This is a genomic window from Streptomyces sp. CWNU-52B, from assembly GCF_047444975.1.
GTDB lineage: Bacteria > Actinomycetota > Actinomycetes > Streptomycetales > Streptomycetaceae > Streptomyces.
The window spans coordinates 170,653-282,995 of the sequence record NZ_JBLFJV010000005.1; the positions used below are offsets into that span (position 1 = coordinate 170,653).

103 protein-coding genes and 1 pseudogene (2 of these 104 only partly in view) are annotated in these 112,343 nt (G+C 71.9%); 42 read left to right on the top strand and 62 right to left on the bottom strand.

Annotated features, from left to right (window positions below; translation table 11 throughout):
* A protein-coding gene (locus ACLVWQ_RS03605) for a PepSY-associated TM helix domain-containing protein (protein ID WP_414106654.1) crosses the window boundary here: on the top strand, positions 1–268 show its end. 1,169 nt of this gene lie to the left of the window's left edge; the window shows 268 of its 1,437 coding nt (coding positions 1,170–1,437); the start codon falls outside the window, past its left edge; it ends in the stop codon at positions 266–268.
* Positions 269–323: 55 nt separating this feature from the next.
* Here the strand turns inward: ACLVWQ_RS03605 and ACLVWQ_RS03610 are convergent, their stop codons facing one another.
* Positions 324–614 carry a tetratricopeptide repeat protein gene (locus ACLVWQ_RS03610; protein ID WP_414107377.1) on the bottom strand — a complete coding sequence of 97 codons (291 nt, stop codon included), beginning with the start codon at positions 612–614 and terminating at the stop codon, positions 324–326.
* A gap of 221 nt (positions 615–835) precedes the next feature.
* Here ACLVWQ_RS03610 and ACLVWQ_RS03615 point away from each other — a divergent pair, with 221 nt between their 5' ends.
* Positions 836–1,801, top strand: a complete 966-nt coding sequence (locus ACLVWQ_RS03615; protein WP_414106655.1) for a pirin family protein — start codon at positions 836–838, stop codon at positions 1,799–1,801.
* Positions 1,802–1,904: 103 nt separating this feature from the next.
* On the opposite strand, the gene ACLVWQ_RS03620 is transcribed toward ACLVWQ_RS03615, so the two are convergent.
* The 3 genes from ACLVWQ_RS03620 to ACLVWQ_RS03630 all read right to left on the bottom strand — a co-directional run bounded on the left by ACLVWQ_RS03620 (position 1,905) and on the right by ACLVWQ_RS03630 (position 4,562).
* Positions 1,905–2,300, bottom strand: a complete 396-nt coding sequence (locus ACLVWQ_RS03620; RefSeq protein WP_414106656.1) for a hypothetical protein — start codon at positions 2,298–2,300, stop codon at positions 1,905–1,907.
* 268 nt (positions 2,301–2,568) lie between these two features.
* A complete protein-coding gene (locus tag ACLVWQ_RS03625; RefSeq protein WP_414106657.1) occupies positions 2,569–3,507 on the bottom strand; it encodes a squalene/phytoene synthase family protein in 939 nt (312 codons plus the stop codon).
* Positions 3,508–3,608: 101 nt separating this feature from the next.
* Complete coding sequence (locus ACLVWQ_RS03630) at positions 3,609–4,562, bottom strand: lytic polysaccharide monooxygenase (RefSeq protein ID WP_414106658.1); 954 nt, start codon at positions 4,560–4,562, stop codon at positions 3,609–3,611.
* Between the two features lie 150 nt (positions 4,563–4,712).
* Here ACLVWQ_RS03630 and ACLVWQ_RS03635 point away from each other — a divergent pair, with 150 nt between their 5' ends.
* From ACLVWQ_RS03635 to ACLVWQ_RS03645, 3 genes are read left to right on the top strand one after another with little or no spacing between them, the layout of a single operon-like run.
* Positions 4,713–5,393, top strand: a complete 681-nt coding sequence (locus ACLVWQ_RS03635) for an ABC transporter permease (RefSeq protein WP_414106659.1) — start codon at positions 4,713–4,715, stop codon at positions 5,391–5,393.
* On the top strand, positions 5,390–6,055 hold the full coding sequence (locus tag ACLVWQ_RS03640) for an ABC transporter permease (protein ID WP_414107378.1): 666 nt from the start codon (positions 5,390–5,392) through the stop codon (positions 6,053–6,055). Before ACLVWQ_RS03635 ends, ACLVWQ_RS03640 begins: the two co-directional genes overlap by 4 nt.
* On the top strand, positions 6,052–7,005 hold the full coding sequence (locus ACLVWQ_RS03645; RefSeq protein WP_414106660.1) for an ABC transporter substrate-binding protein: 954 nt from the start codon (positions 6,052–6,054) through the stop codon (positions 7,003–7,005). The genes ACLVWQ_RS03640 and ACLVWQ_RS03645 overlap by 4 nt, the downstream gene beginning before the upstream one ends.
* Positions 7,006–7,230: 225 nt before the next feature.
* Here ACLVWQ_RS03645 and ACLVWQ_RS03650 read toward each other — a convergent pair whose 3' ends face one another.
* The 7 genes from ACLVWQ_RS03650 to rhaI all read right to left on the bottom strand — a co-directional run bounded on the left by ACLVWQ_RS03650 (position 7,231) and on the right by rhaI (position 16,542).
* On the bottom strand, positions 7,231–8,385 hold the full coding sequence (locus ACLVWQ_RS03650; protein ID WP_414106661.1) for a betaine/proline/choline family ABC transporter ATP-binding protein: 1,155 nt from the start codon (positions 8,383–8,385) through the stop codon (positions 7,231–7,233).
* A 22-nt stretch (positions 8,386–8,407) separates the two neighbouring features.
* Positions 8,408–9,055 carry a LutC/YkgG family protein gene (locus tag ACLVWQ_RS03655; protein ID WP_414106662.1) on the bottom strand — a complete coding sequence of 216 codons (648 nt, stop codon included), beginning with the start codon at positions 9,053–9,055 and terminating at the stop codon, positions 8,408–8,410.
* Positions 9,052–10,509 carry a LutB/LldF family L-lactate oxidation iron-sulfur protein gene (locus ACLVWQ_RS03660; protein WP_414107379.1) on the bottom strand — a complete coding sequence of 486 codons (1,458 nt, stop codon included), beginning with the start codon at positions 10,507–10,509 and terminating at the stop codon, positions 9,052–9,054. The genes ACLVWQ_RS03655 and ACLVWQ_RS03660 overlap by 4 nt, the downstream gene beginning before the upstream one ends.
* Before the next feature lie 52 nt (positions 10,510–10,561).
* Entirely contained in the window at positions 10,562–11,377 is an 816-nt protein-coding gene (locus tag ACLVWQ_RS03665) for a (Fe-S)-binding protein (RefSeq protein WP_414106663.1), read from the bottom strand.
* A 159-nt stretch (positions 11,378–11,536) separates the two neighbouring features.
* Positions 11,537–12,982 (bottom strand): rhamnulokinase, encoded by a 1,446-nt coding sequence (locus ACLVWQ_RS03670; protein WP_414106664.1) that lies wholly within the window; start codon positions 12,980–12,982, stop codon positions 11,537–11,539.
* A 5-nt stretch (positions 12,983–12,987) separates the two neighbouring features.
* The gene (locus tag ACLVWQ_RS03675) at positions 12,988–15,027 is read right to left on the bottom strand and encodes a bifunctional aldolase/short-chain dehydrogenase (protein ID WP_414106665.1); all 2,040 of its coding nucleotides are present in this window, start codon (positions 15,025–15,027) and stop codon (positions 12,988–12,990) included.
* Between the two features lie 354 nt (positions 15,028–15,381).
* The gene (rhaI, locus tag ACLVWQ_RS03680; protein ID WP_414106666.1) at positions 15,382–16,542 is read right to left on the bottom strand and encodes an L-rhamnose isomerase; all 1,161 of its coding nucleotides are present in this window, start codon (positions 16,540–16,542) and stop codon (positions 15,382–15,384) included.
* A gap of 283 nt (positions 16,543–16,825) precedes the next feature.
* On the opposite strand from rhaI, the gene ACLVWQ_RS03685 reads away from it, so the two are divergent.
* The 11 genes from ACLVWQ_RS03685 to ACLVWQ_RS03735 all read left to right on the top strand — a co-directional run bounded on the left by ACLVWQ_RS03685 (position 16,826) and on the right by ACLVWQ_RS03735 (position 28,620).
* Positions 16,826–18,343: a sugar ABC transporter ATP-binding protein gene (locus tag ACLVWQ_RS03685; RefSeq protein WP_414106667.1), complete on the top strand. Its 1,518-nt coding sequence runs from the start codon at positions 16,826–16,828 to the stop codon at positions 18,341–18,343.
* Complete coding sequence (locus ACLVWQ_RS03690; RefSeq protein WP_414106668.1) at positions 18,340–19,380, top strand: ABC transporter permease; 1,041 nt, start codon at positions 18,340–18,342, stop codon at positions 19,378–19,380. Before ACLVWQ_RS03685 ends, ACLVWQ_RS03690 begins: the two co-directional genes overlap by 4 nt.
* Positions 19,373–20,362, top strand: a complete 990-nt coding sequence (locus ACLVWQ_RS03695; protein ID WP_414106669.1) for an ABC transporter permease — start codon at positions 19,373–19,375, stop codon at positions 20,360–20,362. Before ACLVWQ_RS03690 ends, ACLVWQ_RS03695 begins: the two co-directional genes overlap by 8 nt.
* Positions 20,363–20,457: 95 nt before the next feature.
* On the top strand, positions 20,458–21,543 hold the full coding sequence (rhaS, locus tag ACLVWQ_RS03700; RefSeq protein ID WP_414106670.1) for a rhamnose ABC transporter substrate-binding protein: 1,086 nt from the start codon (positions 20,458–20,460) through the stop codon (positions 21,541–21,543).
* 147 nt (positions 21,544–21,690) lie between these two features.
* A complete protein-coding gene (locus ACLVWQ_RS03705; RefSeq protein ID WP_414106671.1) occupies positions 21,691–22,011 on the top strand; it encodes an L-rhamnose mutarotase in 321 nt (106 codons plus the stop codon).
* 58 nt (positions 22,012–22,069) lie between these two features.
* The gene (locus tag ACLVWQ_RS03710) at positions 22,070–23,491 is read left to right on the top strand and encodes a BNR repeat-containing protein (protein ID WP_414106672.1); all 1,422 of its coding nucleotides are present in this window, start codon (positions 22,070–22,072) and stop codon (positions 23,489–23,491) included.
* A 79-nt stretch (positions 23,492–23,570) separates the two neighbouring features.
* Positions 23,571–24,596: a LacI family DNA-binding transcriptional regulator gene (locus ACLVWQ_RS03715; RefSeq protein ID WP_414106673.1), complete on the top strand. Its 1,026-nt coding sequence runs from the start codon at positions 23,571–23,573 to the stop codon at positions 24,594–24,596.
* Positions 24,597–24,734: 138 nt separating this feature from the next.
* Positions 24,735–26,036: an alpha/beta fold hydrolase gene (locus tag ACLVWQ_RS03720; RefSeq protein WP_414106674.1), complete on the top strand. Its 1,302-nt coding sequence runs from the start codon at positions 24,735–24,737 to the stop codon at positions 26,034–26,036.
* Positions 26,037–26,116: 80 nt separating this feature from the next.
* The gene (locus ACLVWQ_RS03725) at positions 26,117–26,890 is read left to right on the top strand and encodes an SDR family NAD(P)-dependent oxidoreductase (protein WP_414106675.1); all 774 of its coding nucleotides are present in this window, start codon (positions 26,117–26,119) and stop codon (positions 26,888–26,890) included.
* 63 nt (positions 26,891–26,953) lie between these two features.
* A complete protein-coding gene (locus tag ACLVWQ_RS03730) occupies positions 26,954–27,793 on the top strand; it encodes a pentapeptide repeat-containing protein (RefSeq protein ID WP_414106676.1) in 840 nt (279 codons plus the stop codon).
* 101 nt (positions 27,794–27,894) lie between these two features.
* A complete protein-coding gene (locus ACLVWQ_RS03735; protein WP_414106677.1) occupies positions 27,895–28,620 on the top strand; it encodes a DUF2470 domain-containing protein in 726 nt (241 codons plus the stop codon).
* A 48-nt stretch (positions 28,621–28,668) separates the two neighbouring features.
* Here the strand turns inward: ACLVWQ_RS03735 and ACLVWQ_RS03740 are convergent, their stop codons facing one another.
* The 4 genes from ACLVWQ_RS03740 to ACLVWQ_RS03755 form a co-directional block, all read right to left on the bottom strand.
* Positions 28,669–29,718 carry a hypothetical protein gene (locus ACLVWQ_RS03740; RefSeq protein WP_414106679.1) on the bottom strand — a complete coding sequence of 350 codons (1,050 nt, stop codon included), beginning with the start codon at positions 29,716–29,718 and terminating at the stop codon, positions 28,669–28,671.
* A 31-nt stretch (positions 29,719–29,749) separates the two neighbouring features.
* Positions 29,750–31,006 carry an FUSC family protein gene (locus tag ACLVWQ_RS03745; RefSeq protein ID WP_414106680.1) on the bottom strand — a complete coding sequence of 419 codons (1,257 nt, stop codon included), beginning with the start codon at positions 31,004–31,006 and terminating at the stop codon, positions 29,750–29,752.
* Positions 31,007–31,064: 58 nt separating this feature from the next.
* Entirely contained in the window at positions 31,065–31,559 is a 495-nt protein-coding gene (locus tag ACLVWQ_RS03750) for an FBP domain-containing protein (protein WP_414106681.1), read from the bottom strand.
* A gap of 151 nt (positions 31,560–31,710) precedes the next feature.
* Positions 31,711–32,097 (bottom strand): hypothetical protein, encoded by a 387-nt coding sequence (locus tag ACLVWQ_RS03755; RefSeq protein ID WP_414106682.1) that lies wholly within the window; start codon positions 32,095–32,097, stop codon positions 31,711–31,713.
* A gap of 157 nt (positions 32,098–32,254) precedes the next feature.
* Here ACLVWQ_RS03755 and ACLVWQ_RS03760 point away from each other — a divergent pair, with 157 nt between their 5' ends.
* Entirely contained in the window at positions 32,255–33,256 is a 1,002-nt protein-coding gene (locus ACLVWQ_RS03760; RefSeq protein ID WP_414106683.1) for a phosphotransferase family protein, read from the top strand.
* A gap of 30 nt (positions 33,257–33,286) precedes the next feature.
* Here ACLVWQ_RS03760 and ACLVWQ_RS03765 read toward each other — a convergent pair whose 3' ends face one another.
* From ACLVWQ_RS03765 to ACLVWQ_RS03780, 4 genes are read right to left on the bottom strand one after another with little or no spacing between them, the layout of a single operon-like run.
* Positions 33,287–34,645 carry a GH1 family beta-glucosidase gene (locus tag ACLVWQ_RS03765; RefSeq protein ID WP_414106684.1) on the bottom strand — a complete coding sequence of 453 codons (1,359 nt, stop codon included), beginning with the start codon at positions 34,643–34,645 and terminating at the stop codon, positions 33,287–33,289.
* Between the two features lie 50 nt (positions 34,646–34,695).
* The gene (locus ACLVWQ_RS03770) at positions 34,696–35,535 is read right to left on the bottom strand and encodes a carbohydrate ABC transporter permease (RefSeq protein ID WP_414107380.1); all 840 of its coding nucleotides are present in this window, start codon (positions 35,533–35,535) and stop codon (positions 34,696–34,698) included.
* 7 nt (positions 35,536–35,542) lie between these two features.
* Positions 35,543–36,535: a carbohydrate ABC transporter permease gene (locus ACLVWQ_RS03775; RefSeq protein WP_414106685.1), complete on the bottom strand. Its 993-nt coding sequence runs from the start codon at positions 36,533–36,535 to the stop codon at positions 35,543–35,545.
* Between the two features lie 7 nt (positions 36,536–36,542).
* Positions 36,543–37,859, bottom strand: coding sequence for an ABC transporter substrate-binding protein (locus ACLVWQ_RS03780; RefSeq protein WP_414106686.1), 1,317 nt, complete (start codon positions 37,857–37,859; stop codon positions 36,543–36,545).
* A 166-nt stretch (positions 37,860–38,025) separates the two neighbouring features.
* Here ACLVWQ_RS03780 and ACLVWQ_RS03785 point away from each other — a divergent pair, with 166 nt between their 5' ends.
* Positions 38,026–39,348 (top strand): ROK family protein, encoded by a 1,323-nt coding sequence (locus ACLVWQ_RS03785; protein WP_414106687.1) that lies wholly within the window; start codon positions 38,026–38,028, stop codon positions 39,346–39,348.
* 356 nt (positions 39,349–39,704) lie between these two features.
* Here ACLVWQ_RS03785 and ACLVWQ_RS03790 read toward each other — a convergent pair whose 3' ends face one another.
* Both ACLVWQ_RS03790 and ACLVWQ_RS03795 read right to left on the bottom strand, forming a co-directional pair.
* Positions 39,705–40,400 (bottom strand): HAD family hydrolase, encoded by a 696-nt coding sequence (locus ACLVWQ_RS03790; protein WP_414106688.1) that lies wholly within the window; start codon positions 40,398–40,400, stop codon positions 39,705–39,707.
* A 52-nt stretch (positions 40,401–40,452) separates the two neighbouring features.
* On the bottom strand, positions 40,453–41,490 hold the full coding sequence (locus ACLVWQ_RS03795; protein WP_414106689.1) for a PHP domain-containing protein: 1,038 nt from the start codon (positions 41,488–41,490) through the stop codon (positions 40,453–40,455).
* A 103-nt stretch (positions 41,491–41,593) separates the two neighbouring features.
* Here ACLVWQ_RS03795 and ACLVWQ_RS03800 point away from each other — a divergent pair, with 103 nt between their 5' ends.
* On the top strand, positions 41,594–41,830 hold the full coding sequence (locus tag ACLVWQ_RS03800) for a hypothetical protein (RefSeq protein WP_414106690.1): 237 nt from the start codon (positions 41,594–41,596) through the stop codon (positions 41,828–41,830).
* 97 nt (positions 41,831–41,927) lie between these two features.
* On the opposite strand, the pseudogene ACLVWQ_RS03805 reads toward ACLVWQ_RS03800, so the two are convergent.
* The 13 genes and pseudogenes from ACLVWQ_RS03805 to ACLVWQ_RS03865 form a co-directional block, all read right to left on the bottom strand.
* Positions 41,928–42,803: pseudogene (locus ACLVWQ_RS03805) on the bottom strand (family 16 glycosylhydrolase); the annotation flags it as partial.
* Between the two features lie 216 nt (positions 42,804–43,019).
* Positions 43,020–43,676, bottom strand: a complete 657-nt coding sequence (locus ACLVWQ_RS03810; RefSeq protein ID WP_414106692.1) for a VanZ family protein — start codon at positions 43,674–43,676, stop codon at positions 43,020–43,022.
* Positions 43,677–43,814: 138 nt separating this feature from the next.
* Positions 43,815–44,465, bottom strand: a complete 651-nt coding sequence (locus tag ACLVWQ_RS03815; RefSeq protein ID WP_414106693.1) for a DUF4230 domain-containing protein — start codon at positions 44,463–44,465, stop codon at positions 43,815–43,817.
* Positions 44,466–44,590: 125 nt separating this feature from the next.
* Positions 44,591–45,448: an SDR family NAD(P)-dependent oxidoreductase gene (locus ACLVWQ_RS03820; protein ID WP_414106694.1), complete on the bottom strand. Its 858-nt coding sequence runs from the start codon at positions 45,446–45,448 to the stop codon at positions 44,591–44,593.
* A gap of 4 nt (positions 45,449–45,452) precedes the next feature.
* Complete coding sequence (locus ACLVWQ_RS03825; protein WP_414106695.1) at positions 45,453–45,890, bottom strand: aconitase X swivel domain-containing protein; 438 nt, start codon at positions 45,888–45,890, stop codon at positions 45,453–45,455.
* Entirely contained in the window at positions 45,883–47,169 is a 1,287-nt protein-coding gene (locus ACLVWQ_RS03830) for an aconitase X (RefSeq protein WP_414106696.1), read from the bottom strand. Before ACLVWQ_RS03830 ends, ACLVWQ_RS03825 begins: the two co-directional genes overlap by 8 nt.
* Before the next feature lie 7 nt (positions 47,170–47,176).
* Positions 47,177–48,553 carry an FAD-dependent oxidoreductase gene (locus tag ACLVWQ_RS03835; protein ID WP_414106697.1) on the bottom strand — a complete coding sequence of 459 codons (1,377 nt, stop codon included), beginning with the start codon at positions 48,551–48,553 and terminating at the stop codon, positions 47,177–47,179.
* Positions 48,550–49,332: an alpha/beta fold hydrolase gene (locus ACLVWQ_RS03840; RefSeq protein ID WP_414106698.1), complete on the bottom strand. Its 783-nt coding sequence runs from the start codon at positions 49,330–49,332 to the stop codon at positions 48,550–48,552. The genes ACLVWQ_RS03835 and ACLVWQ_RS03840 overlap by 4 nt, the downstream gene beginning before the upstream one ends.
* Positions 49,329–50,120: an ABC transporter ATP-binding protein gene (locus ACLVWQ_RS03845; protein WP_414107381.1), complete on the bottom strand. Its 792-nt coding sequence runs from the start codon at positions 50,118–50,120 to the stop codon at positions 49,329–49,331. The genes ACLVWQ_RS03840 and ACLVWQ_RS03845 overlap by 4 nt, the downstream gene beginning before the upstream one ends.
* A gap of 8 nt (positions 50,121–50,128) precedes the next feature.
* Positions 50,129–50,905 (bottom strand): ABC transporter permease, encoded by a 777-nt coding sequence (locus ACLVWQ_RS03850; RefSeq protein ID WP_414106699.1) that lies wholly within the window; start codon positions 50,903–50,905, stop codon positions 50,129–50,131.
* Positions 50,902–51,651 carry an ABC transporter permease gene (locus ACLVWQ_RS03855; protein ID WP_414107382.1) on the bottom strand — a complete coding sequence of 250 codons (750 nt, stop codon included), beginning with the start codon at positions 51,649–51,651 and terminating at the stop codon, positions 50,902–50,904. Before ACLVWQ_RS03855 ends, ACLVWQ_RS03850 begins: the two co-directional genes overlap by 4 nt.
* 83 nt (positions 51,652–51,734) lie before the next feature.
* A complete protein-coding gene (locus ACLVWQ_RS03860; RefSeq protein WP_414106700.1) occupies positions 51,735–53,504 on the bottom strand; it encodes a dihydroxy-acid dehydratase in 1,770 nt (589 codons plus the stop codon).
* A 1-nt stretch (position 53,505) separates the two neighbouring features.
* On the bottom strand, positions 53,506–54,510 hold the full coding sequence (locus ACLVWQ_RS03865) for an ABC transporter substrate-binding protein (RefSeq protein ID WP_414106701.1): 1,005 nt from the start codon (positions 54,508–54,510) through the stop codon (positions 53,506–53,508).
* A 185-nt stretch (positions 54,511–54,695) separates the two neighbouring features.
* On the opposite strand from ACLVWQ_RS03865, the gene ACLVWQ_RS03870 reads away from it, so the two are divergent.
* Complete coding sequence (locus tag ACLVWQ_RS03870) at positions 54,696–55,484, top strand: IclR family transcriptional regulator C-terminal domain-containing protein (protein WP_414106702.1); 789 nt, start codon at positions 54,696–54,698, stop codon at positions 55,482–55,484.
* Between the two features lie 19 nt (positions 55,485–55,503).
* Here ACLVWQ_RS03870 and ACLVWQ_RS03875 read toward each other — a convergent pair whose 3' ends face one another.
* Together ACLVWQ_RS03875 and ACLVWQ_RS03880 are read right to left on the bottom strand one after the other, a co-directional pair.
* Positions 55,504–55,884 carry an anti-sigma factor antagonist gene (locus ACLVWQ_RS03875; RefSeq protein WP_414106704.1) on the bottom strand — a complete coding sequence of 127 codons (381 nt, stop codon included), beginning with the start codon at positions 55,882–55,884 and terminating at the stop codon, positions 55,504–55,506.
* 317 nt (positions 55,885–56,201) lie between these two features.
* Positions 56,202–57,152 (bottom strand): NADP-dependent oxidoreductase, encoded by a 951-nt coding sequence (locus ACLVWQ_RS03880; RefSeq protein ID WP_414106705.1) that lies wholly within the window; start codon positions 57,150–57,152, stop codon positions 56,202–56,204.
* Between the two features lie 70 nt (positions 57,153–57,222).
* Between ACLVWQ_RS03880 and ACLVWQ_RS03885 the strand changes: the two genes are divergently transcribed.
* A complete protein-coding gene (locus ACLVWQ_RS03885; protein ID WP_414106706.1) occupies positions 57,223–58,251 on the top strand; it encodes a GlxA family transcriptional regulator in 1,029 nt (342 codons plus the stop codon).
* 6 nt (positions 58,252–58,257) lie between these two features.
* Here ACLVWQ_RS03885 and ACLVWQ_RS03890 read toward each other — a convergent pair whose 3' ends face one another.
* Together ACLVWQ_RS03890 and ACLVWQ_RS03895 are read right to left on the bottom strand one after the other, a co-directional pair.
* Entirely contained in the window at positions 58,258–58,824 is a 567-nt protein-coding gene (locus ACLVWQ_RS03890; RefSeq protein ID WP_414106707.1) for a TetR/AcrR family transcriptional regulator, read from the bottom strand.
* The gene (locus ACLVWQ_RS03895) at positions 58,821–59,183 is read right to left on the bottom strand and encodes a DUF1304 domain-containing protein (RefSeq protein ID WP_414106708.1); all 363 of its coding nucleotides are present in this window, start codon (positions 59,181–59,183) and stop codon (positions 58,821–58,823) included. Before ACLVWQ_RS03895 ends, ACLVWQ_RS03890 begins: the two co-directional genes overlap by 4 nt.
* 557 nt (positions 59,184–59,740) lie before the next feature.
* On the opposite strand from ACLVWQ_RS03895, the gene ACLVWQ_RS03900 reads away from it, so the two are divergent.
* From ACLVWQ_RS03900 to ACLVWQ_RS03920, 5 genes are read left to right on the top strand one after another with little or no spacing between them, the layout of a single operon-like run.
* Positions 59,741–61,354 (top strand): sensor histidine kinase, encoded by a 1,614-nt coding sequence (locus ACLVWQ_RS03900; protein WP_414106710.1) that lies wholly within the window; start codon positions 59,741–59,743, stop codon positions 61,352–61,354.
* Positions 61,355–61,359: 5 nt separating this feature from the next.
* Entirely contained in the window at positions 61,360–61,770 is a 411-nt protein-coding gene (locus ACLVWQ_RS03905; protein WP_055611716.1) for a roadblock/LC7 domain-containing protein, read from the top strand.
* Entirely contained in the window at positions 61,767–62,138 is a 372-nt protein-coding gene (locus tag ACLVWQ_RS03910) for a DUF742 domain-containing protein (protein ID WP_414106711.1), read from the top strand. The genes ACLVWQ_RS03905 and ACLVWQ_RS03910 overlap by 4 nt, the downstream gene beginning before the upstream one ends.
* Positions 62,119–62,739 (top strand): GTP-binding protein, encoded by a 621-nt coding sequence (locus ACLVWQ_RS03915; RefSeq protein ID WP_414106713.1) that lies wholly within the window; start codon positions 62,119–62,121, stop codon positions 62,737–62,739. The genes ACLVWQ_RS03910 and ACLVWQ_RS03915 overlap by 20 nt, the downstream gene beginning before the upstream one ends.
* The gene (locus ACLVWQ_RS03920) at positions 62,736–63,989 is read left to right on the top strand and encodes a cytochrome P450 (RefSeq protein ID WP_414106714.1); all 1,254 of its coding nucleotides are present in this window, start codon (positions 62,736–62,738) and stop codon (positions 63,987–63,989) included. The genes ACLVWQ_RS03915 and ACLVWQ_RS03920 overlap by 4 nt, the downstream gene beginning before the upstream one ends.
* Positions 63,990–64,251: 262 nt before the next feature.
* Here ACLVWQ_RS03920 and ACLVWQ_RS03925 read toward each other — a convergent pair whose 3' ends face one another.
* Positions 64,252–65,283: a 7-epi-alpha-eudesmol synthase gene (locus ACLVWQ_RS03925; RefSeq protein ID WP_414106715.1), complete on the bottom strand. Its 1,032-nt coding sequence runs from the start codon at positions 65,281–65,283 to the stop codon at positions 64,252–64,254.
* Between the two features lie 426 nt (positions 65,284–65,709).
* On the opposite strand from ACLVWQ_RS03925, the gene ACLVWQ_RS03930 reads away from it, so the two are divergent.
* The gene (locus ACLVWQ_RS03930) at positions 65,710–66,102 is read left to right on the top strand and encodes a VOC family protein (protein WP_414106717.1); all 393 of its coding nucleotides are present in this window, start codon (positions 65,710–65,712) and stop codon (positions 66,100–66,102) included.
* 42 nt (positions 66,103–66,144) lie between these two features.
* Here ACLVWQ_RS03930 and ACLVWQ_RS03935 read toward each other — a convergent pair whose 3' ends face one another.
* Positions 66,145–66,612 carry a peroxiredoxin gene (locus tag ACLVWQ_RS03935; RefSeq protein WP_414106718.1) on the bottom strand — a complete coding sequence of 156 codons (468 nt, stop codon included), beginning with the start codon at positions 66,610–66,612 and terminating at the stop codon, positions 66,145–66,147.
* Positions 66,613–66,723: 111 nt separating this feature from the next.
* The gene (locus ACLVWQ_RS03940; RefSeq protein ID WP_414106719.1) at positions 66,724–67,026 is read right to left on the bottom strand and encodes a DUF4235 domain-containing protein; all 303 of its coding nucleotides are present in this window, start codon (positions 67,024–67,026) and stop codon (positions 66,724–66,726) included.
* 167 nt (positions 67,027–67,193) lie between these two features.
* Here ACLVWQ_RS03940 and ACLVWQ_RS03945 point away from each other — a divergent pair, with 167 nt between their 5' ends.
* On the top strand, positions 67,194–68,174 hold the full coding sequence (locus ACLVWQ_RS03945; RefSeq protein WP_414106721.1) for a cation diffusion facilitator family transporter: 981 nt from the start codon (positions 67,194–67,196) through the stop codon (positions 68,172–68,174).
* A gap of 155 nt (positions 68,175–68,329) precedes the next feature.
* Here the strand turns inward: ACLVWQ_RS03945 and ACLVWQ_RS03950 are convergent, their stop codons facing one another.
* The 3 genes from ACLVWQ_RS03950 to ACLVWQ_RS03960 form a co-directional block, all read right to left on the bottom strand.
* Positions 68,330–68,779 carry a nitroreductase family deazaflavin-dependent oxidoreductase gene (locus tag ACLVWQ_RS03950; protein WP_414107383.1) on the bottom strand — a complete coding sequence of 150 codons (450 nt, stop codon included), beginning with the start codon at positions 68,777–68,779 and terminating at the stop codon, positions 68,330–68,332.
* Positions 68,780–68,991: 212 nt separating this feature from the next.
* Complete coding sequence (locus tag ACLVWQ_RS03955) at positions 68,992–70,452, bottom strand: aldehyde dehydrogenase family protein (protein ID WP_414106722.1); 1,461 nt, start codon at positions 70,450–70,452, stop codon at positions 68,992–68,994.
* Between the two features lie 113 nt (positions 70,453–70,565).
* On the bottom strand, positions 70,566–71,162 hold the full coding sequence (locus ACLVWQ_RS03960) for a TetR/AcrR family transcriptional regulator (protein ID WP_414107384.1): 597 nt from the start codon (positions 71,160–71,162) through the stop codon (positions 70,566–70,568).
* Positions 71,163–71,292: 130 nt separating this feature from the next.
* Between ACLVWQ_RS03960 and ACLVWQ_RS03965 the strand changes: the two genes are divergently transcribed.
* Entirely contained in the window at positions 71,293–71,754 is a 462-nt protein-coding gene (locus ACLVWQ_RS03965; RefSeq protein ID WP_414106724.1) for a DUF1348 family protein, read from the top strand.
* Positions 71,755–71,763: 9 nt separating this feature from the next.
* Entirely contained in the window at positions 71,764–72,288 is a 525-nt protein-coding gene (locus tag ACLVWQ_RS03970) for a flavoprotein (RefSeq protein WP_414106725.1), read from the top strand.
* A 25-nt stretch (positions 72,289–72,313) separates the two neighbouring features.
* Here ACLVWQ_RS03970 and ACLVWQ_RS03975 read toward each other — a convergent pair whose 3' ends face one another.
* Both ACLVWQ_RS03975 and ACLVWQ_RS03980 read right to left on the bottom strand, forming a co-directional pair.
* Positions 72,314–73,177: an endo alpha-1,4 polygalactosaminidase gene (locus tag ACLVWQ_RS03975; protein ID WP_414106726.1), complete on the bottom strand. Its 864-nt coding sequence runs from the start codon at positions 73,175–73,177 to the stop codon at positions 72,314–72,316.
* Positions 73,178–73,847: 670 nt separating this feature from the next.
* Positions 73,848–74,465, bottom strand: a complete 618-nt coding sequence (locus tag ACLVWQ_RS03980) for a TetR/AcrR family transcriptional regulator (RefSeq protein ID WP_414106728.1) — start codon at positions 74,463–74,465, stop codon at positions 73,848–73,850.
* Between the two features lie 93 nt (positions 74,466–74,558).
* Between ACLVWQ_RS03980 and ACLVWQ_RS03985 the strand changes: the two genes are divergently transcribed.
* The 4 genes from ACLVWQ_RS03985 to ACLVWQ_RS04000 all read left to right on the top strand — a co-directional run bounded on the left by ACLVWQ_RS03985 (position 74,559) and on the right by ACLVWQ_RS04000 (position 78,500).
* Complete coding sequence (locus ACLVWQ_RS03985; RefSeq protein ID WP_414106729.1) at positions 74,559–75,551, top strand: saccharopine dehydrogenase family protein; 993 nt, start codon at positions 74,559–74,561, stop codon at positions 75,549–75,551.
* Between the two features lie 62 nt (positions 75,552–75,613).
* Positions 75,614–76,669, top strand: coding sequence for an aldo/keto reductase (locus tag ACLVWQ_RS03990; protein ID WP_414106731.1), 1,056 nt, complete (start codon positions 75,614–75,616; stop codon positions 76,667–76,669).
* 155 nt (positions 76,670–76,824) lie between these two features.
* Positions 76,825–77,856, top strand: coding sequence for an NAD(P)-dependent oxidoreductase (locus tag ACLVWQ_RS03995; RefSeq protein ID WP_414106732.1), 1,032 nt, complete (start codon positions 76,825–76,827; stop codon positions 77,854–77,856).
* Positions 77,853–78,500 (top strand): HAD-IA family hydrolase, encoded by a 648-nt coding sequence (locus tag ACLVWQ_RS04000; RefSeq protein WP_414106734.1) that lies wholly within the window; start codon positions 77,853–77,855, stop codon positions 78,498–78,500. Before ACLVWQ_RS03995 ends, ACLVWQ_RS04000 begins: the two co-directional genes overlap by 4 nt.
* A gap of 50 nt (positions 78,501–78,550) precedes the next feature.
* Here ACLVWQ_RS04000 and ACLVWQ_RS04005 read toward each other — a convergent pair whose 3' ends face one another.
* The 5 genes from ACLVWQ_RS04005 to sigJ form a co-directional block, all read right to left on the bottom strand.
* Positions 78,551–80,485: a glycoside hydrolase family 9 protein gene (locus ACLVWQ_RS04005; protein WP_414106736.1), complete on the bottom strand. Its 1,935-nt coding sequence runs from the start codon at positions 80,483–80,485 to the stop codon at positions 78,551–78,553.
* A gap of 158 nt (positions 80,486–80,643) precedes the next feature.
* Positions 80,644–81,918, bottom strand: coding sequence for an arsenic transporter (locus tag ACLVWQ_RS04010; RefSeq protein ID WP_414106737.1), 1,275 nt, complete (start codon positions 81,916–81,918; stop codon positions 80,644–80,646).
* Positions 81,919–82,069: 151 nt separating this feature from the next.
* Positions 82,070–84,478, bottom strand: a complete 2,409-nt coding sequence (locus ACLVWQ_RS04015; protein WP_414106738.1) for a SpoIIE family protein phosphatase — start codon at positions 84,476–84,478, stop codon at positions 82,070–82,072.
* A 324-nt stretch (positions 84,479–84,802) separates the two neighbouring features.
* On the bottom strand, positions 84,803–86,455 hold the full coding sequence (locus ACLVWQ_RS04020) for a cytochrome b (RefSeq protein WP_414107385.1): 1,653 nt from the start codon (positions 86,453–86,455) through the stop codon (positions 84,803–84,805).
* Between the two features lie 17 nt (positions 86,456–86,472).
* Positions 86,473–87,432, bottom strand: coding sequence for an RNA polymerase sigma factor SigJ (sigJ, locus tag ACLVWQ_RS04025; protein WP_414106739.1), 960 nt, complete (start codon positions 87,430–87,432; stop codon positions 86,473–86,475).
* Between the two features lie 505 nt (positions 87,433–87,937).
* Between sigJ and ACLVWQ_RS04030 the strand changes: the two genes are divergently transcribed.
* A complete protein-coding gene (locus tag ACLVWQ_RS04030) occupies positions 87,938–89,710 on the top strand; it encodes an RICIN domain-containing protein (RefSeq protein WP_414106740.1) in 1,773 nt (590 codons plus the stop codon).
* Positions 89,711–89,719: 9 nt separating this feature from the next.
* Here the strand turns inward: ACLVWQ_RS04030 and ACLVWQ_RS04035 are convergent, their stop codons facing one another.
* The 4 genes from ACLVWQ_RS04035 to ACLVWQ_RS04050 form a co-directional block, all read right to left on the bottom strand.
* Positions 89,720–90,733, bottom strand: a complete 1,014-nt coding sequence (locus ACLVWQ_RS04035; protein WP_414106741.1) for a 2-hydroxyacid dehydrogenase — start codon at positions 90,731–90,733, stop codon at positions 89,720–89,722.
* A complete protein-coding gene (locus tag ACLVWQ_RS04040; protein WP_414106742.1) occupies positions 90,730–91,899 on the bottom strand; it encodes a lactate 2-monooxygenase in 1,170 nt (389 codons plus the stop codon). Before ACLVWQ_RS04040 ends, ACLVWQ_RS04035 begins: the two co-directional genes overlap by 4 nt.
* 230 nt (positions 91,900–92,129) lie before the next feature.
* Positions 92,130–93,161: a hypothetical protein gene (locus tag ACLVWQ_RS04045; RefSeq protein ID WP_414106743.1), complete on the bottom strand. Its 1,032-nt coding sequence runs from the start codon at positions 93,159–93,161 to the stop codon at positions 92,130–92,132.
* 465 nt (positions 93,162–93,626) lie between these two features.
* Positions 93,627–94,211, bottom strand: a complete 585-nt coding sequence (locus ACLVWQ_RS04050) for a hypothetical protein (RefSeq protein WP_414106744.1) — start codon at positions 94,209–94,211, stop codon at positions 93,627–93,629.
* 340 nt (positions 94,212–94,551) lie between these two features.
* Between ACLVWQ_RS04050 and ACLVWQ_RS04055 the strand changes: the two genes are divergently transcribed.
* Positions 94,552–94,980, top strand: coding sequence for a protease inhibitor (locus tag ACLVWQ_RS04055; RefSeq protein ID WP_414106745.1), 429 nt, complete (start codon positions 94,552–94,554; stop codon positions 94,978–94,980).
* A gap of 179 nt (positions 94,981–95,159) precedes the next feature.
* Here ACLVWQ_RS04055 and ACLVWQ_RS04060 read toward each other — a convergent pair whose 3' ends face one another.
* A complete protein-coding gene (locus ACLVWQ_RS04060) occupies positions 95,160–95,579 on the bottom strand; it encodes an STAS domain-containing protein (RefSeq protein WP_414106746.1) in 420 nt (139 codons plus the stop codon).
* A gap of 264 nt (positions 95,580–95,843) precedes the next feature.
* Here ACLVWQ_RS04060 and ACLVWQ_RS04065 point away from each other — a divergent pair, with 264 nt between their 5' ends.
* From ACLVWQ_RS04065 to ACLVWQ_RS04085, 5 genes are all read left to right on the top strand, one after another.
* On the top strand, positions 95,844–96,287 hold the full coding sequence (locus ACLVWQ_RS04065; protein WP_414106747.1) for a hypothetical protein: 444 nt from the start codon (positions 95,844–95,846) through the stop codon (positions 96,285–96,287).
* Positions 96,288–96,333: 46 nt separating this feature from the next.
* Complete coding sequence (locus tag ACLVWQ_RS04070) at positions 96,334–96,867, top strand: GNAT family N-acetyltransferase (RefSeq protein ID WP_414106748.1); 534 nt, start codon at positions 96,334–96,336, stop codon at positions 96,865–96,867.
* Positions 96,868–97,001: 134 nt separating this feature from the next.
* Entirely contained in the window at positions 97,002–98,513 is a 1,512-nt protein-coding gene (locus tag ACLVWQ_RS04075; protein ID WP_414106749.1) for an ABC transporter substrate-binding protein, read from the top strand.
* Positions 98,514–98,526: 13 nt separating this feature from the next.
* A complete protein-coding gene (locus ACLVWQ_RS04080) occupies positions 98,527–100,458 on the top strand; it encodes an ABC transporter permease subunit (protein ID WP_414106750.1) in 1,932 nt (643 codons plus the stop codon).
* Complete coding sequence (locus tag ACLVWQ_RS04085) at positions 100,451–101,851, top strand: MDR family MFS transporter (protein WP_414106751.1); 1,401 nt, start codon at positions 100,451–100,453, stop codon at positions 101,849–101,851. The genes ACLVWQ_RS04080 and ACLVWQ_RS04085 overlap by 8 nt, the downstream gene beginning before the upstream one ends.
* 54 nt (positions 101,852–101,905) lie before the next feature.
* Here the strand turns inward: ACLVWQ_RS04085 and ACLVWQ_RS04090 are convergent, their stop codons facing one another.
* From ACLVWQ_RS04090 to ACLVWQ_RS04115, 6 genes are all read right to left on the bottom strand, one after another.
* Positions 101,906–103,417, bottom strand: a complete 1,512-nt coding sequence (locus ACLVWQ_RS04090) for an MFS transporter (RefSeq protein WP_414106752.1) — start codon at positions 103,415–103,417, stop codon at positions 101,906–101,908.
* Positions 103,418–103,618: 201 nt separating this feature from the next.
* Positions 103,619–106,387, bottom strand: coding sequence for an NHLP bacteriocin export ABC transporter permease/ATPase subunit (locus ACLVWQ_RS04095; RefSeq protein ID WP_414107386.1), 2,769 nt, complete (start codon positions 106,385–106,387; stop codon positions 103,619–103,621).
* A gap of 115 nt (positions 106,388–106,502) precedes the next feature.
* Positions 106,503–108,719: an NHLP family bacteriocin export ABC transporter peptidase/permease/ATPase subunit gene (locus ACLVWQ_RS04100; RefSeq protein ID WP_414107387.1), complete on the bottom strand. Its 2,217-nt coding sequence runs from the start codon at positions 108,717–108,719 to the stop codon at positions 106,503–106,505.
* 47 nt (positions 108,720–108,766) lie between these two features.
* Complete coding sequence (locus ACLVWQ_RS04105) at positions 108,767–109,573, bottom strand: HlyD family efflux transporter periplasmic adaptor subunit (protein ID WP_414106753.1); 807 nt, start codon at positions 109,571–109,573, stop codon at positions 108,767–108,769.
* A gap of 155 nt (positions 109,574–109,728) precedes the next feature.
* Positions 109,729–109,944 (bottom strand): type A2 lantipeptide, encoded by a 216-nt coding sequence (locus ACLVWQ_RS04110; RefSeq protein WP_414106754.1) that lies wholly within the window; start codon positions 109,942–109,944, stop codon positions 109,729–109,731.
* A gap of 490 nt (positions 109,945–110,434) precedes the next feature.
* A complete protein-coding gene (locus ACLVWQ_RS04115) occupies positions 110,435–111,130 on the bottom strand; it encodes a type 1 glutamine amidotransferase domain-containing protein (RefSeq protein WP_414106755.1) in 696 nt (231 codons plus the stop codon).
* A 492-nt stretch (positions 111,131–111,622) separates the two neighbouring features.
* On the opposite strand from ACLVWQ_RS04115, the gene ACLVWQ_RS04120 reads away from it, so the two are divergent.
* A protein-coding gene (locus ACLVWQ_RS04120; RefSeq protein WP_414106756.1) for a S1 family peptidase crosses the window boundary here: on the top strand, positions 111,623–112,343 show its 5' portion. It continues 623 nt past the right edge of the window; the window shows 721 of its 1,344 coding nt (coding positions 1–721); it begins with the start codon at positions 111,623–111,625; the stop codon falls past the right edge of the window.

Below are 112,343 nucleotides of genomic sequence, written 5' to 3' on the forward strand. Positions count from 1 at the left end.
CTACCGCATGTGGTGGCAGCGGGGGCGCGCCTCGGCGTTCGGCCGCCCGATTCCGCGCGGCGCCTGGCAGCAGGTCCCCGCGCACGTCCTCGTCCCCCTGATGGCGGGTGTCGCCGTCCTCGGATACTTCGTGCCGCTGCTCGGCATCCCACTGGCGGCGTTCGTCGCGGTGGACGTGATCCTGGGCGAGATCGCCCACCGGCGGGGCAGGCGCACGTACGGGCCGGCCAAGGAGGCCGCGAAGCAGCGCGAGGCGGCAGGGGGATAGGTCCCGAGGTCCCCGGGGCCCGGCTGTGCGGGCGCCGGGGACCTCATGCTTCCCCTCAGAGCGAGTCGAAGTCGCCCGAGAGGGCCGAGGCCAGCCGCAGATGCGGTTCGGCCTCGGCGCCCCGGCCCTGGCGCTGGAGCGTACGGCCGAGCATGAGGCGGGCGTAGTGCTCCACCGGGTCCTGCTCGACGAGGACACGCAGTTCGGCCTCCGCGCGGCCCAGTTGGGCGGAGTGGTAGTACGCGCGGGCCAGCAGCAGGCGGGGTCCCGTCTCCTGCGGCACCTCCTCGACCAGGCCGCCGAGGACGCGCGCCGCGGCGGCGTAGTCCTTGGCGTCGAAGAACATCCGGGCGCGCTCCCAGCGCTCCGCGGAGGTGCCGTGGCCGTAGTAGCCGCGCCCGGACGGGTCGGGGCCGGAGTACTCGTTCTCGTCGTACGTCGTGTTCACGTCTGACCTCCTTCGACGAGCAGAACCCGCCATGGTTGTTGAATATTCCACAACTCATGGCGGTGACCGGCCGGGGAATGGACTGCCGGACCGTCCTCCACCGGGCTAGGTTGTGCGGCATGAGCAATCTTGATCGCGAGGCCGTTCCCGCTCTGTGCGGCGGCCGGGGTTTCGTGGTGGCGGAGCCGGTGCGTGAACTCCTCAGTCCCCGCCGGGTCAAGCTCGGCGAGTCCAGCGAAGTCCGGCGGCTGCTGCCCAACCTGGGGCGGCGCATGGTGGGCGCCTGGTGCTTCGTCGATCACTACGGACCCGACGACATCGCCGACGAGCCCGGCATGCAGGTCCCGCCGCATCCGCACATGGGGCTGCAGACCGTCAGCTGGCTGCACGAGGGCGAGGTGCTGCACCGCGACTCCACGGGCAGCCTTCAGACGATCCGCCCCCGTGAGCTGGGCCTCATGACCTCCGGCCGGGCCATCAGCCACTCGGAGGAGAGCCCCAGGCCGCACGCCCGCTTCCTGCACGGCGCGCAACTGTGGGTCGCCCTGCCCGACAGCGACCGCCACACCGACCCGCTCTTCGAGCACCACAGCGACCTGCCCGTCGTGACGGCCCCCGGGCTGAAGGCCACGATCGTCCTGGGCGGCGTCGACGGGGCGGCCTCGCCGGGGACCACGTACACGCCGATCGTCGGCGCCGACCTGGCCCTCGCGCGCGGAGCCGACGTACGCCTCCCGCTGGAGCCGGACTTCGAGTACGCCGTGCTGTCCATGTCGGGCGAGGCCCACGTGGACGGTGTGCCGCTGCTGCCCGGCTCCATGCTCTACCTGGGCTGCGGCCGCACCGAACTTCCGCTGCGGGCCGAGTCGGAAGCCGGCCTCATGCTCCTGGGCGGCGAGCCGTTCGAGGAGGAGCTGGTCATGTGGTGGAACTTCATCGGGCGGTCCGGCGAGGACATCGCGCAGGCCCGTTCGGACTGGATGGACGGCGCGCGCTTCGGCGAGGTGAAGGGCTACGACGGTGACCGGCTCCCCGCGCCGGACCTGCCGCCCGTGCCGCTGAAACCGCGGGGACGGGTGCGCTGACCGGCGCGGCCGCTGTCGCCGGGGCCACGGCCGCGGCCCGGGGCGGCGGGGGCATCGGGCTCGCTGCCCCCGCCGTGGGGTCTCGCCGGTGGCTCGGCCCCGGTCAGGGCTTCGTGCAGATGACGAAGGCCTGGATGGACTCGGCCGTCGTGCCGGTGTTCGTGCCGCGCACGACCCAGGTGTTGCCGTTGGACACGAAGGAGTCGGTGAAGAAGATCCGGTACGCGCTGCTCGCACCCCCGCCGCCGGTGGGCACCAGACCGGACGGGCAGGACACGGTGGCCAGACCGTTCTGACCCGGCTGCACGGTGACGAACGGACCGAAGTACTGGTTGTGCGCGGCCTGCGGCGCGGCTTCGGCCGCCGGTGGCTTCTTCGGCGCGGCGACGTCCGGCCTCTCGCCGTCGACCCCGTCCGCGAAGGCCGCCGTGGGGCTGCCGACGAGGACCCCGGCGGCGACGAGGACACCGAGGGCGAGGGTGGTGGTTCTGCGGGCCATGCTGACCTCCTGATACGTGCCTCCGCCGTCCCGAACGGCGACGGAAGGTGCCATTGCGGCACAACCTCCATTCCCCGCCCCGCTCACAAAACCGCCAAGCTTCGTGCACCTGTCCACCGAATGGTCGCGTCACCCGCCCGGCGCGGCCGCGCGTGAGGCAGTTCGGACCATCCAGCGGTCAACGCTGTCCATGCGGCCGGGGGTTGGGCGCGCCCGGGGAGCGGCCGACGGGAAGCGGCGCCGTGCCGAGGAGGGGAGGCGACAGGCCCTAGCCGGCGGAAGCGCTCCCGGACGTTCCGGCGAGCTCGTCCCGGGGTGCCGGGCCGCGCCGGGTCAGCAGGCGCAGGCACGCCACCGGGCGGTCGCGTACGGGGCGGCGGGTCACCGAGGCGCCCCGGGCCGTCACCGACTCCAGGCGCTGGTGGTGCAGGTCCAGGACGAAGCGCATCAGCCGGCGGTGCTCGTCGGAGCAGTGGTCGAGGAGCACGCCTGCCTCCCGGAGCGTGGCCCGCGCGGTCCCGGCGGTGGACGCGACCAGCGCGCGTACTCCCGGCAGGTCGCGACCCTGTTCGAGGTCCTCGCGCGTTATGCCGTACCGGTCGAGGTCGCTGACGGGCAGGTACAGGCGCCCGCCGCGCAGGTCCTCGTGCAGGTCGGTCAGGATGTCCGTGCGCTGGGCCGCGTCGGCGAACAGCCGGCACGCCGCGGCGAACTCGGCACTGCCGCCGCCCTGATGGGCCAGCCCCGAGGTGATCATCAGGAACGGCCAGGTGAGCTGCTCCACGTACCGCTGGTAGTCGTCCTCGGTCGCGAAGCCGGGGAAGTCCAGGTCGATGCGCGCGCCGTCCAGATACGAGTCGACCCATCGGTGCGGCAGCTCACGCGTGGCCGCGGTGTGCAGGAAGGCACGCAGCAGCGGATGCCCGGCGCTGCCCGAGCCCAGCGCGGTGCGCACCTGCTCGTCCCACGCGTCGTAGCGGTGGGTGCGCTCCTGGACCGTGCCCCGGTCGCAGACGTCGTCGGTGTACGAGGCGAACGCGTATCCGGCGAGCACATGGGGCTGCTGGCCCAGCGGCACCAGCAGGCGCACCGCCAGATAGCCGGCCGGCTCCCGCCGCCGCATGAACCGCGCGACCTTCGTGTAGTCGTCGCCCAGCCCGCCCCGGCGTACCTCGGCCTCGTCCAGGCTCCTCCGCCAGGTCCGCACGTACATCTCCCCTGAAAGCCGAATTTCACCACCGAAGCGAACGCGCAGGCTATCAGTGGCGTGATCTTCGGAGGTCGGCAGGCCCGGGGTCGCGGAGGGGCTCAGCGCCGCCTGCGCAAGGTGTACGCGGCGCCCGCCGTGATCAGGAGACCTGCCGCGCCGCCCGCGACGAGGGGCAGGGCCGGGGTCCGGTCGTCCTTGCCGGTGGTGGGGGAGGAGACCGTCTCGCCGGGGGCGTCGGTCACCGTACGGGACGCTCGCGCGGCCGGGCTCGTGACGTCGGACGGGGCGGACGCGGACGACGGGGACTTCGAGGGAGCGGCGGCCGTGCCGGTCCGCGACCCGGCGGACCTCGTCGGTGTCGCCGCCGGCTTCCGCGTCCCGGAACCGGCCGACCCGGCACCGCCCGCGCCGTCCTTCGCGCCGGCGCCCGGGAACACCACGTCCGAGCACGAGTAGTACGTGTCCGGCGTACTCGTGTTCTGCCAGATCGTGTAGAGGAGGTGGCGCCCGGTGCGGCCGGACGGCAGCTCGGCGCCGATCCGGTAGGCGCCGTCCACCAGCGCCGGGTCGGTGGCCGTCGCGAAGGGCTGCGACGGCAGGTCGGACCAGGTGAGCGGCTTCGTCGGGTCGTAGCCCTCCTTCGTCAGGAAGAGCTTGAACGTGCCCGTGTGCGGGATCGTCGACCGGTACGTGAGCGTCATCCGAGCCCCGGCCTCCAGCCGGGTCGAGGGCCAGTCGGCGCGGGCCAGGTCCAGTCCCCGGTAGGCGGCGAGGCCGCCGCTGCACAGCTTGCCGTCGGGCACCACCTGCCGGTCCCGGCCGCCGACGCCCGCCAGCCGCAGGTTGTCGAAGGCGGCGACACCGGAGGAGACGGCGGCCCGGCAGGCCGCCGACCGCGCCCGCTGCCCGCCCTCGGCGGAGCAGGCCACCGCCCGGCTCACCGGGTCCGTCGGCGCCCCGTGCGCGGCGGCGGGCCCGGCGGCCCCCACCGCGAGCAGCAGCGGGGCCGCCCCGGCGAGGACGGCGAGGGCGGCGGTGCGGTGTGCGGTCATGGGCGGGGCTCCTCCGGGCACGGCAGGCAGGTACTCGACGGCCGAGAGCCCGCTGCCCCTGAAGTACGGCAGCGGCGTGACGGGCGTTCAACTCCCCCGTACGGGTCATCACCACGCGCCGTCCGCCGCCCGCCCGGGTGGACTGGACCGGTGACCGCGCCCCCGGACGACTGCCTCGCGCGCAACGAGTGGATCTGCGGCGACTACCTGAGCACCCGCCGACACATCCTTCTCGACGCGGTCGGCCAGCACCTCCAGCTGACGGCGCTCTCCGTGCTCATCGGCCTGGCGATCGCCCTGCCGCTGGCCGTGCTGGCCCGCCGCTGGCGCTTGGCGGCGGGCCCGGTGCTGGCCGTCACGACGGTCCTCTACACGATCCCGTCGCTGGCCATGTTCTCGCTGCTTCTGCCGGTGTACGGGCTGTCGGCGGCCCTGGTCGTCGCCGGACTCGTCCTCTACTCGCTGACCCTGCTCGTCCGGAACATCCTGGCCGGGCTCCGGGCCGTCCCCGAGGAGACCCGGCAGGCGGCCCGCGGCATGGGGTACGGGCCGGTGCGGCTGCTGCTCACCGTCGAGCTGCCGCTGGCCCTGCCCGCCGCGATGGCCGGGCTCAGGATCGCCACCGTCTCGGCGGTGTCGCTGGCCACGGTCGGTGCGATCGTCGGCTTCGGAGGGCTCGGCAACCTCATCTACTCGGGGATGAACACCTACTTCAAGGCCCAGGTCCTCACCGCGTCCGTGCTGTGCGTGGTCATCGCGGTCGCCGCCGATCTGCTGCTGCTCGGGATCCAGTGGCTGATCACCCCCTGGACGAGAGCGAGGCGCGGATGACGACACTCACCGACGCCTGGGACTGGCTCAGCGACTCCGCGCACTGGGCCGGCGACGACGGCATCTGGCACCGGCTCACCCAGCACCTCGTCCTGACCGCGGTCTGCCTCGTGATCAGCTGTCTGATCGCACTGCCGGTCGCCCTCGTCCTCGGCCACCTCGGCAGGGGCGGCGCGCTCGCCGTCAACATCTCGAACGTCGGCCGGGCCGTCCCCACCTTCGCCGTGCTGGTCCTGCTGCTGCTCACCCCGGTCGGCGACCGGGGCCAGGGCCCCACGGTCGTCGCGCTCGTGCTGTTCGCCGTGCCGCCGCTGCTCACCAACGCGTACGTCGGGATGCGTGAGGTCGACCGTGACGTGGTGCGGGCGGCCCGAGGCATGGGGATGACCGGTCGGCAGCTGCTGTGGCGGGTCGAGGCGCCGCTCGCGATGCCGATGATCCTCAACGGTGTGCGCATCGCGGCCGTGCAGCTCGTGGCCACCGCCACGATCGCCGCGCTGGCGGGCGGCGGCGGACTCGGACGGATCATCACCGCCGGGTTCAACCTGGCGAGTACGCCGCAGGTCGTGGCCGGCGCCGTCCTCGTGGCCGTCTTCGCCCTGCTCGTCGAAGGGCTCTTCGAAGTGGCCGAGCGACTGGCGCCCGGACGGGGCACACGATGAGGGCGGGGCGCTCGGTGAGGTGGCGCGGGGCCCTCGCCGGCCTGCTCCTGCTGACCGGCTGCTCCTCCGGCCCCTCCCTGGAGAGCCAGGGAGAGGTCACCGCGCCGCCGGGCGACAGCAAGGACCTCACCATCGGCTCGGCCGGCTTCACCGAGAGCGACGTCCTGGCCACCATGTACGGGCTGCTCCTGAACCAGGCCGGCTACAGGACGTCGACGCTCACCGTCGCCAACCGCGAACTGTACGAACCCGCCCTGGAAGCCGGGCAGATCGACGTCGTCGCCGAGTACGCGGCGACCTTCGCGGACTGGCTGGGCGCCAAGACCAACGGGGCGGACGCCGCCGCGGTCGGCTCGCCCGACCTGGACGCCACGATGAGCGCGCTGCGGAAACTGGCGGAGCCCCGGGGACTCACCGTCCTCGACCCCGGCCGGGCGGTCGACCAGAACGCCTTCGCCGTCACCCGCGCCTTCGCGCGCGAGCACGGCCTCACGTCGCTGAGCGACCTGGGCCGGTCCGGCGTGCGGGTACGGCTCGCGGCGGGTGACGAGTGCGTGCAACGGCCGTACTGCGAACCGGGGCTGAAGAAGACGTACGGCATCGACATCACGGGTGTGGATCCCAAGGGCGTCGGCACCACACAGGCGAAACGGGCCGTGCAGAACGGCCAGGACCAGATGGTGCTGACCACCACGACGGACGCGACGCTGGACGACTTCGGCCTGGTCCTGCTGAAGGACGACAAACACCTCCAGAACGCCGACTACGTCGTGCCGGTCGTCAACCGCTCCCGGGCGGGCAGCGAGAAGGTCACCGAAGCACTCGGCAAGCTCAACGACGTACTGACCACCGCCGACCTGGCCGACATGAACCAACAGGTGGACAGCTGGCGCCGCCTACCGAAGGACGTGGCACGCACCTACCTGAAGACCAAGTCCCTACTGAAGTAACAACGAGGCCCCCGCAAGGGGCGCGAGGAACTGCGCGCGCAACCCCCACGAACCGACAGCCGACACACATGCAGGCCCCCCTGCAAGGGGCGCGGGGAACTGCGCGCGCAACCCCCACGAACCGACAGCCGACACACATGCAGGCCCCCCTGCAAGGGGCGCGGGGAACTGCGCGCGCAACCCCCACGCACCCGCACCCGACCCCCTCCCCACCCAGCGGAGCGCTCACGCGTCGGAGACCGAGTCGAACTCCACCTCACCCCGCGCCACCCCGAGCGCATCCGCGTCCACCGACCTGCGCAGCGCCTCATGCAGCTTCGCCGGGGTCAGCACACCGAGGAAGCGCGCCCCGTCGAGCACCGCCACCCACCCGGCGTCGTGCTGGAGCATCATCCCGAAGGCCTGCTTCAGCGGAGCACCCACCGGCACCCAGGACTTCATCCGGTGGACACGGTCGCCGACCGTACCGCCCGCCGCGAGCCCCTCCACCCCCACCCAGCCGTGCAGATCACCCCCCGCGTCCAGCACGACCGCCCAGCGCGCACCCTCCGCGCGCAGCCGGCCTGCGGCCCGCTCCGCACTCTCGTCGAGGAGGGCGACCGGCGGCTGCTCCAGGTCGTCGGGCTCGATCTCGGTGACCGAGAGCCGCTTCAGCCCCCGGTCGGCGCCCACGAACTCCGCCACGTACGAGGTCGCCGGAGTGCCCAGCACCGCTCCGGGCGTGTCGTACTGCTCGATGCGCCCCTGCCCGTACACGGCGATGCGGTCGCCGAGCCGCACGGCCTCCTCGATGTCGTGCGTGACCAGCAGCACCGTCTTGCGCACGGCCGCCTGCATCCGCAGGAACTCGTCCTGCAACTGGTCCCGCGTCACCGGGTCCACCGCTCCGAAGGGCTCGTCCATCAGCAGGACCGGCGGGTCGGCGGCCAGGGCCCGCGCCACACCGACCCGCTGGCGCTGACCGCCCGACAGCTGGTCCGGATAGCGCGGGCCGAACGTCTTCGGGTCCAGGCCCACCAGGTCGAGCAGCTCGGCGGCGCGCGCCCGCGCCTTCGCCTTCTTCCAGCCGACGAGGGTGGGCACGGTCGCCGTGTTGTCGAGGATCGTCCGGTGCGGGAAGAGCCCCACCTGCTGGATGACGTAGCCGATCCGCCGCCGCAGCCGCACCGGGTCGACCTTCGCGATGTCCTCGCCGCCGACGAGGATCCGGCCCGAGGTCGGCTCGATGAGACGGTTGACCATCATCATGGTCGTCGTCTTCCCGCAGCCGGACGGGCCCACGAGCGTGACGAGTTCACCCTCGGACACCTCGAAGGAGAGCCCGTCCACGGCGGTCGTACCGTCCGGATACCGCTTGGTGACCTGCTCGAACCGGATCATGCCTTCACGCTAACCGCGTGCGTCACTCCTCGCTCATCAGCACCACCTCAAGGGTGCGAGGACCGTGCACCCCCTCGACCCGGTCGAGTTCGATGTCACTGGTGGCGGAGGGCCCCGAGATCCAGGTCAGCGGGCGGACCGGGTCGAGGCGCTCCAGGCCCTGGGGCACCGACGACACCACCTGGTCCGGGACGCGTACGACACAGATGTGGTGGTCCGGGACCAGCGTGATCCGGCGGCGGCCCTGGTCCGTGCCGCCGTCCAGGACGATGGTGCCGGTCTCGGCGACGGCGACGGCGCACGCCGTGACCACGCTGTCGACCCGGTCCAGTTCGGCCGGGGTGCTCGCGGCCCGGTCGGGCACCCGCGTGACGCCGGTGGCCGAGAGCCAGCGCGGATCCAGGCCCGCAGGGACGACGACCGACGTGGAACCGCGCTCGGCCAGCAGCCGGGCGATCGTCGCGGGCAGTTCGCCGGCCGTGCAGCGGTGCACATGGGCCCGGTAGTCCGCCAGGTTCTCCGCCAGCAGATCCACCGTCTCCGCGACACCCCGGGCGCCGTGCTCGCGCAGATAGCCGCGCTCGAAGGCCTGGTCGTACGGCGTGTCGTCCTGTGGGACGTCGGCGATCGCCCGCCGCACCCGGGCCAGGATCAGATCCCTGCTGCTCACTTCGACGTGTCCTTTCCGCCCCGGGTCCGCTGCCACCAGTCGCGGAACGGCTCCGCGGGAACCGCAGGCAGCGCCCGGGTATCGCTCCACGCCCTGCCGGGACCTGGCAGCTTCCGAGGATGGAGGCGGCGGGTGCGGGACGCGGCCCGCTGGCCCGTGCGCAGCACACCCGGATGACTGAACGCCCACCGCGCGGCGCGCATCGCCGCGCGCTCGGCGGCGTGCCCCTTCGCCGGCTTCACCACGACCTTGGCGCCGTCGCGGGTCACGGCGCCGCCCTGCACGACCCGCTCCCGCAGGTGCACCAGCACCTCCGGGATGTCGATCGCCACCGGGCACACGTCGTAGCAGGCACCGCACAGCGACGACGCGTACGGCAGGGAGGCGTCGATCTCGCTCTCGGTGCCCCGGAGCTGAGGGCTGAGGATCGCCCCGATGGGACCCGGGTAGACCGAGCCGTAGGCGTGGCCGCCCGCCCGCTCGTACACCGGGCAGACGTTGAGACACGCCGAGCAGCGGATGCAGCGCAGGGCCTGGCGGCCCACCTCGTCGGCCAGCGTGTCGGTGCGTCCGTTGTCGATGAGGACCAGGTGGAAGTCCTGCGGACCGTCCTCGTCCGTGGTGCCCGTCCAGGTGGAGGTGTACGGGTTCATGCGCTCGGCCGTCGAGGAGCGGGGGAGGGTCTGCAGGAACACCTCCAGGTCCTGCCAGGTCGGCACGATCTTCTCGATGCCGACGACCGAGATCAGCGTCTCGGGGAGGGTCAGGCACATCCGGCCGTTGCCCTCGGACTCCACCACGACCAGGGTGCCGGTCTCGGCGACCATGAAGTTGGCGCCCGAGACACCCACCTTGGCGCGCAGGAACTTCTCCCGCAGGTGCAGGCGCGCGGCCTCGGCCAGCTCGGCCGGTGTGTCCGTCAGGCCCTCCGGCGCGGGGCGGCCCCACTCGCTCATCTCGCGGGCGAAGATCTCGCGGATCTCGCCGCGGTTGCGGTGGATGGCCGGGACGAGGATGTGCGAGGGCCGGTCCTTGCCCAACTGCACGATCAGCTCGGCGAGATCGGTCTCGTAGGCGTCGATGCCCTCGGCTTCCAGCGCTTCGTTGAGGCCGATCTCCTGCGTGGCCATCGACTTGACCTTGACGACCTCGCTCTCGCCGGTCGCCTTCACGAGGTACGTGACGATCCGGTTGGCCTCGTCCGCGTCGGCGGCCCAGTGCACGGTGCCGCCCGCTGCCGTGACCGACTCCTCCAACTGCACGAGGTACCGGTCGAGATGCCGGAGCGTGTGGTCCTTGATCTGCTTGCCGGCCTCACGCAGCTCGGCCCAGTCGGAGACCTCCGCGACCGCCTTCTCGCGCTTGGCACGGATGGTGTGCGTGGCGTGGCGCAGATTGCCGCGCAGGGTCTTGTTCCGGACGGCCTCGTGCGCGGCCTTCGGGAAGGCCGGCATCCCGAGATAGGTGCCCCCGCTCATACGACCGGCCCCTGTCCGCTGTCATTGTTCATGCCGTCGGCCCCTCTGTCGCGCCGGCTCCCGCGCTCGCTCGCGGGCTCCGCTCCGGGTTCTGCTCCGGGTCCTCTTCCGTGCTCGCCAGGATCTCCGCGATGTGCACCGGACGCATCCCCGTCCTGAGCCGGGTCATCGTGCCGCCGATGTGCATCAGACAGGAGTTGTCGGCGGCGCACAGCACGTCGGCGCCCGTCGACTCGGCGTTGCGGACCTTGTCGGCCCCCATCGCCGCCGACACGTCGGCGTTCTTGAGGGCGAAGGTGCCACCGAAGCCGCAGCACTCGTCGGCGCCCGGCAGCTCCTTGAGTTCGAGTCCCTTGACGGACTGGAGCAGCCGGAGCGGCCGGTCGCCCAGACCGAGACTGCGCAGCCCGTGACAGGTGGGGTGGTAGGTGACGGTGTGCGGGTAGTACGCGCCCACGTCCGTCACCCCGAGCACGTCCACCAGGAACTCGGTCAGCTCGTACGTCTTGGGCACGACCGGCGCGAGCGCGGTGGCGAGGCCGTCACCGCGTCCCTCGGCGCGGGCCCGCTCGCCCATCCGTGGGTACAGCTCGCGCACCATCGCGCCGCACGATCCGGAGGGGGTCACGATCGCGTCGTACCCGCCGAACACCTCGGAGAAGTGCCGGGCCAGCGGTTCGGCCTCGTGCCGGTACCCGGTGTTGTAGTGCGCCTGCCCGCAGCAGGTCTGCGCCATGGGGAAGTCGACGTCGACGCCCAGCCTGGTCAGCAGCCTCACCACGGCCCGGCCCGTGTCCGGATAGAGGGTGTCGTTGACACAGGTCAGGAACAGAGCGACACGCATCGCGGCTCCTCGGGATCGTTCGTCGGATGAGTGCACGGTACGCGGCGCTCGGCTCGGCAGGAACGAGGCGGGGCGACTGTCGGCGGTCGCGTCCCGGCCGACCTCGGCCGGCCGGGACCCGCGGCGGAGCCGCATGCCGGTGCGGGACGCCACCTCATGTCAGTGACCGGTCAGGCGGGCCTCGGCCGCCCGCCATGCCGCGGTGGTGCCCCGGGGCTCGTAACGGGTCAGGGGCTGTGTACGAGCCACCAGGTCCCGCATCTGTGCCCGGTCGCCCACCTGGCCGTGCGCCCGTGCCTGTACCAGGACGTTGCCCAGGGCCGCCGCCTCCGCCGGGCCCGCCACGACCGGGAGCCCGCAGGCGTCGGCCGTGAGCCGGCACAGCAGCTCGTTGCGGGCGCCCCCGCCGACGATGTGCACGACGTCGACCGGGTGGTCGGCCAGCTCCTGCGCCTGGAGGACCGCCCGGCGGTGGGCGAGCGCCAGCGAGTCGAGGATGCAGCGGGTGATCTCGGCCCGGGACGCGGGCACGGGCTGCCCCGACTCCCGGCAGGCGTCGGCGATACGGGACGGCATCCGGCCCGGGGCCAGGAACGCCGCGTCGCCCGCGTCCACGACGGACCGCAGCGCCGGCACCTCGGCGGCGGCCGAGAGGAGGTCGCCCAGGTCGGGGTCGCCCCATTCCCGTACGCACTCCTGGAGCAGCCACAGGCCCATGATGTTGCGCAGATGGCGGACCGTGCCGTCCAGGCCCAGCTCGTTGGTGAAGTTCGCCGTGCGGCTCGCCTCGGTGAGGACGGGCGCCGCCAGCTCCAGACCCACCAGGGACCAGGTGCCGGTGCAGATGTAGGCGAACCGCTCGCCCACGGCCGGCACGGCTGCCACCGCCGAGGCCGTGTCGTGGGAGCCGACCGTGGTCACCGGCACGGGACCTGCCAGCCCGGTCTCCTCCAGCACACCGGGCCGCAGCAGACCGGCCGGGTCCCCGGGCCGCCGCAGCGGCGCGAAGAGCTCCAGGTCGATCCCGAGGCGCGCCGCGACGTCGTACGACCAGTCGCCGGTGCGCGGGTCGATCAGCTGGGTCGTGGAGGCGTTGGTGAGCTCCGTGCCCGCCTCGCCCGTGAGCCAGTACGTCAGCAGGTCGGGGATGAGCAACAGCCGCTTCGCGTGGGCCAGCTGCGCGGAGGAACGGGCCGCCACCAGTTGGTACAGCGTGTTGAAGGGCGCGTACTGGAGCCCGGTCGCCGCGTACAGCTCGGCGGCGGGCACGGTGGCCCACACCTTCTCCGCGACGCCCCGCGTACGGGAGTCCCGGTAGTGCGCGGGGTTGCCGAGCAGCGCCCCGTCGGCGTCGAGCAGGCCGTAGTCCACGGCCCAGCTGTCGATACCGACCGAGTCGACGTGACCGGCCGCGCGCAGCCCGTCGAGGACCCCGGCGTACAGCGCGAGGATGTCCCAGCGCAGCCCCTCGGGGGTGCGCACCGGCCGGTTCGGGAACCGGTGCGCCTGGGTCAGCTCCAGCGAGTGGGGGCCGACGCGGCCGACCATGACGCGCCCGCTGGACGCGCCGAGGTCGACGGCGGCGTACGACTGCGTGCCGGACATGTGCGTCATCGAAGGAACGCGGCGGCGACGCCGGCGTCGACCGGAACGTGCAGACCGGTGGTGTGCGTGAGGTCGCCGCCCGTCAGGGCGAAGACGGCGTTGGCGACGTGCTCGGGGAGGACCTCGCGCTTGAGGATGGTCCGCTGGGCGTAGAACTCGCCGAGCTTCTCCTCCTCGATGCCGTACGTGGCCGCGCGCTGCGCGCCCCAGCCGCCCGCGAAGATCCCCGAACCGCGGACCACTCCGTCGGGGTTGACGCCGTTGACGCGGATGCCGTGCGCGCCCAGCTCGGCGGCGAGGAGCCGTACCTGATGGGCCTGGTCGGCCTTGGTGGCCGAGTAGGCGATGTTGTTCGGACCGGCGAACACGGCGTTCTTGGACGCGATGTAGACGACGTCCCCGCCGAGCTCCTGCGCGATCATCACCCGGGCCGCCTCGCGCGACACGAGGAAGGAGCCGCGGGCCATGATGTCGTGCTGCAGGTCCCAGTCCTTCGCCGTGGTCTCCAGGAGCGGCTTGGAGATGGAGATGCCGGCGTTGTTGACGACCAGGTCGACGCCGCCGAAGGCCAGGACCGCCGACTTGAACGCCTTGGCGATCTGCTCCTCGGAGGTCACGTCCACGGTGACGGCGACGGCCTTGTCGGGGCCGCCGAGCGCGGTGGCGACATCGGCCGCGTTCTCCCCGTCGAGGTCCGCGATCACGACACAGGCGCCCTCGGCGACGAGCCGCTCGGCGATCGCCTTGCCGATGCCGCTGCCCGCGCCGGTCACCAGCGCCACCCGGGTGGCGAGCGGCTTGGGCTTCGGCATCCGCTGGAGCTTGGCCTCTTCGAGGGCCCAGTACTCGATGCGGAACTTCTCGGACTCCTCGATGGGCGCGTACGTCGAGACGGCCTCCGCGCCGTGCATCACGTTGATCGCGTTGACGTAGAACTCGCCGGCCACGCGCGCGGTCTGCTTGTCCTTGCCGAAGGAGAACATGCCCACACCGGGGATCAGCACGATCGCCGGGTCGGCGCCGCGCATCGCGGGGGAGTCGGCGTCGGCGTGCCGCTGGTAGTAGGCCGCGTACTCCTCGCGGTACTCGGCGTGCAGTTCCTTCAGCCGGGCGATCGCCTCGTCCAGGGCGACGGTCGGCGGCAGGTCGAGGACGAGAGGGCGGACCTTCGTACGGAGGAAGTGGTCGGGGCAGGACGTGCCGAGGGCGGCGAGGCGCGGGTGCTCGGCGCTCGCGAGGAAGTCCAGGACGACCCCGGAGTCGGTGAAGTGGCCGACCTGGGGGCGGTCCTTGGAGGCCAGCGAACGGATCACGGGGGCCAGGGCGGCGGCCCGCTCCCGGCGCTCGGCGCCGCCGAGCGCCGCGTACCCGTCGAGTACGGAACCGAAGGGCTCGCCCTTCCCGCGCTCGACGAGGAACGCCTCGGCGGTACGGATGATGTGCAGCGAGTTGCGCTCGCACTCCTCGGCGGTGTCGCCCCAGGCGGTGATGCCGTGCCCGCCCAGGACGCACCCGATGGCTGCCGGGTTCGCCTCCTTGACGGCCGCGATGTCGAGCCCGAGCTGGAAGCCGGGCCGGCGCCACGGCACCCACACCACGCTGTCCCCGAAGCACTCGGCGGTCAGCTTCTCCCCGTCGGCCGCGCAGGCGAGCGCGATCCCCGAGTCGGGATGCAGATGGTCGACGTGCGCGGCGTCCACGAGTCCGTGCATCGCGGTGTCGATCGACGGCGCCGCGCCGCCCTTCCCGTGCAGGCAGTAGTCGAACGCGGCGACCATCTCGTCCTCGCGCTCCACCCCCGGGTACACGTCCTTGAGCGCCAGCAGCCGGTCGATCCGCAGCACGGCGAGCCCCGCCTCGGTGAGGGTGCCCAGATCGCCACCGGACCCCTTCACCCACATCAGCTCGACGTCCCCGCCGGTCACGGGATCGGTGTCGGTCCCCTTCGCGGACGTGTTCCCGCCCGCGTAGTTGGTGTTCCGAGGATCAGCGCCGAGCCGATTGGACCGACCCAGCAGAGCAGCGGCTTCGGGATGGGGTGCCATGTTCCAGGTCCTTAAAGAAGAGAAGAGAGCTACGAACGATTACTCGGGCCCCCGCAAGGGGCGCGGGGAACGGCGCGATCAGCCGAGACGGACCCGCGGTCGGCCACGGTCCTCAGATCCAACGGCGGGCGGCCCGTCGGGGTCCAGGCCCCGCAGGGAGCCGCGGGGAACGGCGCGATCAGCCGAGACGGACCCGCGGTCGGCCACGATCCTCAGGCCCAACGGCGGGCGGCCCGTCGGGGTCCAGGCCCCGCAGGGAGCCGCGGGGAACGGCGCGATCAACCGAGACCGACCCCCACCCGACCACGAACCACCACACCGATGCCGAGCCCCTGCCCAAGCCAAGTGCAACGGCTACGCGCCCCAGCCGGCCTGCTGCCCCCCGACCCGCTCCTCGGCGATCTTCTGAGCCCACCCGGACCGGTGGTACGCCGCGATCGGGTCCGGGTCGAGACCCAGCTCCTCCCGCACCTCGGCCACCAGCGGCCGCACATCCGTGTTGTACGCGTCCATCACGACCGCGTTGGCGGCGAGCACGTCCCCGGACCGCTGCGCCGCGCCCAGCGCCTCGCCGTCCACGAGGAGCGCCTTCGCCGTGGCCTCCTGCACGTTCATCACCGAGCGGATGATCGCGGGGATCTTCGCCTCGATGTTGTGGCACTGGTCGAGCATGAACGCCACGTCCGCCGTGAAGCCACCGCCCCGGATGACCTCGTACATGATCCGGAACAGCTGGAAGGGGTCCGCGGCGCCCACCATCAGGTCGTCGTCCGCGTAGAACCGCGAGTTGAAGTCGAACGCCCCGAGCTTCCCCTCCCGCAGCAGCGTGGCGACGATGAACTCGATGTTCGTGCCCGGCGCGTGGTGCCCGGTGTCGACGACGACCTGCGCCTTGGGGCCGAGCTTGAGGCAGTGGGCGTACGCGGTGCCCCAGTCCGGCACGTCGGTCGCGTAGAAGGCCGGCTCGAAGAACTTGTACTCCAGGAGCATCCGCTGGTCGTCACCGAGGCGCGCGTACACCTGGGTGAGCGCCTCGGCGAGGCGGTCCTGGCGCTCACGGATGTCGTCCTGGCCGGGATAGTTCGTACCGTCCGCGAACCACAGCTTCAGGTCCTTGGAGCCGGTGGCGTCCATGATGTCCACGCACTCGATCAGGTAGTCCACCGCCTTGCGGCGCACCGCGGCGTCCGGGTGGCAGACGCTGCCCAGCTTGTAGTCGTCGTCCTGGAAGGTGTTGGAGTTGATCGCGCCGAGGGTCAGACCGCGCTCCTCGGCGTACTTCGCGAGCGCCCCGTAGTCCTCGACCCGGTCCCACGGGATGTGCAGCGCCACGGTCGGCGCGGTCCCCGTGAACTCGTGGACCTTCGCCGCGTCGTCCAGCTTTTCGAAAGGATTGCGAGGGACCCCGGGCTGCGCGAACACCTTGAAACGGGTTCCCGAGTTCCCGTACGCCCATGACGGCGTCTCTACTGCCTGCGTCTTGAGGGCGGCCTTCACCGCGGCGAGCTCGGTCACTTCGGGGCTCCTGTGACTTCCGTTGTGGCATCGGGTTCGAACCACTTCTGAACACCCTGGCTCTGAAACGATTCAGAAGGCTGAAGTTATGAGCCGCCCGAAAGGCTGTCAACCCCTCCGGCGCGGACGCCTTGCCGTGACTCGGTTGTGACCTTTGGCTATCGAAAATTTCGGCCTGTACCCATTGACGTGACCTGGGCTACATGTCTAACGTCCCGGCAACCTAGTTGAAACCTTTCACGACGTCGTGAGGCCGCATCGCCCGCGTCGTTGAGGAGCCCTCATGACCCACCGGTCCGACGCGGGTCCGGCCCCCGTGCTGGCACTCGAGGACATCTCGAAGTCCTTCGGTGCCGTACGCGCCCTGCGGGACGTGTCCCTGGAACTGTTCCCCGGCGAAGTGCACGCAATCGCCGGTGAGAACGGCGCGGGCAAGTCGACCCTCATCAAGACGCTCGCCGGCGTGCACCGACCGGACGCCGGTCAGGTGCTCCTGGACGGCGAGCCCACGATCTTCCACGGTCCAGCCGACGCCCGCGACGCGGGCATCGCGGTGATCTATCAGGAGCCCACTCTCTTCCCAGACCTGTCGATCGCCGAGAACATCTTCATGGGCCGCCAGCCGCGGCGCGCGCTCGGCCGGATCGACCACAAGGCCACACACGCCTCGACCCTCGCCCTGATGAAACGCCTCGGTGTCGAACTCGACCCCGACCGTCCGGCGCGCGGCCTGTCCATCGCCGACCAGCAGATCGTCGAGATCGCCAAGGCGCTCTCCTTCGACGCCCGGGTCCTGATCATGGACGAGCCGACCGCCGCCCTCACCGGCAGCGAGGTGGCCCGTCTCTTCGGAGTCGTCCGGACGCTGCGCGAGCAGGGTTCGGCCGTGCTGTTCATCTCGCACCGCCTCGAGGAGATCTTCCAGATCTGCCAACGCGTCACCACCCTGCGGGACGGCGCCCTGATCTCCAGCGAACCGATCGAGGGAATGACCGAGGAGGACCTCGTACGCCGCATGGTCGGCCGTGACCTCGACGAGCTCTACCCCAAGCAGGACGTCCGGGCGGGGGAGATCGCGCTGAGCGTGCGGAGGCTGACCCGCGAGGGTGTCTTCACCGACGTCTCCTTCGACGTCCGCCGCGGTGAGATCGTCGGCCTCGCCGGACTCGTCGGCGCCGGGCGCACGGAGGTCGCCCGAGCCGTCTTCGGCGTCGACCGCTGGGACGCCGGAGAGGTCGAGGTCGACGGGCGGAAGCTGACGAACGGCGCGCCCTCCACGGCCATGGCCGCGGGGCTCGCCCTCGTCCCCGAGGACCGCCGCGCCCAGGGCCTGGTGATGGACATGTCCATCGAGCGCAACATCGGCCTGACCGGGCTGCGCACGACGGTGCGGGCGGGGCTGATGGACCGCGGTGCCGAGCGCAGCCGCTCCCTCGACTGGGCCGTCAAGCTCCAGGTCAAGTACGCCCGGATCGCCGACAGCGTCAACACCCTGTCCGGTGGCAACCAACAGAAGGTCGTCCTCGCCAAGTGGCTCGCCACCGGCCCGAAGGTGCTGATCGTCGACGAGCCGACCCGGGGCATCGACGTCGGTACGAAGGCCGAGGTGCACCGGCTGCTCAGCCAGCTGGCCGCCGACGGGGTGGCCGTCCTGATGATCTCCTCCGACCTGCCCGAGATCCTCGGCATGGCCGACCGGGTCCTCGTCATGCACGAGGGCCGGCTCACCGCCGAGATCGCACGCACCGACGCCACCGAGGAATCCGTGATGGCCGCAGCCACGGGGAGGGCAGCCGCGTGACGGTGACCGCTCCCAAGCCCGCCCCCGCCGCCGAGGTGCCCAAGTCCAGCGGCACCCGGCTGGTGGACCGCGTCTTCAAGATGCGCGAACTCGCCATCCTGGCGGTCTTCCTGGTGATGATCGTCATCACCCAGATCGGCAACAGCGACTTCCTGTCCGAGCAGGGCATCAAGGACCTCCTGCTGAACGCGACGATCCTCCTGCTGGTCGCCACCGGCCAGTCGCTGGTCGTCATCACCCGCAACGTCGACCTGTCGGTCGGCTCGACGCTCGGCGTCAGTGCCTTCGCCGCCGGCACGTACCTCCAGGGCGGCGGCAACCCGGTCGTCGCCGTGGTCCTCGCGGTGCTGCTCGGCATCGGCTGCGGTCTGGTCAACGGGCTGCTCGTCAGCCTCGGCCAGGTGCCCGCGCTCGTCGTCACCCTGGGCACGCTCTACATCATCCGGGGCCTGGACTCCATCTGGGTCGGCTCCCGGCAGATCACCGCGGCGAACCTGCCCGACGGATTCATCGACTTCGGCGCGGGCGGCCTGTCCGCCGTGCCGTGGCTGGCGATGATCGCGCTGGTGGTGCTGGTCGCGACGGCGTACTACCTGAAGCACTTCGGCAGCGGCCGCGAGCTGTACGCCCTCGGCTCCAACCCGGAGGCGGCCCGCCTCGCCGGAATCCCCGTACGCAAGCGGATCCTCGCCGCCTACACCTTCTGCGGAGCCCTCGCGGGACTCGCGGGCGCGCTGTACCTCGCCCGGTTCGGCAACGTCGACTCAGGTACGGGCAACGGCTACGAACTCACCGTCGTCAGCGCGGTCGTGGTCGGTGGCGTCGTCTTCACCGGCGGCTCCGGCAGCGTCTACGGAGCGGCTCTCGGCGCGCTGCTCCTCACCTCGGTCAACAGCGTGCTGCCCGCCCTCGGCGTCAGCTCCGTCTGGGTGCTCGCCATCAACGGCATCCTGCTCATCCTCGCCATCGCGGTCGACCGGATCGTCGCCCTGCGGGTGGCGACCGCCCTGAAGAAGAGGAACGCCCGCCATGGCTGACTCCGCTCTCACGCGCGCCGTCCGCTGGGACACGGTCGTCGGCGCCCTCCTGATCGTCGTCCTGCTGCTGTCCTTCACCACCGTGGACGGCTTCGGCAACGCGCTCAACCTGTCGTTCCTGATCGGCAACACGCTGCCCATCGCGCTGATCGCCCTGCCGATGACGCTGCTCGTGGTGTCCGGCGAGATCGACCTCTCGGTGGCCTCCACGGCCGGCCTGTCCGGCGCCGTGATGGGCGCCCTGTGGAACCAGGGCATGACCATCGAGACGATCATCCCGATCTGCCTGCTCCTCGGGGTGGTGTGCGGGCTGATCAACGGCCTGCTGGTGACCCGCCTCGGGCTGCCGTCCCTCGCCGTCACCATCGGCACGCTCGCCGCCTACCGGGGTATCGCGCAGATCGTGCTCGGCTCCGACGCGGTGACCGACTTCCCCTCCCAGTACCTGGACTTCGCGTCCGGGCGGCTCGGCGACACCTTCGTCCCGTACGCCCTGCTCCCCTTCCTGGTGCTGCTCGCGATCGCCGTGGTCGCGCTGCACGCCACTGCGTTCGGGCGCTCCCTGTTCGCGGTCGGCGCCAGTGAGGAGGCCGCGCGGTTCGCCGGTATCCGCGTCAAGCGGCAGAAGCTGATCCTGTTCACGATGACCGGGCTGATGGCCTCGCTGACCGGCATCTTCTGGGCGCTGCACTACGCCAGCGCCCGTTACGACAACGCCACGGGGCTCGAACTGTCCGTCGTGGCGGCCGTCCTGCTCGGCGGCATCGACTTCGACGGGGGCAAGGGCACGCTCGGCGGTGCGATCGCGGGGGTCTTCCTGCTCGGGGCGCTGCAGAACGTGATGAGCCTTCAGGACGTCTCCGCGCAGTCGCAGATCGTCGTCACCGGTGTGCTGCTGGTGCTGTCCGTGCTCGGGCCGCGGGTCGCGCGGCAGGTCTCCATAGCGCGGGCCGGTCGCCGGGCGCAGAGCTCCGCTGGTTAGGCCGTTCGAAATCTGCGGGCCGTCTGTGGCTGGTCGCGCAGTTCCCCGCGCCCCTGAAGGGGCGCACCGTACTCACCCCAGTAAAGGACCCAGCCATGCGCAAGTCATCGATCCGCCGGGCCTGTGCGGCCCTGGCCGCAGTCACCTCGCTCACTCTGGCCGCGACCGCCTGCGGTGGTGGTACCTCCAAGGACGACGTCAAGGACGAGGGCGGTTCGAACGCCGCCGCCGGCAAGGCCGATCCGAACGCCGCCACCAAGAAGGGCCTGACCGTCGGCTTCCTGCCGAAGCAGGTCAACAACCCGTACTTCACCTCCTCCGACAAGGGCGGCGAGGCCGCGCTGAAGGAGCTGGGCTCCAAGTACAAGGAGGTCGGCACCAACAGCGGCACCGACACCTCGGGGCAGGTCTCCTACGTCAACACGCTCACCCAGCAGCAGGTCGACGCGATCGCCGTCTCCGCGCAGGACCCGGGCGCCCTGTGCACCGCGCTCAAGCAGGCCATGAAGAACGGCATCAAGGTCGTCACGTACGACTCGGACACCAAGGCCGACTGCCGCAACGTCTTCGTCTCGCAGGCCAGCGCCGAGGCGCTCGGCCGCACCGAGGTGCAGCTGCTGGCCGAACAGCTCGACTACAAGGGTGAGATCGCGATCCTGTCCGCCGCGCAGACCGCGACGAACCAGAACACGTGGATCGACTTCATGAAGGACGAGCTCAAGGACCCGAAGTACAAGGACATGAAGCTGGTCAAGGTCGCGTACGGCAACGACGACGCCCAGCAGTCCTTCCAGCAGACCCAGGGCCTCCTCCAGGAGCACCCGAAGCTGGCCGGCATCATCTCCCCGACCACGGTCGGCATCAAGGCCGCCGCCCAGTACCTGTCGGGCTCCAAGTACAAGGGCAACGTCAAGCTGTCCGGCCTGGGCACCCCGAACGACATGCGCAAGTACGTGAAGAACGGCACCGTCGAGGCCTTCGAGCTGTGGGACCCGGCGAAGCTCGGCGAGCTGGCCGCCCGCACCTCCGTCGCGCTGGTCTCCGGCCAGATCAGCGGCAAGGAGGGCGAGACCTTCAAGGCCGGTGACATGGGCAGCTTCACCATCGGCAAGGACGGCGTGATCGACCTCGGCAAGCCGACCGTCTTCAACAAGGACAACATCGACCAGTTCGACTTCTGACCGCCGCACAGCCGCACACTCACACCGCCACACAGCTACACGGCCCGGCGGCCGGACGGTCGAGGGCTGGACCGTCCGGCCGCCGCCCGTGCACCCGCGGGCGGTCCGGCCGGCACCACCTCACCCACGACCCGGGAGCGGCACTTCATGCAGCGCGTCTGTTTCCTGCTCAAGGTCCGTAAGGACCGGCTCGACGAGTACCGCGAGAGACACGCCACCGTGTGGCCCGAGATGCGGGAAGCCCTCTCGGCCACCGGCTGGCACAACTACTCGCTCTTCCTCCGGGACGACGGCCTGCTGGTGGGCTACCTGGAGACCGAGGACTTCGCGGCGGCGCAGGCGGGCATGGAGGCCACCGGGGTCAACGCCCGCTGGCAGGCCGAGATGGCGCCGTTCTTCGAGTCGCTGGACGGCGCCAGGCCCGACGAAGCCATGAAACCGCTCACGGAAGTGTTCCACCTCGCCTGACCACCGTGCTCTGTCCTCGCTCGTCCTCCTCGTCCCCACACGCCAAGGAGCCCCGGACATGAAGAGACGCACCCTGCTGACGACCGCCCTGCTCGGCGCCGCGGCGGCCCCCGCCCTCGCCGGCCCCGCCAGGGCGGCCGTCCCCGGCCCCTCGGTCACCCGGGCCGGGACCACCACGCTCGACAGCCAGGCCATCTTCTTCGTCTCCTACGACGGCCTGGTCAACAACAACTCGTTCCAGAAGAACGCCCTGCTCACCTACAAGGGCCACCAGTACGCCGCCTGGTACACCGCCGACCGCAACGCCGTCGTCGGCCGCCGTGCGCTGGGCGCCGGCACCTGGTCGACCCTGCGGGTCGGACACACCCTGCGGTACGACGACTCCCACAACGTCATCTCCATGGGGCTGTCCCGGTCGGACGGCCGCCTCCACCTCCACATGGACTCCCACAGTGACGGCTTCACCTACGTGAAGTCGGCGGCCGGGCTCATGGACGACCCCGCGGGGCTGAGCTGGACCGCGAGCAGGTTCGGCGCGCCGCAGTCCACCCTCGACGGGCTCGCGCTCACCTCGCAGTTCACGTACCCGCAGTTCGTCGCCACGCCCGACGGAAAGCTCCAGCTCAGCTACCGTGCCGGGGTCTCGGGCAACGGCCGCAACGCCCTCGCCGAGTACAACGGCACCTCCTGGACCGCCCTCGGCGAGTGGAGCGGGTCCACCGGCACGTACACCAGCGGGCACGGCTCCAGCACCGCCCGCAACATGTACCTGCACGGCATCGACTACGACAGGAACGGCCGGCTGCACTCCTTCTTCACCTGGCGCGAGCAGAACAACGCGGTGATGTGCAACGGCGGCGGGCTCACCAACCACGACACGGGCTACGTCTACTCGGACGACCGGGGCCGCACCTGGCGCAACGACGCGGGCGCGGTCGTCGGCACCACCGGCTCCTCGAACACGGTCGCCGTCACCGACGGCGGTCTGGTGATCGACGCCCTCGATCCGGACCACTCCCTGATGAACCAGGAGAGCCAGGCCACCGACTCCGCGGGCCGCCCGCACGCGATCATCAGCTACGTGCCCGGCCGCTTCGGCCAGTGCACCACGAACTACGTCGGAGACCGGACGGCGAACGGCCGTGCCTTCCACGTCCGCAGGACCGCCACCGGCACCTGGCGCAAGACCGAGATCCCCCTCGCCCTGAACTCCAGCCAGCGCACCCGGCTGGTCCTCGACACGTACGACAACGCGTACGCGATCCTGCCGTTCGGGCGCATCGCCGCCGCGTCCGCCGCGTCCGGACACACCGACTGGACGACCCTGTTCGACGGCGGCGGCCTGGACGCGTTCGGTGAGGTCCTCGTCGACGAGACGAGGATCGCCCAGGACGGCGTGCTGTCGATCCTGTACCAGGTCAGGTCCAGCGGGACGACGCCATCGGCCCTCCGGGTCATCGACTTCGGGCTGCCCGCATGACGGAGTCCGTCCCGGGTGGGCACGCGGGTAATGTGACTGCGTGCCCACCACTCCCCGTTCCCCCGGAGGTAACCGCCTGATGGCCCAGTCGGTGGGTATCAAGGACGTCGCACGAGTCGCCGGAGTCTCCGTCGGCACCGTCTCGAACGTCATCAACCGCCCGGACACGGTGGCCTCCGAGACCCGCGCCCGGGTGCTCTCCGCCATCGACCGGCTCGGCTACGTCCGCAGCGAGTCGGCCCGGCAACTGCGCGCCGGGCGCAGCCGCATCATGGGCCTGCTCGTCCTCGACATGGGCAACCCGTTCTTCGTGGACGTGGCGCGCGGCGCCGAGCGGGCGGCCCGTGAGGCCGGGCTCGGCGTGATGGTCTGCAACAGCGCGCAGAGCGCGGGCGAGGAGGCCGAGTACCTGTCGCTCTTCGCCGAGCAGCGGGTACGGGGCGTCCTGTTGACCCCCGCCGACGCGACCGGCCGCAACATAGAGACGTTCCGCCGGCACGGCATCCCCTTCATCCTCGTCGACCGGGTCGCCGAGGGCACCACCGAGTGCTCCGTCTCCGTGGACGACGTGGCGGGCGGCGCCCTGGCCGTACGGCACCTGATCGACGCGGGCCACCGTTCCATCGCGTACGTGAGCGGGCCGCCCGGACTGAACCAGGTCAGGGACCGCCGCACGGGCGCCCTGAAGGCGCTCGACGAGGCGGGACTGGGCCCGCAGTGCCTGCGTGAGCTGCCCACCGAGCGCCTCGACGTGTCCGCGGGCCGCGACGCGGGAGCCCGGCTGCTGGGCCTCGGGGACCGGCCGACGGCCGTCTTCTGCGCCAACGACCTGCTGGCCCTCGGCGTCCTGCAGGCGATGTTCGCGGCCGGTGTGAGCGTCCCGGACGACCTCGCGATCGTCGGCTACGACGACATCGAGTTCGCCGCGGCGGCGGCCGTCCCGCTGACCTCGGTGCGCCAGCCCGCCGTGACCATGGGCGCGCTCGCCGCGGAACTCCTCCTGGAGGAGACCGAGGCCGACACGACGCACGCCCCGCACGAGCACCGGCGCGTGGTGCTCCAGCCGGAACTGGTGGTGCGGCGCTCCACCCTCCCACCGCGCTGACCGGCCGTTCGGTCCGGGACACGGTTCCGGGCTGATCGGCCGGTCAGTACGGATTTCTTGATTCCCGGGCTCGGCTCACCGGAGAACTTGTGTTGAACTGGTTCGCGGTCAGGAATCCGTCCGTCTCGGGAGCCCCTTTTGAGCGCCAGTTACCGTCAGCCCGGTGTCGTCCTCAGCGATCGCCGGTTCACCGTGCCTCTCGATCACGACGCCCCCGCCGGGGAGACGATCGAGCTGTACGCCCGTGAAGTGGTCGCGAGTGACCGCGCGGACCAGGACCTGCCCTGGCTGGTGTACCTCCAGGGCGGCCCCGGCTTCGGAGCCAACCGCTTCATCGGCAAGGAGGCCTGGCTCGGACGCGCCCTGGAGGACTACCGCGTCCTGCTCCTCGACCAGCGCGGCACCGGCAGTTCCACCCCGTTGAGCCGGCAGACGCTCCCGCTGCGCGGCGGACCCCGCGAACAGGCCGACCACCTCGCGCTGTTCCGCGCCGACTCCATCGTCCGCGACTGCGAGGCGATCCGCCCGGCCGTCACGGGAGGCGCGCCCTGGGCCGTCCTCGGCCAGAGCTTCGGCGGCTTCTGCGCGACCCACTACCTCTCCACCGCGCCCGAGGGCCTCAGCACGGCCCTGCTGACCGGCGGACTGCCCGCGCTCGACCTGCACGCCGACGACGTCTACCGGGCCGCGTACCCGCGTATCGAGCGCAAGGTCGCCGCACACTACGCGCGTTACCCCCAGGACATCGAGCGGGCCCGGCGGATCGCCGAGTACGTGGTGGCGCACGAGCCCGTCCTGAACGGCGGCTACCGGCTCACCGTCGAGGCCTTCCAGTCCCTCGGCATGATGCTCGGCAAGGGCGACGGCAGCCACCGCCTGCACTACCTCCTGGAGAACGCCTTCGTCCGCACCGCCCAGGGCCCGGCCCTGTCCGACGCCTTCCAGGAGGACGTCCAGTCCCTGCTCTCCTTCGCGGGACATCCCCTGTACGCGCTGGTCCACGAGGCCTGCTACGCGCAGGGCGAGCGCCCCACGGCCTGGTCCGCGGAGCGGGTCCGCGCCGACTTCCCGCAGTTCGACGCGGCCAAGACCCTCGCGGGTGACGGGCCGCTCCTGTTCACCGGTGAGACGATCCACCCCTGGACCTTCGACTGCGATCCCGCCCTGCGCCCCCTGCGCGAGACCGCGGACCTCCTCGCCGAGCGCACCGACTGGGCCCCGCTGTACGACGCCGCCCGCCTCGCCGCGAACGAGGTCCCCGTCGCCGCGGCCGTCTACCACGACGACATGTACGTCGACACCGAGCACTCCCTGCGCACGGCCCGCACGATCCGCGGTCTGCGCACCTACGTCACCGACGAGTTCGAGCACGACGGCGTACGCGCCGGCGGCCCGCACGTCCTGGACCGCCTCCTGGCCCTGGCCCGCGACGAGGCCTGAGCCCCCCGTCAGGGGCGCGGGGAACCGCGCGCCCGGCCACATCGGACCCGCAGTTCAAGACCGCTCCCCGGGGTGAACCCATGACACGTTTCAACGGCTACGGAGTACTGATCACAGGGGCCGGCCAGGGCATCGGCGAGGCGACCGCGAGACGGCTCGCGGCAGAGGGCGCGTCCGTGCTCGTCACGGACCGCGACCTCGCGCGAGCCGAGCGGGTGGCCGTCGAGATCCGAGAAGGCGGCGGCACCGCCGAACCGTACGCGTGCGACGTCGCCGACCGCACCGCGGTGGAGGCGGCCGTCCGCACGGCGGTGGACGCCTTCGGCGGCCTCGACGTCCTGGTCAACAACGCGTGCGCGTGTCACGCCGACCCCGCCTCCTTCGAGGAGTACGAGGACGCGCCGTGGTACGAGGACTTCGAGGTCACCCTGCACGGCGCGTTCCGCTGCGCCCGCGCCGCCCTGCCGCATCTGGTGGCGGCCGGGGGGCGGGGCGCGATCGTCAACATCGGCTCGGTCAACGCCGAGCGGCACTTCGGCGCGCAGGCGTACAGCGCGGCGAAGGCCGCACTGGCCTCGCTCACCCGCACCCTCGCCGTCGACTGCGCCCCGCGGGGTGTCCGGGTGAATCTCGTCGAGCCCGGCACGGTCCGCACCGACGCGTGGGAAGGCCGGAGCGACGCCCTCGAACGAATCGCCCCCCATTACCCGTTGGGGCGGGTCGGCGAGCCCGACGACATCGCCTCCGCGGTCGCCTTCCTCGCCTCGGCGGACGCGGCCTGGATCACCGGGGTGACCCTGCCCGTCGACGGCGGCCTGCTGGTGAGCAACGTGGCGATGTTCCGCTCCATGTAGCGGGGGCGGGTGCCCCGACCCGCCGGTGATCGGCACGGGCGCGCGCTGCGTAGGCTGGGGCCCATGCGAGACGAACCCGGTGGCGCGGCACCCGCCCGTACGGAACTGCGGGCGGACTGTGCCGAGTGCTTCGGGCTGTGCTGTGTGGCGCTGCCCTTCGCCGCCTCGGCGGACTTCGCGATCGACAAGGCCGCCGGGAGCCCGTGCCGCAACCTCCGGACCGACTTCGGCTGCGGCATCCACACGGAACTGCGTCCGCGGGGCTTCAACGGCTGCACGGTCTACGACTGCTTCGGCGCGGGCCAGAAGGTCTCGCAGCTCACCTTCGGCGGTGAGAACTGGCGCTCGGGCGCCCCGGACCGCGCCCGGCTGATGTTCGACGTGTTCCCCGTGGTCAGGCAACTGCAGGAACTGCTCTGGTACCTGACCGAGGCCCTGCACCTGCCCGCGGCCCGCTCCGTCCGTCCCGAGGTGCGCCGCGTGCTCGACCGTACCGAGGCGCTCACCCACGGGACTCCGGAGGAGCTCGCCGCGCTGGACGTGGCGGCGGTCCGTCAGGAGGCCAACGTGCTGCTGCTGCGCGCCAGCGAGCTGGCCCGCGCCGGTCTCGGCCGGGGCAGGAAGAAGGAGCGCAGGGGCGCCGACCTGATGGGTGCCCGGCTGGGGGGCGCCGATCTGCGCGGCGCCAACCTCCGGGGCGCCTTCCTCATCGCGGCCGACCTGACGGGGGCCGATCTGCGCGGGGCGGATCTGATCGGCGCCGACCTGCGCGACACCGACCTGACGGACGCCGATCTGACCGGTGTCCTCTTCCTCACCCAGCCGCAGCTCAACGCCGCCAAGGGCAGCGCCGGCACGAGGCTCCCGGAGTCGTTCACCCGCCCCGGACACTGGACCTCCTGAACCCGTCCTGCGTCGCCCGAACCGTCGATCCGCCGCGCGTGGTTGGCGTACACCCCGATCTTCGATAGGTTAGGCAAGGCTTACCTAAGGGAGGTTTTGGGATGGGTGACCGTCACAGCTGGACGGCCGCACCGGCCACGGCACAACGTGCCCGGTCGGTGCTCGCCGCGGCGTGGTCCTGCGCGGTGACCGCGGAAGGCGGTCGGGAGGAGTTCATCGGCGTACACACCGTAGCGGCGGACGGCCGGGTGCTGCTGCACCTGCCGGACGACAGCATGCTCACCACGGCCGCGGTCTGCGCGCCACGCGGAGAGCCGTCCGCCGTACTGGAGTTCGCCGACGTCGCGCCCGTCCCGGTACGCGACCGTATCCGCTCGCGCCTGTGGATGGCGGGCTGGTTCGCGCCCGAGGACGGACACCTGACGTTCCGTCCGACCCGTGCCGTGCTGCGCGAGCTCGGCGGGGCGGTCGTCGTCGACCTCGACGAGTACGCCGCCGCCGAGCCCGACCCGCTGGCCCTCGCGGAGGCACACCTGCTCACCCACCTCGCCGACGCCCACCCGGACGCCGTCGAGCGGCTGACCCGCCTCGTCGAGCCGGACAGCCTGCACGGTGTCGTCCGCGTGCAGCCGCTCGCCGTCGACCGCCACGGACTGACGCTGCGCGTCGAGCGCGCCCGCGGTCACGGCGACGTACGACTGCCGTTCCACCGGCCCGCGGACGACGTCGGACAGCTCACCGAGCGCATGCACGCGCTGCTCACCCAGGCGAGCGCCGCGAGCTGCCCGCGCACACTGCAGCGACAGCGCACGGAGGGTGAGGGCTGACCCGGCGGGCGGACGGCCCCGGCCGCCCGGGGCGCACCGAGGCCCGGCTCACCAGTCCCCGTCACCGACCGGCTTGCCCGGCGCGTCACCCAGGGGTTTCACCTGACCGGGCGCCGGCGGCTGCCACGGGGTGTGGTCGTCGCCGATCCAGTCGCCGACCGGCTCGACGGCGCCGAGCGCGTCCGTGGGGGCGAGGTCCGTGGCGTCCTCGTCGTAGTAGTCGAACCAGGGCAGCCCGGCGCGCGTGTACGCCGCGCGGTCGACGGGGGACGGCGGGGGAGCCTCACCCGTGATGCGCCGCCACTCCGGCGGCGTCACGAGGTGGACGAAGACCCGCCCGGCCGCGGTGGTGGCCCAGTCGGACAGCGGACGGTCGTCCCGGTAGACCTCCTGGCGCAGTGAACCGCCGACGCCGAGCCCCATCGCTGCCGCCCTCCGTGGCGCGGCACCCGCCGGGGCCGGCAGGGCACCGGGCGGGGGCACCGGGGCCGCGGCGCCGTAGCCGCCCGACGCCGTCCGGGCCCGTACGCGCGCCGCCGCCTCCCTCGCCAGCCGGAGCCGCTCCTCGCGCCACGCCTGCAGCGCGGCGTCGTTCAGCGGGAACGACTGCAGCTGTACGCCGCCCCACACCTCCTCGCCGGTGACCTGGCCCTCGACCGTGGCGCCCATCCCGAGCGGGACCGCGACGAACTGACGGACGGTGCCCTTCCCGGAGTTGATGCCGTCGAGCCACGGTTGACGGGGCAGCACCACGTAGTTCTGCGGGTCCCGGGCCGGCCGGGGGCTCCAGGGCTTGCCGGACACCGCGCACACCTTGCCGACGCCCACCTGCAGGGCCGCCGGTTCCGTCGTGCCGCCGAAGCTCAGCCACATCGCCTCACGCAGGTGGACCGGCAGCATCACTCCGCCGCGGGCCAGCCACTCGGCGGGCACCGTGTCCGGGTGGTCCGCCACGCGCCGCAGCGGGAACTCGCCGAGCCCCGGCGGCAGCGCGTGCGTGCCCGACTCGGGCAGGCGCAGGGTGCGGACGAACCGCACCCGTACACCGCCCGGCAGCCGCAGTGAGTTCCCGTCGATCCGCACGGCGCTGTCGGTCATCCGCACTCCCTGCTCGCTGGTCGTCGTTTCGTCATACGGACACGTCGCTCCGGCCCGACGGGACGGGGCGCTTCCGCCGCGACCGCCGCAGGCGCTTGCGGAGGCGGTCGAGCCGGGGCATGCGCTCGCGCTGTTCGCGCGTGCAGCGGTCCAGCTCCTCCAGGAGCCGGCGGGAGCGGTGCTCCATGTCGAGTTCGTCGAGGATCCGGGTCACCTCGGTCACCACGGCACCGTACAACTGCCACTGGTGCGCGTCCCGCTGCACCTCCTCCAGGAGGAGCTGGGCGAGCTTGTCCCGGGTGGCCGTGGCGGCGGTGAGTTCGGAGGCGAGCCGGGACTCGGCCGACTCGGCGCTGTGGCTGACATCGGTCGTGACCAGCACGGCGAAGCTGACCACGGCGTCACCGACCTCGGACAGCAGCCGCTCGAACGTCGCCCCGGTGTGCGACTCGAACAGCGGCTCGGGGGCGCGTTGTCTGGCGAGGTCGGTGAGGGTGCGCGTGAGCACCCGCAGGACCACCGTGCAGATCTCCAGCGTGTCCAGGCCGGTACGCAGGACGACCCGGTGCAACAGCCCCTCACGGACCCGCGGATTGAGCCGCAGGCTGTCCTCGGCCTGCTTGAGGGCCGCGTCCACGTCGACGATGTCGTGGTCGAGCTGCCGTGCCTCGTGGAGGCTCTCGGTGGCGACGGCCACCGGGGGCCGGCCGGCCGCCTCGTCGCCGACGCGCAGCATCAGCCGCCGCATCCGGCGGGCCAGGTCCTCGATGGACTCACCGGCGGCTCCGACCCACACCGGAGGGGCGAACAGCAGGTTGCAGCCGAGCCCGACCACGGCGCCGATCACCGTCTCCAGGATCCGGGCCCAGGCGGTGTCGCCGACCCGGGTGACACCGAGGACCAGCATGGCGCTGATCGCCACCTCGGGCACGAACTCACTGACCCGCACCAGGTGCCCGACGGCGAGCGCGGCCAGGATGAGCAGGCCGAGACTCCACCAGGTCAGTCCCACCAGGGCGCTGAAGCCGATGGCCACCAGGACGCCGGCCACCACGGCGTTCACACGCCGTATGCCGGTGGTGAGGGTGGCGTAGAGCGTGACCTGGACGACGATGAGCGCGGTCAGGGGAGCGGTGAGCGGGGCGGCTTCGGGGCTGAGGCGCAGCGCGACCACGTACGCCACCGTCGCGGCCGCCGCCGACCGGACCGTCTGGACGATCACGGGTTGCCCACGCCACTTCGTCACTTGGGCGGTGGCCAGGGCCCAAGCCTCACGTACATCTCGCATCCCTGGGCACTTCCCGTTCGACAGCCGTGTCGAACGCGTTCGGGCGACCAGGGTTCGGTCAGGAGTGCAAACGGTCCAGGAAGGCCGACAGATGGCCGTTCGTACGGGCGATCTGCTCCTCCACGGTGAGGGTCTCCTCGAAGCGGGACCCGGACTCCAGGGACTTCTTGCCGCGTACGTAGAGGGAGCAGGCGAGGTCGGCGCAGATGTAGACGCCGACCGAGTTGCCCTCGCGGCCCGCCGGGCCCACCTTGCGCGCCGTCATCAGGGAGACGCCGTTCCCCGGGTGGGTGGTCAGGCAGAGCGAGCACATGCTGCGGTGCAGGAAGCCGCGCTGCTGGGAGGGGAAGCGCAGAGTCACGCCGACGGGGTCGCCGGACCGCTCGGCCACCAGGTAGCTGCGGTCGGGCGCGCCCGGGTCCCGCCAGCCCAGGAAGTCCAGGTCGTCCCACGGCCGCTCCGCCAGGTCGCGCGGCACCGTCAGGCGTTTGGCCTCTCCCTTGGAGCAGTTGACGAAGGAGGTGCGGATGTCCTGTTCGGTGAGCGGTCTCATGACGGGTTCCCCTGGCGGATCGCGGGCATCGGAAGCAAACCTAGGGAGATTAGGTTCTGTCCTATGCTACGTAGTCCATTCGGAGAGGGCTAATGGGTTTCTGGGGTGGCCTCATGGTGCGGTACCGGCAGGTGCAGGTCCCTCGTGACGGCTAGGCCTCGTCGTCGGGCTCCGCGTCGGGAGCGGGACTCGAATCTGTGTTCGACAGGCGGAGTGCGAGGGTGCGCAGGAGGTCGGTGCTCTTGATGTCGGAACGGTCCGTGTCGTGCACGTCGGCGAGTTCCGAGAACAGGAAGGCGAAGGCGCCGACCAGGGAGATGGCCGCGGGCATCAGGGCGTCGACGACTGCCTGGCCCGCTTCGGCCGGGGTCGCGTCGCCGGGGACCTCGACCGACGGGAAGACCTCGGTCACGAGCCTGCCCAGTTGGGCCTCGCCGGCGTCGATGTCGACCTGGGTGTCGTTGTTGAGCCTGCGCACCATTTCCTGGGTCTCGGTCAGGACGCCGATCGCTCGGAGGATGATCTCGCTCTGTTCCATGCGGGGAGCTTATGCGGTTGGCTGTTTTGCGGTGGGGGAGTGGGGGTTGGGGGAGGCGTCCATCGGTGTAGCCCCGCGCCGTCCCTGAGAAGCTGCGTAGTTCCCCGCGCCCCAAAAGATCGTGCAAGGGCTGCTCAAGGGTCCGTAGCCTGGTGGTATGACGGAAGAACGGGTCCGACGGGTTCTGGAAGCTGCCGGGATTCCGGCGGGGCGTCTTGCTCGGTGCCGGGCGCTCGGCGGTGGGACGTACAACACCGTCGAGGAACTGCTCCTCACCGACGGCAGCCGGTACGTGCTGAAGACCCCGCCTCCGCCCGATGCGCCCGGTCTGCGCCATGAACGTGAACTCCTCGTCTCCGAGGCGGAGTTCTACCGTGCCGCCGCCACGGTCGACGTCCCCGTGCCGCGCGTGGCGGGTGCCTCCTTCGAGGTGTCCGTGCCGGCGGGCCGGTATCTGCTGATGACCGCCTGTCCCGGCGACATGTGGGACGACCGCCTCACGGCGGACGAACAGGTCTCCCTGCGCGCGGAGTTGGGGGGCCAGGTGGCCCGCCTCCATCAAGTGACCGGCCCTGGCTACGGATACCCGTCCGGCGCGCTCGGCCCGCCGGCCGCTGACTGGCGCTCCGCCTTCGCCGCCATGTACGCGGCCGTCCTGGACGACGCCCGGCGGTACGGGGCCTGGCTGCCCCGCCCGGTGGACGAGGTGGCCCGTACGGCCGCGGCCGCGTACGACGCCCTCGACGAGGTGACCGTCCCGCGGTTGGTGCACTTCGACCTGTGGCGGGGGAACATCCTGGTCGAACGTCCCGGGGGCCGGCCGCAGTCCGGCCCGGCCGGCCGCGCGGCGCCCCGGATCGGCGGGCTGATCGACGGCGAGCGGATGTTCTGGGGCGACCCGCTGGCGGACTTCGTGTCCCTGGCGCTGCTGGACGACATCGAGAAGGACCGCGACTTCCTGAGCGGCTATCAGGAGGCGGGCGGGCGGGTCGAGTTCACCCGCCCGGCCCGCCTCCGGCTGGCCCTCTACCGCAGCTACCTCTACCTGATCATGCTTGTCGAGACGGTCCCGCGCGGCACGGCGGAGGACGATCTCGCGTGGCGCCGGGACACGGTGGTCCCGGAACTCGTCGCGGCGCTGGACGAACTCGCCCGGTGACGCAGGAGCGGCAGGAGCGGCAGGAGCGGCTCAGGCCGCCCTGCGCTCCCGGCCGCCGTGCTCCCGGATGATCTCCGCGTACCGGTGCCCGCTGCCCTTCACCGTGCGCCGCTGCGTCGGGTAGTCGACGTGGACGAGGCCGAACCGCTTGTCGTAGCCGTACGCCCACTCGAAGTTGTCCAGCAGCGACCAGGCGAAGTAGCCCGCCAGCGGGGCCCCCTTGCGGACCGCGGAGGCGCAGGCCGCCAGGTGCTGTTCGAGGTACCGGGTGCGCTCGGGGTCCTCGACGGTGCCGTCGGGGCCCACGACGTCCGGGTAGGCGGAGCCGTTCTCGGTGACGTACAGCTTCCGGGCGCCGTAGTCGTCCTTGAGGCGCAGCAGCAGGCCCTCGATCCCGGCCGCGTCGACCTCCCAGTCCATGGCCGTGCGCGGCACACCGTGCCGGCGGACCTCGGTGGCGTACGGGGCCGGTCCCGTCGGGTCGTCCGCGATGGCCGTCGGGAAGTAGTAGTTGAGCCCCAGCCAGTCCAGCGGCTGCGCCATGGTCGCCAAGTCGCCCTCCCGCTCGGGAAGTTCGACTCCGTACACCTCGCGCATGTCGGCCGGGAAGCCGCGGCCGTGGACCGGGTCGAGCCACCAGCGGTTGGTGTGGCCGTCCATGCGCCGGGCCGCCGCGATGTCCTCGGGCCGCTCGGTGGCGGCCTCGATGCTGGACAGGTTGTTGACGATGCCGACCTGGGCGCCGGGGGCCGCGGCCCGGATCGCCTGGGTGGCGAGGCCGTGGCCGAGCAGCAGATGGTAGGAGGCGCGGACCGCCGCCGTGAGGTCCGTGAGGCCCGGGGCCATCCGTCCCTCCAGATGACCGATCCAGGCCGAGCACAGCGGCTCGTTGAGGGTCGTCCAGTGCTGGACGCGGTCGCCCAGGCGTTCGGCCACGACCGTCGCGTACGACGCCAGGTGGTACGCCGTGTCGCGCTCGGTCCAGCCGCCCCGGTCCTGGAGCACCTGCGGCAGGTCCCAGTGGTAGAGCGTGACCGACGGCGTGATGCCGGCCTCCAGCAGGCCGTCGATCAACGCGTCGTAGTAGTCGAGCCCCTTGGCGTTCGCCGGCCCGTCGCCGCCCGGCACGACCCGCGGCCAGGCGATCGACAGCCGGTACGCGTTGGTGCCCAGCTCCTTCATCAGGGCGATGTCCTCGCGCCACCGGTGGTAGTGGTCGCAGGCGACATCCCCGTGGTCGTCGCCGTCCACCTTCCCCGGTGTGTGCGAGAAGGTGTCCCAGATGGAGGGCGAACGGCCGTCCTCGGCGACGGCACCTTCGATCTGGTACGCCGAGGTGGCCGTGCCCCACACGAAGTCCTGGGGGAATGCGGCGAGATCGATGGTCACAGAAGTCCTTTCCGACACGGGGGAACTGGGCGGTACGCGGGAAGCGGTGGTCACTTGACGGCCCCGGCGGTGAGTCCGGCGACCAGATAGCGCTGGAGCAGCAGGAACCCGGCGACCACGGGAACGCTCACCACGAGCGAGGCGGCCATGACCTGGTTCCAGTACACGTCGTTCTGTGTGGCGTAGCCCTGGAGACCGATGGCGAGGGTGCGGGTGGTGTCGTTGGTCATCACCGACGCGAACAGCACCTCGCCCCACGCCGTCATGAACGCGTACACGGCGACCGCGACGATCCCGGGCACCGCCGCGGGCACCACGACCCGGAAGAGGGCGCCGAGCGGGCCGCAGCCGTCCACCATCGCCGCCTCGTCCAGATCACGCGGCACCGACTCGAAGTACCCGATCAGCATCCAGATCGAGAACGGCAGCGAGAACGTCAGATACGTGAGGATCAGACCGAGCCGCGAGCCGAAGAGCGCGATGCCCGTGGCGTTGCCGATGTTCACGTAGATCAGGAACAGCGGAAGCAGGAACAGGATCCCGGGGAACATCTGGGTGGACAGCACGGTCACGGTGAACAGGCGCTTGCCGCGGAACCGGTAGCGGCTCACCCCGTACGCGGCGAAGATCGCGATCACCACGGACAGGACCGTCGCCGCGCCCGCCACGATCAGCGAGTTGAGGAAGTACTTCGCCAGCGGGACGGTCGACCAGATGTCGATGTAGGGGCGGATCGTCAGCCCGCTGGGCAGCCAGCGGAACTCACCCGACACGTCCTGCAACGGCTTCAGCGAGCTGGACACCATCACGTACACCGGCAGCAGGACGAAACCGGTGAGCAGGGTGAGGAAGATCCGGCGCGACCAGAGGAAGGAACGCGGCGCGGCCATCGGGGACCTAGGCATCGGCGGCGGCCCTCCTTCCGCGTGAGGTCAGGACGAGGTACACGCCCGTCACCACCAGCAGGAACAGCAGGAGCAGCACGGACATCGCGGATCCCGTCCCGAAGTTCCAGGTCACGAACGACGACTGATAGATGTGGATCGAGATCAGGTCGGCGGCCTCCGGCGCCGACTTGCCGAACAGCACGTACGGCGTGTTGAAGTCGTTGAACGTCCACAGGAACAGCACGAGGACCAGCACCTGGTTGACCGGGCGCAGCGACGGCAGGGTGATGCGGCGCAGTTGCTGGAGCATCCCGGCCCCGTCGATCGCCGCCGCCTCGTACAGCTCCTTGGGGATGTTCTGCAGGCCCGCCATCACGATGAGGAAGGCGAACGGCCAGCCCTTCCACACCGACACGACGAGCAGCGCGACGAAGCTGTTGTCACCGATCAGCCAGAAGGACGGGCTGTCGGTGAGGCCCAGCTGGTCGTGGAGCACGTGGTTCACCAGGCCGTTGTCACGCTGGAACATGAACGCCCAGGTGATGACGGCCGCGTACACCGGAAGCGCGTACGGGACGAGGAAGACGGCCCGCAGGAACCCGCGGCCCCGGAAGTTCTCCTGCATGAACACCGCGGCCGTCGTCCCGAGCAGCCAGCACAGGCCGACGGAGAGCACGGTGAACGCGCAGGTGACGAAGAACGAGTGGAGCAGCGCCTTGCCGATGGGCGCGTCGAAGTCCACGGACAGGCTGTAGTTGTCGAAGGCGGTCCAGGGCGCGGCACCCCAGTCGCGGATGTAGAACTGCGTGAGCTCCTTGAAGCTCATGACGATGCCGATCACCATCGGCACCAGATGGACGAGGAGTTCGAGGAGCAGAGCGGGCAGCAGGAGCAGATACGGCAGGGCGATCCGCCGCACCCGCCCGGTGCGGCGGCGCGGGGCGGGCCCCGTCGCACCGGGCGGTGTCTCCTTCTCGACCGCGCTCTGAGCGGTCACGGTCATCGAGCGCTCACTTCTTCGGCATCTGCTGCTGGGCCTCGTCGAGCTTCTCCTTGACCGAGGCCGTGGTCGCCGGCCGCCCGGCCGCCGCGTCGGCGAAGAGCTCCTTCACGGCCGTGCCGACCGCGGTCTCGAACTGCGACTCGTTCGGCACCTGCGGCAGTGGCGCCGCGCTCTTGGCGAGCGTCTCGCGGATCACCTTCAGCGCGGGCGAGTTGAAGGCGGGGTCCTCCTGGGCCGCCTTGACCGGAGGGATGGACCCGTAGGTCTCGTTGAGCGACTTCTGCTCGGCGTCGCTCGTCATGAACTTCACGAACTTCAGGGCGCCGTCGATGTTGTCGGTGTTCTTGAAGACGGCCATGTTGATGCCCGCCACCATCGAGTTGACGGCCGTGTCGGCGCCCGGCGCGCCGGACTGGACCGGCACCGGAGCGACGCCCCACTCGTCGTCGCTCATGCCGTGCGCCTTCAGCGTGGTGGCCGCGGTCTGCCAAAGGACCATGGACGTCTTGTCCTTGGCGAAGTCCTGGAGGGACTGGTTCTGCGCGTACTCGGCGTTGCCGGGCGCGACCACCTTGTCCTTGCCCATCAGGTCGACGTACTGCTTGACCGCCGCCACGGCCCCGTCGGACGTGAAGTCGGGCTTGCCGTCGGCGTCGAAGAAGTCGGCGCCGTGCTGCTTGCCGAGGACGAAGACGTGGTGGATGTTCTCCGAGAGGTTCGCGCCCTCGGCGCCCAGCGCCCACTTGCCGTCCTTGGAGATCTTCTTCCCGTCGGCGACCAGCTGGTCCCAGGTCGCGGGCGGCCCGGATATCCCCGCGTCCTCGAACATCTTCTTGTTGTAGTAGAGGGCGTACGCCATCGAGTACAGCGGGACCGCCGCCGGATCGGAGCCGGTCGCGCCCGCCGAGCCGAGCGCCGACTCCACGAACCGGTCCTTGCCGCCGATCTTCTCGAAGTTCTGGGCGTCCCAGGGCAGCAGCGCCCCCGTCGCCTGCAGCGAGGCGGACCAGGTGTTGCCGATGTTGAGGACGTCCGGGCCCTGTCCCGAGGTGGCGGCGGCCAGGATGCGGTTGAGGAGGTCGGACCAGGGGATGACCTCCAGCTTGACCTCGATGCCCGTCTGTTCCTCGAACTTCTTCAGCTCGGGGGTGAGGACCTTCTTGTCGGCCTCGATGCTCGCACCCTGGTTGGAGGCCCAGTAGGTGAGCGTCTTCGGCGAGTCGTTGGACCCGCCGTCCGTCGACGAGCCACCGCCGCAGGCGGTCACGGCGGCCAGCAGTGAGACAGTGACCGCGCTCGCGGCCGCGGCTCGGGTTCTGCGCATGACGTCAGGCGTCCCTTCCTGAGGGAAAGCGAGAGGCGTCGTGCGTTCACTTCCCGAACGACCCTCACGGCTTAATTTAGGACGTGAGTTAAGACCCGGAAGAAAGTCGCGTCAAGGGATAGCACAGCGGTATCTTGCAGGTCGGGGGTCCGGCGGAAGGAACCACATGGCGGGGCGGAACGGTCGTACGGTGCGTGACCTGCGACGCGGCAATCGCACGGCCGTGCTGAGGCGGCTCTACTTCGACGGACCGATGAGCCGGTTCGAGCTCGGTCCCGTCACCGGACTGAGTTCCGGCTCCGTCAGCAACGTGGTCGCCGAGCTCGTCGCCGACGGCCTGGTGGAGGAGGCGGGCAGTGTCGACTCCGACGGCGGCCGGCCCCGCACGCTGCTGCGGGTCGCCCCCGCCAGCGGCCACATGATCGGCGTGGACGTCGGCGAGACCCGCGTCCGCGTCGAACTCTTCGACCTGGCCCTGACCGAACTGGCCCGCACGGAAAGACCCTTGGAGAACCAGGGCCATGACGTCGACGTCATCGTCGGCCACATCAGGGACGGCGTCGCACAGGTCCTCGCCGACGCGGGCATCGCCCCCGAGCAACTGCTCGGCGTGGGCATCGGCGTGCCCGGCATCGTGGAGCGCACCGAGGCCGAGGGCGCCGTGGTGCACGGTCAGACCATGGGCTGGCCGTCCGTCCCGCTGGAGTCGCTGCTGCGTGCCGCGTGCGGGCTCCCGGACTCCGTCCCGTACTTCACCGACAACGGCGCGAAGACCCTCGGCCAGGCCGAGATGTGGTTCGGCGCGGGGCGCGGCGCGCACAACGCGGTCGTGGTCCTCTTCGGCTCGGGCGTCGGCGCCAGCCTGGTCTCGGACGACGTGGAGCAGGGCCGGGCCGTGGAATGGGGACATCTCACGGTACGGGTCAGGGGGCGCCGCTGCCGCTGTGGCGCGCTCGGCTGCCTGGAGGCGTACGCCGGGGCCGAGGCGCTCCTGGAGCGCTGGGAGGAGGCGGGGGGACGGCCGCCGAAGGGGGTCGACGAGGAGACCGCGCTGACCGCCATGCTCGCCGCCGCGTATCCGGCCGGGGACGCGGCGGCCGGCGGCTCCGCGGGTGACGGCCCGGTGGCCGACCCGGTGGCGCTGGCCGTGCTGGAGGAGACGGCCGAGTACCTGGGCGCGGGGCTCTCCGACCTGATCAACCTCTTCCAGCCCGAACGCATCCTCATCGGCGGCTGGGCCGGACTCCAGCTGGGCTCGCGCTTCCTGCCCGCCGTCCGCGCCCACGCCGTGTCGTACGCGTTGCGGCACCCGGCCGAGCGGGTCACCATCGAACTCGGCGCGCTGGGCCCGGACGCGGTCACGGTGGGCGCGGCGATCCTGCCGCTGGCCGACTTCTTCGCACACGGCGGACGCCGCCCGGGGGTGTCGTCCGGGGGCGCGCCGCTTCCCGCCTGGCGCACGGCTCTGGAGGAACGCTCTCCGCGCTGACGCCGGCGCGACGCCGACGGGGTGTTTGCCGACTCTCCCCGCCAGGTGCCCGGGACCTTGTTCGACTGTTCGACTGCTCGACTGTTCACCTGTCCGACTGTCCGAAGGCGCAGGGCAGAGGGGGGCAGAGGAAAGGCCCCGACCGGACGGGGGAATCGCGGTCGGGGCCGTTTGTGGGTGGCCGCGGATGGCGGTCGCCTCTCGGCGGAATGCTCCACAGGGCTTCAGCCGAACGATCTTCCCTGTGGGCGGAAGGTGAGGCCCGGGGACACTGTCCCATCCGCACCCACAGCTGATTTAACGGGAAACTACTCATGAGTGTTCCCAGGTCGGAACGGCGTGGGCCGTGATCTGTGTCACCGTTCGGCCGACGGCCGGTCGGCCGCTCCGCGGGCACGCGCCAGCGGGCTGCCGGACAAGGACGCGAGGAGATGGGCCGGGTCCCGGTAGACGGCGCTCGCCCCGGCCTCCTCCAGGTCGGCGCGCGGGATGCCACCGCACAGCACCCCCACGCAGCGCACGCCTGCCCGGGTGCCCGCACGCATGTCCCAGACGGTGTCGCCCACGAAGACCGAGTGTTCGGCGCCGGCCCCGACGAGTTCCAGGGCGTGCGCCACCGGATCGGGTGCGGGCTTCCCCGCGTCCACGTCGTCGGCGCTCGCCGTGGCCCTGATGACGTCGTCGGCGTCGACGGCCCGCAGGAGTGCCGTGAGCTCACCGCCGCCGGCGGAGGTGGCGAGCACGACCGACCAGCCGTCGTCGTCCAGGCGCCTCAGCAGGTCTCCGGCGCCCGGCAACGGGGGCAGCCGCTCGAAGTACGTGCCGTACAACGCCTTGTGCGCGGCACTGATCGTGTCGTCCTGTCCGGTGTCCCGCGACTCGCCCAGCAGATGGGCGATCAGGTCGGTCGAACCGAGGCCCACCGCCCGGTGCACGGCGTGCATCGACACCTCGTGTCCGGCCTGCCGGAACGCCTCCCACCAGGCCGTCACATGGAGGTGGTTGGTGTCGACCAGAGTGCCGTCCACGTCGAAGACGGCCGCCCGCTCCATACGTCGTCCTTTCGTCGGGTGCCGCGTCCGTTCGAGGGCTTCGAGTACCACGTCAGGGCGCCCGCAAGCCCGGCGGAGTCACGCGATCTCGCGCCCAGGCCAGCAGATCCTCGGCCGGCCAGGTGGTGACCACGCGCTCCGGCGGCACCTCGCACTCCGCTGCCCGCGCGCACCCGTAGACCTGCCACCCGAGCTGACCGGGCGCGTGCGCGTCGGTGTCCACGGCGAACAGCACCCCCGCCGCGACGGCCCGGCGGAGCAGTCGGCGTGGCGGGTCGAGCCGATCGGGACGGCTGTTGATCTCCACCGCCGTGCCCGTCTCGGCGCAGGCGTCGAACACCGCGTCCGCGTCGAACTCCGACTCGGGCCGGCCCCGCCCGGTGACCAGCCGTCCCGTGCAGTGCCCCAGGACGTCGGACCGGGGATCGCGTACGGCGGCGACCATCCGGCGTGTCATCGCGGCCGCGTTCATCCGCAGTTTGGAGTGCACCGACACCACGACGACGTCGAGCCGGTTGAGGAGGTCGGGCTCCTGGTCCAGCGACCCGTCGTCGAGGATGTCGCACTCGATGCCGGTGAGCAGCCGGAAGGGGGCCCACCGCTCGTTCAGTCCCGCCACCACGTCCAGTTGCTCGCGCAGCCGTTCGGGGGACAGGCCGTGGGCCACCGTGAGGCGCGGCGAGTGATCCGTGAGGACCGCCCACTCGCGCCCGAGCCGCGCCGCGGTGCGGCCCATCTCCTCGACGGTGCTGCCGCCGTCCGACCAGTCCGAGTGTAGATGGCAGTCACCGCGCAGCAGCGCCGCCAGCTCCTCGCCGCCCCGGACGAGGGGGTCCGCGGCCTCCTGCTCCAGTTTCGTCAGATAGCCGGGGGCCTGGCCGGCCAGTACCTCGCGCACCACCTGCGCGGTCTTCGGCCCGATGCCCTTCAGGGACTCCAGCGACCGCTCGGCCGCCCTGCGGGCCACTTCCTCGGCGGGCAGCCCCGTCACGACGCGCGCCGCCGTGCGGAACGCCCGTACGCGATAGGTGGGGGCCTGGGACCGCTCCAGCAGGAAGGCGATACGGTCCAGCGCCTCGGCCGGGTCCATGCCTCCAGCGTGGCCCAGCCCGCGCGGCTCCGCACGGCGGCCGACGCCGCGGGCCCCGAGCGGACAGGCTTACCGGCGGGACGCGTGTGGAACCGGTGGGACCATGACTGAAATCGCCAGCCCCCACCTCTCGTACCCGCGGATCACGGTCCTGGGCGTCCAGCCCGGCGATCCGCCCTTCCGCATCGTGGAGATCGACGGTGCCGTCGTCGGCGAGGCCCGGAGCTTCACGGACGTCCTGGTCGCCGCCGCGGCGTACGGCATCCCGGTGCACGACGCCGACGATCCGGCGGTGATCCGCTGGGTCGGCGGCGACAAGCTCACCTGGCACCGGCGCTAGCGGCACCGGCACCGGCACCGGCGCCACCGTACGAGCGGAGCCCGACCGAAGGTTCTCCGGTCGGGCTCCGCCGTGGCTGCTCAGCTCCTCGTCAGCCCGAGGTCACCTTCACCTCGTCCACGACGAGCTGCTGCGGGAAGGTGGTCGAGCCGTCGGGGTCGCCCGGCCAGTAGCCGCCCACCGCGAGGTTGAGGATCAGGAAGAACGGCTTGTTGAACACCCACTGGTTGCCGCCCAGGTCGGCGGGCGTACGCCGCTGGTAGACCGTGCCGTCCACGGACCAGGTGATCGCCTCGGGCGACCACTCGACGGCGAAGGTGTGAAAGTCGTCGGCGAAGGCCTGCCCGCCGGGCAGTGAGTAACCGGCGCCGATGCCGCCCGAGCCGGAGTACCCCGGGCCGTGCAGCGTGCCGTGCACGGTGCCCGGCTCGAAGCCGACGTTCTCCATGATGTCGATCTCGCCCGAGTTCGGCCAGCCGACCTGTCCGATGTCGTCGCCCAGCATCCAGAAGGCGGGCCACATGCCCTGTCCGCGCGGCACCTTCACCCGCGCCTCGACCTTTCCGTAGGTCGTGGTGAACTTGCCGGCGGTGTTGAGCCGGGCCGACGTGTACTCGCACGTCCCGTACCAGCACTGGTAGTTGTTCGGGTTCTCGCGGCGGGCCGTGATCACCAGGTTGCCCTGGCCGTCCAGGGCCGCGTTGTTGTTGCCCGCCGTGTAGTACTGGCGCTCGTGGTTGTTGACGTTGTCGCCGGTCTCGATCTGCCATTTCGAGGAGTCGACGGCCGAACCGGCGGGACCGTCGAAGGTGTCCGAGAACGTCACCGCCGCGGCGGCGCTCGATGTGGGGGCCGCCTGCGTGTGTCCTGCCGAGGTCGGATCCGCTTGCGCGGGTCCGACCGCGGCGGATGCGAGGAGCACGGAGGACAGAGCGGCGAAGAGGCAATTGCGGAGCAGGCGTGGTGAGTCCACGACTCTCCCTTCCGTACGGATCCCCGTGGGGGAGGAGCCGACTGAGGTGGGGGGTGCGCGCTTCGGCTCTTGATTTAAGAAGTGAAGTAAGGGGGAGTCAAGAGTTTGGTACGGACCATCCGTTCACATCCTGGGCCGGCCTTCATGTCTTCACACCTCCGGCACACCCGGCCCACCTCAGGACCGCACCTCGGGCCGGCGCTTCGAGCCGGCACCTCAGGCCTCGGCCTTGCGGTCGCGCCGCTTCGGATGGACCGCGCGGCTCACCCGCCGACCGAGGAGCAGATAACCGATCAGCGCCCCGGTGGTGTTGAGGATGACGTCGTCGATGTCGAAGGCGCGACCGGTGATCAGCGCCCCCTGCACCAGCTCGACCAGCAGCATCGCGGTGGCGGTCAGCAGGATCACCCGCAGGATGCCACGCGTCCCCGGGACGAGGACGGGCAGCAGCAGGCCGAAGGGGATGCCGAGGACGATGTTGCCGCCGATCTGCTTGAACGCGTCACGCAGCTCGGGCTGATCCAGGTAGGCACGCAGTGAACGGCCCGGATGGAGGTTGCTGTGCGTCAGCGCCTCGGAGGCCGGTGACGGCTGGAGCGTGAGCTTGGCCAGTACGGCGGCGAACGCCACCATGGCGGCCAGGGCGACGACCATGACCAGAAGTCGTACGAGGAACGGGGGCCGCCGTCGCTCGCGGGGAGCCTTCGCCTTCGTCTTCGGCTTGGTCTTCGGCTTCGTCTTCGAGGAGGGACGGGTGGACTTTCCGCCGCGCGGGCGCGGCTCGGTGCTGCGAGGGCTCGACTTCTTGCTGCCCGAGTCTGACGCGGAGCGGAAACGAAAGGCGTTACGGGGACGTAGCGCTGCGCGGGCCATGCAACCCTCCAGTTTTCAACTGTGGTTCGGTGAAGCCCGGTTACCCGGCGAGCGGCCGAAGATGCCGCCGACGACCGTGCCCGCGAGCCGCACTCGGCGGCTCGCGGGCACGGTCCTGCCTTCGCGTCGTCCCAGGGCTCAGGTCCCGTAGGTCACGCGCACCTCCTTGAAGCCCAGCGAACCCAGCAGCCCCTTGAGCATGCCGGTGGTGTTCTCCTCGGCGCGGGCGGTCAGTTCACTGTCCTTCGCGGCGTCGCCGATGTGGCGGGCGGCGAGCCGCTGCACGGCCCGCTCGTCGTTCGGGTTGTCGGAGAAGACGTCGCCGAGCCGGTCCAGGAGACCGCGCTGCTTGGAGACGGCGTACGAGTGGTCGGGGTCGAGGGCGGGCTTGCCCAGAGCGGCGTGGGGGAGCCTGAGCGTGGCCGACGTGCGGTCCTTGTCGACCTTCACGTCCTGGTCGCGGATCTTTCCGAGGTCGACGTAGGAGGCGACGGTGCCCGCGCCCACGTACAGCGTGCGGGTGCCGCGGACCGCGTCCGGCAGGTACTTGGTGTCCTTCTCCAGATCCACCACCACCTGGAAGTTGCCCGAGGCGGCGTCGTAACGGCTGATGTCCTGGATGGACTTGAGGAGCGTGGGCCCCGTCCGGTCGTGGGACTCCTCACGGAACACGTCGCCCAGTCCGGGCAGCAGACTCCACCGAATACCGGCGAAGATCACCACCAGGACCAGTACGACGGCACTCACGATTTTTGCCCATCCGGGCACACGATCAAGAGACGTCGTCATGTGGACTGTCCTCCTTCCCCCTTCCTTGTGCCCCTCAATCGGGGCGCCAGACCGCCTAGTCGGGCGAGGGGAGGACGCCGGGACCGGACCGGCAGGACGACGTCACGTCGGCGCGTTCACCGCGTTCACCGCGTGGTGTCGGGAGCGGGGAGGGTGTCGCTGGGGATCTGGGTGAGGGCCGAGGCGCCGCCGTCCACGACGTGGACGCCGCCCGTCATCCACGACGAGGCGTCGGAGGCCAGCAGCAGGGCCATCCCCGCGATGTCCTCGGGGCTGCCCCAGCGGCGCATCGGGATGGAGTCCTCCCACGCCGTCACGCTCGACGCGGGCCGGGGCCCGGTGCCGCCGATGTTGGTGACCACCGGACCCGGTGCCAGGGCGTTGACCCGGACGCCGAACCGGGCGAGCTCCAGCGCGGCCTGGCGGACCAGACCGACCACGGCGGACTTCGACGCGACGTAGGGATAGCTGACCCGGGGCTCCGCGCGCAGCCCCGCCGTGGAGGCGGTGACGACGATGCTCCCGGACCGCTGCCGCTTCATGACCCGGGCGGTGTGCTGGAGGCAGTGGAAGAGCCCGTCCAGGTTGACGTCCATGACCCGTCGCCACGCCTCGAACGACACCTCGTCGATGGCGCCGCCGGGCTGGAGGAGCGAGGGCACGCCGTTGACGCCGGCGTTGAGGAACGCGATGTCGAGACGGCCACGGGCCGCGACGACCTCGTCCACCAGGGCGCGCACCGCGTCCTGGTCCGTGACGTCGCAGACGTGCGACACCACGGCCCCGGCCCCGGCCGACCCGCCGGGCGGTGACCCGGCCGACACCTCGTTCAGCTTCCCGGCCGCCTCGTGGACGGAGTCCGAGACGTCCGCGAGGTGCACCGTGGCCCCCTCGGCCGCGCAGGCACGGGCGACGGCGTAGCCGATGCCACTGGCCGCGCCGGTCACCAGCACCACCTGTCCGTCGATACGGAGAGCGTCCATGCGATCAGTCTTCCCTTCGAATCTGCGCGGCCGGAACCGCGGCACCGTGGACCAGCACGGTGCCGGCCGTCCCGTCGACGTCCGCCACGACCCCGGTACGCAGCGTCCCGGTCGTCTCCAGGCCGGTCACCGCCGGAACGTTCAGCACGACGAGGCCCAGGGCGAGCTTGCTGTTCATCCGCGTGAACACAATGGCGCAGGGCGCGGTGCCCTGCAGTTTGGCGAGGTGGAACTGCCCCGACCAGCCGGAGGACCCTTTGGCGCCCGGCAGCACCAGGACGGTGCCGGCGACGCTCTGTCCGTGCTGGGGGTGGCGGCTCTCCACGATGACGCCGGTCCTGGGGTCGATTCCGCCCCAGCCCGACACCGGCGCCGTACACAGCAGGACCGGTCCGCTCGCCCGCCCCGCGACGACACCGCGGCCCCGCAGCAGCTCAGGCATCGGGCCACCGGCCTTCCAGAGCGGCCGTGACACAGGTCCGTACGCTGCCGAACCAGCCCTGTACGCCGGTGATCGCCGGCAGGTAGTGGGCCTGCTTCGCCGAGTCGGTGGCGAACACCTTCGTGCCCGGCGGCAGGAACTGCCCGATCGCCGGACAGGTGTCGGACAGCACGCGCCCGCCGGCTTGCTCGATGACCGCGACGTACCCCTCGCGTTCGGCGACCGTACGCAGCGCACCGGGAGTGAACACCCACAGTGCCGTGGAGTCCGCGAGGCGGCGCCCTTCCAGCAGGCGGGCGACCTCACGGACCTGGTCCAGCGAGGCGTGCGGGCAGCCGATCATCACGAAGTCCACCTCGCGGTCGACCGCGGTCCGGCACAGGGAGGCCACGGTCGCGGCGCGGGCGGCGGCGTCGAAGACCGAGACCGCGGCCGGCTGCCGCCCGCCCAGCGCCTCCTGCACCGTCCCGGCCTCCGGGGTGACGCCGGGGAGGTGGTACATCTCCACGTCGCCCGAGGAGGCGGCGGCCGCGCCGAACTGCTTGAGCCGCACCGGAGTCGGCCCCGCGGCATCCCGCGCGAGCCCGGGGCCGGTGAGCACCGGGACCGCGTCCTGCACCTGCTCGCCCACCCAGTAGCCGAGGATGTTCCAGTCCTCGGTGGTCACGACCGGGTGCCGTACCTCGATCAGATGCGTGGCCCGGCGGTGCGCGTCCAGGTGGTAGCCGCAGTACGGGGTCCGGCCGGTCAGCATGGAGGCCGCCGAGGACTCCCGGCCCTCGGTGTTGGTGCGGGCCCCGAGCACGGAGTTGATGTACACCACCGCGGAGGACTCCATCCACGCGCAGTGCTCGCCGAACCGGGGCACGTTGCCCACCTGGTACGGCGTACAGGTGGAGAGCAGGTCGACGCCCCGCTCGGCGAGATAGCGCTCGCTGTCGTCCATCGCGGTGGCGTCGGTGGGCGCGATGCCCTGCAGCTCCCACTGCTCACGGTCCCGGGGCCCGATGAGCTGGCAGCTGTGCGCGCGGAACGGCGGAACGTCGACCGTGGCGTCCAGGTCGAGCGAGAACCGGGAGAACAGCGCGGCCGGATCGGTGGTGCCGAGGACCCGGGAGTGCCGCGGTCCGAACAGGTTGGCGCCGCACACGTTGTCCGTGTCGATGAGGCGTTCCGCGCCCATCAGGTCGCCGTACTTCACCAGGAGGTCCAGGGCGGCCGCGACCGCCGGACCCTCGTCGCCTGCCAGCATGCGTTCGTCGGCGGGGCTCAGCTTCATGAGGGCCTCACAGCGTCAGACATGCGCCCTCCGCTTCGAGTTCGGCGCGCAGATCACCGGTGTCGACCTCGGCGACCGTGCCGCGGGCCTTCAGCGCCAGGTGGGCGGCCGTACCGGCGGCCTGACCCATCGCGAAGCACGGGCCGGCGACGCGGGCGGCGGACTGGCCGCCGTGGGTCATCGACGCGCAGCGCCCGGCGACCAGCAGGTTCCCGGGTCCTTCGGCGGGCACGAGCATGCGGTACGGCAGCTGGTTGTAGCCCACCGGGTCGTCGCCGTAGGGCCAGCGGATGTCGAGGTCGCCGTCGACGTGGGCCTCCACCGGCCAGCCGTTGAGGCCGACGGAGTCCTCGAAGCGGGCGCAGGAGCGGACGTCGTCCTCGGTGAGGACGTACCGGCCGAGGAGCCGGCGGGTCTCGCGGATACCGATCTCCGGCCCGATGTCCACGATGTAGGACCGCTCGAAGCCCGGGTGGTTGTCGCGGATGAAGCCGAACACCTCCTGGGCCTGCGCGCGGCCCTGCACCTCACCGTGGGTGAGCTGCCAGACGTCGGTGCCGTCGACCGCGCTGCCGTCGGGGTTGCGCAGCTGGGTCGCGTTGGCCCGCCACTCGACGGCGTCGCGCTGGGGGCGCACGATGGCGCCGCGCCGGGGGAAGCGCGGCCGGCCGGCCGCGACCGCCTCGTCCATGAGCTTGGGCAGCGTCTTCCACGCGGGTCCGGCGCGCTCGTCGTCCACCGCGTTGATCCGGAACATGGTGGACGGGAAGAGCATGTCGCCGTACGGGTCGGCCTTCTCGTGTCCCGTACCGGACCAGGCCATCAGGTCGCCGTCCCCTGAGGCGTCGATGAAGACCTGGCCGCGCAGCACGCCCCGGCCCGACTTGGACTCCACGACGACCGCCTCGATGCCCGCCGGGCCGGTGACCGCGCCCACCGCGAAGGCGTGGTAGAGCAGTTGGGCCCCGGCGGCGAGGACCTGTTCGTCGGCGGCGCTGCGGTAGGCCGGGATGTCGTAGGCCTGCGCCTGGATGCGGTCGGCGAAGGACAGGTGCGGGGCGCGCAGCCCGCCGAGGCGGTCGATGCGCTCCAGGAGTTCGGTGGCGTGCCCCCGGACGGTGAGGACGTGCTCGCCGTGGACGTTGGAGTACATGCCGCAGAAGGTGGAGAGCCCGCCGCCGGTGCCGGCGCCGCCGAGGTATCCGCTCTTCTCCACCAGCAGCGTGCTGCGGCCGGCGCGGGCGGCGGCGGTGGCGGCGGCCAGTCCTGCGGGGCCTCCGCCGAGGACGACCACCTCCCACTCGCCGAGCACCGGGGTCTGCCGGGTGGGTTCGGTGACGTAACTGTTCTCGCCGCTGTTCTCGGCGCTGTTCACGGCGTTCACGCAGTGGCCTTTCTGTCGGCTCCGCCCGCGGCGCCTGCCCAGTGCTCGGTGAGCAGCGCGTGGAGCCGGTCGGGGATCTCTTGGGTGAGCAGGTGTCCGGCCCCGGCCAGGGCGAGGTGCCGGGCGCCGGGCACGGTGTCCGCGATCGTCCGCGCGTGGTGGGCGGGGACGACGGCGTCGGCGGTGCCGTGCACCACGAGGACGGGACACCGGATGCCGGCGAGCCGCCCGCGCAGGTCCGTCGTGGCGATGGCCTCGCAGCACGCCGCGTAGCCCTCGGCGTCGAGCCGTCCGACGCCGGCGACGGTGTCCGTCACCAGGGCGGACGGCGCGTCGGCGACAGCGGGGGAGTACCAGCGGCCCAGCAGGCCCCCGGTCACCGCCGCCATGCCCCGCTCCCGGACCGTGGCGGCCCGCCCGTGCCAGAAGTCCGGGTCGTCGGCGAAGGCGGGCGCGTTGACGGTGACCAGGCTGCGCACCCGCTCGGGGTGGTCCGCCGCCAGCGCGAGCCCGACGGTGCCGCCGAGACTCACGCCCACGACGTCCACCGACTCGATGTCCAGCGAGTCGAGCAGCGCCACGGCGTCGTCGACGAGGTCACCGAGGCGGTACGGGCCCGCGGGCGCCGGGGAACCGCCGTGCCCGCGGTGGTCGTAGCCGATGACGCGGTGCGTGTCGCGCAGGCGCGCACGCTGCGGCGCCCACATCGCGGCGGTGGTGCCGAGCGAGGCCGACAGGAGGACCGGCGGTCCCGACCCCTCGTCCGTGTGAGCGGTCATACGGCGGCCCCGGAGGTACGGCGGCCGGCCTTGGCGTCCTGGATGCCGCGGTGCACCCGGGTGCGCAGTTCGGCGAAGTCGCTCGTCGAACGGCTGGTGACCTGGTCCCGCTCGGCCGGCAGCCCGATGGGCACGTCGTCGAGGACACAGGTGGGCGAGGCGGACAGGACCAGGACCCGCTCGCCGAGATAGACCGCCTCGTCGATGTCGTGCGTGACGAACAGCGTCGTGATGCCCAGCGACCGCCACAGCGACCGGACGAGGTCCTCCAGGTCGGCCCGGGTCTGCGCGTCGACGGCCGCGAAGGGCTCGTCCATGAGCAGCACCTGCGGCTCGTACGCGATGGCCCGCGCGATGGCGACCCGCTGCTGCATACCGCCCGAGAGCTGCCAGGGGTACGCGTCACCGGCGTCGGCGAGCCCGACCGAGCCGAGGGAGTCGGCGACCAGCCGGTCGCGGTCGGCACGGGACAGGCCCTTCTGCCGCAGCGGCAGATCGATGTTCTGCCGCACGGTCTTCCAGGGGAACAGGCTGCGCCCGTACTCCTGGAACACCACCGCCATACCGGGCGGCGGGCCGGTCACGGGGACGCCGTCGAGCAGCACCTCGCCCGCGGTGGGATCGAGGAGTCCGGCCAGACACTTCAGGAGCGTCGTCTTGCCCGCGCCCGAGGGGCCCACGATGCAGGCGAACTCGCCGCGCGCGACGGAGAACGAGATGTCGCCGATCGCCTCCACCCGGCGGCCGGCGGACTCGTAGACCTTGTTCAGGCCCTTGACGGTGACCATGTCTGTCATCAGCCGTTCCTCTTCTGCGACTCGCGCAGACCCAGGTACCAGCCCAGGGCCCGCTTCTCGACAACGGTGAACAGCGCGGAGAGGGCGAATCCGATGAGGCCGAGCAGGATGATGCCGCTCCACATCTGCGGGATCGCGAAGGTGCGCTGGAACTGCACGATGCTGAAGCCGAGACCGTTGGTGGCGGCGAACATCTCGCCGATCACCATCAGGATCAGCCCGATCGACAGGGCCTGCCGCAGTCCGGCCGCGATCTGCGGGGAGGCGGCGGGGAGCACCATGTGACGCAGCCGCGCGCCGCGGGTGATGCCGTAGGTGCGGCAGGTGTCGACCATGACCTCGTCGGCGGCGCGTACGCCCTCGACGGTGTTCAGCAGGACGGGCCACACACAGCCGGAGACGATGACCAGGACCTTCGCCCCGTCACCGATGCCGGCGACGATCGCGATGACCGGTACGAGGACGGTCGGCGGCAGGGCCCGGAGGAATTCGAGGACCGGCTCGGCGCCGCGCCGCAGCGCGTCGGTGAGGCCGAGGGCGACGCCCAGGGCCACCCCGATCACGGCGGAGACGACGAACCCGGTGAGCAGCCTGACCAGGCTGGGCACCACGTCGTCGGCGAACCGGCCGGAGAGCCACAGCCGGCCGAACCAGTCGAGGACGTCCGGCAGCGGCGGGAAGTAGTAGCTGGTGCTGTTGACGCTGGTGACCCACCACAGGGCGACGAGGGCCGCGGGCAGACCGAGCGCGTACAGGACGCGGCGCAGGACGTTCATCGCGCACCCGCCGATCGCCGCACCGAGGGGTGCCAGCCGAGCACGGCCCGCTCCGCGTACCGGAAGCCCGTGTTGACCAGGACCCCCAGGACTCCGGTGACCAGGACGAGCGCGAACATCTCGGTCGTCGCGCCGCTGCTCTGCGCCACGGAGATGAGCTGGCCGATCCCCGGGGTGCCGATCACCAGCTCACCGGTGATGGCCAGGACCAGGGCGACCGAGGCGGCCAGCCGGATCCCGGTGAACACGAAGGGCAGCGTGGTCGGCCAGATGACGTGCCGCACCCGGCCCCAGACACCGAAGCGGTAGGAGCGGGCCGTGTCGTACGCGACCGGGTCGATGTCCTGGACGCCGTAGAGCACCTGCACGAGCACCTGCCAGAAACCGGCGTAGACGATGAGCACCACGCCGGACTCGAAGCCGGTGCCGAAGACCAGGATGACCGCGGGGATGAGGGCCACGGAGGGGATGGGGCGCAGGAACTCCACCGTGGACGCGGTGATCGCGCGCAGCACCGGCACGAGTCCGATGAGCACACCGGCCACCACTCCGGCGACGACGGCGACCACCAGTCCGACGGCCCAGGTACGGACCGTGCGGCCCAGGGCCTCCCACAGCACGGCGTCGCCCGCCTGCCGGCCCAGCTCGGCCAGTACGGAGCTGAGCGGGGGCAGCGCACCGTCCGCGATCAGCCCCGTACGGGGAACGACCTCGGCGAGGAGCGCGGCGACGGCGATGCCGACCAGCGGGGCGACACGGGGCCGGGCCGCGCGGCGGCGCGGTGCGGGGGCGGCCGGAGCCTTGCTCGGCCGTGTCACATCGAGCACTTTCACCGGACACCTCCTTGAGCCCGGACGTCCGCGTCGGCCGGGGCGTCGCCGCGCGTGCGGGTGGCGCTTCCGTGGCTCGCGCCGCAGGTGTTCGCGCAGCCCTCGCGGGCGAGTACGGCGCCGCAGGCGGGGCTGGTGACGGTCCGGTCGTAGGCGGTCAGCCAGCCCGGCGTGCGGACGGTCTCCGCGGCGGCGCTCTCGCGGCCGGCCAGGACGTCCGGGTCGACCTCCAGGTCGACCGTGCGGGTGGTGAGGTCGATGCTGATCAGGTCGCCGTCGTGGACCTTGCCGAGCGGTCCGCCGACAGCGGCCTCGGGGGAGACCTCGCCGACGACGATGCCCTTGTTGACCAGCCCGGAGAGCTGGCCGTCGGTGACGACCGCGACCTTCTCACCCAGCTCGGCGCCGTCGAGGGCGAACACGAAGGCCGAGGCCATGGCCATGCCGGGGCCGCCGTGCAGCCCCATGCCGCGCAGCACGACCACCTCGCCGGCCTGCACCTCACCGGCCGCGAGACCGGCGATGGCCGTCTCCCGGGAGGGGTAGCAGCGGGCCGGGCCGCGGAAACCGGTGGGCCGGTCCTCGTCGGCGGGCAGCTTCACGATGGACCCCTCGGCGGCCAGCGAGCCGCGCAGGATCACGATCGACGGCCGCCGGGTGAACGGGTCGGCGAGCGGCCGGACGAACTCCGGGTCCGCGGCCCGCGTCTCGGCGACGAGTTCGCCGAGCGGGCGGCCGGTGACCCCGACGGTGTCCAGGTCCAGCAGCGGCGCCAGGGTCGCGAGGACGCCCCGGGTGCCGCCGGCGTCGTCGAGCTGCTCGATGAGGTGCGGGCCGTTGGGCCGTACCGCCGTGATGACGGGAACCCGGTCGGCCAGCTCCTCGTACGTCCGCCACACGTCGACGTCGAGACCGGCCTCGACGGCGACGGCCTGGAGGTGCTTGACGGAGTTGATCGAACCGCCGATGGCGAGCATCACGGTGACGGCGTTGCGGATCGCGGCCGGGGTGAGCACCGACCGTGCGGTGCGCCCCCCGTGGACCATGTCCACGATCGTCCGCCCGGCCGCCCGGACGGCGTCCCACATGACGGTGCCGTTGGCGCGGGTCGGCGTGGTGCCGGGCAGCGCCATGCCGAGCGCCTCGGCGGCCATGTGCATGGTGTTGGCGGTGCCCATCCCGGCGCAGACCCCGGGGCCGCGGATGGCGTCCTCGGACATGGCGAGCAGGTCCTCGGCGGACGTGCGGCCCAGCGCGGTGTGACCGGCGTGCAGGAAGACGTCCTCGATGTCGGCGCCGCCGTCCTCGTGCATCGCGCTGCGCTGGTATCCGCAGGCGACGACCAGGGTGGGCACGTCGAGCCTGCCGCCCGCCATCATGTGGGCCGGCGCGGTCTTGTCGCACGAGCTGAGGCACACCATGCCGTCGAGCAGGGCGCCCTCCACGACCACCTCTATGTCGTTGACGATGAGGTCGCGGGTGGGCAGCACGTACCGGCCGCCGGCGCCGGCGCTGGTGACGAAGTCGGCCGGGGCGGCGGTGCGGATCTCGAAGGGCAGACCGCCCGCCCGGCGTATGGCGTCCTTGAGCACCGGCACGATGTCGTCCAGGTGCGCGAAGCACGCGGCGAGGTCGGACGAGGAGTTGACGATGGCGATCTTGGGCCGGGCCATCTCCTCGTCGGTGATGCCCAGGGAGCGCCATTCCGCCCGGCGGACGGCCCAGCGGGAGCTGCCCACCGGCAGGTCGCTGCGGAGTGTGGTCGCCATGTCAGCCGGCCGTTCCCGACCACATCAGGTCGTCGTAGGAGATGTCGCCGTCGAGCAGTCCGTGGGTGCGGGCGGCCTTGACGAACGCCTCGACCGACGCCTGGGGGATCTCCGGCGAGAACGTGGGCAGGGTGACCTTCTGGGCCACGGCCGGATCGATCTTCATGAACGACGCCAGCTGGTCCCTGGTCTCCCGGGGGTGGGCCTCCGCGTAGGCGAGTGACTTGTCGATGGCGGCCTTGAGCGCGGTGAACAGCTTGGGGTTCTTCTTCGCCTGCTCCTCCGAGGTGAAGTAGACCGACGTGGTCAGACTGGTCTTCGCCATCTCCAGGTACGGCGAGGCGACGACCCGGGTGTCCGCACCCGCGGCGATCGTGTCGAACGGCTCCGCCGTGACCATGGCGTCGATGTCTCCCTTGCCCAGCGCGGTGACCGCGTCCGGGAAGGGCAGCTCGACGAACTTGACCGCGTCCGGGTCGCCGCCGTCGGCGCTGACCGCCACCTCGCCCAGCATCTGCAGCAGGTTGTTGAGCGTGTTGACGCTGACCTTCTTGCCGGCGAGATCGGCGGCCGACCGGACGGGACTGTCCTTGGGGACCCGGATCATCGTGACGTCCTTGCCCGCGACGCCCGTGGAGTTCGAGCCGGAGGCGATGACCTTCAACGGCAGGCCTTTGTCGCGGGCGGCCAGCACCGAGACGATGTTGCTGAAGGCGAACTGGTACTCACCGCTGACCACCGGCGGGACCAGAGCCGCGCCGCCCTGAGCGGTCTTGATGTTCAGCTTGATGCCCTCGCTGCCGAAGAAGCCCTGCTTCTGTCCCAGGTAGAGGGCGGCGACGTCGATGACCGGGATGAACCCGGCCTGCACGGTCACCGGTGTCTTGGCCGAGGGGTCCAGACCGGCCGAGGAGCCGCTGCTGCCGTTGCCACAGGCGGTGAGCGACAGGGCCAGGCCTGCCGCGGCGGCCAGAGCCGTCCTTCTCCGCATGATCGGGAACTCCATCGTTCCTCCACTTGAAGGGGGTCCGGGAGCCCGGACCCAGGTGCGATGGGAGCGACCATACATATCTGAACACGTGTGCGCTAGACGCACGCACAACCGTTCGCTGTGCGTACACTGCTGATCGCACGGGCCGAGTGGATGTGGGACAGTGGGCGCCGCGACCGCGCCGAGACAGGAGATGGCACATGGAACCGCTCGAAGTCGGGCCCGCAGAACCGGACTTCGTCCAGTCGCTGGCCCGCGGACTGGAAGTGATCAAGGTCTTCGACGCGGATCACCCGGCCCGGTCGCTCAGTGACGTGGCGCGGGCGGCGGGTCTCTCGCGTGCCGCGACCCGGCGCTCGCTGCTGACCTTGTTGAAGCTCGGCTATGTGCGCAGCGAGGGAACGCTGTTCGGTCTCACCCCGAAGATCCTCGAACTGGGACACGCCTATCTGCGGGCGCTCTCCACCCCGCAGATCGCCGAGCCCCATCTCAAGGACCTGATGCACGATGTGGGCGAGACCACGGCGCTGTCCGTGCTCGACGGCGATCACGTGGTGCACGTGGCCCGGGTGCCGGCGCGTGGAGTCATCACCGTGTCGATAAACGTGGGGTCCCGTTTCCCGGCCTACGCCACGGCCATGGGGCGCGTCCTGCTCGCGGGCCTGGGCGAGGACGCCTTCCAGGACTACCTGGGCCGGGCCGACCTCCAGCCGCTGACCGACCGGACGGTCCGTGACACCGCGGAGCTCCGTACGATCATCGAGGCGACCCGCACGAGCGGTTTCTGCATCGCCGACCAGGAGCTGAACCAGGGGCTGCGGGCCGTGGCCGTCCCGGTGCACGACCGCTCGGGCGCCGTGATCGCCGCGGCCAACGTCGCCGTCGGCGCGGGCATGCGCAGCCTGGAGGAGCTACGGGCCCTGGTGCCCAGGCTCCAGGAGTGCGCCGCGGGCATCGAGACGGACCTCCAGTTGGTCACCGGCCCCTGAGCGGCTGCGACGGGAGGTGTCAGGGGAGTTTCGAGGCGGCCTCGGTGCGGCCGAGGGCTTCGTCCATCGTCGACAACGGCGGCATGACCCCGGCGAGTTCGGTCGCGCGCAGGATGCGCAGGGTCAGCGGATGGGTGCAGACCAGACGCACCTGTCCGCCCTGGGCGAGGACCCGGCGCCGGGCCCGGTGCAGCAGGCGCAGGCCCGAGCAGTCGAAGAACTCGATGTACCGCAGATCGAGGACGACGTCGCCGGCCGGGTGTCCCGTCGCCGCGTCCAGCACCGGGATGATGTCCAGCGAGGCGAGGATGTCGATCTCGCCGTGGAACTCCAGCACGGTGTGGCCCGCGTTCTCGTGAACGCGCAGATGCGGCGAGTGGGGCCCGGGCTTGTTGCGCACGACGACATCACCTCCGTAAGGGTCACCGGGGACCAGGGTGACGTCGTGCCGCGAGCATAGAGCCGACCGGACGCGCCCTGAGGTCGCACCACCGTCCCTCACCCTGCAAGTTACCCTCGTTAGAGTGAATTTCAGCATGTTCGATTGACATATGTCAGCCCTTTAGGAACGCGGCCCGTCCCCCCGCACCCCAGGGGCGCGGGGAACCGCGCGACCGGCCCCCACGCACCCGCAGGTCAGAACAAGACTGATGCCCCGTGACATCACCACTGATGTCACGGGGCATCACAAAGACCGACCGAACCGCCCGCAAGGACCTACCGCACCTGAAGGACCAGCTTCCCCACGGTCCGCCCGGTGTCGCCCAGCGCATGCGCCTTGGCCGCGTCGGACAGCGCGAACACCCCCGCGACCGTCGCCCGCAGCCGCCCCGCCGCGACGAGTTCGGCCACCGCGCTCATCCCCGCCTGGTCGGCCTCCACCAGCATCTCCACCGCCCGTACCCCGAGCCCTTCCGCCTCCTCGGCGAGCTCGGACGCCCCGGACACCAGGAGCGTCACCAACAGCCCGCCCGGCCGCAGCGTCCGCAGCGAACGCGAGCGGTAGTCGCCCCCGATCGTGTCGAGGACCACATCGACATCACCCACGGCCTCGGCGAAGTCGGTCTCCCGGTAGTCGATCACCTCGTCGACGCCCAGCCCCCGCAGGAACGCGTGGTTCCCCGAGCTGGCCGTTCCGATCACATACGCGCCCCGCTCCTTGGCGATCTGGACGGCCAGGTGACCCACCCCGCCGGCCGCCGCATGGACCAGCACCCGCTGCCCCGGCCGCACGTCCGCCGTGTCGACCAGCGCCTGCCACGCGGTGAGCGCGGCGAGCGGCAGCGCTCCCGCCTGTGTGTGGTCGACCTCGGCCGGCTTGCGGACCAGCGCCCGCGCCGGTGCGGTGACGTATTCGGCGTGCGCCCCTACGCCGTACGGGTAGGGCAGCATCCCGAAGACCTCGTCGCCCGGCGCATGGAGCGTGACGCCGAGACCGACGGCCTCGACGACCCCCGAGACGTCCCAGCCGAGGACGAACGGCGGCTTCCCGAGGAACCCGCCGTTGGCCCGGTGCTTCCAGTCGGTCGGGTTCAGGCCCGCCGCGTGCACCCGGACCAGCACCTCGCTCGGCCCCGGCCTCGGGATCTCCAGTTCCACTTCCTTGAGGACCTCGGTACCGCCGAGGTCCTCCTGCCTGATCGCGCGCATCGTGTTCGCAGTGCTCATGTGCATCAGCCTGCCCGGCTTCGACGGCCCAGGACATGGCAGAATTGCCATTGTTCGATAGGATCGTGCCATGCTGCTGGAGACCCGCCGCGGGGAGCGCCCCGTACCGTCCGACTGCTCCGCGAATCCGGGGGGCGGGGCGTACGACGGACACGTGGAACGCGTCGTCGTGCTCGCCCTCGACGGGGTCTACCCCTTCGAACTGGGCATCCCCAAAAGGGTGTTCGGCTCCGCCGAGGGCCGGTACGAGGTACTGACGTGCACGGTCGACGGCCTGCCGGTGCGCACGGACGCGGACTTCTCGATCACCGTCGAGCACGGCCCCGAAGTGCTGCGTACGGCGGACACCGTGGTGATCCCGCCCTTCGGCCTGTCGCACCTCGTCGCCGACCTCCCCGACGCGGTGACCGACGCACTCGGGGCGATCGGACCCGGCACCCGGATCGTCTCCATCTGTACGGGCGCCTTCGTCCTGGCGGCGGCCGGGATGCTGGACGGCCGCCGGGCGACCACGCACTGGCAGCTGGCCGGACTGTTCCGTGGGATGTTCCCGGACGTGGACCTCGACGCCGACGTGCTGTTCGTCGACGAGGACACCCTCCTCACCTCGGCCGGAGCCGCGTCCGGCGTGGATGTCTGTCTGCACCTCGTGCGCAAGGACCACGGCAGCGAGCTGGCCAACCGGGTGGCGCGCTCCTGCGTGGTGCCGCCCTGGCGCGACGGCGGCCAGGCGCAGTACATCGAGCAGCCCGTGCCCGAACCCACGGTGACGAGCACCGCGGCCACCCGGTACTGGGCGCTGGAGCACCTCGGTGAGCCGCTCACCCTGGGCGACCTGGCCGACCACGCCCGGATGAGCCTGCGCACCTTCGCCCGCCGCTTCAACGACGAGGTGGGGATGAGCCCCGGCCGCTGGCTCATCCAGCAACGCGTCCTCAGGGCACGCCAGTTGCTCGAATCCAGCGATCTGCCGGTGGACCAGGTGGCCGGCGAGGTCGGCTTCGCCACGGGCACCTCGCTGCGCCAGCACCTGCACGCCGCGATCGGGGTGTCCCCGCAGGCGTACCGGCGTACGTTCCACGCGAGCCGCCAGCCCTGACAGGCCCTAGCGGGCGGTGTCCCACGGGACGGCGTGCAGGCCCACGAGCAGGCGCCACACCGTGTGGGCGATCTCCTCCGGAGTGCCCTCGACGAGCCCGTGCAGCCAGTCCGCGAGGACGCCCGCGAAGGTCGCGGCGACGGCGGACGCGACGAGGGGGGCCTGGGGCGCGCCGACGAGTTCGCGTTCGGCGAGGCTGCGGGCGCGCAGGTCCCGGTGCAGGACACGGCCCAGCGGACCGCCGCCCCCCGGGCTCAACAGGGCGCGGTACAACGGCGCGTGCGGGGGCAGGCCGGCGAAGAACACGAGCAGGGCCTCCGGCGCCGACCGGGGGTCCGGCCTGCCCCGCCACGCGTGCAGGGCGTCCACGGCGTCGCGTACGACATCGGCGCAGGCGTCGACGGCCAGCGCCTCCAGGTCGGCGTAGTGCAGATAGAACGTGGCCCGGCCGACCCCGGCCGCGCGCGCCAGGGCCGTGACGCCGATCTCCGTGAGCGGGCGCCGGGCGCACTCGTCGAGGAGGGCCCGGCGCAGCTTGGCCCTGGTGCGCTCGGCCCGGGGGTCGGAGGTCACCGGGCGAGCAGGACGGCGGCGAGGGCGAGCGCGCCGGGCAGGGCCTGCGCGAACAGGATGCGCCGGTTCGAGGTGGCCGCCCCGTACCCGCCCGCGACGATCACGCACACCAGGAAGAAGACCTGGACCCGGAACCCGGTCGGGTCGCCGGCGATCAGACCCCAGACGAGTCCGGCCGCCAGGAACCCGTTGTAGAGCCCCTGGTTGGCGGCGAGCGGGGCGGTGGCCCGCGCCATCTCGGGATCGAACCCGTGCAGCCCGAGCCCTGGCTTGCGCTCCCACAGGAACATCTCCAGGACCAGGAAGTACACGTGCAGGGCGGCGACGAGGCCGACCAGCACGTTCGCGAGTGTCTGCATCGGGGTGAGCTCCTTCGGGGACGACTTTCCTGGACAGGTGTCCACCATACATGGACGACTATCCAGGAAATTCCGTCACGTGTGCCCGTGGGTCCACATCCGTGTGGGTGCGACGCTCGCCATGTGACGGATTCGTGTGGATCTCGGCGCCGGCCGCGACGGCGGATGCGCCGCCCGGTCTCTCCCGTGAGGTCATGTTCACGGGGCATATGTCGTCCCGGTGGGTGAGACGGGCGGGGTGTAAATCCGTGGCGTATGCACCCGTTTCGGCCCGCCCGCGCTCCGCCATGGTGACGAGTTAGGGGATTTGTCGACCTAAATGGGCCTGCTCGGAGCGTGACGAAAGCTTCACAGGAGTGGACCGACCAGGTTGTTTCTCCGGTGATCAAACCCGATAAGGTTCCCTGAGGTGCGGCGAGTTGACGCGACCATCATCGACTGTCGCTCGTTGCCCGCGCATGCCCGTCACGGGGTTGAACACCACATGACGATGCTGCCCCCGAAAACCCCCCGAGTAATCCCCCCTCTGTTCGATCGTGTTGCTTTGAAGGATGCAGATGGAACTTGCCACTCCGCCACCGGCGGCGCGGGCACCGGTCCCTTGGTACAGCTGGTGGCTGCTGCCACTTGCCTTAGGAGCCGGTACCGTCGTCGCCGCGGTCGTGGGCTCCGACCAGGTCCGAATACCCGCGATCGTCTCCGGAATCGTGGTGACGGCCGCGAGTGCCGTCACGGTACGACTCCTGATCCGCTCCCAGCGTCAACTGCGCAGCAGCGCAAGTGAGTTCAGAAACGCCCAGACCGAACACTCCCAGCAGTGGCAGCAGCACGTCGCCGGTCTCGAACGGAAGCACGCCGCCGAGCGCACGGCCCACGACGCGCAGCTCGCCGAACAGGCCCAGGTCTACGAGCAGCGGATCGCCGAGCAGACCCAGGCCTGGCAGGAGCAGCTGGACCGACAGCTGACCGCGGTCGCCCTGCTCGCCGAACGGCAGCTGCCCGAGGCGCTCGAGCGCCTGCGGGACGGTGACTCGATCGACGACCTGCTGCCGCCACCGGGGCAGGGTGCCGAGATCGGTGCCGACCTGCAGGCCGTGCTCCGCAAGGTGCTCAGGACCTCGCTCATGGGCGTGGAGCGGGAGTTCGACCGCTCCACCTCCGCCGAGCAGGCCGTCATCAGCATCGGCAGCCGTATCCACGTACTGACCAGCAAGCTGCGTGGCCGGCTGCACGAGATGCAGGGCGAGCACGGCAGGCTGCCGTCCGTCGCGCAGGGCCTGATGGAGCTGGACCAGGAGCTCGGCCCCGCCGACTCCCTGGCGGCGAGCATCGGCGTACTGGGCGGCAGTGACCGTCCGGGCCGGCAGTGGCAGGAGCCGCAGCGGCTCCTCAGCGTGGTGCGCGGCGGTATCGGCCGCATCCGGGACTTCGACCGTGTCCAGGTGCAGCACCTGCCGGAACTCGGCGTCGACGGCGGTCTGGTGGACCACCTCACGCTGATCTTCGCCCACCTGTTCGACAACGCGGCGCGCTACTCGCCGCCCACCGAGCCCGTGGTCGTCTCCGGCAAGGAGGTTCCCAACGGTGTCGGGATCGAGATCCAGGACTCCGGCAAGGGCCTGAACGAGGAGAAGAAGCAGGAGGCTCTCCAGTCGCTGGAGGGCGTCGCTCCCGGTCCCGGTATCGGCGGGGTGTCCGAGGACGCTCACCTCGGTCTGCGAGTGGTGGGCGCGCTGGCCCGCAGGTACGGCATCAGGGTCACGTTCGCGGACTCGCCGTGGCTCGGTACGTCGGTGGTCGTCGTGGTGCCTCACAAGTACTTCAGCCAGCTGCCCGCGATCGTCACCGCCCCGGCCCCGGCCGCCCAGGTCCCGGCCGCGCCGGGCACCGACGTGGTCGAGACGGAAGCGGTCGAGCAGGCAGAGCCTGAGGAGACCGGGGACACCACACCCGGTGGTCTGCCCAGACGGCGCAGGAGAGCCGAGCCCGAGCGGTCCAAACCGCCCGTGCGCGAAGACGAATCCGCCGCCACCGCCTCGCACGCGGTACCGCCGGACGCGTCCTTCACCGGCCTGGCCGCCTTCGCCACGGCGGGGCGTGAGCCGATCGCCGACCGTGAGCCGACCTCCGGACGTGAGTCCACAGAGCACCGCACTGAAGAGAGCGACTAGTCCTCATGACGCAACAGGGAACCGACGTGAGCTGGGCGCTCCGCGATCTGGTCGAGAGCATCCAGGAGATCCGCTTCGCCCTTGTGGCCTCCAGCGACGGCAAGGCCATCACCTCCTACGGCGCGGACGACCCCGACGACGTGGACCGCTTCGCCGCCGTGGTGGCGGGACTGCAGGCACTGGCTCAGCCCGTGGCCGAGCAGTTCCCCAAGTACGCGGGGCAACTGCGGCTCGCGATGATCGAGGTCGACGGTGGTCACCTCTTCGTGGTGCGCGCGGGTGTGGAGACATACCTCGGCGTGCTGGCCAGGGAAGGGCTCGACCAGGGCCTCCTCGGCCATCAGATGAGGGATCTGGCCCGGAGGATGGGTGAGCTTCTCGGCACCACTCCGCGGCTGGAGGAGCACTCTGGATGAGTGGTCCCCGCCGACCCACGGACCCGTCCGGTCTCGAGCGCTACTACGTCCTCACGGGCGGCCGCAGCGGACCGGGCGGTTCGGCGTCGAGTCTTGATGTGGCGACCCTCATCACCTCCCGTGCTGCGGCCGCTTCCGGCATACAGCACGAGCACGAGGAGATCCTACGGCGTTGCCGTGATCCGCTGTCGGTCGCCGAACTCGGCGCCTACCTCGGATTGCCCTTCAACATTCTCGCGGTGCTCTTGGCCGATCTGCTGGACGCAGGCCGCGTTGAAGCCCGTGATCCCATCCCGGCGTCAGGCGCCGGACGCGGGCCCGACCTCGCGCTCCTTGAGGAGGTACTCAGTGGACTTCAAAGGCTTTGACCATCCCGACCGCAACCCGGCCGACGGCACCCTGCCGGACGGTGCCCGCTCGGTGAAGGTGATGATCGCCGGCGGATTCGGTACCGGGAAGACCACCATGGTCCGCTCGGTCAGCGACATCAAGCCGCTCACCACCGAGGAGACGCTGACCCAGGCCAGCGCGGACGTCGACAACCTGATCGGAGTGGCGGACAAGCAGGAGACCACCGTCAGCCTGGACTTCGGCAAGATCGGCATCAACGACCAGTTGATGCTCTACCTCTTCGGCACCCCGGGGCAGGAGCGGTTCTGGTTCCTGTGGAACGGCCTGTTCAAAGGCGCGCTCGGGGCCGTGGTGCTGGTCGACACCCGCCGGCTGGCCTCCAGCTTCCGGGCCATCGAGGAGATGGAGCGTCAGGACGTCCCGTTCGTGATCGCCCTGAACGTGTTCCCGGACTGCAAGAACCATCCGGTCGAGGAGATCCGGGACGCCCTGGACATCTCCCCCGACATACCGGTCGTGGCCTGCGACGCTCGCGACCGGGCCTCCAGCCGTGATGTGCTGATCGCACTGATTCAGCACCTCAAGGATCGCTCTGCAGTCGCACTGGAGTCCCGATGACCGACCAGCCCTTAAACAGTTCCGACGCCCCACGCGGCTGCCCAGTCGCGCACGGGGGCGGGGAGGACCTCACCCGTCTCTACGGGCCCGAGGCCGCCGTCGACCCGATCGGCATCTACGCGCGCCTGCGCAAGGAGCACGGGCCCGTCGCGCCGGTACTGCTGGAGGGCGATGTTCCTGCGTGGCTGGTCCTCGGATACCGGGAGAACCGGCGGGTGCTCGACAACCCCCGCCAGTTCAGCCGGGATTCGCGGAACTGGCGGGACTGGAAGGAGGGGCGCGTCGAAAGCACCTCACCGCTGATACCGATGGTGGGCTGGCGTCCCGACTGCGTCTCGCAGGACGGCGAGCCGCACCGCCGGCTGCGCGGCGCGGTCACCGACAACCTGCAGGCGGTGTCGAGCCGTGGCATCCGCCGTCACGTCACGCACTTCGCCAACAAGCAGATCGACGCGTTCGCCGGGGTGGGCAGCGCCGACCTGGTGTCCGAGTACGCGGAGTACCTGCCGATGCTCGTACTCACCAGGGTGTTCGGGCTGGCGGAGAGCGAGGGACGGCGGCTGGCCGAGTCGTCCGCGCAGGTGCTCAAGGGTGGCGCCGAGGCACTGGCCCACAACGACCGCATCATGCAGATCATCGGTGAACTCGCCGAGCGCAAGCGGGTGGAGCCCGGTGCCGACTTCGCCACCGGCCTCCTGGAACACCACGCGGACCTCGACGAGGACGAGATCATCAACCACCTGCGCCTGGTGCTGATCACCGCGCACACCACCACCAGCAACCTGCTGGCCCGGGTGCTGCAGCTGGTCCTCACCGACGCCAACCGGCTCTCCGGTCTGGTCAGCGGGCAGTTGAACATCTCCGCCGTCGTGGAGGAGGTCATGTGGGACACCCCGCCGCTGGCCGTCCTGCCGGGCCGCTTCGCCGCCGCCGACCTCGAACTCGGCGGGCACCGCATCCAGGAGGGCGACCTGCTGGTGCTCGGCCTGACCGCGGGCAACGTCGATCCGGAGATCCGGCCCGACGTCGGCATCTCCGTGCACGGCAACCAGTCGCACCTGGCGTTCAGCGGGGGGCCGCACGAGTGCCCCGGGCAGAACATCGGGCAGGCCATCATCGAGACGGCCGTCGAGCTGCTGCTGCACCGGCTGCCGGGGCTGCGGCTCGCGGTGGCTCCGGAGGAGCTCACCTCGACGGCTTCCACGTGGGAGACGCGGTTGGATCGGCTGCCTGTGCAGTTCGCAGCGTAGGCACGTCCGTTGGGGGCGGGGTGTGGGGGCTGGTGTGTTCTTGTGGGTGCGGGCGCGTTGTGGTTGGGCGCGCAGTTCCCCGCGCCCCTGAGGGGGCGCCCCCCTGACGCCTGTGGGGCTCGCTCGGGTTTTGAGCGGGCCCCTGGTGTGTGGTGGGGTGCGGGTGCGCCGTTCCCCGCGCCCCTGACGGGGCGCCCCTCTGACGGGGTGTCGTCGGTGTCTGTAGAGCCCGCTCGGGGAGTCCCGGGCGGGCTCTTTGCCTTCAGACTGTCAGCAGGTCGTCCAGGGAGCCCTTGCCGGCCAGTTCGGCCTTGGTCGCCGGGGTCTCCTTGTCCGTCGCGTAGCGGCCCGAGGTCAGGGCCCACTCGTAGTTGCCGTTGATCCAGTGCTGGATGGCCTCGACGCCCATCCTGACCCTGACGCGCTCTTCCTCGTTCAGGCCGAGCTCGTCGCACATCTGCGGTATCTGTGCCTCCAGCTTGAGGTACTCGGTGAGACAGTCCGTGGTCATCCGGAACGCCTCGTCGGCCGCCTCCTGCCAGGTGCAGCCGCGCTCGCGGTGCAGGACGGCTATGAGGTTGTGCCCGTCTCCCCGGCGTTTCTCGCGCTCGAACGAGTGGATGTCGTTCATGAACCCTATGGTGTCGGCGGCGAGGTCCCGCATCCGCTCCATCAGCGGATGCGCCTCCGCCTCGGCGGGCACCTCGAAGCCGCGGCTGCGCTCCCCGGCGTCGATGCTGTGGTGGATGCCCACCGTGCGACGGCGGAACTCGGCGTACTCCTGGAGGTCGAGCGTGCCGGCCAGCCCGCGGGCGGCGAGGTCCACCTCCTCGGTGTGCGCCACGAGGAAACGGCCCCAGGAGGCCGCGAACCGCGAGCGCCATGTCAGAGACATGCCATCCGAAAGATGGGACCAGACCTCGGCCCAGGCCATCGTGATCGGGCACATCACCCGGGGGGTGATGCCCGCGGGCCGCAGGGGAGTGGCGATGAGCTCCCGCGCCACCTCCGCTATGCGGTCCGCGCGGTCGGGCCTGGCCGAGTCGAACTGGTCGTCGAACAGGAACGCCAGTGAGAACCAGTTCATCAGGACGACCATGTCGTCGGCGGACGCGTGCGGGTAGGTGCGGGCCGCCGCCTGGGGCAGATCCCAGGACCGGTACTCCTCGAAGCCGGCCTGGCTGCGCACCAGGCCCTTGTCCCACACCCAGCGCAGATGCCGGGACCGGGCGTATTCGAGATGTTCACTGACGGGGGTGGAGAAGGGGAGATCGAACCTGACGTCCTGCGGCATTCGCGTCCTCTCTTGCGACGAATCACAGGGCCCCCCATCCCTGCGCGCGGGCGTGCCAAAGTGACGCCCGCTGACTCGAACTGCGCTTCCCGAGACGAAAGTTGACTCGATTTGCGCTACGAGACTGCCCCGATCGTAAATGATCTATGCCGCGACCTCGGCGCCTTCATCGTGACCTGCGTTACATCGTTCCGTGACCTCACCGATTTGTCGGCCTCCGTGGCTGAATGGGCGCCCTCGCTCAACTGGGCAGTGAATTCAGGGCACTTGGCGGCGACCGGCGGATCTCACATGGTGGTCCCCCTGAGTGGCTCCCAGGGGCCGGTCCCCGTGAGTTCCCTGTACTGATCCCGCGGGACGGGGGTACCCGTCGGTCGGAGCAGTGGGCGGACCGCCGTTCGCGCTCGGTCGGCGTACGGAGGAGACATGGGACTGGTAGTCGCGGGCGTCGTGGTGCTGGACTGCGCCGAGCCCGAGAAACTCGCCGCGTTCTACCGGGAGTTCCTCGACGGCGAGGAGACCGACGCGACGGCGAACCGGGTCGAGATCAGGGGAGCCGACGGAATGCGGATGGCGTTCCGGCGGGACGTGAACGCCACCCCGCCCAGCTGGCCACGGCCCGAGAACTCCCTGCAGGCCCACATCGACTTCCACGTCGAGGACCTGGACGCGGCCGAGCGCAGGGTCGTCTCGCTGGGCGGGCGGCCGGTGGAGACCAACGACGCGGGCGGCCCGTACGAGGAGCGCGGGTACGCCGACCCGGCGGGCCACTCGTTCACCCTGCGCCTGGGACGGGACACCTCACCCAAGCAGGGCTGAGCCACCCGCGGCGGGGCCGCCCGGCGGGGTGCGCCGGACGGCTCAGCCGCGGTGCGCGCGCAGGGCAGCCAGGGCGCGGTCCGCGTGCGTGCTCATCCGCAGCTCGCTGCGCACCACCTCGAGCACCGTGCGGTCCTCGGCGATGACGAAGGTGACCCGCTTGGTGGGCGCGAGCGACAGGCCGCGCTTCACCCCGAACCGTTCGCGGATCGCACCGTCCGGGTCGGACAGCAGCGGATACCCGAGGGTGTGCTTGCCCGCGAACTCCTGCTGGCGCTCGACGGTGTCACCGCTGATCCCCACGGGCCGCGCCCCGGCGGCCGTGAACTCGGCGGCCAGGTCCCGGAAGTGGCACGCCTCGGCGGTGCAGCCCGCGGAGAGCGCCGCCGGATAGAAGAACAGCACGACGGGCCCCTCGCCCAGCAGCTCCGAGAGCTTGCGGGGCGTACCGGTCTCGTCGGGGAGGGTGAAGTCCTCGACGGTGTCGCCCACCGCTGCCTGGTTCGTCACGACTGGCTCCCCTGACTGTCCGTCACCGGCCCATGGCGGCTGCCACCGGCCGTCCGACACCGGCTGTCCGTCACCTGTGCGGAGGCCAACCGTACTGGACGGTACGGGGAGTCAGTCGCGGCCCCCCTTGTCGGTGGCGGGCCATACTCCGGTGGACCGTTCTATGGCCGTCGCACCCGCGCGGTCCACCGCGCCGCGGACGACCGCGAAGATCGCGCCCTGGATCGCCGCGGCGAGCAGCACCTCACCCCAGCCGCGGTCCTTGTCCAGCGCGTCGGGTGCGTCGTCCTCGTGGCGGATCGCCTTCCAGGTGGCCCGGAACGCCATCCCGGCGAGGGTCCCGCCGGTCCAGCCGAGCAGGAACCCGACGGGCTTGTAGACGACGGGCAGCTTCTTCTTGTGCTTCTTCTGCACCGGGCACTCCTTCGGCTCGTGTTCGCGCGGGCCTCTCGCGGGTGTCCAGTTCAGCGGCGAATACGCGACCCGTCACGAGCCGTTTCAGCCGACGGGCTCAGGGTGACGGTCCACCGGAATCGCCCCCCACCTCGTGTGAGGTGTGCGGAAAGGGGCATTCGGCGGGAGTGAACCGCAAGCCTTCCTCCCCCTCGGACCGCCGGACCCGTGTCACCGTGCTGGTGGCGCTGGGTGCCAACCTCGTCATCGCCGTGGCCAAGGCCGTGGGCGGCCTGCTCACCGGATCTCCCGCGCTGCTCTCGGAGGCGGCGCACTCGGTGGCCGACAGCCTGAACGAGGTCTTCCTGCTGGCCGCTCTGCGCCGCAGCCGGCGCCCCGCCGACCGCCGCCACCCCTTCGGCTACGGGAAGGAACGCTTCTTCTGGTCGCTGCTGGCCGCCGTGGGCATCTTCCTGATGGGCGGCTGCTTCTCCTTCTTCCAGGGCTTCGAGGCCCTGGGCAGTGAGAGCACCGAGTCCCACAGCGGCTATGTGGCGGGTCTGGTGATCCTGGTCGTGGCGCTCCTCGCGGAGGGCGCGTCCCTGCTGCGCGCGCTGTTGCAGGTCCGCCGGCAGGGCGGCTTCTCCGCCGAGATCCGTGACCCCGCTCTGCGGACGGTCATCGCCGAGGACGGCACCGCCGTACTGGGTGTGCTCCTCGCCATCGCCGGCATGGCCCTGCACATGGTGACCGGCCAGGTCGTCTGGGAGGCCTCGGCCTCGATGGCCATCGGGGTGCTCCTCGTGTACGTGGCGTACCGGCTGGGCCGTGACGCGCGCGACCAGCTGATCGGCCAGGCCACCGACGAGGAGTCGGCGGGCCGCATCCGCGCCCTGCTGGAGGCGCAGCCCGAGATCGACTCCGTGGAGTCCCTGCTGACCATGCAGCTCGGCCCCGACTCGACGCTGGTGGCGGCGCGGATCGACCTGATGCCCGGCATGGACAGCGAGGAGGTGGAACTGGTCGCCGTACGCATCAAGCGGTCCGTGTCCCACCTGGTCCCGGAGGCCGACCAGATCTTCCTCGATGTGACGGACGCCGCGATCGCCCGCCGCGCGGCGGCCCACGACAGCGGCCCCGCCACGACGGGGGAGCGTGGCGGGACCTGAGCGTCGGGTGCCCGGTGCCCGCGGAGTCATGCACACCTTTTCCGGGCCGCGCCGGGCGGGTCCGGGCGGGCCTCTCCGGGCCCCTCGGATGTGTGCGGGCGGCCCCTCCGGACTGGTCCGGAGGGGCCACCGATGCGCGCTCGCCGACCGGTCCGTCAGGCGCCGGGGGTCGGCTCCAGGACGAAGACCGGGATCTCCCGGTCGGTCTTCTCCTGGTAGTCGGCGTACGACGGGAACGCGGCGACCGCCCGCTCCCACCACTGCGCCTTCTCCTCGCCGGTCACCTCACGCGCGGTCATGTCCTGGCGCTTCGGGCCGTCCTGGAGCTCCACATGGGGATCGCTGAGCACGTTGTAGTACCAGACGGGGTGCTTCGGCGCGCCGCCCAGTGACGCGACCGCGAGGTAGCGGCCGTCGTGCTCGACCCGCATCAGCGGGGTCTTGCGGATCTTCCCGCTCTTCGCGCCCCGGGTGGTGAGCACGATGACGGGCAGCCCCGTGTCCTGCAACGTCGTTCCCTCGGTACCGCCGGAGCGCTCGTACAGCTCCACCTGGTCGCGTACCCACTTGGTGGGGCTGGGCTCGTATTCGCCCTCAAGAGGCATGACATCCATCCCATCGATCGTCGTTGCGTACGACTCGTACCGGCTCAGGACTGAACCGCTCCGCTCGGACACTCATTCCTCGCGAACCGCGTCGACCTCATGCCTGCCCGGATGTGCCCGGGTGAGTCACCGGGTCAACGAGCGGACGCGGCCCGGGACCCGGTCTGCGCGCGCGGCTCACCCGGAAAGGAGGGCCGGAACGGGCGAGAGAGCTAGAACGGGAAGTGGGCCTGCTGCGTGGCCAGCGTGACCCAGCGGGTGTTGCTGAACGCCTCGATGCCCCAGCGTCCGCCGAAGCGCCCGTACCCGCTGCCCTTGAACCCGCCGAAGGGGGCGTTCGGTTCGTCGGCGACGGACTGGTCGTTGACATGCACGATGCCGGTACGGATCCGGCGGGCGACCTTGAGCCCGTGGGTGCCGTTCTCGGTGATGATCCCGCAGGTCAGCCCGTGCTCGGTGGCGTTGGCGGCGGAGACCGCCTCGTCGTCCGTGGTGAACGTGCTGATCACGGCCAGCGGGCCGAAGGCCTCGCCCCGGTACAGCTCGGCCTCCTCCGGCAGGTCGGTGAGGACGGTCGCCGGATGCACGGCACCCTCGGGGGCGCCGCCGCCGGTGAGGACACGCGCGCCCTTGGCGACGGCGTCCTCCACGAGCGCCGCCACCCGGCGGGCGGCGGCCCGGGTGACGAGCGGGCCGACGACGGTGTGCGGATCGGCCGGGTCGCCGGACGCGAGCGACTCGGTCTTCGCGGTGAACCTGGCGGTGAACTCCTCGGCCAGGCTCTCGTGCACGAGGATCCGGTCGGCGGACATGCAGATCTGGCCGGAGTTCATGAAGACGGAGAAGACGGCGGCGTCGACCGCGTAGCCGACGTCGGCGTCGGCCAGCACGATCACCGAGTTCTTGCCGCCGAGTTCGAGGACCGCGGGCTTCAGATGACGGGCCGCGTGCACGCCGATGATCCGGCCGACCCCGGTGGAACCGGTGAAGTTGACGGCCCGTACGCGCTCGTCGGCGACCAGGGCCTCGGCGACGGCGGCCGCGTCCTCGGGGGCGTTCGTGATCACGTTCAGGACGCCGTCGGGCAGGCCCGCGTCGCGCAGGATGTCCGCGATGAACAGTCCGCACGCGATCGGCGCGTCCTCGCTCGGCTTCATCACCACGGTGTTGCCCGCGGCGAGCGGCGCGGCGACGGCCCTGACACCCAGGATGACCGGGGCGTTCCAGGGCGAGAAGGCGGCCACGACACCGACGGGTTCGCGGACGGCGAGTCCCAGGGCGCCTTCCTCCTGCGCGCTCAGCACCTCACCGCGCGGGGCGGTCACCGCGGCGGCGGCCTCGCGCAGGATGTTCGCGGCGAGACCGACGTTGAACATGGCCCAGGGCCGGGTGCCGCCGACCTCGCCCGCCATGATCCGTACGGCGTCCTCGGTGCGGGACTCCAGGAGGTCGGCCGCGGTGAGGAAGATCGTGCGCCGCTGGGCCGGACCGAGCGCGGCCCAGGCGGGGAACGCGGCGTCCGCCGCGTCCACGGCCCGGGTGACGTCCTCGGCGCCGGCCGCGGCGACCGTGGCGTACACCTGTGAGCTGTAGGAGTTCACGTCCTCGGCGGTGCGGCCGGTGGCCGCGGGCAGGTCCTTGCCGCCGATGAGCAGGTCACGATGGAGGGTCATGCGCGGCTCTTCCCGTCGTGCGACGCGACACGGCCACGACGGAACCGCATGCGTTCGCCTGGTGAACAATTGTCCATTGAATATTCAATGAGAGTGTGAGACCGGACGCACCATCAGTCAATGGCCGGCTGCGGCGCCGCGCAAGGGGTGGCCGCGGCGCCGTACGCGTCGATCAGCGCCTGGGCCGCCCGGCCGGCCAGCGCGGCGGGTGCCGCGCTCCGCTCGATGGCGGCGGTGGTCATGGCGCCCTCCGCCAGCAGGTGCAGCTGACCGGCCGGCTCCGCGGGCAGTCCGGCCTCGCCCGCCAGCCCGACGACGTACTCCTTGAAGGCCCGCTTGTGGGTACGGACCTGGTCGGCGACCGGCTCCGACGTGGCGCCCAGTTCGCCGTACGAGTTGATCCAGGCGCAGCCGCGGAAGCCGGGCTCGCGGAACCACGCGCCCAGCCAGTCGAAGACCGCGAGCACGCGCCGCCGCGGGTCCGTGTGACCGTCCACGTGCGCGGCGAGCCGCTGTCGCCAGCGGAGGTCGCGCCGCTCCAGGTACGCCACCACCAGGTGCTCCTTGGCGGGGAACAGCTGGTAGAGCCGCTTGAGCGAGACCCCCGAGGCGCCCCGGATGTCGTCCATGCCGACGGACTGTATGCCGCGCCCGTAGAACAGGGCCTCCGCCGCGTCCAGGGCCCGCGCCCTGGCGGCCGCGCTGTCCATGTGTCCGCTCGCGCTCGCCACCTGGGTCCCGCCTCCTGCGTCTTGACGTGAGAACCACCGTTCTCTACGTTAGCGGTCGCCGTGGAGAACGTACGTTCTCACGCCGGAGGAGAAGCCGAGAGGAACCGTCATGGCCGAGGATCGTCCGCCCCTGCCGCCCTTCACCCGGGAGACCGCCGCCCAGAAGGTCCAGGCGGCCGAGGACGCCTGGAACACCCGCGACCCGCGGAAGGTCTCGCTCGCCTACGCGCGGGACTCGGTCTGGCGCAACCGCGACACCTTCGTCACCGGCCGGGACGGGATCGTGGAGCTGCTCACCGAGAAGTGGCGACGCGAGGAGGAGTACGCCCTGCGCAAGGACCTCTGGGCCTTCGACGGCAACCGCATCGCCGTCCGCTTCCAGTACGAGTGCCGTGACACCGACGGCCAGTGGTGGCGCTCGTACGGCAACGAACTCTGGGAGTTCGACGAGCAGGGGCTGATGACCCGGCGCGAGGCCAGCATCAACGACGTGGCGATCGAGGAGGCGGAGCGGCGGATCGCCGGCCCGCGGCCGGACGCGGAGCGAGGGAGGACGTTCCCGGTTCAGTAGGGTTCCCGGGTGACCGAACAGGCCCGGAAGCCCTTTCTCTACGTCGTCGTCTGCGCCGCAGGAGTCGCCGACGGCATCGGCGAGTTGATCACCCTGGCGCTGGAACGGAACTGGCAGGTCGGCGTCCTCGCGACCCCGCAGGCGACGGGGTTCTTCGATGTCGCGGCGGTCGAGGAGCGGACCGGCCGGCCGATCAGGTCCGCCTGGCGTGCGCCCGGCGATCCGCGCCCGTTCCCGGACCCGGACGCCGTGGCCGTGGCGCCCGCGACCTTCAACACCGTCAACAAGTGGGCGGCCGGGATCTCCGACACGCTCGCCCTCGGCACGCTCTGCGAGGCGTCCGGCACGGGCGTGCCGATCTCCGTACTGCCGTGCGTCAGCGAGGCGTTGGCGGCCCACCCCGCCTACCGGGACAGCCTGAAACGGCTGCGCGGGATGGGCGTGCGGTTCGGGGAGCACGCCTTCGACGGCCCGCGGCAGCACGGATTCCGCTGGGAACAGGCGCTGGACCTGCTGGGCCAGGTGCCGGGTTGACCCGCCGACGTGCCCACGGGTGGGGTCAGCGCGTCCTGCGTACGTAGTCGGCGCTGTCCGGCGTCGACACCTGGATGTCCCGGCGCACGATGCTCAGCCGGTCGCCGAAGCCCGAACGGGCCTTCTTCATCCCGCTGTCGGTGTACTCGACGACCACGACCCGGTCGTCGAAGGCGTCGGCGTACTCACCGCACTCGTCGTACGCGCCGCACTCCTCCACCACGGCGAAGTCGAGCCCGGCGCGGGTGCGTCGGTCGGCCAGTTCCACGGTGTTCTTCTGGGCGATGGCCAGGCCGCGGGCGTGTGCGTGGATCGAGAGCAGCTTGATGAAGGACAGGGCGTCGCTCGCGCTCAGGAGCCCGTCCGACCGGCTGAAGCTGTCGTAGTTGTCCGGCTCGACGGCGTCGTAGCCCTTGTCCGCGCAGCCGTCGATCCACTTGTCGACCCGGGCCGCGACGCGTTTGCGCTTGGCGGGTGTGCCGATGTCGAGCAGCGGCTCGTCCCAGTCGGCGTCGATGACGACCTCACCCTGCTCGTCCCGCAGCAGCAGGTCGGCGGGCCAGTCGTCCTGTTCCTGGGGCTGGGCCTGGAAGGCGTTGACGTAACAGATGTTGTAGAGACCGCGTGCGGGGTCGGCGCCGCGGTCGCGGGCGACGACACGGACGTCGGAGGCCGGTCGGTAGGCGCCGCCGATCTGGTAGTCGAAACCGGCGTGCACGGGCGGCAGCCGTACGCCCCGCGCACTCGACCCCGCGGTGTCGTCGGCGCTCTTGCCGCTCCCGTCCGACGAGTCCGACGGGTCCGACGCGCAGGAAGCCAGGGCCGCGAGGGCGACCAGGGCGGCGGCCGCTCTGAGGAATCCCACGCGGGGGCCACGCTTGGCGGGCATGTCCGCTCCATCGATCGCGAGTACGACCCCGCCTCGGTCCCCGTGACGGGCCTGGCGACTCTGGCCGGGCTGAGGACCGTGTCCTGTCCGCTACCGGCTGGGCGTACCTCTGGGTGCCGGGCGGCACGCCTCGGCACGTCAGGATCAAAGCGTGCGATAAGTCGCACGTCAAATCCGCACGGGCGGCTCGCGCCGGGCGAGGAACCGGGCGGTCGGGTGCGGCCGGTCGCCAGGGGGCTGGGGCGGCCGCTCCCGGCGCCATGGCCAGTGGGCGGGCCGCCTCTTGGCCTGGCCGTCCCAGGTCGGGGCGGGCGGGCCCAGTGGGGGCATGGTCGGTCCTCGCCTGTCACTCGGCCGCCCGCGGCCGCTCCGGCGGCACCGGCCGGCGGAACTCGCCCTGCGAGGGGCCGGGGTCGGCCGTCCGGGCTCGCGGCCTCCATCCGGCGGGGGTGGTCACCAGGGGGCTGCGGCCCTCTGAGCCGCCACTTGCCGGCCGGGCGCCGGTCGCCGCTCCCGGCGCCGTGGACGGGGCGCGGTGACGGTGCTCGGCCGGTGGGACACGGTTTGAGCCTGGGCGGACCGGCCATCTCGGCCGGCCATCTCCGGTCGGGGCGGGCGGCCGGCGCGCCCTGCGGGGGCATGGCCCGCGCGGCACCGTGTCGGCGGCGGCCTACTCCGCGGGCAGTGTGCTCGCCGCCGGGGCGCGGAGGCCGTCCAGTGCGATGGTGATCGTCCGGCGCCACTGGCCCTCGCCCCTCATGGCGCCCAGGCACTCGGTCCCGCCGATCGGGGCGATCGAGATGAGGACCACGTCCCGCCACGTCACGTCGGCCCGCAACGCGCCGTGATCCTGGGCGCGGCGCACCAGCCGGTCGATGGCCTCGGCGAGCACCGCGCCGCGCGCCAGCACCTCCGGGGGAAGCTCGTGCGGCGTACCCGTGCCGCTCGTGAACTCCGCCAGCCCGAGATTGGCCAGCTGTGCTTCGGTGTAGGCGAAGAGGAAGCCGGACAGGGCGGCCCAGGGATCGGGGTCGTCCAGGGCGGCCTCGGCCCAGGACTGGATCTCCGCAAGACCGTCGACCAGTACGTCGGCGATCAGGGCCTCCTTCGACCCGAAACGCCGGTAGAGCGTGCCGACCCCGACCTCCGCGCGCTCCGTGATGTCGGTCGTCGACGCCTGGAGCCCGTGCTCGGCGATCGCCGAGCGGGCGGCCTCGATCAGGCGCAGCCGCTTGCGGCGCGAGTCCGCCCGCTCCTTGGGAACCTCGTCCGTCACTGCGTCCGCCATGCCCCGGACTATAACTCAGCGGAAGACACTCCTCCCAACGGACTGAGATTCTCCGAACGGAGAGCATCTCTCCGTTTCTGCTACGTTGAAGACATGGAAACCACCACCACACCCGCACTGCTCATCTATGGCGCCACCGGTTACACCGGGCGGCTGATCGCCGAGGAGGCCGCCCGTGCCGGGCTGGACTTCGCCGTCGCGGGCCGGAACCCGGCCGCGGTCGAGGCACTCGCGCAACAGCTCGGCGTGCCCGGCCGGACCTTCACGCTCGACGATCCGAAGACCGTGCGGAAGGAGCTCCGGGGCGTCCGGGTCGTGCTGAACGTCGCCGGCCCGTTCAGCGGCACCGCCGAGCGGCTCATCGACGCGTCCGTCGCCGAAGGCGTCCACTACCTCGACACCACCGCGGAGTTCGCGGTCTATCAACTGGCCGAGGAGCGGTCGGAGGCCGCCGCCGCGGCCGGCGTCATGCTCGTGCCGGGCGTCGGCTGGGACGTCGTGCCCAGCGACGCGGTCGCCGTGCACACCGCTGGCCGGACACCGCGACCGGTCGCGCTCCGGGTGGCCCTCAAGGTGACCGGCGGCTTCTCCCGCGGCTCGGTCTCCAGCTCCGCGGGGATCGCCGACCTCGCCGGACTGGTCCGGTCCGACGGACAGCTCGTGCGCAGGGCCGACGCGGCGCCCGCGTCCTTCGACCTCGGGGCCGGACCCGAGGAGTTCGTACCGGTCCCGATGGGCGATCTCATCACCGCCCGGCACTCGGCCGGACTGCGGAACATCGAGGTCTTCATGCGCTCCGACGGCGCGATTCCCGCGCCCGGTGGCGAACTCCCCGAGGGCCCGACGGCCGCCGAGCGCCTGGAGGGCCGGTACTGGGCCCTCGCCGAGGTCACCGACGAGGACGGCACCGTCGTCCGCTCGGTCGTCGAGACCCCGACCGGCTACACGTACACACAGCTCTCGGCGGTCGCCTCCGCCGCCCGTGTGCTCGCCGGACAGCACCCCGCCGGCTTCCAGACCCCGTCCTCGGCGTTCGGCCCGGATTTCGCCACGAGTATCTCCGACAGCCGCATCACCGACCTCTGACCCTCCGCGACCTTCGCGTTCTCGGCGGCCTCCGCGATCGACCCACTGTGAGGAAGACCTTCATGCGCTACACGACATTCGGACGCCGATCGGGCCTGCGGGTCTCCGAATACGCCCTCGGCACCGGGAACTTCGGGACACTCTGGTCCAGCGGCACGGACGCCGCGGACGCCCGCGTGATCTTCGACCGGTTCGCCGAGGCAGGCGGCACGTTCCTGGACACCGCGGGCATGTACCAGGCAGGGCAGTCCGAGGAGATCCTCGGCGACCTGCTGGCCGTGGACCGCGACCACTTCGTCGTCTCGACCAAGTACGCCGCGAGCGACACCGAGCGGCCGCACGTCTCGCTGACGGGAGGCGGCCGGAAGAACCTCGCCGCCTCCGTGGAGGCGAGCCTGAAGCGGCTGCGCACGGACCACCTCGACCTGCTGTGGGTCCACTTCCCGGACGGCGTCACGCCGATCGACGAGATCGTGCGCGGGATGGACGACCTGGTGCGCTCCGGGAAGGTCCATCACGTCGCGCTCTCGAACTTCCCGGCCTGGCAGGTGTCGGCCGCGGCGACCCTGGCGGACCTGCGCGGCTGGGCGCCGATCGTCGGCATCCAGACGGAGTACAGCCTCATCGAGCGGACCGCCGACCGCGAGCTGCTGCCGATGGCGGAGAGTCTCGGCCTGGCCGTGAACCTGTGGTCACCGCTGTCCGGCGGACTGCTGACCGGCAAGTACCGCACCGGAGGCGAAGGCCGGGCGACCGACCCCAGCCGGTTCGTGACGCCGGAATCCACCGGCCGGCGGACCGCCGTCATCGACGCGGTCCTGGCGGTCGCCGAGGAGACGGGGGCGAACGCCGCACAGGTGTCGATGGCCTGGCTGCGCGAGCGGGGCGAGCGGTCGGCCGCGACGTTCGTCCCGATCGTCGGGCCGCGCACACCGGCGCAGCTGGACGACTACCTCGGTGCCCTCGACGTGACGCTCACCGACAAGCAGTACACCCGGCTCGACGAGGTCAGCGCCGTCGAACCGGGCGTCCCGCACGGCATCAACGCGAGCATCCGGGAGAATCTCCTGGGCGGCGACGTGAGCAGGTTCATCGGCCCGGTCACCCCTCTCGCCTGACCACGCGGGCCACGCGGCCCCGGCCCGGCCCGCCCCGCCCTGCTGCCAGGCGGGCGGCGCCGGGCTAACGTTTCGTGGGGCCGAGGCCCGCTCCCGCCGCGTACCCGCCCGCCGGGTGCGCACGCGAGGAGACCGTGACGGATGCAAGGAGAGCCGTGAGCACCTCGCACAAGCCGCTCGTGATCCTGCGCGCCGACCCGCACCCCAGGGAACGCATCTTCGGGCCGGACGCGCTCGCCCGGCTCCACGCACGCTTCTCCGTCGTCGAGCCGGACACCGAGGAGGCGCTCGACCGGGCCCTGCCGGCTGCCTTCGCGGTCGTCGGCCAGCCCGACCTGCCCGCCGAACGCCTGGCCCGCGCGGGCGAGTTGCGGGCCCTGCTGAACGTCGAGGGCAACTTCTTCCCGAACGTCGACTACGACGCGTGCTTCCGGCGCGGCATCCACGTGCTGGGCTGCGGACCCGCCTACGCCCAGGCCGTCGCCGAGTACGCCCTCGGACTCGCCCTCGACCTGGCACGCGGCATCAGCCGCGAGGACCGTGCCTTCCGCGCCGGACGGGAGCGGTACGTCCTCGACGGCAACGCCGACGCCGTGCTGCTGCGCGGCGCGGACGTCGGGCTGGTCGGATTCGGGAACCTCGGCCGCGCCCTCCACCCGCTCCTCGCCGCCTTCCGGCCGACGCTGCGCGTGTACGACCCCTGGCTGCCGCCCGCCGTCCTGCGCGAGCAGGGCCTCGTACCGGCCACGCTCGACGAGACCCTCTCCCGCAGCACGTTCGTCTTCGTGCTCGCCACCGTCACCGACGACAGCCGCCACCTGCTCGGCGAGCGGGAGTTGGCGCTGCTGCCCGACGGCGCCCGGCTGGTCCTCGTCAGCCGGGCACCCGTCGTGGACTTCCCCGCGCTGCTCGCCCGGGTCGCCGAGGGCCGCCTGCTCGCGGGGATCGACGTCTGGCCCGACGAGCCCGTCGCCGCCGACGACCCCGCCCGCGCCCTGGAGGGCCTGGTGCTCTCCGCCCACCGCGCGGGCGGCATCCCGGACGCCTTCCTGAGCATCGGCGACATGGTCGTGGACGACCTGACCCTGCTGGCCCAGGGGCTGCCGCCCGCCCGGATGCAGACCGCCGCCCGTGAACTCGTCGGCCGCTACCGCAACCGTCCCGTCGCCCGAGAGGCCCGTACATGAAGATCGCCTGCGAAGGTCTCCTCTTCGACAACGACGGCGTCCTGGTCGACTCCGACCTCGGCGTCGACCAGGCGTGGAGCCGGTGGGCCAGGAACCGCGGGCTGCCCGCCGAGCAGGTCACGGCGATGGTGCACGGCCGGCGCTCCACCGACACCGTCACCCTCCTCGTGACCGACCCCGGGGAACGGCCCGCCGCCCTCGCCGAGATCGACCGGCTGGAGATCGAGGCGGCCGCCACCACGACCGCCCTGCCCGGCGCGCTGGACCTCCTGACGGGCCTGCCACCGGGCAGTTGGGCCGTGGTGACCTCCGGAGTCACCGGTCTTGCCCGCGCCCGTCTCGCCGCCGCGGGCCTGCCCCTGCCGCCCGTGCTCATCACCGCGGACGACGTCAGCCACGGCAAACCCGCCCCCGACGGCTACCGCGCGGCGGCGGAGCGGCTCGGTGTGGCCCCGGCGCACACCGTCGTCCTGGAGGACAGCGCCGCGGGCGCCACGGCGGGGGCGGCGGCCGGTGCGTACGTCATCGGCGTCGGACGGCGCGCACTGGACACCGACGCCCCGGTCGTCGTACGCGATCTGCGCGGCCTGACCTGGCACGACGGCGTACTCGACCTGGGCGCGGCGCGGCTGCTCCGCTCCTGACCGCGGCCCACCGCGCCACCGTCACCGCCCGGCTGCCGCACGCGGCGCGGTCAGCGCTCGGCCGCGAAGGCCGCCAGCCAGGCCAGCGGGGCGTTCCAGTTGATCGTCACCTCGTTGGTGGAGTACGAGCCGATGTCGTCGATGTAGCAGGCCGCGGGGGAGCACCCGGCGAGGTGCTCCTGCGCCACCGGGTCCTGCAGACCGCTGTTGGGGCCGCCCGCGAGGGAACCGGCCGGCGGGTTCGGCAGCGAGGCGTCGTACTGGTGCGCCCAGAACCGGTGGTGCTGGTTGCGGGCGTACGTGTCGCCGTAGCCGGTGACGTACGACAGGTCCAGGGTGTTGCGGCCCAGCAGGTAGTCCATCGTCTCCAGCACGCCTGCCCGGTACCGCTGTCGACCGGTGAGCGCGTAGGCGGTGGCCATCACGATCGCGTTGTCGGTGACCTGGCTGTTGGAACCCCACACATAACCGTTCGCGGGGATGGGCACCGCGTAGCCCTGCCCGGCCATCGTGGTGAGGTACCCGTCGGCCGCGGCCGTCACCGAGGCCCGTACGCGCCTGATGTCGGAGGCGGGCAGTTTGTTCGGCGCGGTCGCCAGGGTCAGCCGGCCGAGCGCCGCGGTGTCGGCCCAGTTGAAGCCGGTCGGCGGGAGCGCCCCGGCGGAGGTGTGCCAGGGCGACGAGGTGACCGCGTCCCGGTAGGCGCGCTCCCCGGTCGCCGCGTACAACTCGGCCGCCGCCCAGTAGAAGTCGTCGGTGACCTGCGTGTCGTCGTAGGGCCCGCCGCCCGTGCTGTCCGTGCCGGGCGCGTACAGCGCGGGGTTGGCCTTCGCCGCGGTCCACGCCGTGCGGGCCACGCTCAGGCACCGCCGCGCGTACGCGGCGTCGTACGGCCTGAAGACACGGGCGCACTGGGCCGCCGTCGCGGCGAGGTTGAGGGTGGCCGCGGTGGACGGGCGGTGCAGCTCGCGCGGCTGGGCGTCCAGGTCGGGCCGGGTCGGGATGCCCGTCCAGGCCGCGTCATGGATCTTGTGGAAGGCCATGCCCGCGTAGGGCCTGCCCGCGGGTACCTGCATCCGCATCAGGAAGTCGAGTTCCCAGCGGGCCTCGTCCAGGACGTCGGGCACGCCGTTGCCGCGCTCGGGGATCCGCAGGGTCGAGTCGCCGAGCGCGGACGCGGCGCCGGCCCGCCGGGCCCGTGCGAAGGAGTCGACGAGCAGCCAGACGGAGATCCCGCCGTTGACGACGTACTTGCCGTGGTCGCCCGCGTCGTACCAGCCACCCCGTACGTCCTGCGTGTAGTCGCACACGCCCGCCTGGCACGGCACGTCGGTGTCGCCCTGGTTCGGGGCGGCCCCGAGGTGTCCGGCGGGCCGTGCGTAGGCGGGACCCACCAGCGAGGCCTCGATCGGGGTGCCGCTGCGCTGGTGGTAGAAGAAGGCCATCGCGTCGGAGCGCAGACCGTCGTAGAGGTCCGCGCGGATGTCGAAGGGCGCGCTGCTCCGCCCGTCGGCCACCAGGACGTACCCGGGGCCCGTCCCGCGGTAGGCGGAGAAGTCCACCAGGTGGGTGGCGTCGCCCGAGGCGGCGTCCGTGCCGTGGACGACGGTCCGGCCGGCAGCGGCCACGGCGCCCGAGGCGTCGAGCAACTGCCAGGCCAGCGGCTCGGTGGCCGCGGAGACCACGGTGGCGCGCTTGGGGCCGTCCGGCAGGTAGCCCGCCTGGTTGACGCGCACGGGCGAGGCCGCCGCGGAACCATCCGACGGGGCGGCCGACGGGGCGCCGCCGGGCAGAGCGGTGGAGGGGCCGGTGAGGTTCCCCGGCTCGGTCGAGGAGGACTGCGCCCCGGCCGCGCCGGGCGCGAGCGCCAGTCCGCCCGTCAGTAGCGCGGCTGTCAGCAGCACGGCCGTCGCGCGTCCTGGGGTCTTCCGTGGGGTGCGGCGTTCACCGCGGCGTCGGCGGTGCGCGGGCGGGAACGTGAGCATGGAGCGCCTCCCGGTGCCTGGAACGGAGTCCATGAATGCCGGCTGATGGGGTCGGCAGGATGCTGGGAGCGCTCCCAAAACGGAGCATTGCATGACCATGTCATAGCGTCAATGCTCAGCGCACGACCTCACCCGTACGAGCTCTCCCGGTGTGGATGTCACGTCCCGAACACGCGCAGCGAGAGCCACAGGGCCGCCACGGCCGGGATCAGCGTGGCGGGCACAGTGATCAGGCCGAGCCGGGTGAACTCGCCGAGATCGACCTCGTGGTCGTGCTGATGGACGATCCGCCGCCACAGCAGGGTCGCCAGCGAACCGGCGTACGTGAGGTTCGGGCCGATGTTCACGCCGAGCAGCACGGCGAGGATCGGTCCGGGTCCGGCCACCGCGGCCAGGGGCAGCAGGACCAGGACCGCCGGGAGGTTGTTGATGAGGTTCGCCAGCACGGCCGCGAGGACGGCGATGCCGAGCAGCGCGGGCAGGCTCGCCGAGTCGGGGACGAGGTGGCCGAGCGCGTCCGAGAGGCCGTTGTCGACCACGGCGCGCACCACGATGCCCAGGGCCAGGACGAAGGCGAGGAAGGGCAGCGAGGCGGCCCGTGCGACGGCGAGCGGGGTGGTGCGACGGCGGAGCAGCGCCCGGCAGGCCAGGACGAGGGCTCCCGCGAAGGCGGCCCAGGCCGGTTCGACACCGAGCGCGGACGCCACGACGAAGCCCACCAGGGTGCAGGCGACCGTGGCCAGCGCGAACACAGGCACGTCGACGGGCTCGGGCCCGGCGGCTCCGGCCGGTCCCGGCGAGCCCTCCGCCGGGACGTCGCCGGGACGGTCCACGAGGTCGTCGGCGAAGAAGCGCCGGAAGACCAGGTACTCGGCGGCGACCGCGACGGCCCACGCGGGACCCATCAGCAGGGCGAACCGGGTGAAGCTCAGACCGCTGGCCGTGAACGCCAGCAGGTTGGTGAGGTTGGAGACGGGCAGCAGCAGCGACGCCGTGTTCGACAGGTGGGCGCACGCGTACACATGGGGTTTGGGGCGGGCGCCGAGCCGGGCCACGGTGGCGAACACCACCGGGGTCAGCAGGACCACCGTGGCGTCCAGGCTCAGCACGGCCGTGATGACCGAGGCGAGAAGGAAGTCGGCGGCCAGCAGACGCTGCGGCCGCCCCTTCGACGTACGGGCCAGCCAGGCGCCGCAGGCCCGGAAGAGACCCTCGTCGTCGCAGAGCTTGGCGAGCACCAGCACCGCGGCGAGGAAGCCGACGACCGGGCCGAGCAACTCGGCCTCGGCCCGCGCGTGGTCGAGGGAGAGGGCGCCGGTGGCCAGGACCAGGCCGGCGGCCGGGACGGCCACGGTGGCCTCCGGCAGGCCGAACGGCCGGATCACGGCACCGGCCAGTACCGCCACGAGCAGCACGGCGGAAAGAGCGGTCATGAGTGTGGAGCTCAGGGGTCGTCCTTCGGGGAGCGGGAACTGAAACAGGCGCGGGGCGCCCGTGTTCTCGTATGCCCGGCTCCGTACGAACAGTGTGCAACACGGCGGAATGCTCACCGCCGCCGCATTCGCGGCCCGGCGCTCACGGACGTCAGTTCTCGGCGAACGTCAGTTCCGCCCAGATCGTCTTGCCCTCGGTGGTGTGGCGGCTGCCCCAGCGCTGGGTGAGCTGCGCGACCAGGAGCAGACCGCGGCCGCCCTCGTCGAACGTCTTGGCGCGGCGCAGATGCGGCGCGGTGTGGCTGGAGTCCGACACCTCGACGATCAACGTGGCCGCGCCCTGGATGAGCCGCAGCCGGATCGGGCGTTCGCCGTACCGGATGGCGTTGGTGACGAGTTCGCTGACCACCAGCTCGGTCGTGAACGCCGCCTCGCTCACGTCCCAGACGTCCAGCTGCTGGACGACCTGCTTGCGGATCGGACCGACGAGAGCGGGGTCGGCGGGGATGTCCCAGGTCGCGACCTGGGAGGTCGGCAGGCCCTTCGTGCGGGCGAGCAGCAGGGCCACGTCGTCCGGGGCGCCCGCGGGCGGCAGCAGCGACTGGAGGATGTCGTGGCACGTCTCGTCGAGGGAACCCGAGGTCCGGGCCAGCGCCCGGCACAGCAGGGCGCGGCTCTCGTCGAGGTCACGGTCGCGGCTGTCGGTGAGGCCGTCGGTGTAGAGGGCGAGCACGGTCCCCTCGGTGAGCCTCAGCTCCGTCGACTCGAACGGCAGCCCGCCCAGGCCGAGCGGCGGCCCCGGCGGTACGTCGATCTCCTCGGGCGGGCCGCCGGGCCGGAGCATCACCGGCGGCGGATGGCCCGCGCTGGCGAGCGTGCAGCGCCGGGTGACCGGGTCGTAGACGGCGTACAGGCACGTGGCGCCGAGCTCGCCGGTCGTCTCCTCGCCGCCCGCCTCGCCGGAGAGCCGGACCACCAGGTCGTCGAGGTGGGTCAGCAGTTCGTCCGGTGCCAGGTCGATGTCGGCGAGCGTCCGTACGGCGGTCCGCAGCCGGCCCATGGTGGCCGACGCCTGCACCCCGTGGCCCACGACGTCGCCGACGACCATGGCGACCCGCATCCCCGACAGCGGGATCACGTCGAACCAGTCGCCGCCGACCCCGGCCCGCGCCGCGGGAAGATAGCGCGAGGCCGCCTCCACGGCGGCCGTGTGCGGCAGCGTCCGGGGCAGCAGGCTGCGCTGCAGGGCGATCGCGGTCTCCCGCTCGAGGGAGAACCGGCGGGCGTTGTCGATGCAGACGGCCGCCCTGGCCGTGACCTCCTCGGCCAGCAGCACGTCGTCGGCGGTGAACGGACCGCGCCGGCCGAACCGGGTGAAGACGGCGACCCCCAGGATCGCGCCGCGGGCCCGGACGGGCACGGACATCGTCGAGTGGATGCCGTGCCGCCGTACGCGGTCGGCGCGCTGCGGGTCCCAGGCGAGCCACCCGGAGAGCGTGGTCCCGGGGTCCGCGGCCGCGATGGGCCGGCCGGCCACCAGGGAGTCGGCCTGCGGTGAGCCGGCGGGATAGACGTCGAGCTGGCCCAGCTTGACGACGGACTCCGGATCGCCGGGGTTCACCGACCGCTGGGCGGCGCGGCGCAGACTGACGGGGGCGAGGACCGGCCCGGTGTGCGGCTCGCCACCGCGGTCCGGGGGATCCATGAGATCGACGCTGACGAAGTCGGCGAGCGCGGGGACGCAGACATCGACCAGCTCCTGCGCCGTTCGGGTGACGTCGAGGGTGGTGCCGATCCGGACGCTCGCCTCGTTGACGAGTTGCAGGCGCTCTTGGGCGAGGTGCTGCTCGGTGAGGTCGTGGGCGGACAGACAGACGCCGCGCACCCGGCCCTCGGCGTCGGTCAGCGGCGCCATCCGGGCCAGCCAGACCCGGGAGCGGTCGTCGGGGACGCCGTCCAGACACGTCTCCACGTCCGCGCGCCGCCCGGTCCGCAGCACCTGGAGCAGGTGCCTTTCGAGCTCCTCGTTCCGCGGTCCGCCGCCGATCTCCGGGATCCGCAGCCCGCGGATGTGTTCCTCCGGGAGCCCCATGGACTGCGCCATCACCGCGTTGACCCTGCGCAGCCGCAGCCGCTCGTCGAAGATCGCTGTGGCGCAGGGCGACTGGTCCAGGAACGCGGCGGCGCGGGACGCGTCCTGCGCCGACGGGGCGTCGCTCTCCAGCGGGGTCACGACGAGCCAGCCGCCGTCGTCGAGTTCGGGCCGCCGCCGGTGCGCGAGCAGCCAGACCCGAAGGGTGCGGCCGTCCCGGTGGCGCAGTGCGACCGTGCCGTTCCAGGGGTGCCCGGCCGACGGGGGCCGGGGCACCTCGGCGCCCGGTGCCAGCAGGTCCGCGGCGGGTCTGCCCACGGCGTCGGCCGACGCGTGGCCGAGCAGCCGCCGGGCACCCTCGCTCCACTCGACGACGACGCCGTCACCGTCGATGACGGCCCGCGCCGTGGAGGTCTTGTCGAACGGGTAGTCCGGGCTGTCGCCCGGTGTCTCGCTGTGGCTCCTCACATCGCCGCCACTCCATTGGGCACACTCACGGTGAACAGGTGCGTCACGCGAGGTCCAGGGTAGTGCGTCGGGCCCCTGCGCACACCGCGCACCGATTCCCGCCCCGGCCACGGTCCGCCCTGCCGGGCCCGTCCGCCACCCCGGGATCCAGGCCGATGTGCCGGGAGGGACGGAGCCTGCGCACCGGAGCCCCGACGGGCGTGTGCGCCGCGCTGTCAGAATCTGTTCGTCCACGCGCAGTTGTGAGCGGGCGCCGCGCGCCTGCCGGGCGTCATCCGTGGGGAGCCCGGGGGAGCCTGGGGCAGTCCGGTGGTGTTCCGCGGATCAGCCGTCCGGAGGTCCCGCCTCGCCTGCCTGACGCCCGCCGTCGTGCCGGGCCGCCCGGTACTCCTCGGGTGTCGGCTTCGCCACCTGGGCACCGGCGCCGTACAGCGTGCGGGAGAGCCGGGTCCGCAGGCCCGGTGCCCGCCCGCCGGGGCCCGGCACACCGTTCGCGTCCTGGGCCGGGCCTGGGTCCAGCGGGCGGGGCTGCTCGTGCCGGGTGAGGGTGTGCAGTTCGGCGGGGGAGAGGGGCCGGTGCGACGCGACGTACGCGCCGTGCGGGAGCCGCTTGACGACGCCGGTCTCGCGGCCGTGCAGCACCAGTTCGCGGTCCCGGAGCTGGAGGCCGAGACAGACGCGCCGGGTCACGGCGAAGACCACCACCGGCACGACGAACAGCCCGATCCGCACGGCCCAGGTGACCGTGTTGATCGACAGATGGAAGCGGGTGGCCACGATGTCGTTGCCGCCGCCCGCGAGCAGGATCAGATAGACGCTGATCCACGCCGTGCCGAGGGAGGTACGGACCGGCCGGTCGCGCGGACGGTCCAGGAGGTGGTGCTCGCGCCTGTCGCCGGTGACCCAGGACTCGACGAACGGATACACGCCGATGAGGACCAGCAGGAGCGGGAAGACGAGGATCGGGATCAGCACGCCGAGGACCAGGGTGTGCCCGGCCACGTCGATCTCCCACCCCGGCATGATCCGTACCAGCCCCTCCGCGAAGCCCAGGTACCAGTCCGGCTGGGCCCCGGTGGACACCTGGTCGGCGCGGTAGGGGCCGTACGACCAGACCGGGTTGATCGACGCGACCGCCGAGACGGCCGCGATCACCCCGAACACCAGGAAGAAGAAGCCGCCCGCCTTGGCCAGGTAGACCGGCATGAACGGCGCGCCCACGACGTTCCGTTCGGTCTTGCCGGGGCCGGGGAACTGGGTGTGCTTGTGGTACACGACGAGGATGACGTGCGCGACCACCAGAGCCGCCATGATCCCGGGGATCACCAGGATGTGCAGCGAGTAGAAGCGCGCGACGACGTCGTGCCCGGGGAACTCGCCGCCGAACAGGAAGAACGACAGATACGTTCCGACGACCGGCACCGACAGGATCGCGCCGTCCACGAACCGCATGCCGGTGCCGGACAGCAGATCGTCCGGCAGCGAGTAGCCGAAGAGCCCCTCGAACAGGCCGAGGAGCAGCAGTGTCCAGCCGAACAGCCAGTTGACCTCACGGGGCTTGCGGAACGAGCCCGTGAAGAAGTGCCGCATCATGTGCATGAGCATCCCGGCGATGAAGATCAGCGCCGCCCAGTGGTGGATCTGCCGGATCAGCAGACCGCCCCGCACGTCGAAGCTGATGTCCAGCGTGGACGCGTACGCCTCCGACATCCGCACGCCGTTCAGCGGGACGTAACCGCCGTGGTACGTCACCTCGTTCATCGACGGGTGGAAGAACAGCGTCAGATAGACCCCGGTCAGGATCAGGACGACGAAGCTGTAGAGGCAGATCTCCCCGAGCAGGAACGACCAGTGGTCCGGGAAGACCTTGCGCAGGTACTTCCTGCCGAGGCTGTGGGTGCCGAGGCGGCCGTCGAACCAGTCGGCGACCCGTTGGCCACCGGACGCCGCCGCGCCGGGCCGTCCGGTGGTGTCCATGGGCCGCTCGGTGGTGCTCACGCGTCCGCCTCCCTCTCCGAACGGCGCACATGGGCGAGCTTGTCGGGGTTGGCGACGACGTAGACGCCGGACACCCGGTCGCCCTCCGGGGTGAGGTCCATGACGATGACCGCGTACGGGGACCCGTCCGTGAACAGCACCGCGGCGTCGTCGCCGTTGACGCGCCGGTAGCGGAGGTCCAGCTGCGGCCCGGCGCCCCGCGAGCCGCCGGCGGTGAGCAGACGGATGGCCTTGTCCCGGCCGTGCACCGGCCGCAGCCCCGCCCGCTGCTGCTTGCCCCCGCCGTCGGCCCACACCGTCACGTCCGGCGCGAGGATTTCCAGCAGCGCGCCGATGTCCCCGCCGAGCGTCGCCTCGACGAACCGCTCGGTCGCCTCCCTGCGCACCCGTGGATGTGCCTCGAACCGCGGGCGCCGGGCGTGCACGTGACGGCGGGCGCGGTGCGCGAGCTGGCGTACCGCCGCGGGCTTGCGGTCGATGATGTCCGCGATCTCGGTGTGGGCGTACCCGAACACCTCGCCCAGCACGAACACCGCCCGCTCCAGCGGGGTCAGCGACTCCAGGACGACGAGCATCGCCAGGGAGACGGACTCCGTGCGCAGCGTCCGCTCCACGGCGTCCGCCGGTGCCTGTTCGTGCTCCTCGGTCACCAGCGGCTCGGGCAGCCACGGTCCGACATACGTCTCACGACGGCGGCTGACCGCCGCCCGGCGGGTCAGGGCGTGGTTCATCGCCGCCCGCACCAGGTAGGCGCGGGGGTTCTCGATGTGCCGGTCCGGCGACCGCCTGCGGGCGGCGGACCAGGACAGCCAGGTCTCCTGCAGTACGTCCTCGGTGTCGGCGACAGCGCCGAGCATGTTGTAGACGATCGCGAACAGCAGCTCGCGGTGATCCATGAACAACCGGGTCGCCGTGGTCACTACCTCGTCGGTCTCCGGTGCCGGACTCTCGGACATGCCTCTGCCTCCCGTGGCGCGCTCACCACTGCGAGGGGCCGGGCGGCCCGAGATGTGACAGGCCGCGCGAGAATGTGACGCAGGTCTCCTCGCGGCCGCCGACCGGCTCCGTGCCCGGCAGATCTGAGCGCGCGTTCGCGTGGCGGGGGCGGCGTCGAATACCAGGACGAAAGCGGGGGCCCTCGCGAAGAGTTGGCCGAGATGGGCACTGACTTTCCTTCAATGCGCGGATGCCACGGAAGTGGCCCATGCGCCTTGTTGGGGGTGAGTGTGGTGTGCAAGGGTGAACTCCCCCGCACATGGCCAATGGTCAGGTCTGATTCGGCGTTCGGGATTTCATCGTGCCGCCGGACCCAAAAGGTCCGCGGCCGGCGGACTCCGAGTGGTCGAAGTCCCGACCGCTTTCCGTGCGCCAAGCCCAAAAGGTACGCACCAACCAGGAGCTTCTTTTTTCGGCGGTCAGAACTCCTGTGTGCCACCTTGTGCCTTGGAAGGAATCCGCTCAGTGCACACCCCTCACCCGCCCCGTCCGCCATATCCGCCTGGCTCCGGGGCCGCTCCCGGAGAATCCGACGAGAGCCTCGCGGCACTCCTCAGGACCCAGCCGGAGGGCGAACTCACCCACGTGGTCGCGCTGTTGCTCGCGCGGCACTGGCAGCCGGCCCACGACTACGCGGTCATCTGCCTCGCCTCCTCGGCGAACGTCGCCTCCATGGTCACCACGGCCGCCTTCCAGCAGGTGCTGGAACGCCTCCGGCGCGCCGGGTCCGCCGTCGCCCTGCGCCCCCAGCTCCTGGTGGCCGTCCGGGACATCGTCAAGGCGTGGTCCGCGCAGGACCGGATATCCGAGGTGCTGCCCGATGTCCGGAAACCGGCCGGCGGTCGCGGTATGCGCGTCACGAAGTCCATGACACCGGAAAACCGCAAGCTCGCGGAACGTTCCTTCCAGGCGCTTCCCGGACTCGACCAGTGCGTGCTCTGGCACACCGAGGTCGAGGCGGAGCACATATCCGTACCAGCCGGTCTGCTGGGTATGGACGCCGACACCGCGGCGCTGGCCCTCGAACAGGCCCGCGAGAAATTCCGTGAGGGTTGTGTACGGGCTCATCGTGAACTCGCGCCGAACAAGGATTGCCGTCACTACAACCGACTCCTGGATGTTCCGATCCGGCGCGGCGGTGCCTTGCTCCCCGATGTTCAGCAGCATCTCCTGACGTGCCGTTTCTGCCGTTATGCGGCTGAACAGCTGAGTCATTTCGAGGGCGGTCTCGGCGGTCTGCTCGCCGAAGGCGTGCTCGGCTGGGGCGGCCGCCGCTATCTCGAATCGCGGCCGAGCCGGGGCCACTCGGGAGTCCGCGCGGCCCGTCACCCCGGCAGACGCACGGGCGCCGGGATCCGTCCCCGGCTGCTGCCCCCGTTCGCCCGCTCCGCCGGGCAGGGGCGGCACTCCTCCCGGGGCCCGCGGTACCCGAAGGCGGTCGTCACCGGAGCCGGCCTGGTCTCGGTGGCCCTGATCGCGGCCGTCCTGGTCGCCGGTCTGTGGTCGCAGGACGGGGACGGCGCCGACCCCTCCGCCACCGCCGGGGCGTCCGGCAGCCTCGCGCCCGGCGGGCAGGCGCCGCCCGCCAGATCGTCGGCCCCGCCCGACTCGGCGGGACTGCCGACCGGGCCCGTACGGACCCGGCTGCGCAACCTCGACGCCGACCTCTGCCTCGACATCAAGGGCGGCACGGCCGAGGTCGGCGCCGGCACCGAGCTGGACACCTGCTCGGCGGCCGGCACCCAGAAGTGGTCGTACGAGCGGGACGGGCTGCTGCGCAGCGCCGCCGAACCCGGGCTGTGTCTGGACTCCCATGTGGACGCCGGTGTGGTCGTCCTGGGCCGCTGCGTCGGCGCGTCCGCCGAGCGGGGCGACGACGTGCGCTACGACCTCACCGTGCAGGGCGAGTTGCTGCCCCGGTGGCAGGCGGGGCTCGCCGTCGCCCCCGCCTCGAACGAGACGGAGGCGGACGTGGTGGTGAGGATCCGCGACCGGGGCGACGCACAGCGCTGGCTCACCGACACCACCGAGGCGACCCCGGGATCGCTGTCGATAGCGGGCCGGGACGCACGGTTCGCCGACCCGGCGGCGGCCGGGACGCGTGCCGACGGTGCTCCGGGGACGACCGCTACGGACACCGGCCCACCCCGTGCCCGGCCGCGCACCGGCCGGCTCCCCGTCGAGCAGGGGCCCGTGTCGCGGGCGGAGCCGGAGCTCACCGGCGGCCCGGGGCTGTGACCGTACCGGCTACGACACCACGTCCCGGGGTGCCTCGTCCGCCAGGAACCCGGTCACGTTCTGGACGGCCGCCAGTCCGATCCGCACCAGGGTCTCCCGGGTGACGCCGCCCACGTGCGGGGAGAGCACCACGTTCGGGGCCCGGAGCAACCGCAGGGCCGGTGTGGGCGGTTCGGGGTCGAAGACGTCGATGCCCGCACCGGCCAGGGCGCCCGACTCGAGCGCGTCCGCGAGGGCGTCCTGGTCGATCAGGGCGCCCCGCGCGGTGTTGACGACGAACGCGGTCGGCTTGAGCAGCGCGAGCCGGTCGGCGTCGAGAAGATGCCGGGTCGCGTCGGTGAGCGGCGCGTGCAGCGTCACGTAGTCGGAGACCCGCAGCAGTTCGTCCAGCTCCACCCGGCGGGCGCCGCCGAGGCGGGCCTCCGTCTCGGCGCCGACGGAGCGCCGTCCGGCGTACAGGACGGTCATGTCGAACGCGACCGCGCGCCGGGCGACCTCCTGGCCGATGTGACCGAGCCCGACGACCCCCAGGGTCTTGCCGGACAGTTCGGTGATCGACCCCTGGAGCCGCGGCAGCGCCCAGTCGGCCTCGACGAGCGCGGTGTGCGCCGGGATCAGCCGCTTGGCCAGGGCGAGCATCAGGGCGAAGGTCTGCTCGGCGACGTTCTGCTTCTCCGCGCCGCTGGAGCCGATGTTGCACACGGTGACGTTCCGGGCGCGGGCCACGTCGACGTCGACGTAGTCGAAGCCGTGACTGGCGCACTGGACCAGCTCCAACTGCTCGGCGGCAGCGAGGTGTTCGGCGCTCACGGGGGCGAGCCCGGTGATGACGACATGGGCCTCGCGCAGCGCGACGGGGTCCTCGTCGGCCGACTCCACGACGGTGACGCGGGCATGGGCGGGGAACAGCGTGGCGAGCGCCGCCCCGGTCGAACGGCCGCCCACGTGGGGCGAGATGACGGCCAGCACATTGCGTGCGGTGGTGCCGGCGCCGGTGGCGACGGTGGGTGACTCGGCGTTCACGGGGTCTCCTCCTCCAGGTCGTCCGCTGCGAGATCCGCCGGTCCCGCGTGCCCCGACAGGGCGAGGGTCAGGTCGAGTTCGGCGAGCAGGCAGCGGATGACGTGCTCGACGCCGGCCTGGCCGTCCAGGCCGAGCCCGTAGGCGTACGGACGTCCGACGAGCACGGCCTCGGCGCCCAGCGCGAGCGCCTTGAAGATGTCGTCGCCGGTGCGGATCCCGCTGTCGAAGAGGACGGTCAGCCGGTCCCCGGCGGCTTCGACCACCCGGGGCAGCGCGTCGATCGCGGCGACGGCGCCGGCCACCTGACGGCCGCCGTGGTTGGAGACCACCACGCCGTCCATCCCCGCGGTCACCGCCCGCCGCGCGTCGTCCGGGTGGAGGATGCCCTTCAGGACGATCGGGCCGTCCCAGTTCTCCCGCAGGAACTCCAGGTCGGGCCAGGTCTTGCCGGGGTCCGCGAACATCCCGACGAAGTGCAGGACCGCCGCGTTGGGGTCCTCGTGCATCGGCTTGGCCAGGCCCGCCTGGAACGCCGGGTCGGAGAAGTAGTTGGCGGTGCCCACACCGTGCAGGAACGGCAGGTACGCCTGGTCCAGGTCGCGGGGCCGCCAGGCCAGCAGGGGCGTGTCCAGCGTGACGAACAGCGCGGTGAACCCGGACGCCTTCGCCCGGTCCAGGAAGCTCCGCGTGACCTCACGGTCCTTGGCCCAGTACAGCTGGAACCAGCGCTCGCCGTCGCCCATCGCCTCCGCGACCTGCTCCATCGGCGTACTGGACGCCGACGACAGGATGTACGGCACGCCCTGCGCGGCGGCCGCGCGGGCCGCCGCCGGCTCGGCGTCCGGGTGCATGATCGACAGGACGCCGACCGGTGCGAGGGCGAGGGGCGCGGGCAGCGGGCGGCCCAGCACCTCGACGGACAGGTCGCGCTCGTGGACGTCCCGCAGCATCCGCGGCACGATCCGGCGGCGGTCGAGCCCGGCCCGGTTCGCGCGCGCCGTGCTGCCGTTGCCCGCGCTGCCCGCCACGTAGCCCACCGGACCGGGCCCCAGCCGCTGTTCGGTCAGTTCCTCCAGCCGGGTCAGATCGGTGGGCAGCCGGGGCACGGTGCCCGTCATCCCGTTCAGATAGATCTCGTACTGGAAGTCCGCCCAGTGCTTCGTCATCCGTACCTTCTGCCTCTCGCCCTGGATCTCGTCGTCGAGACCGTGCCGTTGCCGCCCTGGCCGCGCGCCGTTCCGGCCGGGGCCGCACACCGCCGTGACCGGATCCGCACAGTGCCGTGGCCGAGGACCGCGTGCCGTCGTGCCCGGGAACCACGCGGGCCCCGGGACGATCCTGACGAGCGGGACAAGATCCGTCCACCTCGGGCGCACGGTTTGTCCGGACGCACAGTTCAGACCGGGAACGACACGCGTACGGAGAGGAGCCGGCCCGTCGGCCCCAGCTCCGCCGCCACCGGGAGCCGGCCGTCGCCCTGGCCGGTCATCGCGCACAGCACGCGCGCGCCGCCGACCTCGACGGTCCCGGCCGCCACCGGGGAGGCGCGCACCGCACGCATGATCTGCCAGTGGTGGGAGTGCGGGCGGAAGTCCACCATCAGCCGCCGCCGGGGGTCCGCGTCCTTCCAGTCGAAGAGGGTGCCGGCCAGCCGCATCGCGTCCGGTACCGGCAGCCCCGTCCAGCCCTTCACTCCCTCCTCGCCCGGTTCGCCCAGCTCGGGCGCCGCGAACTCCGCCACGGCCGCGTCCTCGGCGGCGCCCCAGAACGCGACGTCGGCCAGCCCGTCGACGGGTTCGTCGTGCCGCCACAGGTCCAGCGCGTCGGCGTCCCCGAGGAGGAGTCGGGCCCAGTCGACGCGGATCTCGCCGAGGTCCACGGACCGCACGGACGGCACGGGCGGCACGGGCGGCACGGCGGGAGCGGGGGCGACGGCGACCACGACTCCGGTGTCCGTCGCCAGCACCGGCAGCGGCCGGTCCCGGGGCAGTCCGCCGACGGCCACGACGGGGACGCCGTGCATCAGGAAGCAGCCGCCGCCGCGCTCCACGCACCGCCGCACCCGTTCCCGGTGCGGCACCCGCTCGGCACAGGCCTCCAGCGCGGCGTCGAGACCGTGCTCCCGGCAGTGCGCGTCGAACTGCTCGGTGAGCCGGGTGACCCCGGACGCCGGGATGTCGTGGAGGGTCCGGCCGGGCTGCCGGTCGAAGGAGTGCGCCGCGGTGTCGGCGTCGGGGCCGGTGACCACGAAGTCGGTCGCGGCGCTCACATCGGCGGCGACCGCGGGCTCCTGGACGCCGAAGGCTCCCGGGTCCACCAGCGCCGGTGACCGCCGTCCGCTCCACATGCCGAGGTGACCGCCGTCGACGATCACCAACTCACCGGAGGGACAGGTGATCTCGCCCAGCCGCCCGTAGATCTCTCCCATGGCCGGGCAGTCTACGAACCGCGCGTTCCGGGGCAGCCCTTGCGGCGGGAGCTGTCCTGTTTTCGCCGTCGAAGGTCATCGGCGGGGAGGGGCGGCGGCCGTGAGCCACCACCGGGGACGGTCAGCCGCTCGGCCGCCGACGCGCTCCGGCCGCTCGCCCCGACCGCACCGCGGATCTCGCCCTCGCCATCAGCCCCGGCCCCGCCATCGGCCCCGCCATCGGTCCCGGCCCCGGTGCCCGGTCCGGTGACCGGCGGGACCGGGGGACCGGCACGTAGACGGTACGCGCCAGCCGCGGGCCCTCGGGTCCGTACGCCGCCCGCGGTCCGGGAAGAACCACAGCAGGGCCAGGAACGGCACGGCCGCGACGGCCGGGGAGATCGGCAGCCCGATGCCGACCCCGCCGGCCGGATCGCCCAGCGGTCCCACGAACCGGCCCGGGACGCTCTGCTCCACCGGCCGGGGTCAGTCGCCGGCGGCCGGGGTGTCCGGTCCGTCCTCGGGGGAGCCGTCCGGTGTGCCGGGATCCGTGGCGTCGGGGCCCTGCGCGCGGACCCGTCGCACCTGCTCCAAGGAGTCCCTCAACTCCGTGAGCCAGTCGTCCGTGTGGCGCTCGACGAGGCGTACGCACCAGGCGAGGGCCTCGCTGCGGCTGCGGGCCACCCCGGCGGCGATCAGCGTGTCGAGCACCTGGCGCTGGGGCTGGCGCAGCCGGGTCATCACGGGGGCGGCGACATGGGTGAACAGGGCGCGTCCGGTCCCGCACTCGACGCCCCAGGAGACCTTCTTGCGGAACCGGTGCTCGGCCTCCCGCGCCACGGCCACGCGGGCGTCACGGGTGCGCTCGCGGAACTCCTGGATCCGCGAGTCGACGGCCGCCTCCCGCTCGGCGTCCGAGACGCCTTCGGCGAGGCGGGGTTCGGGGATGCGGCCGACGACGGTGATCTCCTCACGGTCGACCGTGACCTCGCCGAGGCTCTCGAAGAGGTCGTCGGGCAGCCGGCCGGCGAACCAGCCGCGCAATGTCTCGTGCTCTTCGGCTGTAATCATGTAATGACGATTACTCCGCCGGACGGCAGGGCGCAAGAGGTCGGCGCTCCATCGGTGCGCGGCCGGCGCCCGGCCGGAAGCGGAATGTTTCAGGCCTATTGCTGAGCAGGGGATATCCGGCCAGCGACGGCCCGGGGCGGCGTGGCACCCGCTCAGTTCCAAGGGGGCCCGAAGGGGCGCGTGTTCGAATTACGTGACTTCACGCCACTGATTCAATACGCAAGGTTACTGAAACGCGTGGGGTCGAGGTGTCTTTCCGGGCGGGACTCGGCAGACTCGCGCTCGCCGCACCGGCACCACCGGGCCGGGCGGCGACCGACCGAGCGGAAGGATGCACACGATGCCGAACACCGCGCGCTGGGCAGCGACGATCACCCTGACGGCCACCGCCGTCTGCGGTCCCCTGACCGGGACCGCCCTCGCCGTGCCCGCGCCGCCCTCGCTCTACGCCCCCTCGTCCCTGGTGTTCACCACGGGCCACGGTGAGGTCGCGGCCGAGGTCGCACCCGAACGCGCGGTCACCCTGACCTGTGCGCCGACGCCCTCGGGGACCCATCCGGCGGCGGTGTCGGCCTGTGGCGCGCTGCGGGCGTCGGGCGGGGACCTCGACGCCCTGCCCACGAGACCCGACGTCCTGTGCACCCGTGAGTACGACCCCGTCGTCGTCACGGTCGACGGCGTCTGGCAGGGCAAGCGGGTCGCCTACGAGCGCACCTTCTCCAACGAGTGCGTGAAGAACTCCTACGGGACGAGCGTCTTCACGTTCTGAGGGACCGGGGTCGCGCGGTGCTCCGAGTGCGTCGACGGAGGCCCGCGGATGCGGAGGGGGGCGCGAGCCCCGTCGCGGAGCAGCGCGTGATCTCGCAACAGGGGCCGGCGGGGACGGAGTGGGGCCGTCTTCGCCGGCCCTGGCGTGTTGTCGGCGCCGGTGGGCGGGGCCGTTGCCGGTCAGTCCCTGGCCGGGCGCGGCGCGGGAGGCAGCTCCGTCAGGGGAGGGAAGCGCTCCAGGAGGCCGCAGGCCAGGAGCAGCCGGTGGATACGGGGCTGGTCGGAGAGCAGGTGGAGGGTGCCGCCCTGCTCCCTGGCCCGGCGGTCGGCCCGGCACAGCACCCGCAGCCCCGAGCAGTCGAAGAAGTCGACCGTGCGGAGGTCCACCACGATCTGTGGCGCCCCGCCCGCGGTCAGGGCGTCCAGGTGCTCGCCCAGGGCGCCGGCCGTCGCCATGTCTATCTCGCCCCGCACCTCGACCACCGTGAACCCGTTCCTCGGATGGCTGCGGGCGTACGGATTCGCCGGGGGCGGTGGGGTCCTGGCCGTCATGGCGTCTTCGGGCGGTTCGGCGGCAGTGGCATGGGGCTGTGGTGGCATTTCGGTTCCACCTCGTACAGGGTCGGGCGTATTCGATCCCGGTTGTTACCCAAGTCGCGCCGGAACCATCCATACCGCACGCATCGCGTCAGCCGGGCTTCACTCGACTCAGTGAAATTCGGCTGTAGCTGTTGACTTTTGGTCTTTGTGTTTGCTCAACGTGCCCTGTTCATGGAGGTGTTGTGGTCGTACAGTCGCCGTGCTGCCCAGGTCCCCGGCCGCACCACTCGTACGCATGACTTGTCTGGCCAAGGAGGGTTGGCGGTGGGAACGCCGGTACGCACTTCCTCGGGCGGGCCCGCGCTGCTCACCGAGCACGGGCTCATGGAGCCCGTCCGGGAGATGGAGTTCACCGCCCGTTTCGCCCGCGCGGACGGGGAGTTCGCGGCCCAGGCGGCCGCCGTGGCCGTGACGCAGGCGATCGACGCCCCGCTGTCGTTCGTCTCCCCGGTCCTCGACGCGGGCTGTTCCACGAGCAGGTGCCTGCTGGAGCGGAGCGCCGCCGACACCTGCCGCATCGTCCTCACGGCGGACACCTCGGGCATCACCGTCGCCGCCACCGACGACGTCGCGGTCCCGCTGGACGCCGACGACCGCATCGGCACCCAGGACCTGCCGCTGCTCGCCGTCGTCGACGGACTGAACGTGCACCACGGGCCCGACGGCCATGTGTGGGTCGTATGGAAAGGGTCGTGGCGGCGGACCTGACAGCCCCCGGACGGGCCCGTACCTCCTTAATGCATATGATGCGCAAGTGCGCGACTACTGCATAAGAACGGCGACCCCCGGCGACGCCGACGGCGCCCGCTCCGTGATGCTCGACACCGTCTACCGGGACTTCGGTACGGGCTACGTGCCCCGCTGGCACCGGGACATCATCGACCTCCACGGCGCCTACCTCGCGCCCGCCCGCCACACGCTGCTGATCGCGGCCGACCGGCGGGACGGAGCGGTGGTCGCGACCGCCGCCCTCGACTCCCGCGGCCCGGCCCATCCGCCGAACCCGCGCCGGCTGGCCGAGCGCTACCCCTCCGGGGAGACCGCCCAGCTGCGTCGGGTGTACGTCCGCCCCGAGGCCCGCAGACAGGGCCTGGCGACACGGCTCGTCGGCGGGCTGCTCGACTTCGCGGCGGCCGACGGCGGCTATCGCTCCGTCTATCTGCACACCGACCCCGCGGTGCCCGGCGCCGAGGCGTTCTGGCGTGCGCTGGGCAAGGCGGTCCACGACGAACGCGAGGAACCCGGCGGCGGCCAGGGAATCGTGCACTTCGACGTACCCCTGCCCTGACGACGGCACCCCGGCACCGACGCGGTTCCGCGCAGGCGCCGTTCCTCCCCGCGCCGATGACGTGCCGCGGGCACCCCCACGCACGACCTCGCACGACCTCGCACGACCTCGCACGACCACGAACGAAAGAGATCATGCTCTCATCGCCGCGCCGTCGCCGGTTCGCCGCCGGACTGCTGTCAGCCCCGCTGCTCGCACCCCTGCTCACCGGCTGCTTCGCCTCCGACGGCGGCCAGGAGTCCTCCGACGGCGCGGCGGGCCCCCGGCTGAAGGTCGCCCTCGCCTTCCCGCCCACCGAGAACTTCTCCCCGTACGGCGCCGACGCCACCCTCCTCACCCGGCTCGGCGTCACCGAGGGCCTGACCCGCCTCGACGCCAACGGCGCCGCCGCTCCCGCGCTCGCCGAGTCCTGGAGCCGCGAGAACGACCGCGGCTGGCTGTTCACCCTGCGGGACGCCACCTTCCAGGACGGCACCGAGGTCACCCCGACGGCCGTCGCCGAGGCCCTCACCCGCGCCGCGGGCGCCGACCCCGTGACCGCCGCCCTGACCGGCGTCGAACTCTCCGCCGAGGCCACGGACGACGGCCGGGTCCGCGTGAGAACCGCCGACCCCGACCCCGCCCTGCCGCTGCGCCTGTCCAGCCCCGGCCTGGTGATCCTCTCGTACAGGGCGTACGCCGACCAGGACGCGGTCAGCCCTCTCGGCACCGCCACCGGCCCCTTCGAACTCACCGAGGTCACCGGCACCACGGCCGCCACCCTCGACCGCTACGACGACTACTGGGGCGGACGCGCCCAGGCCTCCGGCGTCGACGCCACGTTCACCGCCGACGGCACCGCCCGCACGAACGCCCTGCGCACCGGCGCGGCCGACATCGCCGAGGCCGTACCCGTCTCGCAGGCCGCGTCCCTCGACAAGGCGGTCCGCCGGGAGACGGCCACCACCCGCACCACCAGCCTCCTGCTCAACACCGCGTCGGGCGCCTTCAAGGACCCGAAGGCACGGGCCGCCGCCCGCGAGGCCGTCGACACCTCCGCCCTCGCCGAGGGCGTCTACGAGGGACACGCCGACCCGGGCGCCGGGATCTACGGGCCCGCCCTGACCTGGGCGGCCGACAAGCGCGTCGCACCGGCCGGGCGGGCGCGGGCGGCCGTCGCCGACGGAACGACGCTCACCCTGGCCACGTACGACAACCGGCCCGAACTGCCCGAGGTCGCCCAGGTGCTGAAGCAGCAGCTGGAGAAGGCCGGGTTCGAGGTGAAGCTGGAGGTGCGTGAGTACTCGCGCCTGGAGAGCGACGCGCTGGCCGGGAAGTTCGACGCGTTCGTGTCCGCGCGCAACACCATGCTCGACACCGGCGACCCCCTCTCCGTCCTCGCCAGCGACTACACCTGCGACGGCGGCTACAACCTGGCCCTCCTGTGCGACAAGAAGGCCGACAAGGCCGTGTCCGACGCCGGGTCGGTCGGCGACACCGCGCAGCGGCAGGACGCGGCGATGACCGCCGAGGCGGCGATCCTCGGCACGGACGCCGTCGTTCCGCTCGTCCATCAGCGGATCGTCACGGGCGTCGGCGCCGAGGTCAGCGGCGTCCTGCTCGACCCGTACGAGCGCGGCCTCGTCGGCGTCGGCACCCGCGGCTGACGGGCGGCCGCACGTGCTCAAGGCCGCCGTACGAGGCGGCGCGCCGGTGCTGCTCTGGCGCGCCGTCCTGGTCGCCGCGCTGCTGTGCGGGGTGGGGCTGCTGCCGTGGCTCGCGCACACGGACCCGGCGCTCACCGTTTTCAGGGCCCGGTCCGCCGAGCGCACCGCGACACCCGAGGTCCTGGACAGCATCCGCGACCGGCTCGGCCTCGACGCCGGACCGGTGCGGCTGCTCGGCGACTGGCTCGGCGGACTGCTGCACGGCGACGCGGGCCGGTCGTGGATCTCCGGCGCCGAGGTCGCCCCCTCGGTCCTCCAGGCGCTCGGGGCCTCGCTGCTCCTGATGAGCGGCGCGCTGGCCGTCGCGGCGCTGACCGCGGCCGGCGTGTGCGCGCGGACCCTGCGGCTCGGGGCCGGGCGGCGACTCGACGAACGGCGCTCCGCCGGCACGGGTTCGGCGATCCTGGCCACCCTGCCCGACTTCCTGACCGCCTCGGTGCTCGCCTCCGTCGTCGCTGTGCGGCTCGGCTGGCTGCCCGCCCTCGGCTGGTACGGCCCCCGGTGGATGGTGCTGCCCGCCCTCTCGCTCGGCCTGCCCGCGGGCGCGCTGCTCGGGCGGATGCTCGACGACCTGCTGCCCGGCGCCTTCGCCGAACCGTGGGCGACGGCCGCCGCCGCGCGCGGCGTACGCGGCCGGACCGTCGCACGGCAGGCCCTGCGCCGCTGCGTGCCCGGACTCCTGCCGAACGTGGGCCTGTTCGTCGTCGGGCTGACCGGCGGCGCGGTCGCCGTGGAGCAAATCTTCGACATCCCGGGACTCGGACGGCTCTCCCTGCGGGCCGCCGTCGCCCAGGACCTGCCCGTCCTCCAGGCCGGCACCCTGGCCCTGGTCGTCCTCGCGGCGGTCGTCGGCGCCCTCGCCCGTCTCACCGCCCGCCTCCTCATCGGACCGGCCCTGCGCGACGACGCGCTGCCCTCCCTGCACCGCCCGGCCCCGCCCCGCCCCACGTCACCGCCCCTGCTGTACGGGGGACTGCTGCTCGCCGTCGTCGCCCTGGGCCTGGCCCGCGACCCCCTGGAACTGGACACCGGGGCCCGGCTCCGGCCTCCCTCCTGGACGCATCCCTTCGGCACGGACGCGCTGGGCCGCGACGTACTGGCCCGGGTCGGCCACGGAGCACTGGACACCCTGGCCCTGGCGGCCGCCGTCAGCGCGGCCGCGCTGGTCGCCGGGGTACTGCTCGGGCTGCTGCCCCGGTTCTCCGGGCCGCTGGTCGACACGGTCAACGCCGTACCGCCGGTCCTGGCCGGCCTTCTCGTCACCGCGGTCGCTGGCAGCGGGCCCGCCACCCCGGCCCTCGCGGTGACCGCCGTCGCCTGGGCACCGCTGGCCGCCCACACCTCGGCACTGCTCCGCCAGGAACGGGCCACCACCCACCTGGCGGCCACCCGCGGCCTGGGCGCGGGCCCGCTCCAACTGCTGCGCCACGAACTGCTTCCCGCCGTCCTGCCGCCGGTCCTGCGCCACGCCCTGCTCCGCCTGCCCGGGGTGGCCCTGTCCCTCGCGGCCCTGGGCTTCCTCGGCCTGGGCGCGCAGCCGCCGTCCCCGGAGTGGGGTCTGCTGCTCGCCGAGAACCAGCCGTACGCGGAACGGGCGCCCTGGGCGTCCCTGGCACCGGCGGCGGCGCTGGCCCTGCTCGGCGCCGTGGCGGTCACCGCAGGGGGCGGGGTCCGACGGCCCCGGCTTCCGCGCGTACGGCCCCGGGCACTGCGCGTACGACGCCGGGCCGGCGCGGGCCCGGCGGAGCACGCGACCACGGGCGCCACGATATCCGCGGCCGTGACCCCGGCGGAGTCCGTGACCGGGGGTCTCGCCGGGGCCGCGGGCGCGAGCCCGGCCGACAAGGACCCCGTGACGGACCCGGCGCGGAGCCGGGATGCCTGAGACGACGCCCTCGCCGGACCCACGCGGCAGCGCCGGTCGCAGGGGCGGAACCGGAGGCGAGCCGGGCCGCACCACCCGGAGAATCCCTTCCTCCCTGCGGACCTTCACCTCCCTGTCGCCGCTGCTCCGCCTCCTCGTCCTCACCCAGCTCGCCTTCAACATCGGCTTCTTCGCCGTCCTGCCCTTCCTCGCCGCGCACCTCGGCACGGCGATCGGCATGGCGGGCTGGCTGGTCGGACTGGTGCTGGGGCTGCGGACCTTCAGCCAGCAGGGGCTGTTCGTGGTGGGCGGCGCGCTGGCGGACCGCTACGGGGTGCGGCCGGTGGTGCTCGCCGGATGCGCCCTGCGGATCGCCGGCTTCGGCTGGCTCGGCCACGCGCGGACCACCTGGACGGTCGTCGCGGCCGTCCTGCTGATCGGATTCGCCGCCGCGCTCTTCTCACCCGCCGTCGAGTCGGAGGTGGCCCGCCAGGCGGTCTGCCGGGAGGCGGCGGGGGAGGGGCCGCGTACCGAGGTGCTGGCCCTGTTCACCGTGGCCGGGCAGGCCGGCGCGTTCCTTGGGCCCTTCGCCGGGGCGCTCCTGCTGGCCGTGGACTTCCGCGCGGTCTGCCTCGCCGGGGCCGGGGTCTTCGTGCTCGTCCTGGCCGGGCACGCGTGGCTGCTGCCGCAGCGCATACCCGGCCGGGTCAGGACGACCGGCCGGGGCGGGCTCCGGCGGCTGGGGCGCAACCGCCGGTTCCTGGCGCTGTGCTGCGCGTACGGCGCCTATCTGCTGGTGTACAACCAGCTGTACCAGCTGCTGCCCGTGGAGGTGGAGCGCGCGGCGGGCTCGCAGGCGCCGCTGGCCTGGCTGTTCGCGCTCTCCTCGCTGCTGGTCGTGACGGCCCAGCTGCCGGTCACGCGCTGGGCGGGCGACCGGCTCGGCCTGCGCCGGTCGACGGTGTCGGGGCTGCTGCTCGTCGCGGCGGGGTGCGCGGTCGTCGCGGCGGCCCGGCCCGCCGGGTGGACGGGCACCGTGGGGCTGCTGCCCGTGGCCGGTTACGTGGTCCTGCTCACCCTGGGACAGATGCTGGTCGCGCCCGCCGCCCGCGCCTGGGTGCCCGATCTCGCCGAGGACGGCAGGCTCGGCCTCTACACGGGCGCGCTGTCCTCGGTCTCCGGCCTCGTCGTCCTCGTCGGCAGCGCGGCGACCGGCCTTCTCCTGGACACGGGTCTGCCTCCGGCGGTGCCGTGGCTGGTGCTGGCGGTGATCCCGGTGGCGGCGGCCGCGCTGCTGCCGCGCGGCCCCGCCGTCGAGAAGCGCGGGGCCGTGTCGTCGAGCGGCTCCGCCGCGGCGCGCGACCGGCCGGCACCGCGCCGCAGCCCAGCAGAAGAGGGGCCGCCGTCTCCCTGAAGACGGCGGCCCCTCGGTCTGTGCGGCGACGCGGTCACGTCACCCGCGGGTACCTCACATGTGGACGACCGGCGCGGCGTCCGGGTCGTGCTCGGCCACGCCGCGGCGGTAGAGCAGGAACGTGATCAGGGCGCCCGCCACGAAGAAGCCGGACGACCACCAGAAGGCGGTGGTATAGCTCTCGATCGACGACTGGGCGCGGACCAGCGGGTCGGTCGCGTCCTTGCCGACCAGGAAGCTGGTCGCGGCGCTCGCGGCGAGCGTGTTGAGGAGCGCGGTACCGATGGAACCGCCCACCTGCTGCATGGTGTTGACCGTCGCCGAGGCGACACCCGCGTCCTCCGCCGCGACCCCGCTGGTGGCCAGGGCCATGGCGGGCGGCATCACGATGCCGAGCCCGGCGCCGGTCAGGAGCAGCGGCGGCAGCACGGCGGTGGAGAAGTCGGAGTCCACCCCGATGCCGGCCAGCCAGGCCATCGCGACGGCGGCGAGTGCGAAGCCCGCCGGGATGACGGTCTTCGGTCCGATGCGCGGCACCAGGATCGTGGTGGACACCTGGGCCATGACCATCAGCGCCGCCATCATCGGCAGGAAGGCCACACCGGTCTTGGTCGGGCTGAAGCCCAGGTTCAGCTGCAGGTAGTAGGTGAGGAAGAGGAAGACACCGAACATGCCCGCGCCGGTCACCAGGACGGCGATGAACGAGGCGGCGCGGGTGCGGTCGAGCAGGACGCGCATCGGCAGCAGCGGGTGCGCCGCCCGGGTCTGCCACCAGCCGAACACCGTCAGGAGCACGGCGCCCGCCACCAGGAAGCCCCAGGTCAGGGGCGAGCCCCAGTCGTGGGTCTCGGCGTTGGAGAAGCCGTAGACGACGGAGAAGAGACCGGCGGAGACGGCCAGCGCGCCCGGCAGGTCCAGCTTGGAGTTCGCGGCGTCACGGTGGTTGTTCAGGAGCACCCAGCCGCCCGCGAAGGCGGCGACGGCGAAGACGATGTTGACGTACAGGGTCCAGCGCCAGTCCAGCGCGTCGGTGAGGACACCGCCGAGCAGCAGGCCGAGCGCGCCGCCCGCACCGGCGATCGCGCCGTACACGCTGAACGCCTTGGCGCGCTCCTTGGCGTCGGTGAACGTCGTGTTCAGGAGGGAGAGCGCGGCGGGCGCGAGGAGGGCGCCGAAGACACCCTGGAGGGCGCGCGCGGTGACGAGCATCCCGAAGCTGTTCGCCGCGCCGCCGAGCACGGAGGCTCCGGCGAATCCGGCGACGCCGATGAGGAAGGCGGGCTTGCGTCCGAACAGGTCGGCGATGCGGCCGCCCAGCAGGAGCAGCGAGGCGAAGGCGAGCGCGTACGCCGTGACGATCCACTGCCGGTTGCCGTCGCTGAAGCCGAGGTCCGCCTGTGCCGAGGGCAGGGCGATGTTCACGATGGTCGCGTCCAGCACCACCATCAGCTGCGCGATCCCGATGATGGAGAGGATCCACCATCGGTTCGCCGCCGGCGGCGTCGCGCCGGGTGCGTCCGCGGCGCCCTTGCGGGCCCCTTCGGACAGGGTCTGGGTCTTGGCCATGAGGAGGAGCCCTCCAGGGAAAAGGGGAAAGTCCGCTCGTACTGCACGGGGGAGCACATGAACGACACATGAACGAAACTGTTTCGTACGCATCGAGGCTAGACCACTTTTATCGAAACGCCAAAGTTTCGCTAGTGAGACGGACGTCACATGGCGCGCTCCGGCGGCGGATCCACCGGACCCCGGCCCCCGTCCGTACCCCTACTGCATCTGCCGTCGCACCAGCTCGTGCAGCCGTCCGCCGGTGTCCGCCAGCAGCTCTGCGGGCGAGCCCTGCTGGGCGATCCGGCCGTCCTCCATCACGATGACGCGGTCCGCGTCCATGACGGTGGTCAGCCGGTGCGCGATCACCACACGGGAGGCGTTGAGCGCGCGGGTGCTCTCGATGACCGTGCGCTGCGTCTCGTTGTCCAGGGCGCTGGTCGCCTCGTCGAAGAACAGGATGCGCGGACGGCGGATCAGGGCCTGGGCGATCATCAGCCGCTGGCGCTGGCCGCCGGAGACCGCGCTGCCGCCCGAGACGATGGTGTGCAGCCCCATCGGCATCCGCTCGATGTCCTCGGCGAGCCCGGCCATCCGGGCCGCGGCCATCGCCTCCTCGGGCGTGTAGGGCTCCGTACCGCAGATGACGTCGAGGATCGAGCCCGAGAACGGCTGCGCGTGCTGGAGCACGACACCGCACTGCCTGCGTACGGCCGACTGGTCGAGGGCCGCCAGGTCCTGGCCGTCGTACAGCACGCTGCCGGAGAGCGGCCTGTCGAAGCCGATGAGCAGCCGCAGCAGGGTGGACTTGCCGCAGCCGCTGGGGCCGACGACGGCCACGAACTCGCCGGGCCGGATCGCGAAGGACACGTCGTCCAGGACCAGCGGCCCGTCGTCGGTGTACCGGAAGGACAGCTTCTTCGCCTCGATCGCCCCGGTGAGTTCGGCGGGGCGCGTGCTCGCCACGCGCACCTCGGGCGTCGCGTCGAGCACCGGCTTGATCTCCTCGAACATCGGCAGCGCGGCGACCATCGACACGAAGGAACCCGTCAGCTGGGTGACCGAGGAGAGCAGCATCGTCATCGAGGTGTTGAAGGTGAGGAAGGCCGCGGCCGACAGGGAACCGCGCGCGGGTCCCGCCAGCAGCATGAACATGATGAGCGAGCAGAGCGGCAGATACACCGAGCCGAGCACGGTCGTGAGGTTCTTGATCCGGCCCACCTGCTGCTGGAGCTCACGGCTGCGGGCGAACTCGCCGGCCCAGGCCGCGTACGCGTAGTTCTCCGCCGCCGCGACCCGCAGCTTCGGCAGACCGCGCAGGGTCTGGAAGGCCTGGTTGTTGAGCTTGTTGCTCAGCACGATCAGCCGGCGCTGCCAGCGCACCTGCCACAGACCGAGCCCGAGGAACACCGCGGCGATCACCACGAGCATCCCGATCGCGGCGAGCGCCATCGGGACACTGAACCAGAACAGCAGCGCGAGGTTCATCACGCCGACCGTCACCGACTGGACCACCACCGGGCCCAGGCCGGCCATCATGCGGCGGATGGCGCTGATACCCATGGCGGCACTGGCCAGTTCACCGGTGGAGCGCGAGGTGAAGAACGCCGTGGGCAGCCGCAGCAGCCGGTCCCACACGGCCGGCTGGAGCGTGGCCTCGATCCGGCCCTCCAGGCGCAGCATGGTGAGGTTCTGCATCAGCGTGAACGCCGCCGACACCACACCGGCGACCATGACGGCCAGGCAGACCTGGACGATCAGGCTCTCCTGGGCCTTCGGCACGAACTCACCCAGCACCTGGCCGGTCGCGAGCGGCACCAGCGCGCCGAGCGCCACCGTCACCAGACCGCTGAGCGCCAGGTTGCGCAGGTCGCCGCCGGTGCCCTGGAGGCTGAACCGCAGCAGCCGCAGCGGGGTCAGCCCGCGCTCGGGCAGCGGCCGGTAGAACATCACCCCGCGCGGCTCGAACTCCGCCGCGTTGGCCTTCTCGACCGGCGTCTCGCGGCCGCTCGACGGATGCACCGCCACATACCCGCCGCGCCGCCACAGCAGCGCCACCGGAGCACCCGAGGCGACCCGGTGCCCGACGAGCGCGCCGACGTCGTCGCGCCACCAGCGCCCGTCGAGGCGTACGGCACGGGCCCGGACGCGGGAGGCGAGCGCGATCCGCTCGACCGGGTCGAGCCGGTCGCTCTGCGAGCCGCCCTTCGCGGGGTCGCAGAGGGTGATCCCGGTCGCGCGGGCGACGAGCCTGCACGCCGCGTACGTGGCATCGGCGTCGGCCGCGCCGGGACCCGGCCCCGAGCGCTTGGAGACGGAGGCCAGCAGGGTGCGGTCGGCCTGGGCGCGGACCGCCTCGCCCGCCTTGATGCCGGCGGCCGTCCGGTTCTCGTGGGTGCGCTCCAGCTGTTCGATCCAGCGGTCGAGCGTGGCCAGCAGCCGGTACTGCTGGTCGACCGTCGACTGCCACAGCGCAGGGTCGAGCAACAGGTCCGCCGCGGCCTCGGCGCCGTACAGGGAGCCGTACTGCACACTGCCCGGCGGCACCTGCGTCCACAGGACGTCGTCGTCGGTGGGGGCCGCGCCCCGCTCGGTGGCGAGCGGCGCCTCGAAGAGGATGGCCAGACCCCGGCCGAGGCCGAGGGAGAGGGCGTACTCCAGGGGGCTGGTGGACGGGGGGACGTACTGGGGGGTGCCGTACGCGTCGTACGTCCAGGTCTGGGTCTGCGGGGGCTGGTACAGCTCGCGCAGTTCGATCCGGCGCAGGACGCACGCGCGCAGCGGCCGCCCGACGAGCGTGTGCTGGGGTCCCGCGACCGGGCCGAGCAGCAGCGAGCCCGCTTCGAGACGGCCGAGGTGGTGCCAGTGCCCCTGCCCGGCCGCGTCCACGGCGAACAGGTCCATGGCCCCGGCCGCGACGAGCCACAGGACGTGCGGCCCTTCCAGATCGAGGCGATTGAACCCCGAGCCGTCCACCGGGGCGCCCATGCCGCCGAGCGCGGCGAGCACGTAGTCGCCCTCGGTGACGGGCTGCTGGGGTTGCTGCGACTGGTACTGCGCGTTCTGTGCGTTCTGCTCGTTCTGCGGATACACGGACGTCATCTCAACGCTCCCTGACCAGCTCGGCGTACGCGCCGCCGGCCGCCACCAGGGCGTCGTGACGCCCGCGTTCCACGATCGTGCCGTGCTGGAGCACCACGATCTCGTCGCTGTCGCGCACGGTGCTCAGCCGGTGCGCGATCACCACACAGGCACAGCCGCGCCTGCGCAGGTTGTCCATCACGACCTGCTCGGTCTGCGCGTCCAGCGCGCTCGTCACCTCGTCCAGCACCAGGATGCTGGGCCTGCGGACCAACGCCCGCGCGATCTCCAGGCGCTGGCGCTGGCCGCCGGAGAAGTTGCGGCCGTCCTGCTCGACCCGGCTCTGGATTCCGCCGGGGCGCCGCATCACCACGTCGTACAGCGCCGCGTCCCGCAGCGCGGTGACCACCGCCTCGTCGGGGACCGAGGGGTCCCACAGCGCGATGTTGTCGCGGACCGTGCCCTCGAAGAGGAAGACGTCCTGGTCGACGAAGGAGACGGAGGACGCGAGCGCGCCGCGCGGGATGTCCTCCAGCCACTGCCCGTCGATCCGGATCACGCCCTCCCAGGGCGTGTACAGGCCCGAGATCAGCCGGGACACCGTCGACTTGCCGCTGCCGGAACCGCCCACGAGGGCGACCTGCTGGCCCGGACCGACCGTCAGCGAGAACCCGGTGAGAAGCGGCTTGTCGAGCGGGCTGTACCCGAAGGTGATGTTCGACAGCTCGACATGGCCCTGCAGCCGGCGGGTGCTGTCGCTCGCGCCGCGCCGCGCGTAGAGCGGGTCCGCGGCGAAGTTCTCGACGTCCTTGAGGCGCGCCACGTCCGCCGCGAAGTCCTGGATACGCCCCGCGACCCCGTTGAGCCGGGTGATCGGCGCGGTGAAGCGGGTCACCAGAGCCTGGAACGCCACGAGCAGACCGATGGAGATGTGCCCCTCCACGGCCCGCATGCCGCCGATCCACAGGATCAGCGCGCTGTTGAGCGTCGCCAGCGTGGGCGCGACGACACCCAGCCAGGCGCTCGGCACACCGAGACGCTGCTGCTCCTCCAGGGTGGTGGCGTGCTGCCCCGCCCACTTGCGGAAGTAGCCGTCCTCACCGCCGGTCGCCTTCATCGTCTCGATCAACTGCAGCCCGGTGTACGCCGTGTTCGTCAGCCGCGCGCTGTCGGCCCGCAGCTTCGCCGTCCGTGTCGCGCGCAGCCGGATCACGACCCGCATCGCCACCACGTTGAGCAGGGCGACCCCGATGCCCACGGCCGTGAGCTGCGGATCGTACGTGTACAGCAGCACGGCGTAGAGAACCACGACGATCGCGTCCACGCCGGCCGCCGAGAGGTCCCGGGCCAGCGTCTCGGCCACCGCGTCGTTGGACTGGAGCCGCTGCACCAGGTCGGCCGGGCTGCGCTGGGAGAAGAAGGTGACCGGCAGCCGCAGCAGATGCCGCAGGAACCTGGCGCTGCTGAGCGTCGAGGAGATGAGGCGGCCGCGCAGCAGGTTCGCCTGCTGCAGCCAGGTCAGCACCACCGTCAGCAGCACGCTCGCGCCCATCGACGCGAACAGCACCCCGAGCAGCGAGGTCTGTCCGCCGATCAGGAACATGTCGATGTACGTACGGCTGAGCGCGGGCACGGCCGCGCCGACCGCCACCAGCAGCAGACTGGCCAGCACGGCGGCCGGCATGGTGCCCGAGGTGCCGCGCAGCCGGGCCGGCATGGCGCCCATGACCCCGGGCCTGCGGCCGCCCTTCTCGAAGTCGGGACCCGGCTCCAGGACCAGCACGACGCCCGTGAAGCTGGTGTCGAAGTCCTCCATGGGGACGAACCGCCGCCCCTTGCCGGGGTCGTTGATGTGCACCCCGCGCCGGCCGAAGCGGCGCCCCGTCCCGTCGAAGACGACGTAGTGGTTGAACTCCCAGAACAGGATCGCCGGAGCGTGCACCTCGGCGAGCGCCGCCGTGTCCATCTGCATGCCCTTGGCGGTGAGACCGTAACTGCGCGCGGCCTTCAGCAGGTTGCTGGCCCGTGAGCCGTCGCGCGAGACACCGCAGGCGATGCGCAGCTCCTCCAGCGGGATGTGCCGCCCGTGGTGGCCGAGCACCATCGCCAGGGAGGCGGCGCCGCACTCGACGGCCTCCATCTGGAGGACGGTGGGCGTACGGACGCGTCTGCCCCGGCCCCTGGGGACCTTGCGCCTGGGCGGCGCGGCCCGGCGGCGGCCCCGTACGGGAGGCGGCAGTTGCTCCTCGGCGGTGGGCGTGGCCGACGAGGTGTCCTGGGGGGCGGTCACGGCAGCAGCCAATCGATCGGGCGCTGGTCGTCCAGGCGGATCGAACCGGAGGCCATGACCATGGAGTCGAGGCGGAACGGCGGACCCTGCGCGGACGACCACCGGTAACCGGACTTCGTGCCGGAAGACCTCTCGAGCCGGACGAGGACGGCCACGGGCCTGCCCTTCTCGGTGAACTGCTCACCGAGCTGGCTGTCGCCGAGGAAGGCGCCGATCTGCTGCGGCGACTGGGCGGCCCGGTCGACGGACTTCACCCGGCCGCGCAGCACCCCGTACTCCTGGGTCGGCACGGACTGGACGGTCAGGTCGACGGCGGCGTCCGCGGGGATCGTGGCGGCGTTCTCGGCGGGCACGTACACCGTCGCGTACAGCGGGTCGTCGGTGTCGGCGACCTTCTCCACGGCGGCGACGTTCGTACCGGTGCCGACGATCGCGCCGATCGTGGCGGCGAGCCCGGTGACCCGGCCCGCGGCGACGCTGCGCACGACGGTCTCGCCCTTCGCCGTACGGATCTTGAGGACGGGGGAGTTCGCGGCGATCCGCCGGCCCTGCTCGGTGAGGACCGCGGTGACCTGGCCGGAGACAGGGCTTTGCAGGAGGTAACTGCCTTGCCCGTGCGTGAGGATGGCGGGCGCGCTCACGGTGGACGCCACGGAGCCCGTCACGGCCCACACCGAAGCGGCCGCCATGACCACGACGGTCACGGACAGCACGAGCCAGCCCTGGGGACGGGCGAAGCGCACCGGCAGGTCGAGCTCCTCCGGCGACTGCAGTTTGGCGAGGGCCTGTTGGCGGAACTGCACGGGTTTTCCCTCACCTGCGAGTGACGGGCGGCGGGCTCAGGAGCGCCCCGCGGGCGGACCGGGACCCCAGAAGAAGGAGGGGGCACACCCGTGAGCCCCGGAACCGGGGGGAATGGTTCCGGGACTCACGGCACGCTATGCGATCACAGAAGTGATCAGAGACCGGCGACCAGGCCGGTGACCGGCGCGGTGTTCAGGCCGGTCGCGCCCTCGACCGTGCCGACGACGGTGTCGACCAGGCCGGAGACCGGGGCGATGCCGTTGACGGCGCCGGTGACGCTGCTGACGGCGTTGAGCGCGAGGCCGCCGGAGACGTTGTCGAGGTCCGCGTCGGAGATCTCGGCGGTCTGAACCTGGGGGGTGGAGTTCATGATGGAACTTCCCTTCCTATTGATATTTCACAAGGGGGTGAGCGGCCCCCTCTGGGGACAGATGCGGCCGCGGCCGCGAGCGCCCGGATCCGGTAACCGGAAACCACCGAACGGCCCCCGCGGTGCAATGGATCAAAGCACGGTGGTGCGTCGCGTATCCAATCAACGGGTCGGGTGATCCGGGTATTTGACAGACGGTCCGGTTCAACCGTGCAGGACCGGTCACCGCGTGGTGGCGACTTCTTCACACGATTCGGGGGTCATTCACAGCCCGGTGACAGACACCGGGATCCGGAATCGGGCACACCTCGCCAAAGACGCGGCACGCGGTGACCCGCCGTGCGGATCGCCGCGTGCCGTGACGTGGGTGCGTATTCGATGTGCAGATTTCCTGAAGCAGGGATTCCGCTCGGCGTGCCGAACAGCCTGTCGCCGTACGGTCACGGAAAGCGACCGGGCGGGCGAGGGATCCGGCGGGGCCGGCCCGCGGTCAGTTCAGCTGCTTGAGGAGCTCCGCCGCGAGCGGTGCCGAGGACGCGGGGTTCTGCCCGGTGACGAGATTCCGGTCGACGACCACGTACGGGGCCCACGGCTCGCCCTCCTGGAAGTGGGCGCCGATCTCCACCAGGCGGTCCTGGAGCAGCCACTTGGCCTTGTCGGCGAGCCCCGCCTGGGTCTCCTCGACGTTGGTGAACCCGGTGAGGCGGTAGCCGGCGAAGGCGTTCTCGCCGTCCTGGCCGGTGGCCGCCAGCAGTGCGGCCGGGGCGTGGCAGACGACACCGAGCGGCTTGCCGGACTCCAGGGCGCGGGTGAGGAGCCGGCCCGAGGCGGCGTCCACCGCGAGGTCCTCCATCGGTCCGTGGCCGCCGGGGTAGTAGACGGCCGCGTACGCGTCGAGGTCGACGTCCTCCAGACGGATCGGGTGCCGCAGTCCGTCGAACGAGGCGAGCGTGGCGGCGACCTCGTCCGCGCCCTCCTGTCCGCCGTTGAGCTCGGGGGCCAGACTGCCCCGGTCCACGGTCGGCACGACGCCGCCGGGAGTGGCCACGGTGATCTCGTGGCCCGCGGCCCGGAACGCCTCGTACGGGGCCGCGGCCTCCTCCGCCCAGAAGCCGGTCGGATGTTTCGTGCCGTCCGCGAGAGTCCAGAAATCGGCACCGGTCACTACGAAAAGAATTTTCGACATACCTCGACGGTAGGCGGGCGGGACACGGAGCTCCAATTAGGGGGATCCATTGGAGGACATCGGATTTCCCACGGCATCACGGGAATGGACCCACATGGTCCGACACGGCGGTCGGTGCATGTGGCCGTATTCCGGCGACTTTCGCCCGTCGCAAAGCATTCCGGCCGAATATCGGTGGGGTGCCGTCCTGGCCGTGATCCGTCGTGATCCGTTGTGATCTGCCGAGATCTCCGGTGTGCAATCCGTGCGCGGACCGCGTTCCGTGAGCGCCGGCCCGAACAGGTGCCTCCCGGTGCGGGTCGCCCCTGTTCGTCCCGCTGTCCACCCCCTCGGGCGGTACGTGCGCACGGCCGATTCGTGCTTTCGCAAAGGAAGTTGGGGAACGGCGTTGAACGCCCCACGCGTCGCTTGCGTATCAACAGCCATCCAGGCACCCCGCAGTCAGCTGCCACCCGGCGGCTCGGACCCCCCAGTCCCCAGGAGGTCAAGAAGTTGAGTCACAAGCGGATACCGAAGCGCAAGGCCGTCATAGCCGCAGGAGGCGTGGTCGCCCTCGGCGCGGCAGCCCTCATCCTGCCCAACGCCATGGCGTCCCAGACCGATGCGACGGAAGGTGCCGCCCCCAGAACGCTGAAGGCCGCGGACGCGTCCGACCTCGCCTCGCAGCTGGCCGGCCAGCTCGGCGAAGCGTTTGCCGGTGCGTACTACGACTCCGGTGAGCAGCAGCTCGTCATCAACGTCGTGGGCGACAACAACACCGTCACGCTGGCGCAGAAGGCGGGTGCGGTCGTCCGGCAGGTCGAGAACAGCACCGCCGAACTCACCTCGGCCTCGCAGACGCTGAAGGCCGACGCGACCATTCCCGGCACCTCCTGGGCGGTGGACCCCCGGACCAACAAGATCCAGGTCACCGCCGACAGCACCGTCACGGGCGCCAAGTGGGACCGGCTGGAGTCGACCGTCCAGACCCTCGGCGCGGGCATGGCGACCATCAAGAAGTCCGCCGGTGAGTTCAAGACGTTCGTCGAGGGCGGCGACGCCATCTTCGGCGGCGGCGCACGCTGCTCGCTCGGCTTCAACGTCGTCGCCGACGACGGCTCCCCTGCCTTCCTGACCGCGGGTCACTGCGGTGTCGCCGCCGCCGAGTGGTCGGACGCGCAGGACGGCGCGCCGATCGGCACGGTCGAGACGGCCACGTTCCCCGGTGCCGGCG

Coding starts and splice junctions, on each gene's coding strand:
- ACLVWQ_RS03610 (WP_414107377.1), bottom strand. CDS start 614: ATGTTCTTCGACGCCAAGGACTACGCCGCCGCGGCGCGCGTCCTCGGC.
- ACLVWQ_RS03615 (WP_414106655.1), top strand. CDS start 836: ATGAGCAATCTTGATCGCGAGGCCGTTCCCGCTCTGTGCGGCGGCCGG.
- ACLVWQ_RS03620 (WP_414106656.1), bottom strand. CDS start 2,300: ATGGCCCGCAGAACCACCACCCTCGCCCTCGGTGTCCTCGTCGCCGCC.
- ACLVWQ_RS03630 (WP_414106658.1), bottom strand. CDS start 4,562: ATGACCGCACACCGCACCGCCGCCCTCGCCGTCCTCGCCGGGGCGGCC.
- ACLVWQ_RS03640 (WP_414107378.1), top strand. CDS start 5,390: ATGACGACACTCACCGACGCCTGGGACTGGCTCAGCGACTCCGCGCAC.
- ACLVWQ_RS03645 (WP_414106660.1), top strand. CDS start 6,052: ATGAGGGCGGGGCGCTCGGTGAGGTGGCGCGGGGCCCTCGCCGGCCTG.
- ACLVWQ_RS03650 (WP_414106661.1), bottom strand. CDS start 8,385: ATGATCCGGTTCGAGCAGGTCACCAAGCGGTATCCGGACGGTACGACC.
- ACLVWQ_RS03660 (WP_414107379.1), bottom strand. CDS start 10,509: ATGCCGGCCTTCCCGAAGGCCGCGCACGAGGCCGTCCGGAACAAGACC.
- ACLVWQ_RS03665 (WP_414106663.1), bottom strand. CDS start 11,377: ATGCGTGTCGCTCTGTTCCTGACCTGTGTCAACGACACCCTCTATCCG.
- ACLVWQ_RS03670 (WP_414106664.1), bottom strand. CDS start 12,982: ATGTCCGGCACGCAGTCGTACGCCGCCGTCGACCTCGGCGCGTCCAGC.
- ACLVWQ_RS03675 (WP_414106665.1), bottom strand. CDS start 15,027: ATGGCACCCCATCCCGAAGCCGCTGCTCTGCTGGGTCGGTCCAATCGG.
- ACLVWQ_RS03685 (WP_414106667.1), top strand. CDS start 16,826: ATGACCCACCGGTCCGACGCGGGTCCGGCCCCCGTGCTGGCACTCGAG.
- ACLVWQ_RS03695 (WP_414106669.1), top strand. CDS start 19,373: ATGGCTGACTCCGCTCTCACGCGCGCCGTCCGCTGGGACACGGTCGTC.
- rhaS (WP_414106670.1), top strand. CDS start 20,458: ATGCGCAAGTCATCGATCCGCCGGGCCTGTGCGGCCCTGGCCGCAGTC.
- ACLVWQ_RS03705 (WP_414106671.1), top strand. CDS start 21,691: ATGCAGCGCGTCTGTTTCCTGCTCAAGGTCCGTAAGGACCGGCTCGAC.
- ACLVWQ_RS03710 (WP_414106672.1), top strand. CDS start 22,070: ATGAAGAGACGCACCCTGCTGACGACCGCCCTGCTCGGCGCCGCGGCG.
- ACLVWQ_RS03715 (WP_414106673.1), top strand. CDS start 23,571: ATGGCCCAGTCGGTGGGTATCAAGGACGTCGCACGAGTCGCCGGAGTC.
- ACLVWQ_RS03725 (WP_414106675.1), top strand. CDS start 26,117: ATGACACGTTTCAACGGCTACGGAGTACTGATCACAGGGGCCGGCCAG.
- ACLVWQ_RS03730 (WP_414106676.1), top strand. CDS start 26,954: ATGCGAGACGAACCCGGTGGCGCGGCACCCGCCCGTACGGAACTGCGG.
- ACLVWQ_RS03735 (WP_414106677.1), top strand. CDS start 27,895: ATGGGTGACCGTCACAGCTGGACGGCCGCACCGGCCACGGCACAACGT.
- ACLVWQ_RS03740 (WP_414106679.1), bottom strand. CDS start 29,718: ATGACCGACAGCGCCGTGCGGATCGACGGGAACTCACTGCGGCTGCCG.
- ACLVWQ_RS03745 (WP_414106680.1), bottom strand. CDS start 31,006: ATGCGAGATGTACGTGAGGCTTGGGCCCTGGCCACCGCCCAAGTGACG.
- ACLVWQ_RS03750 (WP_414106681.1), bottom strand. CDS start 31,559: ATGAGACCGCTCACCGAACAGGACATCCGCACCTCCTTCGTCAACTGC.
- ACLVWQ_RS03755 (WP_414106682.1), bottom strand. CDS start 32,097: ATGGAACAGAGCGAGATCATCCTCCGAGCGATCGGCGTCCTGACCGAG.
- ACLVWQ_RS03760 (WP_414106683.1), top strand. CDS start 32,255: ATGACGGAAGAACGGGTCCGACGGGTTCTGGAAGCTGCCGGGATTCCG.
- ACLVWQ_RS03770 (WP_414107380.1), bottom strand. CDS start 35,535: ATGGCCGCGCCGCGTTCCTTCCTCTGGTCGCGCCGGATCTTCCTCACC.
- ACLVWQ_RS03775 (WP_414106685.1), bottom strand. CDS start 36,535: ATGACCGTGACCGCTCAGAGCGCGGTCGAGAAGGAGACACCGCCCGGT.
- ACLVWQ_RS03780 (WP_414106686.1), bottom strand. CDS start 37,859: ATGCGCAGAACCCGAGCCGCGGCCGCGAGCGCGGTCACTGTCTCACTG.
- ACLVWQ_RS03785 (WP_414106687.1), top strand. CDS start 38,026: ATGGCGGGGCGGAACGGTCGTACGGTGCGTGACCTGCGACGCGGCAAT.
- ACLVWQ_RS03790 (WP_414106688.1), bottom strand. CDS start 40,400: ATGGAGCGGGCGGCCGTCTTCGACGTGGACGGCACTCTGGTCGACACC.
- ACLVWQ_RS03795 (WP_414106689.1), bottom strand. CDS start 41,490: ATGGACCCGGCCGAGGCGCTGGACCGTATCGCCTTCCTGCTGGAGCGG.
- ACLVWQ_RS03800 (WP_414106690.1), top strand. CDS start 41,594: ATGACTGAAATCGCCAGCCCCCACCTCTCGTACCCGCGGATCACGGTC.
- ACLVWQ_RS03810 (WP_414106692.1), bottom strand. CDS start 43,676: ATGGCCCGCGCAGCGCTACGTCCCCGTAACGCCTTTCGTTTCCGCTCC.
- ACLVWQ_RS03815 (WP_414106693.1), bottom strand. CDS start 44,465: ATGACGACGTCTCTTGATCGTGTGCCCGGATGGGCAAAAATCGTGAGT.
- ACLVWQ_RS03820 (WP_414106694.1), bottom strand. CDS start 45,448: ATGGACGCTCTCCGTATCGACGGACAGGTGGTGCTGGTGACCGGCGCG.
- ACLVWQ_RS03825 (WP_414106695.1), bottom strand. CDS start 45,890: ATGCCTGAGCTGCTGCGGGGCCGCGGTGTCGTCGCGGGGCGGGCGAGC.
- ACLVWQ_RS03830 (WP_414106696.1), bottom strand. CDS start 47,169: ATGAAGCTGAGCCCCGCCGACGAACGCATGCTGGCAGGCGACGAGGGT.
- ACLVWQ_RS03840 (WP_414106698.1), bottom strand. CDS start 49,332: ATGACCGCTCACACGGACGAGGGGTCGGGACCGCCGGTCCTCCTGTCG.
- ACLVWQ_RS03845 (WP_414107381.1), bottom strand. CDS start 50,120: ATGGTCACCGTCAAGGGCCTGAACAAGGTCTACGAGTCCGCCGGCCGC.
- ACLVWQ_RS03850 (WP_414106699.1), bottom strand. CDS start 50,905: ATGAACGTCCTGCGCCGCGTCCTGTACGCGCTCGGTCTGCCCGCGGCC.
- ACLVWQ_RS03860 (WP_414106700.1), bottom strand. CDS start 53,504: ATGGCGACCACACTCCGCAGCGACCTGCCGGTGGGCAGCTCCCGCTGG.
- ACLVWQ_RS03865 (WP_414106701.1), bottom strand. CDS start 54,510: ATGGAGTTCCCGATCATGCGGAGAAGGACGGCTCTGGCCGCCGCGGCA.
- ACLVWQ_RS03870 (WP_414106702.1), top strand. CDS start 54,696: ATGGAACCGCTCGAAGTCGGGCCCGCAGAACCGGACTTCGTCCAGTCG.
- ACLVWQ_RS03880 (WP_414106705.1), bottom strand. CDS start 57,152: ATGAGCACTGCGAACACGATGCGCGCGATCAGGCAGGAGGACCTCGGC.
- ACLVWQ_RS03885 (WP_414106706.1), top strand. CDS start 57,223: ATGCTGCTGGAGACCCGCCGCGGGGAGCGCCCCGTACCGTCCGACTGC.
- ACLVWQ_RS03895 (WP_414106708.1), bottom strand. CDS start 59,183: ATGCAGACACTCGCGAACGTGCTGGTCGGCCTCGTCGCCGCCCTGCAC.
- ACLVWQ_RS03900 (WP_414106710.1), top strand. CDS start 59,741: ATGGAACTTGCCACTCCGCCACCGGCGGCGCGGGCACCGGTCCCTTGG.
- ACLVWQ_RS03905 (WP_055611716.1), top strand. CDS start 61,360: ATGACGCAACAGGGAACCGACGTGAGCTGGGCGCTCCGCGATCTGGTC.
- ACLVWQ_RS03910 (WP_414106711.1), top strand. CDS start 61,767: ATGAGTGGTCCCCGCCGACCCACGGACCCGTCCGGTCTCGAGCGCTAC.
- ACLVWQ_RS03920 (WP_414106714.1), top strand. CDS start 62,736: ATGACCGACCAGCCCTTAAACAGTTCCGACGCCCCACGCGGCTGCCCA.
- ACLVWQ_RS03925 (WP_414106715.1), bottom strand. CDS start 65,283: ATGCCGCAGGACGTCAGGTTCGATCTCCCCTTCTCCACCCCCGTCAGT.
- ACLVWQ_RS03930 (WP_414106717.1), top strand. CDS start 65,710: ATGGGACTGGTAGTCGCGGGCGTCGTGGTGCTGGACTGCGCCGAGCCC.
- ACLVWQ_RS03950 (WP_414107383.1), bottom strand. CDS start 68,779: ATGCCTCTTGAGGGCGAATACGAGCCCAGCCCCACCAAGTGGGTACGC.
- ACLVWQ_RS03955 (WP_414106722.1), bottom strand. CDS start 70,452: ATGACCCTCCATCGTGACCTGCTCATCGGCGGCAAGGACCTGCCCGCG.
- ACLVWQ_RS03960 (WP_414107384.1), bottom strand. CDS start 71,162: ATGGACAGCGCGGCCGCCAGGGCGCGGGCCCTGGACGCGGCGGAGGCC.
- ACLVWQ_RS03965 (WP_414106724.1), top strand. CDS start 71,293: ATGGCCGAGGATCGTCCGCCCCTGCCGCCCTTCACCCGGGAGACCGCC.
- ACLVWQ_RS03975 (WP_414106726.1), bottom strand. CDS start 73,177: ATGCCCGCCAAGCGTGGCCCCCGCGTGGGATTCCTCAGAGCGGCCGCC.
- ACLVWQ_RS03980 (WP_414106728.1), bottom strand. CDS start 74,465: ATGGCGGACGCAGTGACGGACGAGGTTCCCAAGGAGCGGGCGGACTCG.
- ACLVWQ_RS03985 (WP_414106729.1), top strand. CDS start 74,559: ATGGAAACCACCACCACACCCGCACTGCTCATCTATGGCGCCACCGGT.
- ACLVWQ_RS03990 (WP_414106731.1), top strand. CDS start 75,614: ATGCGCTACACGACATTCGGACGCCGATCGGGCCTGCGGGTCTCCGAA.
- ACLVWQ_RS04000 (WP_414106734.1), top strand. CDS start 77,853: ATGAAGATCGCCTGCGAAGGTCTCCTCTTCGACAACGACGGCGTCCTG.
- ACLVWQ_RS04005 (WP_414106736.1), bottom strand. CDS start 80,485: ATGCTCACGTTCCCGCCCGCGCACCGCCGACGCCGCGGTGAACGCCGC.
- ACLVWQ_RS04010 (WP_414106737.1), bottom strand. CDS start 81,918: ATGACCGCTCTTTCCGCCGTGCTGCTCGTGGCGGTACTGGCCGGTGCC.
- ACLVWQ_RS04020 (WP_414107385.1), bottom strand. CDS start 86,455: ATGGACACCACCGGACGGCCCGGCGCGGCGGCGTCCGGTGGCCAACGG.
- sigJ (WP_414106739.1), bottom strand. CDS start 87,432: ATGTCCGAGAGTCCGGCACCGGAGACCGACGAGGTAGTGACCACGGCG.
- ACLVWQ_RS04040 (WP_414106742.1), bottom strand. CDS start 91,899: ATGACGAAGCACTGGGCGGACTTCCAGTACGAGATCTATCTGAACGGG.
- ACLVWQ_RS04045 (WP_414106743.1), bottom strand. CDS start 93,161: ATGGGAGAGATCTACGGGCGGCTGGGCGAGATCACCTGTCCCTCCGGT.
- ACLVWQ_RS04050 (WP_414106744.1), bottom strand. CDS start 94,211: ATGATTACAGCCGAAGAGCACGAGACATTGCGCGGCTGGTTCGCCGGC.
- ACLVWQ_RS04055 (WP_414106745.1), top strand. CDS start 94,552: ATGCCGAACACCGCGCGCTGGGCAGCGACGATCACCCTGACGGCCACC.
- ACLVWQ_RS04060 (WP_414106746.1), bottom strand. CDS start 95,579: ATGCCACCACAGCCCCATGCCACTGCCGCCGAACCGCCCGAAGACGCC.
- ACLVWQ_RS04075 (WP_414106749.1), top strand. CDS start 97,002: ATGCTCTCATCGCCGCGCCGTCGCCGGTTCGCCGCCGGACTGCTGTCA.
- ACLVWQ_RS04085 (WP_414106751.1), top strand. CDS start 100,451: ATGCCTGAGACGACGCCCTCGCCGGACCCACGCGGCAGCGCCGGTCGC.
- ACLVWQ_RS04090 (WP_414106752.1), bottom strand. CDS start 103,417: ATGGCCAAGACCCAGACCCTGTCCGAAGGGGCCCGCAAGGGCGCCGCG.
- ACLVWQ_RS04095 (WP_414107386.1), bottom strand. CDS start 106,387: ATGGGCGCCCCGGTGGACGGCTCGGGGTTCAATCGCCTCGATCTGGAA.
- ACLVWQ_RS04110 (WP_414106754.1), bottom strand. CDS start 109,944: ATGAACTCCACCCCCCAGGTTCAGACCGCCGAGATCTCCGACGCGGAC.
- ACLVWQ_RS04115 (WP_414106755.1), bottom strand. CDS start 111,130: ATGTCGAAAATTCTTTTCGTAGTGACCGGTGCCGATTTCTGGACTCTC.